General features: G+C 69.5%; 107 protein-coding genes, 2 pseudogenes and 1 riboswitch (1 of these 110 cut by a window edge). Of the genes and pseudogenes, 69 read left to right on the forward strand and 40 right to left on the reverse strand.

From position 1 onward, the window contains the following. Positions 1-133 precede the first annotated feature (133 nt). From ACFWV8_RS00050 to ACFWV8_RS00060, 3 genes are all read right to left on the reverse strand, one after another. Entirely contained in the window at positions 134-1,363 is a 1,230-nt protein-coding gene (locus tag ACFWV8_RS00050; protein WP_384196566.1) for a DUF5667 domain-containing protein, read from the reverse strand. Between the two features lie 215 nt (positions 1,364-1,578). Further along, positions 1,579-2,379 carry an ECF subfamily RNA polymerase sigma factor, BldN family gene (locus ACFWV8_RS00055; RefSeq protein ID WP_384196567.1) on the reverse strand — a complete coding sequence of 267 codons (801 nt, stop codon included), beginning with the start codon at positions 2,377-2,379 and terminating at the stop codon, positions 1,579-1,581. A 278-nt stretch (positions 2,380-2,657) separates the two neighbouring features. Next, a complete protein-coding gene (locus tag ACFWV8_RS00060; protein WP_329383520.1) occupies positions 2,658-3,605 on the reverse strand; it encodes an HAD-IB family hydrolase in 948 nt (315 codons plus the stop codon). A 128-nt stretch (positions 3,606-3,733) separates the two neighbouring features. Here ACFWV8_RS00060 and ACFWV8_RS00065 point away from each other — a divergent pair, with 128 nt between their 5' ends. From ACFWV8_RS00065 to hemB, 6 genes are all read left to right on the forward strand, one after another. After that, positions 3,734-4,009, forward strand: a complete 276-nt coding sequence (locus tag ACFWV8_RS00065; RefSeq protein WP_384196569.1) for a glutaredoxin family protein — start codon at positions 3,734-3,736, stop codon at positions 4,007-4,009. Positions 4,010-4,330: 321 nt separating this feature from the next. Then, a complete protein-coding gene (locus ACFWV8_RS00070) occupies positions 4,331-5,095 on the forward strand; it encodes a redox-sensing transcriptional repressor Rex (RefSeq protein WP_384196570.1) in 765 nt (254 codons plus the stop codon). Continuing rightward, positions 5,092-6,462, forward strand: a complete 1,371-nt coding sequence (locus ACFWV8_RS00075) for a glutamyl-tRNA reductase (protein WP_384196571.1) — start codon at positions 5,092-5,094, stop codon at positions 6,460-6,462. Before ACFWV8_RS00070 ends, ACFWV8_RS00075 begins: the two co-directional genes overlap by 4 nt. After that, the gene (hemC, locus tag ACFWV8_RS00080) at positions 6,459-7,427 is read left to right on the forward strand and encodes a hydroxymethylbilane synthase (protein ID WP_384196572.1); all 969 of its coding nucleotides are present in this window, start codon (positions 6,459-6,461) and stop codon (positions 7,425-7,427) included. The genes ACFWV8_RS00075 and hemC overlap by 4 nt, the downstream gene beginning before the upstream one ends. Then, on the forward strand, positions 7,424-9,082 hold the full coding sequence (locus tag ACFWV8_RS00085; protein ID WP_329383506.1) for a bifunctional uroporphyrinogen-III C-methyltransferase/uroporphyrinogen-III synthase: 1,659 nt from the start codon (positions 7,424-7,426) through the stop codon (positions 9,080-9,082). The genes hemC and ACFWV8_RS00085 overlap by 4 nt, the downstream gene beginning before the upstream one ends. 102 nt (positions 9,083-9,184) lie before the next feature. Next, the gene (gene hemB, locus ACFWV8_RS00090) at positions 9,185-10,174 is read left to right on the forward strand and encodes a porphobilinogen synthase (protein WP_384196573.1); all 990 of its coding nucleotides are present in this window, start codon (positions 9,185-9,187) and stop codon (positions 10,172-10,174) included. A gap of 29 nt (positions 10,175-10,203) precedes the next feature. Here hemB and ACFWV8_RS00095 read toward each other — a convergent pair whose 3' ends face one another. Together ACFWV8_RS00095 and ACFWV8_RS00100 are read right to left on the reverse strand one after the other, a co-directional pair. After that, a complete protein-coding gene (locus ACFWV8_RS00095; RefSeq protein ID WP_384196575.1) occupies positions 10,204-10,914 on the reverse strand; it encodes a DUF4232 domain-containing protein in 711 nt (236 codons plus the stop codon). Between the two features lie 27 nt (positions 10,915-10,941). After that, positions 10,942-11,073, reverse strand: coding sequence for a hypothetical protein (locus ACFWV8_RS00100; RefSeq protein ID WP_384196577.1), 132 nt, complete (start codon positions 11,071-11,073; stop codon positions 10,942-10,944). A gap of 155 nt (positions 11,074-11,228) precedes the next feature. On the opposite strand from ACFWV8_RS00100, the gene ACFWV8_RS00105 reads away from it, so the two are divergent. After that, a complete protein-coding gene (locus ACFWV8_RS00105) occupies positions 11,229-12,572 on the forward strand; it encodes a helix-turn-helix domain-containing protein (protein ID WP_384196579.1) in 1,344 nt (447 codons plus the stop codon). A gap of 8 nt (positions 12,573-12,580) precedes the next feature. On the opposite strand, the gene ACFWV8_RS00110 is transcribed toward ACFWV8_RS00105, so the two are convergent. From ACFWV8_RS00110 to ACFWV8_RS00120, 3 genes are all read right to left on the reverse strand, one after another. After that, positions 12,581-12,832, reverse strand: coding sequence for a hypothetical protein (locus tag ACFWV8_RS00110; RefSeq protein ID WP_384196581.1), 252 nt, complete (start codon positions 12,830-12,832; stop codon positions 12,581-12,583). A 141-nt stretch (positions 12,833-12,973) separates the two neighbouring features. Further along, a complete protein-coding gene (locus ACFWV8_RS00115; RefSeq protein ID WP_384196583.1) occupies positions 12,974-13,765 on the reverse strand; it encodes a DUF4253 domain-containing protein in 792 nt (263 codons plus the stop codon). A gap of 51 nt (positions 13,766-13,816) precedes the next feature. After that, positions 13,817-14,713, reverse strand: a complete 897-nt coding sequence (locus ACFWV8_RS00120) for an NAD(P)-dependent oxidoreductase (protein WP_384196585.1) — start codon at positions 14,711-14,713, stop codon at positions 13,817-13,819. 222 nt (positions 14,714-14,935) lie between these two features. Here ACFWV8_RS00120 and ACFWV8_RS00125 point away from each other — a divergent pair, with 222 nt between their 5' ends. Further along, entirely contained in the window at positions 14,936-15,874 is a 939-nt protein-coding gene (locus ACFWV8_RS00125) for an STM4015 family protein (RefSeq protein WP_384196891.1), read from the forward strand. A 37-nt stretch (positions 15,875-15,911) separates the two neighbouring features. After that, complete coding sequence (locus ACFWV8_RS00130; RefSeq protein WP_384196587.1) at positions 15,912-17,108, forward strand: hypothetical protein; 1,197 nt, start codon at positions 15,912-15,914, stop codon at positions 17,106-17,108. Between the two features lie 30 nt (positions 17,109-17,138). On the opposite strand, the gene argS is transcribed toward ACFWV8_RS00130, so the two are convergent. Next, the gene (gene argS / locus ACFWV8_RS00135) at positions 17,139-18,908 is read right to left on the reverse strand and encodes an arginine--tRNA ligase (protein ID WP_384196893.1); all 1,770 of its coding nucleotides are present in this window, start codon (positions 18,906-18,908) and stop codon (positions 17,139-17,141) included. Between the two features lie 158 nt (positions 18,909-19,066). On the opposite strand from argS, the gene lysS reads away from it, so the two are divergent. Further along, positions 19,067-20,818, forward strand: coding sequence for a lysine--tRNA ligase (lysS, locus tag ACFWV8_RS00140; protein ID WP_384196588.1), 1,752 nt, complete (start codon positions 19,067-19,069; stop codon positions 20,816-20,818). A 54-nt stretch (positions 20,819-20,872) separates the two neighbouring features. Here the strand turns inward: lysS and ACFWV8_RS00145 are convergent, their stop codons facing one another. The 3 genes from ACFWV8_RS00145 to ACFWV8_RS00155 form a co-directional block, all read right to left on the reverse strand. Continuing rightward, complete coding sequence (locus ACFWV8_RS00145; protein ID WP_384196590.1) at positions 20,873-22,249, reverse strand: DUF2637 domain-containing protein; 1,377 nt, start codon at positions 22,247-22,249, stop codon at positions 20,873-20,875. Positions 22,250-22,486: 237 nt separating this feature from the next. Next, on the reverse strand, positions 22,487-23,221 hold the full coding sequence (locus ACFWV8_RS00150; protein WP_384196591.1) for a DUF3558 domain-containing protein: 735 nt from the start codon (positions 23,219-23,221) through the stop codon (positions 22,487-22,489). Between the two features lie 145 nt (positions 23,222-23,366). Further along, positions 23,367-24,194: a DUF3558 domain-containing protein gene (locus ACFWV8_RS00155; protein WP_384196593.1), complete on the reverse strand. Its 828-nt coding sequence runs from the start codon at positions 24,192-24,194 to the stop codon at positions 23,367-23,369. 254 nt (positions 24,195-24,448) lie between these two features. On the opposite strand from ACFWV8_RS00155, the gene ACFWV8_RS00160 reads away from it, so the two are divergent. Further along, on the forward strand, positions 24,449-25,633 hold the full coding sequence (locus ACFWV8_RS00160) for an RtcB family protein (RefSeq protein WP_384196595.1): 1,185 nt from the start codon (positions 24,449-24,451) through the stop codon (positions 25,631-25,633). 71 nt (positions 25,634-25,704) lie between these two features. On the opposite strand, the gene ACFWV8_RS00165 is transcribed toward ACFWV8_RS00160, so the two are convergent. The 3 genes from ACFWV8_RS00165 to ACFWV8_RS00175 all read right to left on the reverse strand — a co-directional run bounded on the left by ACFWV8_RS00165 (position 25,705) and on the right by ACFWV8_RS00175 (position 27,535). Next, positions 25,705-26,253, reverse strand: a complete 549-nt coding sequence (locus ACFWV8_RS00165) for a DinB family protein (protein WP_384196596.1) — start codon at positions 26,251-26,253, stop codon at positions 25,705-25,707. 103 nt (positions 26,254-26,356) lie between these two features. Further along, a complete protein-coding gene (locus tag ACFWV8_RS00170; RefSeq protein WP_384196598.1) occupies positions 26,357-27,133 on the reverse strand; it encodes an SDR family NAD(P)-dependent oxidoreductase in 777 nt (258 codons plus the stop codon). A 66-nt stretch (positions 27,134-27,199) separates the two neighbouring features. Further along, a complete protein-coding gene (locus ACFWV8_RS00175; protein ID WP_384196600.1) occupies positions 27,200-27,535 on the reverse strand; it encodes a YnfA family protein in 336 nt (111 codons plus the stop codon). A 107-nt stretch (positions 27,536-27,642) separates the two neighbouring features. Here ACFWV8_RS00175 and ACFWV8_RS00180 point away from each other — a divergent pair, with 107 nt between their 5' ends. Next, a complete protein-coding gene (locus ACFWV8_RS00180; protein WP_384196895.1) occupies positions 27,643-28,131 on the forward strand; it encodes a hypothetical protein in 489 nt (162 codons plus the stop codon). Positions 28,132-28,188: 57 nt separating this feature from the next. On the opposite strand, the gene ACFWV8_RS00185 is transcribed toward ACFWV8_RS00180, so the two are convergent. Both ACFWV8_RS00185 and ACFWV8_RS00190 read right to left on the reverse strand, forming a co-directional pair. Continuing rightward, complete coding sequence (locus tag ACFWV8_RS00185) at positions 28,189-28,923, reverse strand: Mut7-C RNAse domain-containing protein (RefSeq protein WP_384196601.1); 735 nt, start codon at positions 28,921-28,923, stop codon at positions 28,189-28,191. 119 nt (positions 28,924-29,042) lie between these two features. After that, positions 29,043-29,567: a GNAT family N-acetyltransferase gene (locus tag ACFWV8_RS00190; RefSeq protein ID WP_384196603.1), complete on the reverse strand. Its 525-nt coding sequence runs from the start codon at positions 29,565-29,567 to the stop codon at positions 29,043-29,045. A 51-nt stretch (positions 29,568-29,618) separates the two neighbouring features. On the opposite strand from ACFWV8_RS00190, the gene ACFWV8_RS00195 reads away from it, so the two are divergent. Further along, positions 29,619-30,263 carry a hypothetical protein gene (locus ACFWV8_RS00195; protein ID WP_384196604.1) on the forward strand — a complete coding sequence of 215 codons (645 nt, stop codon included), beginning with the start codon at positions 29,619-29,621 and terminating at the stop codon, positions 30,261-30,263. 32 nt (positions 30,264-30,295) lie between these two features. Here the strand turns inward: ACFWV8_RS00195 and ACFWV8_RS00200 are convergent, their stop codons facing one another. Beyond that, positions 30,296-31,105: a DUF6597 domain-containing transcriptional factor gene (locus ACFWV8_RS00200; RefSeq protein WP_384196605.1), complete on the reverse strand. Its 810-nt coding sequence runs from the start codon at positions 31,103-31,105 to the stop codon at positions 30,296-30,298. A gap of 622 nt (positions 31,106-31,727) precedes the next feature. Here ACFWV8_RS00200 and ACFWV8_RS00205 point away from each other — a divergent pair. The 4 genes from ACFWV8_RS00205 (at position 31,728) to ACFWV8_RS00220 (ending at position 36,083) form a co-directional block, all read left to right on the forward strand. After that, a complete protein-coding gene (locus ACFWV8_RS00205) occupies positions 31,728-32,819 on the forward strand; it encodes a PucR family transcriptional regulator (protein ID WP_384196606.1) in 1,092 nt (363 codons plus the stop codon). A 116-nt stretch (positions 32,820-32,935) separates the two neighbouring features. Then, a complete protein-coding gene (locus ACFWV8_RS00210; RefSeq protein ID WP_384196607.1) occupies positions 32,936-33,331 on the forward strand; it encodes a DUF1992 domain-containing protein in 396 nt (131 codons plus the stop codon). A 293-nt stretch (positions 33,332-33,624) separates the two neighbouring features. After that, positions 33,625-35,067, forward strand: a complete 1,443-nt coding sequence (locus ACFWV8_RS00215; protein WP_384196608.1) for a hemolysin family protein — start codon at positions 33,625-33,627, stop codon at positions 35,065-35,067. Continuing rightward, positions 35,064-36,083 carry a hemolysin family protein gene (locus tag ACFWV8_RS00220; protein ID WP_384196609.1) on the forward strand — a complete coding sequence of 340 codons (1,020 nt, stop codon included), beginning with the start codon at positions 35,064-35,066 and terminating at the stop codon, positions 36,081-36,083. Before ACFWV8_RS00215 ends, ACFWV8_RS00220 begins: the two co-directional genes overlap by 4 nt. Before the next feature lie 8 nt (positions 36,084-36,091). On the opposite strand, the gene ACFWV8_RS00225 is transcribed toward ACFWV8_RS00220, so the two are convergent. After that, positions 36,092-36,754 (reverse strand): histidine phosphatase family protein, encoded by a 663-nt coding sequence (locus ACFWV8_RS00225; RefSeq protein WP_384196610.1) that lies wholly within the window; start codon positions 36,752-36,754, stop codon positions 36,092-36,094. Between the two features lie 114 nt (positions 36,755-36,868). After that, positions 36,869-36,960, forward strand: a riboswitch (cobalamin riboswitch). A 59-nt stretch (positions 36,961-37,019) separates the two neighbouring features. Between ACFWV8_RS00225 and ACFWV8_RS00230 the strand changes: the two genes are divergently transcribed. The 6 genes from ACFWV8_RS00230 (at position 37,020) to ACFWV8_RS00255 (ending at position 42,991) form a co-directional block, all read left to right on the forward strand. Further along, positions 37,020-37,256: a CbtB domain-containing protein gene (locus tag ACFWV8_RS00230; protein WP_031230106.1), complete on the forward strand. Its 237-nt coding sequence runs from the start codon at positions 37,020-37,022 to the stop codon at positions 37,254-37,256. Positions 37,257-37,263: 7 nt separating this feature from the next. Further along, positions 37,264-38,115, forward strand: a complete 852-nt coding sequence (locus tag ACFWV8_RS00235; protein ID WP_384196611.1) for a CbtA family protein — start codon at positions 37,264-37,266, stop codon at positions 38,113-38,115. 288 nt (positions 38,116-38,403) lie between these two features. Then, complete coding sequence (gene kdpF / locus ACFWV8_RS00240; RefSeq protein WP_384196612.1) at positions 38,404-38,493, forward strand: K(+)-transporting ATPase subunit F; 90 nt, start codon at positions 38,404-38,406, stop codon at positions 38,491-38,493. Between the two features lie 6 nt (positions 38,494-38,499). Further along, positions 38,500-40,164 carry a potassium-transporting ATPase subunit KdpA gene (gene kdpA / locus ACFWV8_RS00245; protein ID WP_384196614.1) on the forward strand — a complete coding sequence of 555 codons (1,665 nt, stop codon included), beginning with the start codon at positions 38,500-38,502 and terminating at the stop codon, positions 40,162-40,164. Further along, the gene (gene kdpB, locus ACFWV8_RS00250; protein ID WP_384196616.1) at positions 40,161-42,320 is read left to right on the forward strand and encodes a potassium-transporting ATPase subunit KdpB; all 2,160 of its coding nucleotides are present in this window, start codon (positions 40,161-40,163) and stop codon (positions 42,318-42,320) included. The genes kdpA and kdpB overlap by 4 nt, the downstream gene beginning before the upstream one ends. Positions 42,321-42,325: 5 nt before the next feature. Then, a complete protein-coding gene (locus tag ACFWV8_RS00255) occupies positions 42,326-42,991 on the forward strand; it encodes a potassium-transporting ATPase subunit C (RefSeq protein WP_384196618.1) in 666 nt (221 codons plus the stop codon). Between the two features lie 22 nt (positions 42,992-43,013). Here the strand turns inward: ACFWV8_RS00255 and ACFWV8_RS00260 are convergent, their stop codons facing one another. Further along, a complete protein-coding gene (locus tag ACFWV8_RS00260) occupies positions 43,014-44,369 on the reverse strand; it encodes a sensor histidine kinase (RefSeq protein ID WP_384196620.1) in 1,356 nt (451 codons plus the stop codon). Further along, positions 44,360-45,022 carry a response regulator transcription factor gene (locus ACFWV8_RS00265; protein WP_384196621.1) on the reverse strand — a complete coding sequence of 221 codons (663 nt, stop codon included), beginning with the start codon at positions 45,020-45,022 and terminating at the stop codon, positions 44,360-44,362. Before ACFWV8_RS00265 ends, ACFWV8_RS00260 begins: the two co-directional genes overlap by 10 nt. A gap of 129 nt (positions 45,023-45,151) precedes the next feature. Here ACFWV8_RS00265 and ACFWV8_RS00270 point away from each other — a divergent pair, with 129 nt between their 5' ends. Genes ACFWV8_RS00270 through ACFWV8_RS00280 form a run of 3 tightly spaced genes read left to right on the forward strand, consistent with a single transcriptional unit; the run spans position 45,152 to position 48,734 of the window. After that, positions 45,152-46,615 (forward strand): ABC transporter permease, encoded by a 1,464-nt coding sequence (locus ACFWV8_RS00270; RefSeq protein ID WP_384196623.1) that lies wholly within the window; start codon positions 45,152-45,154, stop codon positions 46,613-46,615. Between the two features lie 50 nt (positions 46,616-46,665). Next, on the forward strand, positions 46,666-48,042 hold the full coding sequence (locus tag ACFWV8_RS00275) for an ABC transporter permease (protein ID WP_384196625.1): 1,377 nt from the start codon (positions 46,666-46,668) through the stop codon (positions 48,040-48,042). 5 nt (positions 48,043-48,047) lie between these two features. Then, entirely contained in the window at positions 48,048-48,734 is a 687-nt protein-coding gene (locus ACFWV8_RS00280) for an ABC transporter ATP-binding protein (RefSeq protein ID WP_384196627.1), read from the forward strand. 126 nt (positions 48,735-48,860) lie between these two features. Here the strand turns inward: ACFWV8_RS00280 and ACFWV8_RS00285 are convergent, their stop codons facing one another. Next, a complete protein-coding gene (locus ACFWV8_RS00285; protein WP_384196629.1) occupies positions 48,861-49,715 on the reverse strand; it encodes a leucine-rich repeat domain-containing protein in 855 nt (284 codons plus the stop codon). 234 nt (positions 49,716-49,949) lie between these two features. On the opposite strand from ACFWV8_RS00285, the gene ACFWV8_RS00290 reads away from it, so the two are divergent. The 3 genes from ACFWV8_RS00290 (at position 49,950) to ACFWV8_RS00300 (ending at position 54,186) form a co-directional block, all read left to right on the forward strand. Next, positions 49,950-52,586, forward strand: a complete 2,637-nt coding sequence (locus ACFWV8_RS00290) for a DUF6185 family protein (RefSeq protein WP_384196631.1) — start codon at positions 49,950-49,952, stop codon at positions 52,584-52,586. Positions 52,587-53,150: 564 nt separating this feature from the next. Further along, entirely contained in the window at positions 53,151-53,423 is a 273-nt protein-coding gene (locus ACFWV8_RS00295) for a hypothetical protein (protein WP_384196633.1), read from the forward strand. A 16-nt stretch (positions 53,424-53,439) separates the two neighbouring features. Continuing rightward, positions 53,440-54,186 (forward strand): helix-turn-helix domain-containing protein, encoded by a 747-nt coding sequence (locus ACFWV8_RS00300; protein ID WP_384196634.1) that lies wholly within the window; start codon positions 53,440-53,442, stop codon positions 54,184-54,186. Positions 54,187-54,196: 10 nt separating this feature from the next. Here the strand turns inward: ACFWV8_RS00300 and ACFWV8_RS00305 are convergent, their stop codons facing one another. Genes ACFWV8_RS00305 through ACFWV8_RS00315 form a run of 3 tightly spaced genes read right to left on the reverse strand, consistent with a single transcriptional unit; the run spans position 54,197 to position 56,273 of the window. After that, positions 54,197-54,637, reverse strand: coding sequence for an NUDIX domain-containing protein (locus ACFWV8_RS00305; protein ID WP_384196636.1), 441 nt, complete (start codon positions 54,635-54,637; stop codon positions 54,197-54,199). Beyond that, positions 54,634-55,293: a dTMP kinase gene (gene tmk, locus ACFWV8_RS00310; RefSeq protein WP_384196638.1), complete on the reverse strand. Its 660-nt coding sequence runs from the start codon at positions 55,291-55,293 to the stop codon at positions 54,634-54,636. The genes ACFWV8_RS00305 and tmk overlap by 4 nt, the downstream gene beginning before the upstream one ends. After that, a complete protein-coding gene (locus ACFWV8_RS00315; protein WP_384196640.1) occupies positions 55,290-56,273 on the reverse strand; it encodes a B12-binding domain-containing radical SAM protein in 984 nt (327 codons plus the stop codon). Before ACFWV8_RS00315 ends, tmk begins: the two co-directional genes overlap by 4 nt. Between ACFWV8_RS00315 and ACFWV8_RS00320 the strand changes: the two genes are divergently transcribed. Then, positions 56,272-56,757 carry a hypothetical protein gene (locus ACFWV8_RS00320; protein WP_384196641.1) on the forward strand — a complete coding sequence of 162 codons (486 nt, stop codon included), beginning with the start codon at positions 56,272-56,274 and terminating at the stop codon, positions 56,755-56,757. The genes ACFWV8_RS00315 and ACFWV8_RS00320 overlap by 2 nt on opposite strands. On the opposite strand, the gene ACFWV8_RS00325 is transcribed toward ACFWV8_RS00320, so the two are convergent. Both ACFWV8_RS00325 and ACFWV8_RS00330 read right to left on the reverse strand, forming a co-directional pair. Continuing rightward, the gene (locus tag ACFWV8_RS00325) at positions 56,754-57,296 is read right to left on the reverse strand and encodes an NUDIX domain-containing protein (protein WP_384196643.1); all 543 of its coding nucleotides are present in this window, start codon (positions 57,294-57,296) and stop codon (positions 56,754-56,756) included. The genes ACFWV8_RS00320 and ACFWV8_RS00325 overlap by 4 nt on opposite strands. A 211-nt stretch (positions 57,297-57,507) precedes the next feature. Then, positions 57,508-58,104: a hypothetical protein gene (locus ACFWV8_RS00330; protein WP_329392312.1), complete on the reverse strand. Its 597-nt coding sequence runs from the start codon at positions 58,102-58,104 to the stop codon at positions 57,508-57,510. Positions 58,105-58,375: 271 nt separating this feature from the next. Here ACFWV8_RS00330 and hemL point away from each other — a divergent pair, with 271 nt between their 5' ends. From hemL to ccsB, 7 genes are all read left to right on the forward strand, one after another. Then, positions 58,376-59,698: a glutamate-1-semialdehyde 2,1-aminomutase gene (gene hemL, locus ACFWV8_RS00335; RefSeq protein ID WP_384196644.1), complete on the forward strand. Its 1,323-nt coding sequence runs from the start codon at positions 58,376-58,378 to the stop codon at positions 59,696-59,698. Next, a complete protein-coding gene (locus ACFWV8_RS00340; RefSeq protein WP_384196646.1) occupies positions 59,695-60,372 on the forward strand; it encodes a histidine phosphatase family protein in 678 nt (225 codons plus the stop codon). Before hemL ends, ACFWV8_RS00340 begins: the two co-directional genes overlap by 4 nt. A gap of 157 nt (positions 60,373-60,529) precedes the next feature. Then, positions 60,530-61,783 carry a hypothetical protein gene (locus tag ACFWV8_RS00345; RefSeq protein WP_384196648.1) on the forward strand — a complete coding sequence of 418 codons (1,254 nt, stop codon included), beginning with the start codon at positions 60,530-60,532 and terminating at the stop codon, positions 61,781-61,783. 111 nt (positions 61,784-61,894) lie between these two features. Then, positions 61,895-62,524, forward strand: coding sequence for a TlpA family protein disulfide reductase (locus ACFWV8_RS00350; RefSeq protein ID WP_384196650.1), 630 nt, complete (start codon positions 61,895-61,897; stop codon positions 62,522-62,524). Positions 62,525-62,555: 31 nt separating this feature from the next. Continuing rightward, complete coding sequence (locus ACFWV8_RS00355; protein WP_329383357.1) at positions 62,556-63,293, forward strand: cytochrome c biogenesis CcdA family protein; 738 nt, start codon at positions 62,556-62,558, stop codon at positions 63,291-63,293. A 4-nt stretch (positions 63,294-63,297) separates the two neighbouring features. After that, positions 63,298-65,163, forward strand: coding sequence for a cytochrome c biogenesis protein ResB (locus tag ACFWV8_RS00360; protein WP_384196651.1), 1,866 nt, complete (start codon positions 63,298-63,300; stop codon positions 65,161-65,163). Continuing rightward, positions 65,160-66,251: a c-type cytochrome biogenesis protein CcsB gene (gene ccsB, locus ACFWV8_RS00365; RefSeq protein WP_384196653.1), complete on the forward strand. Its 1,092-nt coding sequence runs from the start codon at positions 65,160-65,162 to the stop codon at positions 66,249-66,251. The genes ACFWV8_RS00360 and ccsB overlap by 4 nt, the downstream gene beginning before the upstream one ends. Before the next feature lie 62 nt (positions 66,252-66,313). Here the strand turns inward: ccsB and ACFWV8_RS00370 are convergent, their stop codons facing one another. Together ACFWV8_RS00370 and ACFWV8_RS00375 are read right to left on the reverse strand one after the other, a co-directional pair. Then, complete coding sequence (locus ACFWV8_RS00370) at positions 66,314-67,543, reverse strand: RNA-guided endonuclease InsQ/TnpB family protein (protein ID WP_384196655.1); 1,230 nt, start codon at positions 67,541-67,543, stop codon at positions 66,314-66,316. A 144-nt stretch (positions 67,544-67,687) separates the two neighbouring features. After that, positions 67,688-68,143, reverse strand: coding sequence for a PLD nuclease N-terminal domain-containing protein (locus ACFWV8_RS00375; RefSeq protein ID WP_384196657.1), 456 nt, complete (start codon positions 68,141-68,143; stop codon positions 67,688-67,690). 87 nt (positions 68,144-68,230) lie between these two features. Here ACFWV8_RS00375 and ACFWV8_RS00380 point away from each other — a divergent pair, with 87 nt between their 5' ends. Beyond that, positions 68,231-69,688, forward strand: coding sequence for a menaquinone biosynthesis decarboxylase (locus tag ACFWV8_RS00380; RefSeq protein WP_384196658.1), 1,458 nt, complete (start codon positions 68,231-68,233; stop codon positions 69,686-69,688). A gap of 50 nt (positions 69,689-69,738) precedes the next feature. Further along, the gene (mqnP, locus tag ACFWV8_RS00385) at positions 69,739-70,647 is read left to right on the forward strand and encodes a menaquinone biosynthesis prenyltransferase MqnP (protein ID WP_384196897.1); all 909 of its coding nucleotides are present in this window, start codon (positions 69,739-69,741) and stop codon (positions 70,645-70,647) included. A gap of 30 nt (positions 70,648-70,677) precedes the next feature. On the opposite strand, the gene ACFWV8_RS00390 is transcribed toward mqnP, so the two are convergent. After that, entirely contained in the window at positions 70,678-71,283 is a 606-nt protein-coding gene (locus tag ACFWV8_RS00390; RefSeq protein WP_384196660.1) for a rhomboid family intramembrane serine protease, read from the reverse strand. Between the two features lie 144 nt (positions 71,284-71,427). Between ACFWV8_RS00390 and ACFWV8_RS00395 the strand changes: the two genes are divergently transcribed. The 7 genes from ACFWV8_RS00395 to ACFWV8_RS00425 all read left to right on the forward strand — a co-directional run bounded on the left by ACFWV8_RS00395 (position 71,428) and on the right by ACFWV8_RS00425 (position 77,263). Further along, positions 71,428-72,135 carry a UbiX family flavin prenyltransferase gene (locus tag ACFWV8_RS00395; protein ID WP_384196899.1) on the forward strand — a complete coding sequence of 236 codons (708 nt, stop codon included), beginning with the start codon at positions 71,428-71,430 and terminating at the stop codon, positions 72,133-72,135. Positions 72,136-72,213: 78 nt separating this feature from the next. Then, positions 72,214-72,669, forward strand: coding sequence for an Lrp/AsnC family transcriptional regulator (locus ACFWV8_RS00400; protein WP_329383343.1), 456 nt, complete (start codon positions 72,214-72,216; stop codon positions 72,667-72,669). Positions 72,670-72,754: 85 nt separating this feature from the next. Then, positions 72,755-73,918, forward strand: coding sequence for an aminofutalosine synthase MqnE (gene mqnE, locus ACFWV8_RS00405; RefSeq protein WP_384196901.1), 1,164 nt, complete (start codon positions 72,755-72,757; stop codon positions 73,916-73,918). Between the two features lie 120 nt (positions 73,919-74,038). Continuing rightward, complete coding sequence (locus ACFWV8_RS00410) at positions 74,039-74,572, forward strand: GNAT family N-acetyltransferase (protein WP_384196662.1); 534 nt, start codon at positions 74,039-74,041, stop codon at positions 74,570-74,572. Between the two features lie 57 nt (positions 74,573-74,629). Beyond that, on the forward strand, positions 74,630-74,926 hold the full coding sequence (locus tag ACFWV8_RS00415; protein ID WP_384196664.1) for a DUF4229 domain-containing protein: 297 nt from the start codon (positions 74,630-74,632) through the stop codon (positions 74,924-74,926). Between the two features lie 416 nt (positions 74,927-75,342). Beyond that, a complete protein-coding gene (locus ACFWV8_RS00420) occupies positions 75,343-76,719 on the forward strand; it encodes a dicarboxylate/amino acid:cation symporter (RefSeq protein ID WP_384196666.1) in 1,377 nt (458 codons plus the stop codon). A gap of 139 nt (positions 76,720-76,858) precedes the next feature. Then, the gene (locus ACFWV8_RS00425; RefSeq protein WP_384196668.1) at positions 76,859-77,263 is read left to right on the forward strand and encodes a DUF6416 domain-containing protein; all 405 of its coding nucleotides are present in this window, start codon (positions 76,859-76,861) and stop codon (positions 77,261-77,263) included. Positions 77,264-77,375: 112 nt separating this feature from the next. Here ACFWV8_RS00425 and ACFWV8_RS00430 read toward each other — a convergent pair whose 3' ends face one another. Beyond that, positions 77,376-77,639 (reverse strand): hypothetical protein, encoded by a 264-nt coding sequence (locus ACFWV8_RS00430; protein ID WP_384196670.1) that lies wholly within the window; start codon positions 77,637-77,639, stop codon positions 77,376-77,378. 427 nt (positions 77,640-78,066) lie between these two features. On the opposite strand from ACFWV8_RS00430, the gene ACFWV8_RS00435 reads away from it, so the two are divergent. Continuing rightward, on the forward strand, positions 78,067-78,237 hold the full coding sequence (locus ACFWV8_RS00435) for a hypothetical protein (RefSeq protein ID WP_384196672.1): 171 nt from the start codon (positions 78,067-78,069) through the stop codon (positions 78,235-78,237). Here the strand turns inward: ACFWV8_RS00435 and ACFWV8_RS00440 are convergent. From ACFWV8_RS00440 to ACFWV8_RS00450, 3 genes and pseudogenes are all read right to left on the reverse strand, one after another. After that, the gene (locus ACFWV8_RS00440; protein ID WP_384196673.1) at positions 78,197-79,630 is read right to left on the reverse strand and encodes a recombinase family protein; all 1,434 of its coding nucleotides are present in this window, start codon (positions 79,628-79,630) and stop codon (positions 78,197-78,199) included. The two genes, ACFWV8_RS00435 and ACFWV8_RS00440, sit on opposite strands and share 41 nt — an antisense overlap. A 37-nt stretch (positions 79,631-79,667) precedes the next feature. Further along, positions 79,668-80,419: pseudogene (locus ACFWV8_RS00445) on the reverse strand (ABC transporter ATP-binding protein). 262 nt (positions 80,420-80,681) lie between these two features. Further along, positions 80,682-80,930 (reverse strand): hypothetical protein, encoded by a 249-nt coding sequence (locus ACFWV8_RS00450; protein ID WP_384196675.1) that lies wholly within the window; start codon positions 80,928-80,930, stop codon positions 80,682-80,684. Positions 80,931-81,098: 168 nt separating this feature from the next. On the opposite strand from ACFWV8_RS00450, the gene ACFWV8_RS00455 reads away from it, so the two are divergent. Together ACFWV8_RS00455 and ACFWV8_RS00460 are read left to right on the forward strand one after the other, a co-directional pair. Continuing rightward, positions 81,099-81,746 (forward strand): TetR/AcrR family transcriptional regulator, encoded by a 648-nt coding sequence (locus tag ACFWV8_RS00455; RefSeq protein ID WP_384196676.1) that lies wholly within the window; start codon positions 81,099-81,101, stop codon positions 81,744-81,746. Between the two features lie 204 nt (positions 81,747-81,950). Next, positions 81,951-83,900 (forward strand): AMP-dependent synthetase/ligase, encoded by a 1,950-nt coding sequence (locus ACFWV8_RS00460; protein WP_384196903.1) that lies wholly within the window; start codon positions 81,951-81,953, stop codon positions 83,898-83,900. A 109-nt stretch (positions 83,901-84,009) separates the two neighbouring features. Here ACFWV8_RS00460 and ACFWV8_RS00465 read toward each other — a convergent pair whose 3' ends face one another. Further along, positions 84,010-84,213 (reverse strand): cold-shock protein, encoded by a 204-nt coding sequence (locus ACFWV8_RS00465; protein WP_017948713.1) that lies wholly within the window; start codon positions 84,211-84,213, stop codon positions 84,010-84,012. 330 nt (positions 84,214-84,543) lie between these two features. Here ACFWV8_RS00465 and ACFWV8_RS00470 point away from each other — a divergent pair, with 330 nt between their 5' ends. The 5 genes from ACFWV8_RS00470 to ACFWV8_RS00490 all read left to right on the forward strand — a co-directional run bounded on the left by ACFWV8_RS00470 (position 84,544) and on the right by ACFWV8_RS00490 (position 90,119). Further along, a complete protein-coding gene (locus ACFWV8_RS00470) occupies positions 84,544-85,437 on the forward strand; it encodes a menaquinone biosynthetic enzyme MqnA/MqnD family protein (RefSeq protein WP_384196678.1) in 894 nt (297 codons plus the stop codon). 55 nt (positions 85,438-85,492) lie between these two features. Continuing rightward, positions 85,493-87,226, forward strand: a complete 1,734-nt coding sequence (locus tag ACFWV8_RS00475) for a serine/threonine-protein kinase (protein ID WP_384196679.1) — start codon at positions 85,493-85,495, stop codon at positions 87,224-87,226. Between the two features lie 115 nt (positions 87,227-87,341). Continuing rightward, the gene (gene mqnC, locus ACFWV8_RS00480; RefSeq protein ID WP_384196681.1) at positions 87,342-88,541 is read left to right on the forward strand and encodes a cyclic dehypoxanthinyl futalosine synthase; all 1,200 of its coding nucleotides are present in this window, start codon (positions 87,342-87,344) and stop codon (positions 88,539-88,541) included. A gap of 10 nt (positions 88,542-88,551) precedes the next feature. Then, entirely contained in the window at positions 88,552-89,217 is a 666-nt protein-coding gene (locus ACFWV8_RS00485; RefSeq protein WP_384196904.1) for a hypothetical protein, read from the forward strand. A 200-nt stretch (positions 89,218-89,417) separates the two neighbouring features. After that, positions 89,418-90,119: a demethylmenaquinone methyltransferase gene (locus ACFWV8_RS00490; RefSeq protein ID WP_329383325.1), complete on the forward strand. Its 702-nt coding sequence runs from the start codon at positions 89,418-89,420 to the stop codon at positions 90,117-90,119. Here the strand turns inward: ACFWV8_RS00490 and ACFWV8_RS00495 are convergent. Next, on the reverse strand, positions 90,100-90,615 hold the full coding sequence (locus tag ACFWV8_RS00495) for a GNAT family N-acetyltransferase (RefSeq protein ID WP_384196906.1): 516 nt from the start codon (positions 90,613-90,615) through the stop codon (positions 90,100-90,102). The two genes, ACFWV8_RS00490 and ACFWV8_RS00495, sit on opposite strands and share 20 nt — an antisense overlap. A gap of 145 nt (positions 90,616-90,760) precedes the next feature. Here ACFWV8_RS00495 and ACFWV8_RS00500 point away from each other — a divergent pair, with 145 nt between their 5' ends. Beyond that, positions 90,761-92,044 (forward strand): geranylgeranyl reductase family protein, encoded by a 1,284-nt coding sequence (locus ACFWV8_RS00500; RefSeq protein ID WP_329383322.1) that lies wholly within the window; start codon positions 90,761-90,763, stop codon positions 92,042-92,044. Between the two features lie 4 nt (positions 92,045-92,048). On the opposite strand, the gene ACFWV8_RS00505 is transcribed toward ACFWV8_RS00500, so the two are convergent. Both ACFWV8_RS00505 and ACFWV8_RS00510 read right to left on the reverse strand, forming a co-directional pair. After that, positions 92,049-92,609 carry a glycoside hydrolase family 25 protein gene (locus ACFWV8_RS00505; RefSeq protein WP_384196684.1) on the reverse strand — a complete coding sequence of 187 codons (561 nt, stop codon included), beginning with the start codon at positions 92,607-92,609 and terminating at the stop codon, positions 92,049-92,051. A 149-nt stretch (positions 92,610-92,758) separates the two neighbouring features. Beyond that, positions 92,759-93,580: a C40 family peptidase gene (locus tag ACFWV8_RS00510; RefSeq protein ID WP_384196686.1), complete on the reverse strand. Its 822-nt coding sequence runs from the start codon at positions 93,578-93,580 to the stop codon at positions 92,759-92,761. Between the two features lie 816 nt (positions 93,581-94,396). On the opposite strand from ACFWV8_RS00510, the gene ACFWV8_RS00515 reads away from it, so the two are divergent. The 14 genes and pseudogenes from ACFWV8_RS00515 (at position 94,397) to nuoN (ending at position 110,369) form a co-directional block, all read left to right on the forward strand. Next, positions 94,397-94,756: an NADH-quinone oxidoreductase subunit A gene (locus ACFWV8_RS00515; protein ID WP_023539436.1), complete on the forward strand. Its 360-nt coding sequence runs from the start codon at positions 94,397-94,399 to the stop codon at positions 94,754-94,756. A 20-nt stretch (positions 94,757-94,776) separates the two neighbouring features. Further along, positions 94,777-95,331, forward strand: coding sequence for an NADH-quinone oxidoreductase subunit B family protein (locus ACFWV8_RS00520; protein WP_329383313.1), 555 nt, complete (start codon positions 94,777-94,779; stop codon positions 95,329-95,331). Further along, a complete protein-coding gene (locus tag ACFWV8_RS00525) occupies positions 95,328-96,083 on the forward strand; it encodes an NADH-quinone oxidoreductase subunit C (RefSeq protein ID WP_384196688.1) in 756 nt (251 codons plus the stop codon). Before ACFWV8_RS00520 ends, ACFWV8_RS00525 begins: the two co-directional genes overlap by 4 nt. Further along, the gene (locus ACFWV8_RS00530; RefSeq protein WP_384196690.1) at positions 96,080-97,402 is read left to right on the forward strand and encodes an NADH-quinone oxidoreductase subunit D; all 1,323 of its coding nucleotides are present in this window, start codon (positions 96,080-96,082) and stop codon (positions 97,400-97,402) included. The genes ACFWV8_RS00525 and ACFWV8_RS00530 overlap by 4 nt, the downstream gene beginning before the upstream one ends. A 32-nt stretch (positions 97,403-97,434) precedes the next feature. Next, positions 97,435-98,132 (forward strand): annotated as a pseudogene (gene nuoE / locus ACFWV8_RS00535) (NADH-quinone oxidoreductase subunit NuoE); the annotation flags it as partial. Positions 98,133-98,159: 27 nt separating this feature from the next. Beyond that, positions 98,160-99,515, forward strand: coding sequence for an NADH-quinone oxidoreductase subunit NuoF (gene nuoF, locus ACFWV8_RS00540; protein WP_384196691.1), 1,356 nt, complete (start codon positions 98,160-98,162; stop codon positions 99,513-99,515). Next, positions 99,512-102,058: an NADH-quinone oxidoreductase subunit G gene (locus tag ACFWV8_RS00545; protein WP_384196693.1), complete on the forward strand. Its 2,547-nt coding sequence runs from the start codon at positions 99,512-99,514 to the stop codon at positions 102,056-102,058. Before nuoF ends, ACFWV8_RS00545 begins: the two co-directional genes overlap by 4 nt. Beyond that, on the forward strand, positions 102,055-103,443 hold the full coding sequence (gene nuoH, locus ACFWV8_RS00550) for an NADH-quinone oxidoreductase subunit NuoH (protein ID WP_329383298.1): 1,389 nt from the start codon (positions 102,055-102,057) through the stop codon (positions 103,441-103,443). Before ACFWV8_RS00545 ends, nuoH begins: the two co-directional genes overlap by 4 nt. Next, on the forward strand, positions 103,436-104,095 hold the full coding sequence (nuoI, locus tag ACFWV8_RS00555) for an NADH-quinone oxidoreductase subunit NuoI (protein WP_384196695.1): 660 nt from the start codon (positions 103,436-103,438) through the stop codon (positions 104,093-104,095). The genes nuoH and nuoI overlap by 8 nt, the downstream gene beginning before the upstream one ends. Then, complete coding sequence (locus tag ACFWV8_RS00560; protein WP_384196697.1) at positions 104,092-104,913, forward strand: NADH-quinone oxidoreductase subunit J; 822 nt, start codon at positions 104,092-104,094, stop codon at positions 104,911-104,913. The genes nuoI and ACFWV8_RS00560 overlap by 4 nt, the downstream gene beginning before the upstream one ends. Next, positions 104,910-105,209 (forward strand): NADH-quinone oxidoreductase subunit NuoK, encoded by a 300-nt coding sequence (gene nuoK / locus ACFWV8_RS00565; protein ID WP_023539425.1) that lies wholly within the window; start codon positions 104,910-104,912, stop codon positions 105,207-105,209. Before ACFWV8_RS00560 ends, nuoK begins: the two co-directional genes overlap by 4 nt. Before the next feature lie 14 nt (positions 105,210-105,223). After that, a complete protein-coding gene (gene nuoL / locus ACFWV8_RS00570) occupies positions 105,224-107,119 on the forward strand; it encodes an NADH-quinone oxidoreductase subunit L (RefSeq protein ID WP_329383290.1) in 1,896 nt (631 codons plus the stop codon). Between the two features lie 5 nt (positions 107,120-107,124). Then, positions 107,125-108,720, forward strand: coding sequence for an NADH-quinone oxidoreductase subunit M (locus ACFWV8_RS00575; RefSeq protein WP_384196699.1), 1,596 nt, complete (start codon positions 107,125-107,127; stop codon positions 108,718-108,720). After that, positions 108,717-110,369 (forward strand): NADH-quinone oxidoreductase subunit NuoN, encoded by a 1,653-nt coding sequence (gene nuoN / locus ACFWV8_RS00580; RefSeq protein WP_384196701.1) that lies wholly within the window; start codon positions 108,717-108,719, stop codon positions 110,367-110,369. Before ACFWV8_RS00575 ends, nuoN begins: the two co-directional genes overlap by 4 nt. Before the next feature lie 114 nt (positions 110,370-110,483). Here the strand turns inward: nuoN and ACFWV8_RS00585 are convergent, their stop codons facing one another. Both ACFWV8_RS00585 and fahA read right to left on the reverse strand, forming a co-directional pair. Then, positions 110,484-110,795 carry a hypothetical protein gene (locus ACFWV8_RS00585; protein ID WP_384196703.1) on the reverse strand — a complete coding sequence of 104 codons (312 nt, stop codon included), beginning with the start codon at positions 110,793-110,795 and terminating at the stop codon, positions 110,484-110,486. Then, positions 110,792-111,921: the 3' portion of a fumarylacetoacetase gene (gene fahA, locus ACFWV8_RS00590; RefSeq protein WP_384196705.1), read on the reverse strand. Its footprint extends 94 nt past the window's final position; only the last 1,130 of its 1,224 coding nucleotides appear in the window; its start codon lies off the right edge, out of view; it ends in the stop codon at positions 110,792-110,794. Before fahA ends, ACFWV8_RS00585 begins: the two co-directional genes overlap by 4 nt.

The raw sequence follows: 111,921 nt of genomic DNA on the forward strand, positions 1-111,921 counted from the left end.
TCCTATAAAACACACCCTACAAAAACCCTTTTGTCCGCGGCGGGTTCTGTTTTTTTGTCCCCGCGTTTCGCCTCTTTTTCTTGGGGGGGGGGCCGCCCCCCCCCCCCCTCCTCTTCCGGCTGCCGCGCCTTCGTCAGTCCACGTCCTCGGTGTCGATGCCCAGACCCGGCAGCAGGTCGGGCAGCAGCGGCGGGATCGTGATGTCCGGGGCCGGGGGGATGCCGCCCTGGCCGGGCGCCGACGGAAGGCCGTCGCCCGGTGGCGGGTTGAGCAGATCGCCGGGGGCGGTGGGCAGCAGCCCGTCGTTCTCCGTGGCTCCGGGACCGGACGGGCTCGGCTTCCCGCCGTTGTCCGTACGGCCCGTGTCGGGGGCCGACTTCGACGGTGACGGGCCGATGTCCGGGCCGCCGCCCGAGCCGTTGGACTCGTTGGTGGTGGCGCCGCCCGGATTCTGTGGGCGCCGGTCCTGGTCCGGGGAGCGGGGCAGCAGCGACTGAAGCGGGGCGACGTCCTCGTCTATGGCGTCGAACACCGAGTTGACCTGGCTGCCCACGTCGCTCAGCTGCGGTGGCAGCTGGTCCCGCACGCCGTCCCAGATGGCGCGGTGCGACGCGGAGAACGAGGAGAGCGTCGCGATCGACTTGATCTTGCCGTCCTTCTCGTACGCCTGGTTCAGCAGCCGGTGGCCTTCGGTGGCGTCGTGACTCATGCCGTTGAGCGTCCGGCGGATCTCGCCGAGCGATTCATGGTCGAGCGCGCCGGAGCGGCCACGTTCGAGCAGGCGGCGGGCTTCGCTCAGCCGGGTCGACGCGTGGTCGAGATAGAGACCGCCGCGGTCGGCGTCCTCGTCGGCCAGGCCCAGCTTGAAGTCCTCCATGCCGCGCTTCAGCCCGTACAGCGAATCACCGGGCAGGGCATCGGAACTGGCGGCGGCCACTCCGCCGAAGGCGCCGGCGGCGACACCGACGGTGAGACCTCCGGCCGCGAGCCCTTTGGACCAGCGGGACTTCGGCCGGAGCCTCCGGAGTCCCCGGAGCGGGGACGCCCGGTGGGCTCCTCTCCCGGATGTCCGCCGCTGCTCGGGCACCGCGGGGCCGGTGTCCGCCCGTCCGTCCGCGGTGCCCTCCTGAAGCATGGCCTCCATGGCTGCCACGAGCTGTGCCCGTTGCACCACCTTGACCTCGGGGTCCAGCGTGGGTCTCGGTAGTTCTCCGAGACCGGTCGCCAGGGCCAACAGCCGCCCCTGCTCAGTCGGTTCGGCCGAAGCGGCGGGCTGCTCCGCCGCCTCGCCCTGGGGCGCCCGGTCTTCCAGGGCCTGGGCGAAGGCGTTCGCCCGCCGGTGTGCCGAGACATTCGCGATCACTGGCGGCACCTCCTCTCGTCATGACGATCGACTCCCCTGAGGGTTCGGAAGGTTGCACGCCTTGAGCGCATCCACAGGGAGCCTGCATCCCGCACAACGAGCGTCGCGGCACTTGGGTTACGCGCGAAAGATGATCGGACCAGTGCGTCATCGAGGCGTCACCGACCGTGAGTTGAACGGTGAGTTGAACGGTGCGCCGGACCCGTCGGTACGTATCAGCGGGCGTCCTCCGGGAGCAGCCGCGCCAGTGTGCGAACGGCCCGGTACTGCAAGGTTTTGATCGCTCCTTCGTTCTTCCCCATGACCCGGGCGGTCTCGGCGACCGAGAGCCCTTGCAGGAAGCGCAGGGTCACGCACTCCTGCTGCTGGGGGTTGAGTTTCCGTACGGCTTCGAGCAGCGCGGCGTTGGAGAGGGACTCAAGGACGGAGTCCTCCGGGCTGCGCTCGACCTCGTTGGCGTCGAGCATTTCGCCTGTGGTCACTTCCAGTCGGAAGCGGCTCGATTTGAAGTGGTCCGCGACCAGGTTCCGAGCGATCGTGACCAGCCAGGCGCCGAAGTCGCGGCCCTGCCAGGTGAATGTGGAGATACGGCGCAGGGCGCGCAGGAAGGTCTCACTGGTGAGGTCCTCCGCGGTTGCCTTGCCGCCCACGCGGTAATAGATGTAGCGGTAGACGGTGTCGCTGTACTGGTCGTACAGCCTGCCGAACGCTTCGGCCTCGCCGGCCTGGGCGCGCTCGACGAGCTCCATCATGCGGGCGCTGTCGCTGTCGGCCGTGGGGCGGCGGACAGGGGTGGAGGAGGCGGTGGTGGCGCTGTGCCGGCTTCCCCGTCTGCCGACCGCCGCACCACCGTTCGCCAGGGCATAGCAAGGACCAATCGGGCCGCTCACGGCAGGGGCCGCGGCGGCGAGGGCGGGGACGGCGTACGCGGTGGGGACGAAGCCGCGCAAGTGGTCGAGGACCGATGCGCGCAGCGTAGCCAGGCCCGAGGCGTCAACCCCGACGTGTGGGTACACGGGACTCCCAGAGGCAGAGCTTCCATCACGTTCAGTGCGGGACCATTCACTCGTCGTGGCGACGTGTGGGGTCCGGTATGCGTCTGAGGAGAATAACGCTTCGTACAGGCAGCACTACACCCAGTTGCTCAAATCATCGATTACGTCGCTTCTGTTACGCCTATACGGCGAATCAAGTAGCACATCGTGAGCAGTTATTGATCGCTTGGTGTCACGATCTGTCAGCTGAGGTGATCTGTTGTGCCTGAGTCAGGCAGCGGCGGCGGGTCGGCGCCGGGTCAGCGGCGGCGGCGGTGCAGTGCCACCGCAGCGGCCGTGCCGCCTGCCAGCGCCCCGACCCCGGCTGCCGCCGGGATGCCGACCTTGGCCGCCTTGCGGCCCGTCCGGTAGTCGCGCAACCGCCATTCGCGGTCCTTGGCGTGCTTGCGGAGCTTGCTGTCCGGGTTGATCGCGTACGGATGTCCGACGAGCGAGAGCATCGGGATGTCGTTGTGCGAGTCGCTGTACGCCGCGCAGCGGTCCAGGTCGAAGTCCTCGGCCGCGGCCAGTGCCCGTACCGCCTCGGCCTTCGCCGGGCCGTGCAGCGGCTCGCCGACGAGCTTGCCGGTGTAGACGCCGTCGATCGACTCGGCGACGGTGCCGAGCGCGCCGGTCAGGCCGAGGCGCCGGGCGATGATCGTGGCCGTCTCGACGGGCGCGGCGGTCACCAGCCAGACCTGCTGCCCGGCGTCGAGGTGTGCCTGGGCGAGCGTGCGGGTGCCGGGCCAGATGCGGTCGGCCATGTACTCGTCGTAGATCTCCTCGCCGATGGACATCAGCTCGGAGACCCGGTGGCCCTTGACGATGGACAGCGCGCTGTCGCGGGCGTCCTGCATGTGCTGCGGGTCCTCGACGCCGGCGAGCCGGAACCAGGTCTGCTGCCAGGCGAATCTGGCCAGTTCGCGGCGCTGGAAGAACTTCCGCTTGTAGAGCCCGCGGCCGAAGTGGAAGATCGCGGCGCCCTGCATGACGGTGTTGTCCAGGTCGAAGAAGGCAGCGGCGCGCGCGTCACCGAAGACGGGGAAGTCCGGCACGGCCGGGTCGGCGGCGGTGCCTGTCGGTGCCGCGCCGACGCCGTCGATCTCCTGTGACGACTTGAGTCCTGCCTCTGCTGCGGCCTCACCCGCGAGCACGCTCCGTGCTGTCGCGGAGCGCTTACGGGGGGTGAGCCATCCCAGTGCGGCCATAGCGTGAGCATAGTCAGTCTGTTCGGTACTTCCGGACGCGCCGGGGTGCCGTCGGTGTGAACTCTCCGAGAAGGCGGAGGGCCGGGCCCTGTCCGGGGGGTCTTCGCGGGGCGCGGAGAATGGACGGCATGAGCCCTCTCCTGCGTCGTACGAAGAAGAATCCGGCCGAGCGTGTGGTGACGCTCGTCTCCAAACCCGGCTGTCATCTCTGTGACGACGCGCGCGCCGTCGTGGCCGCGGTGTGCGCCGAGACCGGGGCATCTTGGGAGGAGAAGGACATCACGGTCGACGAAGAGCTGCGTCGCGCTTACTGGGAGCAAATCCCGGTCGTGCTCGTGGACGGCGAGCAGCACACTTTCTGGCGCGTGGACGCCGATCGTCTCCGCAAGGAACTGGGGGCCTGACAGAAAGACGGTTACGATCGTGGGCGCTTTGCCGAGCCTTTTCCGAAGAGCCGGGACGACCGGCTCGGCGGGCGCGGAGAGGGTGGTCTCGGGGGTGTGGTCATGAGGAGTTGTACTGCTTTGCCCCCATCATGGGTTGAACGGACCGGTACGGTCGAGGGTTCCAAGATCCCTCGAACGGGTCGCGTGACGCCGGTCACTTTGCGCGGACAAAGCGGACACAATCTTTGTGCACGCGTTCACAAAGGCATAACCTGCACAGGACGGGGCGGTCCTGGGACATACGGCCGCCTGCAGCCCCGCTCATCCCGCAGGAGCACCGTGGCAACTGGCCGAACTCACCGACCGGCGACCCGTAGCCGAGGAATCCCCGAGGCCACGGTCGCCCGCCTTCCGCTGTATCTGCGGGCACTCACCGCACTCTCCGAGCGCTCCGTACCCACGGTGTCGTCCGAGGAACTCGCCGTGGCCGCCGGGGTCAACTCCGCGAAGCTGCGCAAGGACTTCTCGTATCTCGGCTCCTACGGAACGCGCGGTGTCGGGTACGACGTGGAGTACCTCGTCTACCAGATCTCCCGTGAACTCGGCCTCACACAGGACTGGCCGGTCGTCATCGTCGGCATCGGCAACCTCGGCGCCGCGCTCGCCAATTACGGCGGATTCGCCTCCCGCGGCTTCCGGGTCGCCGCGCTGATCGACGCCGACCCCGAGATGGCCGGCAAGCCGGTCGCCGGGATCCCGGTCCAGCACACGGACGAGCTGGAGCGGATCATCAGCGACAACGGCGTCTCCATCGGGGTCATCGCGACCCCGGCGGGCGGTGCCCAGCAGGTCTGCGAGCGCCTCGTCGCCGCCGGCGTCACCTCGATCCTCAACTTCGCGCCGACCGTGCTGACCGTGCCGGACGGCGTGGACGTACGGAAGGTCGACCTCTCGATCGAGCTCCAGATCCTCGCCTTCCACGAGCAGCGCAAGGCCGGTGAGGAAGCCGCCGCGGCCGAGGCCGGCACCCCGCCGCCGGTCCGCTCCACCACCGCGAGCCGGAAGGGACCCGACGGGGAAGTCCCCGCCGTGATGCCGGCATGAGTCTTCTGGTCATCGGTCTGAGCCACCGCAGCGCGCCCGTGAGCGTGCTGGACCGGGCGTCGCTGTCACCGGACAGCAGGATCAAGCTCCTTCAGGACGTACTCGCCTCCGAACCGGCGACCGAGGCCGTCGTCCTCGCCACGTGCAACCGGGTCGAGCTGTACGCGGACGTGGACAAGTTCCACGCGGGCGTCGCCGAGCTCTCCACGCTCCTCGCCCGGCACAGCGGTGTCGGCCTGGACGAGCTGACCCCTTATCTCTACGTGCACTACGAGGACCGCGCCGTCCACCATCTCCTCACGGTGGCCTGCGGACTGGACTCGATGGTCGTCGGCGAGGGGCAGATCCTCGGGCAGATCAAGGACGCGCTCGCCGGCGGCCAGGAGTCGCACACCGCGGGACGTCTCCTCAACGACCTCTTCCAGCAGGCGCTGCGCGTCGGCAAGCGCGCCCACAGCGAGACCGGGATCGACCGCGCCGGGCAGTCGCTCGTCACCTTCGGTCTCGAACAGCTCGCCGCCGGCGCGGACGTACGGGCCTGGGCCCGGGGCCGGCGGGCGCTGGTGATCGGCGCCGGATCGATGTCCTCGCTCGCCGCCGCGACACTCGCCCGCGCCGGGGTCGCCGAGATCGTCGTCGCCAACCGCACCGCGGACCGCGCGGACCGGCTGGTGACGATCCTGGGCGAGCCCGGCGGTACGGGGGTCAGGGCCCGCGCGGTCGACATGGGCACCGTCGACGCCGAGTTGACACGTGCCGACGTCGTCGTCTCCTGTACCGGCGCCACCGGGCTGGTGCTGACGGCCGACGCCGTCGAGTCCGCCCTCGCCGGCGGCCGGGACCTCGCGCTCCTCGACCTCGCCATGCCCCGCGACATCGACGCGGCCGTCCACCGGCTGCGCGGTGCCCGGCTGATCGACATCGAGTCCCTCGCCGAGGCGTCGGCCGACGCCCCGATGGCCGCCGACGTCGACCAGGTCAAGCGGATCGTCAACGACGAGGTCGCGGCCTTCGGCGCCGCCCAGCGCGCCGCGCACATCACCCCGACCGTGGTCGCCCTGCGCGCCATGGCCGCCTCCGTCGTCGCCGGCGAGATCACTCGTCTCGAAGGCCGGCTCCCCGGCCTCGACGAGCGGCAGCGCGCGGAGATCACCCAGACCGTACGCCGCGTCGTGGACAAGCTGCTGCACGCTCCGACCGTGCGGGTGAAGCAGCTCGCCGGTGAGCCCGGCGGCGCCGGTTACGCCGACGCGCTGCGTGAACTTTTCGACCTCGACCCGCAGACGGTCGCCGCCGTCAGCCGGGCGGACCGCAACGAGGTCGGCGACCGGAACGCGGTCGACGTCAAGAACCGAGGGCGGGTATGACCGGGAAGACACTGAGACTCGGCACCAGGCGCAGCAGACTGGCCATGGCCCAGTCCGGGCAAGTGGCCGACGCCGTACGGGAGTTGACCGGACGGGCCGTCGAGCTCGTCGAGATCACCACGTACGGCGACACCTCCCGTGAGCAGCTGTCCCAGATCGGCGGCACCGGCGTCTTCGTCACCGCGCTGCGCGACGCGCTGCTGCGCGGCGAGGTCGACTTCGCCGTCCACTCGCTCAAGGACCTGCCCACCGCGCAGCCCGACGCCCTCGTGCTGGCCGCCGTACCGCGCCGTGAGGACCCCAGGGACGTGCTCATCGCACGCGACGGGCTGACCTTCGACCGGCTGCCGCACGGCGCCAGGATCGGTACGGGCTCCGCGCGGCGCACCGCGCAGCTCAACGCGTACGCCCGGGACCACGGCCGGCTCATAGAGACCGTGCCGATACGCGGGAACATCGACACCCGGATCGGCTACGTCCACGACGGTGAGCTCGACGCGGTCGTGCTGGCCGCGGCCGGTCTCAACCGCCTCGGCAGGACGGCCGAGGTGACCGACTTCCTGTCGGTCGACTCCGTTCTGCCGGCCCCCGGCCAGGGGGCACTCGCCGTCGAATGCGTGGCTTCCGACCTGGAACTCACCGCCGCACTCGCCGGCCTCGACGACCCGCACACGCGGATCGCCGTCACCGCGGAACGTTCCCTGCTCGCCGCCCTGGAGGCCGGCTGCAGCGCACCTGTGGGTGCGCTGGCCGACCTGCTGGGCGACGGACAGGACGCGCGATTTGTCAACGAACTGCGCCTGCGGGGTGTCGTCGGCACGACCGACGGCTCGACGCTCGTGCAGTTGTCCATCACCGGTCCCGTACCCACGTCGCACGGCGACGCCGTCGCGCTCGGTCGCGAACTCGCGTCCGAGATGCTCGCCAAGGGTGCGGCCGGTCTTATGGGGGAGCGAGCACTTTGAGCCCCATCGCCGACCATCATCCGGCCGTCTCCGCATCAGGGCACGTCACCTTCCTGGGTGCCGGACCCGGGGATCCGGGTCTGCTGACACTCCGCGCCGTCGAGGCGCTCGCGGGGGCGGAGGTACTGATCGCCGAGCCTGATGTGCTCGAACTCGTACGCGGCCATGCGCGTGCGGGAGTGAGCACGCCTGAGCTGACGATTGTTGACGATGCGTCAACAGCCGCCGGTATCCCCGCGATCAGAGATGCCGTCAATCTTGTCATGGAGGCCGCGCGGGGTGGCAAGCGGGTCGTCCGTGCGGTGACCGGGGATCCCGGTCTCGACGGCGACACCGGCGCCGAGATGCTGGCGTGCGCCGCCGCGGGCATTCCCTTCGAGGTCGTGCCCGGTATCGCCGCCGCCGTCGGTGTGCCCGCCTACGCTGGTGTGCCGCTGCGGGACGCGCAGGGCACCGACGTCAGGTTCGTCGACAGCCGTACGGCCGGTGAGCGCTGCTGGACCGAACTCGGCGCGAGCGACGGCACGGTGGTGGTCTCGGCGACGCTCGACACGGTCGCCGCGACCGCGGGCGAGTTCGTCGCCGCCGGCCGCAAGCCGGACACGCCGATGACGGTCACCGTCGCCGGTACGACGACGCGCCAGCGCACCTGGTCCGCGACGCTCGGCACGATCGCGCTCACGCTGAAGCAGGCGAAGGTCCTGCCGTCGGCGGCCGGGCACCAGCCGGTCATAGCCGTGGTCGGGGAGCGCAGCGCGCCCGCGCAGCGCGACCAGCTCGCGTGGTTCGAGTCGAAGCAGCTGTTCGGCTGGAAGGTGCTCGTCCCGCGTACGAAGGAGCAGGCCGCGTCGCTCTCCGACCAGCTTCGGTCGTACGGGGCCGTACCGCACGAGGTCCCGACCATCGCGGTCGAACCGCCGCGTACGCCCCAGCAGATGGAGCGCGCGGTCAAGGGGCTCGTCACCGGGCGCTACGAGTGGATCGCCTTCACCTCCGTCAACGCGGTGAAGGCCGTCAGGGAGAAGTTCGAGGAGTACGGGCTGGACGCCCGTGCCTTCGCGGGGATCAAGGTCGCCGCCGTCGGGGAGCAGACAGGCGCCGCGCTGGTCGACTTCGGCGTCAAGCCGGACCTGGTGCCGAGTGGCGAGCAGTCCGCGGCCGGGCTGCTGGAGGACTGGCCGCCGTACGACCCGGTCTTCGACCCGATCGACCGGGTGTTCCTGCCGCGCGCCGACATCGCCACGGAGACGCTGGTGGCCGGGCTGATCGAGCTGGGCTGGGAGGTCGATGACGTCACGGCCTACCGGACCGTGCGCGCGTCGCCGCCGCCCGCCGAGACTCGGGAGGCCATCAAGGGCGGGGGTTTCGACGCGGTGATGTTCACCTCGTCGTCCACCGTGCGGAATCTGGTCGGCATCGCGGGCAAGCCGCACAACGTGACCGTCATCGCGTGCATCGGTCCGGCGACCGCCAAGACGGCGGAGGAGCACGGTCTGCGGGTGGACGTGCTGGCGCCGGAGCCCTCGGTGCACAAGCTGGCTGAGGCGCTGGCGGCGTTCGGCGCGGCGCGCCGGGAGGCGGCCCGGGAAGCAGGAGAAACGGTCACCCGGCCCAGCGAACGGCGACCGGGATCGAGACGGCGGCGTACGACCTGAGCGTCCCGGGGCGGGGGTACCCGTCCCGGGACGCCGGCCTTGCGGCGTAGCGTGGAAGGGCACCGAACAACCGCCCTTTCCGGACTCATGAGGCGACTCACCATGACTGTGTACGGTTCCTTCCCCGGCACCCGGCCCCGTCGGCTGCGGACCACCCCCGCGATGCGGCGCATGGTCGCCGAGACGCGGCTGCACCCGGCAGACCTGGTCCTGCCCGCGTTCGTGCGGGAGGGGGTCGGCGAGCCCGTCGCCATCTCGGCCATGCCCGGGGTCGTCCAGAACAGCCTGGACACGCTGCGGAAGGCGGCCGTGGACGCCGTGTCCGCGGGTGTCTCGGGGATCATGCTGTTCGGGGTGCCGGAGGACGCGAAGAAGGACGCGCTCGGCACGGCCGGGACCGACCCGGAGGGAATCCTCCAGGTGGCGATCCGGGCGGTGCGCGAGGAGGTCGGCGACGACCTGGTGATCATGTCCGACCTCTGTCTGGACGAGTACACCGATCACGGCCACTGCGGGGTGCTCGACGCCGCCGGGCGCGTCGACAACGACGCGACGCTGGAGCGGTACGCGGAGATGGCCCAGGTGCAGGCCGACGCGGGTGCGCATGTGGTGGGGACCAGCGGGATGATGGACGGCCAGGTCGGCGTCGCCCGGGACGCGCTGGACACCATCGGCAAGGAGGACGTGGCCGTCCTGGCGTACGCGGTGAAGTATTCGTCCGCGTTCTACGGCCCGTTCCGGGAGGCGGTCGGCTCGTCGCTGACGGGCGACCGCAAGACGTATCAGCAGGACCCGGCCAACTCCCGCGAGTCCCTGCGGGAGTTGGCGCTCGACCTCGAAGAGGGCGCGGACATGGTGATGGTGAAGCCGGCCGGGCCGTATCTGGACGTGCTCGCGAAGGTCGCCGCCGAGGTGGCCGTGCCCGTCGCCGCGTACCAGATCAGTGGTGAGTACGCGATGATCGAGGCGGCGGCCGAGAAGGGCTGGATCGACCGGGACAAGGCGATCCTGGAGAGCCTGACCGGGATCAAGCGGGCCGGCGCCGGGACGATCCTCACCTACTGGGCGACGGAGGTCGCGCGGGCGCTGTGACGCCGCCCGCGCGTGACCGGCCGCCCCGGCTACCAGGTGAGGGCGTCGGCCATGGTCGACTGCCAGTAGGAGACCGACGTGTCCGCGGTGGTCGCCGTTCCCTTCGGGAGGGTGATCGGACCGGCTGAGGAGCCCTCCGAGCCCTCGTTGGCGCGGCCCGAGAAGTGGACGCTGAGCTTGTACGCCGCGGTGGTCGGGGCGCCGTCGACGCCGCCCAGCGCGATCGAGGCGTAGGCCGACTGGCCGGGCGACAGGGTGACCACGGCCTGCGGCTTGCTGTCCTCGTTGATCTGGGTGACGGCCTGGGCCTCGTCGAAGCCGAGGAGGGGCGCGTAGTAGGCGTGGCAGTCGCCGCTGCCGGTGTTGGTGGCGGTCACCAGCAGGTGGTTGAGGGGCCGGCTGACCTTGGTGACGGTGACGTTGGTGTTGTCGCCGGTGCAGGTGGAGGTCTTGGTCTTGGAGCTGCCCTTGCCGGCGCTCTTGTCGCTGCCGCTCCCGCTGCTGCCGTTGGCGTCGCTGGCGTTGTCGTTTCCGTTGCCCTTGTCCGTGTTCTGGTCGGCGGGCGGCTGCTCACTCTCCTTGGCGTCCGGCGCGTCCGTGGCCGTGCCGGCGGCGGCCGTGGAGTCCGGCTTCGGGGTGGAGTTGACCACGTCGTCCGGCCCGCAGGCGGTGAGGGCGAGTGCGGCCACGAGCGCGGTGGTGGCGGTGGTGGCGGCCGAGCGGAATCGAAGGTTACGCATGAGTCTCTGTCTCCCGTTGTGGTGCGTTCAGTAGCGGTTGATGAGCACGAGCAGCACGGCTGTGCAGGTGATGAGTACGCAGACGGCCACGGCATCGACGAGGCTGTCGCGGAGGCGGGTTCGGATCGCTCCTCCTCGTTCGGCGGGTGCTGCACCCACCTTGCGGGGCGGTCGGAAGCGGCCGCAATCGGCAAGGGACAATGAGGGAAGCTGGAACGCTGAGACGGCTTTGACCTGCGGGGACGATGTTTCCCTGGGACGCGTTCCTGGAACGGCCGCGCACTGTGGCACACGTACGTGGAGGGGAACCGCGAGTGGCGACGACCGAATCCAGAGCTTTCGCCGAACTGCTCACCGAGCTGAAGAACCGCTCGGGACAGAGCTACGGCGCGCTCGCCGCGAAGCTCCATGTCAGTACGTCCACGCTGCACCGCTACTGCAACGGCGACGCCGTGCCCGCCGACTTCGCGGTGGCGGAGCGGTTCGGGCGGCTGTGCGGGGCGAAGGGCGAGGAGTTCGTGGAGCTGCACCGGCGGTGGATTCTCGCGGACGAGGCGCGGCGGCGGTCGCGGTCCGCGCCGCCGGCCAACGCGTCGGCGGGGGCGGGGGAGGCGGCGGTGGAGACGGCGGAGGCGGCGGAGGTGGCCGAGCCTTCGGAGTCTTCCGGGTCTTCTGAGCGGAGTGAACCGGCTGAAACGGCTGAAGCCCCGGCTCCCGACGCCGGCCCGCCCGCCGGCGCCACGCCTCCCTCGCGCCGCAGGAAGCGTCTGTACGTCACTCTCGCCGCCGCTGCGGTCGTCGTGGCCGTCGCCGTACCCGCCCTCGTCTTCGGTCCTCTCAACGATCCGTCGAGCGACCGTTCCCCCGTCGCGTCCGGGACCGAGGCCGGCGGTGCGCCGGAGACGGCCCCGCCGTCCGCCTCGCCGTCGGGATCACCGTCCCCCGACAAGTCGCCCTCGCGCAGCGCGAGTCCGTCGGACAAGGCGACCCCGCGGGAGAAGGAGAACGGGGGCGGCGACGCCGGGAAGGGGTCGGCCGCCGGGGTGCCGGTGACGGTGACCACCAAGCCGTACGCCTTCGAGAGCCCGTGCAGTCAGCGCTATCTGATCGACCGTCCCCCGGAGCAGGTCCCCCCGCCCCCCGCCGAGCCGGACGCCCCCGGCTGGGTGGGCGCGCTCGGCGCGGTCGCGAGCGGCAGCCAGTTCATCGAACTGGCCGTACAGGGCACCGGGAGCGAGACCGTCGTACTCAAGTCGCTCGACGTGCGCGTGGTGGAGACCGGGGAGCCGCTCGCCTGGAACGACTTCGGTATGGGGGTCGGCTGCGGCGGCGGTGTCTCGACCAAGTCCTTCGCCGTGAACCTGGACGAGGGCCGCCCCGCCTCCGTACCGAAGTCGGGCCAGCGCGACTTCCCCTACAAGGTGAGCGAGTCCGACCCGGAGGTCTTCTACATCACCGCGAACGCCTCTGCCCGCGACGTCAGTTGGTACCTGGAACTCCAGTGGTCCAGCGGCGGCCGGCAGGGGACGCTCCGGGTGGACGACGCGGGGAAGCCGTTCCGTACGAGCGGCGGGCAGGGGCGGCCGTCGTACGACTACCCGCTCGGCGGGTCGAAGTGGGAGACAGCGGCGGTGAACGACTCGGGCCAGATCCCCTGAGGCGCGGCCTACGCGGTGTCCGGCGCTTCGGGTGTCTCCGCCGAATCAGGCGCCTCCGCTCCCTCTGTCATGCGCGTCTCGCCGAACACCGTCGCGTGTTCCAGCACGTCCTCGGCCGGGTCGTCGATCTGACCGACCGAGAGCAGTGTGAAGCCGTTGTGGGAATGGGTGTTGGTCTCGTCCGCGGCGGCGTCGGAGGTGGGGAGTACCGCGGCCAGCACCGCCGCGCTCAGCACAGTAAGAGCTCTTTTGTTCGTCATGTCCATTTCGTTCCTCTGTTCGTTGTGTAACCCCTTGATCGATGTATCTGTCCAGTCGCCCAAAGGCCACGGCGTGACCTGGGTGATTCACGTATTTGGCCTAGGGGGTGCCCCTCTGGGCCTTGTCCGGTGGGACGGGACCTAGTCCCACCAGAAAGTCCAGGCCGGCTGGCCCAGGACCTGGTGCGTGGCGTACGCCGGAAGCGTGGTGTGGCGGCCCTGGTTGACGTTGTCCGGGCAGAACGCGAAGTGCTCCGCCGCGACCGCCTCCGCCTCTTCCTGGGTCGTCGGCGGTGCGGCCACCGAGACCACCAGCTGGTCGAACGTGAGCGCCACCACCCGTATCCCGAACCGGTCCTCCCACGACCGCAGCACCGCCGACAGCCGCGCCACGTCGCCCTCGTGGTTCAGCGGCCCCGTCCAGCCGATGGCCGCCGGTATGTCCGCGCTGCGGCGGGCCGGGACCAGGGCGACGCGCGCGCCGTGCATCCAACTGCCCTCGTCCGTAAGGAGGGAGGCGATCTCGGCGGCCTCCTTGTCCGGGTCACCGGACGACAACGGGTCGGGAGCCGGCGCGAGGCCCGGCCACTCGTCCTCCTCCGTCACGTCCGCCCAGGAGCCCGCGAGGACGTCCTCCGCGTCGTGGTCGCCCGGATACGACACCGAATCCGGGCTCAGCTCCCACTCCTCGGGCCACTGCTCGCGGTGACCCCCGTGCACGAGCAGCGGGTGCAGCCCGGCCGTTCTGCGGGCGGGCAGCAGATCGGCCCAGGCGGTCGGGGACGCCGGCTCGTCCGCGTACCACAGAAGCGGTTCGTGCCAGGTCCCGTCGATGGTCGCGTCGACCAGCTTGCCGGGCGGCAGTTGGAGCCCGGCCGAGCGCCCGGAGGGGTCGGCGGCCAGAGCGGGCAGGGGATTGGGGAGCGTCGCCATGCAGGAGACACTAAGGGCCGCCACTGACAACGGAGTTCGGCTTGTGGAACTTCAGGCGGGGAACGGCTGACCCGGCCGCGTACGCAGCAGGTCGGCGAGGCGCGACAGCCCGTCGGCCGCGTACCCCTCGGCGATCGCGCGGTCCAGCAGGTCCTGGACGGGGGCGAAGAGCTCGCCGCTCACCCCCTGCGCGGCGAACGTGCTCAGCAGGTTCGGGAACGCCTCCTGATTGACCGCCAGACTCGACACGTCCGTCAGATGCCGCCCCGAGTCGATCGCCGCCGCCCACGCGGGCGCGGCGCCGAGCATCGCGCCCACCCACGGCACCAGCAGTTCCGAGAACTCGGTGGCCGCGATGGCCTCCGTACGGACGAGGGCGTACGCCTGCATCACCCCCGTGATCATCCCGTACATGCCGGTGAGCAGCGCCAGGTCGTACAGCGCGGCCAGACCGGGGTCGGCGCCGACGTACGTCGTGCCGCCGAGCGCCGCGAACGTCCCCTGGTGCGCGTCGAAGACCTCGCGCGGACCGCTGTAGAGGACGTACGCGTGCGGTCCCGCGATCATCTGCGGAACGGCCATGATCCCGCCGTCGAGATACTCGGCGCCCTCCTCGGCCGCCCAGGCGGCGAGTGAACGCGCCTGCTCGGGGGTGCCGTTGGTGAGGATGGCGAGGGTCTTGGCGGCCAGCTGCCCGGAGAGCGGTTCGAGGACGGCGCGGACCGTGTCGTACGTGGAGAGGCAGACGACCACCAGCGGACTCGCGGCGACCGCCTCGGCGGCCGTGTCCACCGGAAGGGCGCCCTGGGCGGCCAGCGGCCCGGTCTTGGCGGCCGATCTGTTCCAGACGGTGACCGGGTGCCCGGCGCCGAGGAAGGCGACGGCCAGGGCGGTGCCCATCATGCCGAGGCCGATGACGGAGACGGCGGGCTTGGGGCTCGGGGACATACGGGTGCTCCTCGGGAGGTGCCGACGGGGTCGCTCCCGATCTTCGGCCGGAGGACTTCTGCCCACAAGTACCGACTATTTGGTGCGATACGCACCGCGAGGTAAGCAAGCGCCTGCGAGAGGAGCGCCGGAGACGGAAGGATGGCGTCCTCGAACCGGTGATCGGTGATCGCTGATCGGTGACCGGGCATACGGAGTCTCAGGAGACTGATCTTGTCCTACGTGCACCATGTGGAGCGTTTCCACGGCCTGCCCGCGTACAACTTCCCGCCGTACGCCGACCCCGCCGACCTGCCATCCGCCGACGAGGTCGCCTGGCGCCTGGACCGGGAGCCGTACGAGAACGAAGAGAGCGGGGAGGACTGCTGGAAGCGGTTCACCGAGTCCGTGGATCTGGCGAAGGTCCGGGCGATCATCTTCGGACAGCCCTGGTACGACGGGGACGGAGGGATGGGGGACGACGATCTGATCGATCTGGCCCCCCGGCTGACCGGGCTCGAAGCGCTCTTCCTCGGCGATCTGGAGGACGAGCAGGCGATGATCTCCTCGATCTACCTCGGTGATCTCGCACCGCTCCTGGCGGCGTTCCCGGGGCTCACGGAGCTGGCCGTGCGCGGCGGGGAAGGCCTGGACTTCCCCGTCTCGGGCCACGAGAACCTGCGCGTCCTGCGTGTCGAGTCCGGCGGGCTGCCCCCGAACGCGGTGGAGCAGATAGCCGCCGCCCAACTGCCGTCGCTGGAACGCCTGGAGCTGTGGCTCGGTGACGAGAACTACGGCGGCGGCGTCACGGTCGAGCAGCTCGCCCCGCTGCTCGCGGGCGAGGGCAAGCCCGCCCTGCGCCATCTCGGCCTCCAGAACAGCTTCATCCAGGACGAGTTGGCCGCCGCACTCGCCTCCGCGCCCGTCGTGCCCCAACTCACCTCGCTGAGCCTGTCGTTGGGCACGCTCTCCGACGACGGGGTGGAGGCGCTGCTCCAGGGGCAGCCTCTGACCCATCTGCGGGAGCTAGACCTCTCCCACCACTTCATCAGCGACGAGATGATGCTGCGGATCTGGACGGCGCTGGAGCCGGCGGGGGTGCGGGTGGATCTGACCGCGAAGCACGAACGCGAGGTGGACGACTGGGACGAGGACGGCCGGTACATCGCGGCGTCCGAATGAGCACCCGCGTCATCCACCTCCATCGAAAGGCCACACCATGCCCCGCGAATCCCAGCCCCGTGCCCCCGAGTCCCAGGACCCGGACGACCATCTGATCGCCAGTCGCAGTCTGAACGGCAGGTACCCCTGGCGGGATCCCGCGAAGCAGGTGCCGTACGGGATCGTGCTGATCATCGCGGCCAGGCTGAAGTGGAGCCCCGCCGACGTGCTCGTACGGCTGGGCGCACTGGGATACGCCGACGTGCAGCGCTCCAAAGGGCAGTTGCCCGACGCGGTCGAGCCCGACGACGACGCGCTGATCATGAGCGTGGAGTCGACGTACGGCCTCACTCCGGTCGATGTCGACAAGACCGTGCCCCTGCGGCAGATCATCGAGTCGGCGGCCCGCGCCGCGCGGTCCCCGGCCGATGTCGCGCGGCGCATGGGCGCCTACGGCTTCCAGGTCGGGACCGGGGTCCGGCCGCTGCCCGAGAGCGCCGACCCGCGTGATGCCGCGCTGATCCGCACCAGCCGCCGGGGTGGCTGGCTCGACTGGGGCGACGAGGTGTCCGCGCAGCATGTGCTCGGCGTGGCTCAGGAATTGGCGTGCAGCCCGCGCGTCGCCGCCGAGAGGCTGACCGAACTCGGCCTGCGGCTGCCGTACACGCCCGAACCCGCGGACGAGCGGATCCTCAGGATCCGGGACACCGCGTCCCACCGCTGGATCGGCCCCTGGACGGCCGCGCCCGTCGGGCACGTCCTTGCCGTGGCCCGGGACACGGGCCGCTCGCGCGAGGACATCCTCGCCCGGCTGGGCGAACTGGGCTGCCAGCCGCCGGACGGGAACGTCCCCGACAGCCCGGAGGCCGACGACCTCGTCCTCCTCAGCGAGAATCTCGACGGCCGGGCGCCCTGGCTGATGAAGAACGACGTCGTCGGGCTCCAGGCGCGCCACATCCTGCGCGCGGCCCTGGTCACGGGCCGTACCCCCGCCCAGGTCGCCGAGAGACTGGCCGCGCTGGGGCACTGGCTGCACGAGAACGCCGGCCTGCCCGAGACCGTGGACGAGGCGGACATCGCGCTCCTGGACACGGTCACCCGCTCATACCTGGACGACGTCCACCTGGAGAGCGTGCTGCGCAGCGCGAGCCTCACGGGGCGCAGCCCGGCGGACGTCGCGGCGCGGCTCATCGTGCTCGGCTACCGGCTGCCGGACGAGGTCGAGTACCCGGAGATACGCGGCGTCCTGCGGTGAGTGGCGCGGTGAGCGGCCCGCCGGCCGGCCCTACAGCCGCTCGGGCGTACGGATGCCGAGGAGCGCCATCCCCTGGTGCAGCGTGCGGGCCGTGAGGTCGCACAGGAACAGGCGGTTCTCGGCGACCTCCTGCGGCGGCGCCGGCTTAACGACGGGGCACTCGGTGTAGAACGTCGTGAACAGCGAAGCCAGTTGGTACAGATACGCCGTCAGCTTGTGCGGCTCGTACGCCGAAGCCGCCTCCGCCACGACCTCGCCGAACTGGTCCAGGTGCAGCCCCAGCGCCCGCTCCGCCGGGGCCAGTTCGAGCTCGGGACGGGCCACCGGCGTACGGTCGCCGGCCTTGCCGAAGATCGACCGCGTCCGGGCGTACGCGTACTGGATGTAGACGCTCGTGTCGCCGTGCAGCGACACCATCTGGTCCAGGTCGAACTTGTAGTCCCGCGACGCGGAGGTCGACAGGTCCGCGTACTTCACCGCGCCGATGCCCACCTCGGTGGCGCGCTCGACGATCTCGTCCTCCGTGAGACCAAGGCCCTCGCCCTTCTCCCGGACGACCGCGGACGCGCGCTCCACCGCCTCGTCCAGCAGATCCACCAGCCGCACCGTCTCGCCCTCACGGGTCTTGAACGGCTTGCCGTCCTTACCGAGGACGGTGCCGAAAGCGAGCTGGACGGCGTGAACCTGGTCGTTCAGCCAGCCGGCCCGGCGGGCGGTCTCGAAGACCATCTTGAAGTGCAGCGACTGGCGGGCGTCCACCACGTACAGCAGGGTGTTCGCCTTCAGATTCCCCACCCGGTCGCGGATCGCGGAGAGGTCGGTCGCCGCGTACCCGTAACCGCCGTTGGTCTTCTTGACGATCAGCGGCGTCGGATTGCCGTCGGGGCCCTTCACGTCGTCGAAGAAGACACAGAGCGCCCCGTCGGAGCGGACGGCGACGCCCGTCTCCTCAAGGATGCGGCAGGTCTCTTCGAGCATGTCGTTGTAGCCGGACTCGCCGACGACGTCCTCGTCCCGGATCTCCATGTCGAGCTTGTCGAAGACCGAGCGGAAGTAGATCTTCGACTCGTCGACGAACCGCTGCCACCGGTCCAGGGTCGCGGCGTCACCGGCCTGGAGTGCGACGACCCGGTCCCGGGCGCGGCCCTTGAACTCCTCGTCGGAGTCGAAGAGCGTGCGGGCGGCCTTGTAGAGACGGCCGAGGTTGGACATCGCCTCCTCGCCGGAGGTCTCCTGCCCACCGCTGTGGTCCAACTCGTGCGGGTGCTCGGTCAGATACTGGATGAGCATGCCGAACTGCGTGCCCCAGTCGCCGATGTGATGGCGCCGGATCACGTTCTCGCCGGTGAACTCCAGGATTTCGACCATCGCGGCGCCGATCACGGCGGAGCGCAGGTGGCCGACGTGCATCTCCTTGGCGACGTTGGGCTGCGCGTAGTCGATGACCGTCGTGCCGGGTTCGGTGGCGTACGGGACGCCGAGCCGGTCGTCCGCGACCCGGGCGGCCAGCGTCTCGATGATCGCCCGGTCGGTGACGGTGATGTTGAGGAAGCCGGGGCCGGAGACCTCGACCTCCTTGATGACGTCTCCTTGGGAGAGCGCGTCCACGACCTTGCCCGCCAGCTCGCGCGGGTTGCCCTTCAGCTTCTTGGCGAGGGCCAGCATCCCGTTGGCCTGGAAGTCCGCCCGGTCGCTACGTCGCAGCAGGGGGTCCGCGGTGCCGGCCTCCGGCAGGGCTGCCGAGAGGGCGTCCGCGATGCGCTGATCGACGGTCGATGCGAGGGAAGTGACCGGGGCCATGGGCTGGGAGCCGTTCCTGTAGAGGGTCTGTACGTCGTCCCATTCTCCCATGGGGCGACAAGTCGTTTTCGCATTGTCGTAGGGGCCTGGGACAATGGTCGTCGCCGGTATCGCAGGTGTATCGGGCGTATTCCGCAGGGCGTAGCAGAAAGAAGGACGTGCCGACCGTGGCTCAGAGCACCGAGACCGACTGGGTCTCCCGTTTCGCGGACGATGTCATCGCCGAGTCGGAGCGACGTGCGCCTGGCAAACCGGTCGTCGTCGCGTCAGGCATCTCCCCCTCGGGCCCCATCCACCTGGGCAATCTGCGCGAGGTCATGACACCGCATCTCGTCGCCGACGAGATCCGCAGGCGGGGGTACGAGGTCAGGCACCTCATCTCGTGGGACGACTACGACCGGTACCGCAAGGTGCCGGCCGGGGTCCCCGGGGTGGACACGTCCTGGGCCGAGCACATCGGCAAGCCGCTGACGTCCGTGCCCGCGCCGGCCGGGTCCGCGTACCCGAACTGGGCCGAGCACTTCAAGGCGCAGCTGATCGAGTCGCTGGTGGAGCTGGGCGTCGAGTACGACGGGATCAGCCAGACCGAGAAGTATCTGGCGGGGACCTACCGCGAGCAGATCCTGCACGCGATGCGGCACCGGGGCGAGATCGACGCGATCCTCGGGCGCTACCGCACGAAGGACAAGGCGGCGGGCCCGCAGAAGAAGGCTCCCCAGCAGCAGAAGAAGGTCGACGAGGCCGAGCTGGAGGCCGCCGAGGGGTCGGGCGCCGCCGACGAGGACGACGGCGCCGGGGCGGCCGGGTACTTCCCCTACAAGCCGTACTGCACCAACGAGGGCTGCGGCAAGGACCTGACCATCGTCACGGCGTACGACGACGAGACGACGGAGCTGGACTACTTCTGCCAGGACTGCGGCTTCAGCGAGACCGTCCTGCTCAGCGAGTTCAACCACGGCAAGCTGGTCTGGAAGGTCGACTGGCCGATGCGCTGGGCGTACGAGGGCGTGGTCTTCGAGCCGTCGGGTGTCGACCACTCGTCGCCCGGGTCGTCCTTCGTGGTCGGCGGGCAGATCGTGCGCGAGATCTTCGACGGCGTGCAGCCCATCGGGCCGATGTACGCCTTCGTCGGGATCTCCGGGATGGCGAAGATGTCGTCCTCCAAGGGAGGCGTGCCGATCCCGGCCGACGCGCTGCGGATCATGGAGGCGCCGCTGCTGCGCTGGCTGTACGCGCGGCGCAGGCCGAACCAGTCGTTCAAGATCGCCTTCGACCAGGAGATCCAGCGGCTGTACGACGAGTGGGACGCCCTGGAGCGCAAGATCGCGGACGGGTCGGTGCAGGCGGCCGACGCCGCGGCGTACTCGCGGGCCACACGTACGGCGGCCCGTGAGCTGCCGCGTACGCCGCATCCGCTGCCGTACCGCACGCTCGCGTCCGTCGTGGACATCACGGCGGGCGCCGAGGAGCAGACGCTGCGCATTCTCGGCGAGCTGGACCCGGCCGACCCGCTGACCTCGCTGGACGAGGCCAGGCCCCGGCTCGACAGGGCGGAGAACTGGATCACCAGCCAGGTGCCGGCCGAGGCCCGGACGGTCGTCCGTGGCGAGCCCGACCGGGAGCTGCTGGACTCGCTGGACGAGCAGACGCGCGAGGCGCTGCGGCTGCTGCTGGCGGACCTGGAGTCGCACTGGTCGCTGGACGGGCTCACGACGCTCGTCTACGGCGTGCCGAAGGTGCTGGCGGGGCTTGAGCCCGACGCGAAGCCCACGCCGGAGCTGAAGGCCGCGCAGCGGTCGTTCTTCGCGGTGCTCTACCGGCTGCTGGTGAGCAGGGACACCGGGCCCCGGCTGCCGACGCTGCTGCTGGCAGTGGGGGCGGACCGGGTGCGGACGCTGCTGGGGGAGTGAGACGGGACCGGCCACCGGGGGTGTCCGGTGGCCGGTTCGCGCGGTGGCTCAGGCTCAGGCGATGTGGTCTTCCTGGAGTTCTGCGGTGTGGCGGTTCGTGAAGCGGTTGACCATGCGGTCGGCTTCGCGCAGCGGCAGCGAAGTGCCGTACGTGGCCTCCACGTCGCCCCTGAACTGGCCCGAGGTCGGGTAGCTGCCGTCTATCGACTTCTTGAAGACCAGGTAGTAGTCCTCTTCGGTCGGCTCATTGCCGCCGCCCGTCCCCAGCTCGCGGGTACGCCCCGGACCGGCCGGAATCGGAAAGCTGCCGGTTTCCTCCATAGAGGGCTCCGGGGGCGGCGGCTCCTCGTAATGCTGTGGGAACGCCTGCTGTTCGAGGCCCTGCTGAGCCTCGAACCGCTGTTGTTCCTCGAACTGCTGTTGCTCGTCGAACTGTTGTTGTTCGTCGAACTGCCGCAGGGCCCGCAACTGCTGCTGTTCGTCGAACTGTTCGGCCCGCTGCTGTTCCACGTACGCCTGCTGGTACGCGGCGTCCGGGTCGTACGTCGGGTCGTAGCCGCCCTGGTACTCGACGGACCGGGGGTCGCGTGCGTGGAGCCACTGACTGGGCGGCTCGGCGTGGTCGGGCTGCTCGGGAGGTTCGACGACGTCGGGAGCGGGACGCTGGTCCGGGGCGGGTGCCACGGTGTTCTGTACGGCGGGCACGGGGGCGGGCTCGATCGCGGTGGCGGGGACCGGTGGCAGCAGGGCGGGCTCGATGCCCGCGGCGGCGAGGCCGGCCGGGGCGGTGTCGGCGAGGGGGACACCGTACTTGGCGAGCCGCAGCGGCATCATCGCCTCGATGGGTGCCTTGCGGCGCCAGTTGCGGCCGTAGCGCGCCTGGAGGCGGGCCTGGTAGATGAGCCGGTCCTGTTCGAGCTGGATGATGTCCTCGTAACTGCGGATCTCCCACAGCTTCATCCGCCGCCACAGCTTGAACGTCGGGACCGGCGCGAGCAGCCAGCGGGTGAGGCGGACGCCCTCCATGTGCTTGTCGGCGGTGATGTCCGCGATGCGGCCGACCGCGTGGCGGGCCGCCTCCACCGAGACGACGAAGAGGATGGGGATCACCGCGTGCATGCCGACGCCGAGGGGGTCGGGCCAGGCCGCGGCGCCGTTGAAGGCGATCGTGGCCGCGGTGAGCAGCCACGCGGTCTGGCGCAGCAGCGGGAACGGGATCCGCAGCCAGGTCAGCAGGAGGTCGAGCGCCAGCAGGACGCAGATACCCGCGTCGATGCCGATGGGAAAGACGAGGGAGAAGCGGCCGAAGCCCTTCTGCTCGGCGAGTTCGCGCACGGCTGCGTACGACCCCGCGAAACCGATCGCGGCGATGAGAACCGCGCCGGCGACGACGATGCCGATGAGTATTCGGTGCGTGCGAGTGAGCTGCATCGCGGCCACCCGTTGCCCCTCCCGTCCTGGATATCTGGCGGGGCACAGCCTGGCACATGTGTACGGGTGCTGTGGCGCAGGGAGCCTTGCGCGACCCGGAGTTGAGGCACGAACAGCCACGTGGTGGGCTGTTTGTCCTCAATCGAGGTGCGCGCACAGCCGTACGCGCCCGGCGATACCGGGACGCGAACCGCGACAAGGGGCCGCGACACGTGGCCGGGGGCGGACCGGAACGGGCTACTCCGTCGCCGCCGGAACCGCCGCCACCGCTTCCTTGGTCGCCTTCGTCGCGCCCTTCACCAGATCCGAGGCCACCGGGGACTTCGCGCCCGCGTACCCGGCGCCGTTGTACGTGAGCGTGATCACCACGTTCTCGGAGCGGGCCACGACCGTCGCGTAGGCGAAGGACTCGCCCGTCTTCGTCACGCTGTAAGTGACCGTTGTCGCCTCCGTGCCGACGCCGGCGGCAGGGGCCGCCTTCAGGCCCTTCGCGCCTTCGGTGGCACTGGCCTTGGCGACCTCCTTCTTGTAATAGTCCGCGGCGCGGTCCTGGCCCGAGCCGAGGCCCTCCTCGGAGTCGTACCGCATCAGGGAGATGTCCAGCCAGCGGTACTGCGAGCCCTTGACGCCGTTGTCGTCCAGCCCGTTCCACGAGCAACTGCCGCGCGTCGTGATGTCGGAGGACTTGCCCGCCGACCCCGACTTGTCCTTCGCCTTGGGCACCAGGTCCGCGATCGTCTTCGCCGCGATCGACTTGCACGGGTCGGCCGGCAGCGTCGTGAACTTCGCGGGGGCGACCTTCGGCGCATCCTTCGAGGTGGTGGCCGCGGGCTTGTCCGCGTCAGCGTCGCCGCCGTCGGAGCCGGACGAGCAGCCTGCGGCGACGATCATCACCGGGACTGCTGCGCAGGCGAGCATGCGTACGCGGGTGCGGGTGCGGGAGCGGCTGGGTCGCGGGGCTGATCGCTGCATGGTTCCTTCAGAGTTCCTTGAGTCGATAGTCGTACGGTCCGATCGGCCACGGTAACCGCCCGGGGCACGACTCAGGGCTCGGGCGGCGGACTCGGCGACGGGCGTGCACCCGGCGGGAAGGCGGCCCCGGCCCCTTCGCCCGCCCCTACTCGTTGAGCTGGTCGGCCAGCTTCCGGGCCAGTCCCCGGGCCTTTTCCTGCAGTTCCTTGCTGTCGGGGACCGTCGTCGGGTGGGCCGGCTGCTCCGCGTACCGCACCGTCACGACCACATTCGATGTGCGAAACACCACGCTGACCGTACGGCGCTTGGCGGCCGAGCCGGACGGGGCGAAGACGTCGTCCACGAAGGCCGCGTCCCCGAGGTCGTCCAGCAGGCGGGGCTGGAGGCCGGGGGGCGGGGTGGTCCTGGCGGGGCTGGTGGTCGTGCCGCTGTTGGGGGTCTTGCCGTCGGACGGGGACCCGGAGGGGGATCCGGACGGCTTTCCCTCCGGTGACCCGGACGGACCCGGCTCGTCCTTCGGTCCGTCGACCGGAGGCGGCAGGGACGCGCCGTCCTCCTTCTTCGCGTACACCTCCTGCGCCTTGTCGGCGTCGCTCACCGCCGGGTCGTAGGACACGACGCGCTCGACGTCGATCACCAGATGGTGCGAGGCGCTCGGGGCGTCCGCCGACCAGGAGCACCCGACGCGGCGATCGGTGTCGTACGTCACCGCCGCCGTGCCCTTGAACACCTTCTCCTGCTCGTCCTCGGGGAGCTGCCCGGCGCCCGGCAGCAGATCCCGCAGCGTGGCGCGGTCCACCGACCCGCACGGCTCACGCAGCGTGCGGTACTTGCCGGGGGGCGCGGTGGTCGTGGTGGAGACACCGGCCTTGGCGTCGATGTCGGAGCCGTCGCCGTCGGTACCGGAGGTGCATCCCGCGACGAGCGTCACGAGCAGCGCCGCCAGGCCGGGTACGTACGCCTTTCGCTGCACGGTCCCTGGGCTCCTTATCTACGTGATGTGGACATGAGTTCTAGTGGTCGCACTGGTGAGAACTACGCAGGTGCCGCGCTGGTTCCTGGTTCCGCGCACATGGCGAGTTCATGCAAAAAGGGTTTGCCGCCGCGTGGCGTGCGGTGGACACAATGTCTACCGCACGCATTGCCGTGGATGCCGGTCCGCTGTCTGTTTTGGTGGTCCTGGACGCGGTTTTTGCTCTTTCAGACTTTCGGGGGAATAGAGGAAATATGTCGTACGTGGAAGTGCCGGGCGAGAATGTCCCCATCCGGATGTGGACGGACCCCGCCTCGGTCGAGGACGTCGCGATGCAGCAGCTCCGGAACGTCGCGACGCTGCCCTGGATCAAGGGCCTCGCGGTCATGCCCGACGTCCACTTCGGCAAGGGCGCCACCGTCGGCTCGGTCATCGCGATGCAGGGCGCGGTCTGCCCGGCCGCGGTGGGCGTGGACATCGGATGCGGCATGTCGGCGGTCAAGACGTCCCTGACGGCGAACCACCTCCCGGGCGACCTCTCCCGCCTCCGCTCCCGGATCGAGCAGGCCATTCCGGTGGGGCGCGGGATGCATGACGACCTGGTCGAGCCGGACGCCGTGCTCGGCGCGCGCTGGGACGACTTCTGGAAGCGGTTCGACGGGATCGCGGAATCGGTCAAATTCCGTCAGCAGCGGGCGGTAAGGCAGATGGGAACGCTCGGTGCGGGCAACCACCACATCGAGGTGAACGTCGATTCCGCGGGCTCGGTCTGGCTCACACTGCACTCCGGCTCCCGGAACATCGGCAACGAGCTTGCCGAGTACCACATCGGCGTGGCCCAGTCGCTCGCCCACAACCAGGGGCTGGTCGACGGGGACCTGGCGGTCTTCCTCTCGGACACGCCGCAGATGGCGGCATACCGGAACGACCTGTTCTGGGCGCAGGAGTACGCGAAGTACAACCGCGCGATCATGATGAGTCTGCTCAAGGACGTACTCAGCAAGGAGTTCAAGAGGGCGCGGGTGACCTTCGAGCAGGAGATCAGCTGCCATCACAACTACGTTGCCGAGGAGCGTTATGACGGCGTGGACCTGCTGGTGACGCGCAAGGGTGCGATCCGGGCGGGCAGCGGCGACCTCGGGATCATCCCCGGCTCGATGGCCACCGGCACGTACATCGTGAAGGGCCTCGGCAACAGCGCGGCGTTCAACTCGGCGTCGCACGGGGCGGGTCGGCGGATGAGCCGCAACGCGGCGAAGAAGCGCTTCACGACCAAGGACCTGGAGGAGCAGACGCGGGGCGTGGAGTGTCGTAAGGACTCCGGTGTCGTGGACGAGATCCCGGGGGCGTACAAGCCCATCGAGAAGGTCATCGACCAGCAGCGGGATCTCGTCAAGGTCGTGGCGAAGCTCAAGCAGGTCGTGTGCGTAAAGGGCTGACGAGGCGGTACGGGGGATGTGGCGGTGCCGCGTACGGCGGCACCGCCACAGCCGTGCCGTGAGCGGCCGTGCTACGAGTCGGCGGACCTCGTCGACGTCTGGTAGGCGCGTTGGGTCAGGCCGATTTCCGCGACGTTCTTCGTCAGTTCGAAGTTGAGCCAGCTCGCCACGTGGACCAGTTCCACGCCCTCGCCCCACGGCAGTCCCGCCGTCCGGTCCTTCGAGTCCAGGTCCGCGTCCGTGAGTTGGAGCAGCTCCGTGCGCCAGGAGTCCTTCAGCGAGGTCAGCCACTCGGTCGTGGCCTCCGTCGTGCCCGGCCAGTGGATGGACTCGCGGGGCGGGGCCTCGGTCCCGAAGCAGTGGGTGAGCGTGGTGGTCCACCAGAAGCCGATGTGCCAGGTGAGCCAGGCGATCGAGGTGCTGGGGACCGGGTCGGGCTCGGGGACCTGCCAGTCGGCGACCCAGTTGCCTTCGGGGTCCTGGCGGACGGTCCAGCAGTCGGTGGAGGGTTCCCAGAGGGATGCGCGGTCGTCCAGGTCCTTGAGGAAGTACTCGAACAGCGCCCAGGACATGTCGAGTTGGCGGACCAGCAGATCTACGCGGGGGACTGGCGTCGTCATGACGGGGAGCGTTCCACCGGGACCGGCGGGCGGCAAACGAGTTTCGCCGGTGCGCGGTGTGGTGCCGCGACCGTACCGCCGGGCACGCTGACGCGCCCCGCGGTCATGAAAGCTCCCTGTGCACCTTGGTGTTGGAGGCCTGCGCCCGGGGGCGGACCACCAGCAGGTCGATGTTGACGTGGTGCGGCCGGGTCACCGCCCAGGTGATGGTGTCGGCCACGTCGTCCGCGCTCAGCGGCTCGGCGACGCCCTCGTACACCTTCTCCGCCCGCGCGGTGTCCCCGCGGAAGCGCGTGGTGGCGAACTCCTCCGTCTTGACCATGCCGGGCGCCACCTCGATGACGCGGACCGGGGTGCCGACGATCTCCAGGCGCAGCGTCTCGGCCAGGACGTGCTCGGCGTGCTTGGCCGCCACGTAACCGCCGCCGCCCTCGTACGTGGCGAAGCCGGCGGTCGAGGAGAGGATCACCACTGTGCCGTTGCCGCTCGCGGTGAGGGCGGGGAGCAGGGCCTGGGTGGTGTGGAGCGTGCCGATGACGTTCGTCTCGAACATCCGCCGCCAGTCGTCCGGGTCACCGCTGGCGACCGGGTCGGCGCCGAGCGCGCCGCCCGCGTTGGCGACCAGCACGTCGACGGACGGGAGACGGCCGAGTCCGGCGGCGAAGGCGTCGACGGCCGCGCGGTCGGTGACGTCGAGGACATGGGCGGTGGCGGAGTGCCCGGCCGCGTTGATCTCGGCGGCCACCGCCTCGATGCGGTCCTTGCGGCGGGCGGTCAGGACGACGTGATGGCCCGCGGCGGCGAGTTGGCGGGCGGTGGCGGCTCCGATACCGCTGCTCGCTCCGGTGACGACGGCGGTGGGGGTACCGGCGACGGTCATGGCGTGCTCCTCGCGCGTGTGGACGACTGATCGACTTGGCTCGCCAGGATAGGCACGCGGTGCGGCTCAGTGATTGCGCGGGGCGTAGATGAGGACGGCCATGCCGGCGAGGCAGATCAGCGCGCCGATGATGTCGTAGCGGTCGGGGCGGTAGCCGTCGGCGACCACGCCCCACGCGATCGAGCCGGCGACGAAGACGCCGCCGTACGCCGCGAGGATGCGGCCGAACTCGCCGTCCGGCTGGAGGGTGGCGACGAAGCCGTACAGGCCGAGCGCGATGACTCCGGCGCCGATCCAGATCCAGCCCTTGTGTTCGCGTACGCCCTGCCAGACGAGCCAGGCACCGCCGATCTCGAAGAGGGCGGCGACGGCGAAGAGGGCGACGGAGCGGGCCACGAGCATGGGCTCAGCCTGCCATGCGGGTGGAAGACGAATCGACACACTGATGGTTGGTCAAATAAGGGAGGGTTCGCCGATATCTTCACATTATGCGAGTTATGTGTAAGGTGATGTTGGTGGTGTCGACCACGGCCGTGGTCCTTTCGATGAGCGCGGGGACGGGCGTGGGCGTGGGCGTCGGCCCGGGTACCGGCGTGCCCGCCGAACAGCGACCGGTCGAGGCCGACGTGGCCCACCACGGGCACATCTCCTTGTCGGGCGGACGCCTCGCCCTGCGGCTCTCGACCGGCAACCACGGCCCGTCGGACCTGGCCGGCGTGACCGCCCGGCTGGGCTTCTCGGTACCGCTGGCCGCCGGACAGAAGCTGCCGGAGGCCTGTCTGTGGGGCGGGGACCAGGTCGTGTACTGCCGGGCCGGCGCGCTGCGTGCGGACGGGCGGGGCAGCGAGGTCCTGCTCGACCTGCGGACGGTCGGGGACCCCGCCGAGGTGTCCGTGGACATCACCACCGTGTGGAACGGTGGCGCCGACGACGGCAACCCGGACAACGACAAGCACCACGTGCTCGTCCCGGCCACCGGCGACCTGTACGTCTACTGAGGCACGCGGTCTGCGGTCGGCGGCACGCGGTCGACGGCCCGCGCCGGAGACCGCCAACTAGGCTGCCGCGCCCCCGAATTCGCGTACGGCCTCCTCGACGATCGCCGCCAGACGCGTGTGGTGCGCGCCGCGCCAGTAGACCTTGCCGCACTCCGTGCACTGCGCGAAGACGTCGTACGTACGCTGCGTGCCCTCCTCCAGCCTGCCCTCGACCGAGTCCTTGTCGGCGGGCCCCAGCCGGCCGTTGCAGGCCGTGCAGCGGGTCCAGGGGGCGAGCGCCGGCGCGAACCGTTCCAGTACGTCCCGGAGCTGGTCCTCCGTGCGGTCGCTGTAGATGTACGCCCCCGCCCAGATCTCCCGGCGCCGCAGCAGCCCCCGGTCGCGGGAGAGCATGACGCGCCGCTCCTTCGCCGAGAGTGTGGCCAGCGCCGGATCGCCGATGTCCTCGCTCTCGTATGCCGCGTCGATGCCCAGCAGCCGCATCCGGCGCGCGAGGGTGCCGAGGTGGACGTCGAGGAGGAAGCGCAGCGGCGCCCCCGGGACGCGCTGCGGCCGGACCACCGCCCGTACCTCCACCGACTCGCCCGCCGACGGGATGTGCGACGTGGCCACCGGGCGTCCGTCCACCAGGAGTTGACCGGCCTCGGTGAGCGGGACGCCGAGGGATTCGACGACATGGCCGAGCGTGGACGAGCCGTCCGTGGCCACGGTCGTGCGCCCGCCGCGCCGCCCTGTCGGGAGGAAGCCGTGCAGCTCAGGGGCGAAGGTGAGGTGGATCTCCGGTCCGTTCACGTCGTCAGCATGACACCGGGCCGTGAGGCGGGCCAGAGCTTTCCGCGCGGCCGGGCGTGACGCGCGCGCTTCGGTCCGAGTCGGTCCACGCCGGTCACCTCACCCCGTCTCGCTCCGCCTCAGTCCGCTTCGAGGTCGAGCCGCCACTCGTTGCACCGCATCGTGTGGCCGACCGGATACTCGAAGTCGCTCTCCCCGAGCAGTTCGAAGCCCACCCTGCGGCACACCGCGTTCGAGGCTCCGTTGCCCACCGACGGGAACGCCATCAGAAAGCGGTGCTTGTGCTCCGCCTGCGCCCGCTCCACCACCGCCCGTGTCCCGGCCACCGCGAGCCCTCGCCCCTGGAACCCTCCGAGCACGCTCCAGCCCGTCTCGTACACGTCCTGCCCCTGCCAGGTGCTCTCCCAGAAGCCGGTGTTCCCCACCGACTCCCCGCCCGGCAGCAGGACGATCCGGAACATCCGCCCCTTGCCCGTCCGGTCGGCGCTCAGGGTCACATACCTCCAGTGCCTGGTCAGCAGCTGTTCCTCGGTCTCGGGGCCGCCGAGATGCTCCATCAGCTCAGGCGCGTTCGCGGCGCGCAGGAGCCCGAGATCCTCCTCGGCCCATGGCTCCAGCCGCACCCGGGGTGATTTCATCTCCATGAAACCGACTGTAGATCGAGGCACTGACAACGGAGCGGGAGGTGCGGTCGCGTGAGCTGCACAGGGGTCTGGTCGGTCGGCGCCGTACCCGACGCCGAGGTCGTCGCCCTGCCCGCCCGGTTCGCGCATGCCGACGAGACCTGGACCGTCCCGGACGGCTGCGCCGACGATCTGCGCTGGTGGCTGGGCGGCGGCGACCGCGAGCCGTACTTCACACCGAAACCGACCGCCGCCGCCCGCCGCTTCGCGGCGCTCGCGCGCGGCGGCGGCCCCACCGCGCCCGCCGTGGTGGCCATGAAGGACGCCGCGGCTGACCTGCTGCGGCAGGCCGCCGCCGACGGCGCGACCGATCCGGACGCTCTGTTCACCGTGGCCGTACGCGACGGGGAGCCCGCGACCGCGCTGCACCACGGCCTCGGTACGGAGGCGTCGTCCCAGCTTCCGGGCTGGTTCGGGGACTTCCTGCTGGCGGCCGAAGAGGTGCGGGGCGCGCTTCCGGGCGCCGAGTCCGTGCTGGCCGTGACGGGGCCGCGCCGTACGGAGGTGCTCGCCCGTGTCGAGGCCTGGGCGTACGGCATGACAGGCGCGGTGGAGGGTGAGTTCGACGCCGCCGGGCTGCTGGCCGGGCCGCTGCGGGTGCTGCGGTACGCCGCCGCGCACGGCCGGGGCGTTGTCGCGGTGACCGGCACCCGCTGAACCGAAGGCGTCGGCGGCGCGGGCAGGACCGGCTACTGAACCCCGCGCGCGTACGCCGTCGGCGGCACCCCCACCGTCGCCGTGAAGTCCCGCACCAGATGCGCCTGGTCGCTGTAGCCCAACTCGGCGGCCAGCGCCGCCCAGTCGAGCTCCCCGGCCGCCTCGGCGCGCTCCAGCGCGTCGTGGATACGGTGGCGGAGGATGACCCACTTCGGTCCGACCCCCACGTACGTGGCGAACAGCCGCTGCAACGAGCGCACCGACAGACCGGCCGCCGACGCCAGTTCCGCCGCCCGCCGGATCGTGCGGTCCTCACCGACCAGGCGGACCACCCGCATCGCCTCGTCGGCCTGCGGGTCCGGCCGGGCGCCCAGCCCCAGCAGATACGTGTCGAGCGCGGCGACCCGCGCGTCCTCCTCAGGAGGATCCAGAACCGCGGCGACGTCCGCGTCCGTCGCGGACAGCACCTCGGCGACGGGCACCCGCCGCCCCGACCACCGGGACACCGGCCACGCGGGCGCGAAGGGCCGGAAGCCGCCGGGGCGGAACTTCACCCCGCACACCCGCCCGTCCGCCGCCAGCTTCTGGGTGAACAGTTCGAGGCCGATGCCCGCGACCTCGCCCCAGGGCGGCGCCGTGCCGAACCGCTGGAAGACCACGTTCACCGAGGGGTGCGGGACGACGTGGGAGGCGTACGGCTCCGACAGGTCCCAGTCGATCAGCCAGTACGACTCCACGTACCCGCGCAGCTCGGGCGCCGGCTGACGGCGGCGGAAATCGACCCGTGCGAAGAGCCCGGAGGCATCGACGATGCCACGTGTGCCGCGCCGTGGAGCTGTCATGGCCGGATCCTATGTCGCGTTTGTTCAATACGGGCCGGGGCGCCGACCCCGTGCGACGAGTACGACGTGCACGGGCTGCGGGACCCCGGGCGCGGAGGAAGGGCGCGCGGGGGCCATGAACATGCCCGCGCGGGCTGTCGGGGCGATGGCACTCGGCGATCTGACCGCGCACGCCTGGGACGTGGCCCGCGCGACGGGCCACTCTTCGGGGAGCCCGTCCCGGTGGGCGAGGACGCGACCCTCTTCGATTCGCTGCTGGCGCTGACGGGCCGGAATCCGCGGTGGCGGCCGGCGCGTAGTCCGGGTCGTCCGTGGCCCGGCCCGGGTCACCCCGCCGGGGAGGAATGTGTGCGGCGGCCGTACGAGTTGTGACCTCCGTACGAGCCGCCGTCGGACCGGCTCCGGATGCCGGAGTGCGAGTGCGCGCACTCCGGCACCGGAATCCGTCCCCCGTTTTCCGTGGTGTGATCCTGTCACTTGAGAGGCCGTGCGCGCACTGCCGGATCCCGGCAATCTTTACGCGTTCTTAATGCCGGGTGCCTTCGCCGGATCGGGCTCTGACAAGCTGGATGGCACCCGCGTTAAGAACGCGTCAGGACAGATCAGGAAGCCGGGGGCCCAGATGGCGGAGCAGACGACAGGCCGGACCACGGACCAGGGACCCCTCCAGGAGTACCTGACCGGCTACGACCGGATTCTCTCCGAGGTCTCGGTGACCGGGCGCCGCCTCACCCGCGACGAACTCGACTCGCGCCGCGCACTGGGCGAGCAGGCCGCCGAGGCCGGGCACGGCCTGCGGGCGCTCGTCAGCGGGCATCTGACCGCCACCCGCGCCGCCTGGCCCGTCTCGTCGGCGAGCGCGGCGTCCGCCGACAGCGTCCTCGCCGCCGTCGAGCAGGCCGTCGACGCGTTCGCCGAGGGGTACGAGCGGGCCCAGCGGATCGCCGTACGCCGGGAGGAGGCGTCGCGGCGCGAGTTCATCGACGACCTGCTGCACGGCCGCAGCGACCTGGGCAGGCTCGCCGAGCGGGCAGGACGGTTCGGGCTCCAGCTCTCCCACGCGCACACGGTGGCCGTGGCCGTCGGGGAGGCCGCCTACGCGGAGACGGACCCCGTCACCCGCAGCATCGAACTCGCCCTCGTCTCCCGCTTCGGCGACCGCCGCATCCTGCTGACCACCAAGGACGGGCGGCTCATCTGCGTCGCGCCCGCCGACCAGAGCGACGTTCTCACGTACTTCGCGAAGCAGGCGCACGCGGCGACGGACGGCGGGCGGGTCGCCATCGGGCGCGCGCACCCGGGCGCGGGCGGGGTGGTGCAGTCGTACGAGGAGGCCCTCAACGCGCACGACCTGGCCGACCGCATGGGGCTGGACGAACCGGTGCTCCGCGCGGACGATCTGCTGGTCTACCCCGTGCTGAGCAGGGACCGGGAGGCGCTGACCGATCTCGTACGCAGTGCGCTCGGCCCTCTTAAAGAAGCGCGCGGCGGCGCCGGACCGCTGCTGGACACGTTGACTGCGTACTTCGACGCGGGGTGTGTGGCCGCGGAGGCGGCCCGGCGGCTGAATCTGAGCGTGCGGGCGCTGACGTACCGGCTGGAGCGTATACACAAGCTCACCGGGTCGGACCCTGCGGAGCCGTTCCACCGCTACACGCTCCAGACGGCGGTGATCGGCGCGCGGCTGCTGGACTGGCCGGGGAAGGACTTCTGAGCGTTCCGGCCCGCCCCTGCTCGCAGGCACTATGGAAGGGAGCCCGCCGGCAACCGCAGGCCACCGCCCCGAGCCACCGCCCGAGCCGCGGGTCCGGTCGAAGAGGAGGCCGCACGATGACCGAGCGCAAGCCACCCGGCATCACCTTCGAGACCTGGGTCGACAGACAGATCCGGGAGGCGGCGGAGCGCGGCGCCTTCGACGATCTGCCGGGGGCCGGTAAGCCGCTGGCGTCCGCGGACGCCCCGTACGACGAACTCTGGTGGATCAAGGGAAAGATGGAGCGGGAGGGAATCTCCTACGCGCCGCCGACGCTCATGCTCCGTAAGGAGGTCGAGGACGCGGTCGTCGCCGCCAGCGAGGCCGCTTCGGAGGCGCAGGCGCGGCGGATCATCACCGACATCAACGAGCGGATCCGCGCCGCGCTCGCCAGGCCGCACGCCGGGCCGCCGCTCAACAAGAAGCCGTACGACATCGAGGAGATCGCCGCCGAGTGGCGCGAGCGTCACTGAGCGTCGTCCGTCCGTCCCGCGTCTCACAGCCGTCAGGCCCCTCTCGGACCTGCCGGACCCGTCAGACCTGTCGGGCCGGCGGGGTGACTTCAGTCACTCTTGGTCACCACGCCGAGCACTCCCATTTCATTTGCCATTCCTTTACCATGATGTTCCGTCCCTTCTGGCCGATCGTGGCGCGGGGACACTCCGACCGACCAAGAAGGAAGCAGCAGTTCCCCGATGGAGCCTCCTAGTACCAGCCGTGCCAGTTCCTCTCCGCATCATCGGACCAGCGGGGCGGGGGTGGCACGGTGACCGAGATCTTCCTTCTCCTGATCGCTCTCGCGCTGACCCTCGCCTGCGCCGTCTTCGTGGCCGCCGAGTTCTCCCTGACCACCGTCGAGCGCGACAGCCTGGAGCGCGCCGCGGCCGCCGGTGAGCGCGGTGCCGAAGGCGCCCTGAAGGCCGTCCGGCGGCTCACGTTCCAGCTGTCCGGCGCGCAGCTGGGCATCACCGTCACCTCCCTGGTCATCGGCATGCTCGCCGAGCCCTCCATGGCCGTGCTGCTGCGCGGTCCGCTGAAGGCCGTCGGCCTCGGCTCGGCCGCCTCGGTCGTGGCCACCGTCCTCGGCGTCGTGATCTCCACCGTCGTACTGATGGTCATCGGCGAACTCGTCCCCAAGAACTGGGCGATCTCCCGGCCGCTGGCCGTCGCCAAGGTCGTCGCGGGCCCGCAGCGCGGGTTCACCGCCGCCTTCGGCCCGCTCATCCGGCATCTCAACAGCACGGCGAACCGTGTCGTCCGGCGTATGGGCCTGGAGCCCACCGACGAACTGGCCTCCGCCCGTACACCCGACGAGCTGATCTCGCTGGCCAGGCACTCCGCCGCCGAGGGCGCGCTGGAGCAGGACTCGGCCGAGCTCTTCGTTAGGACACTGCGGCTCGGCGAGCTGACCGCCGAGAACGTGATGACGCCACGCGTCGACGTCCAGGCGCTGGAGGCGGGTGCGACAGCGGCCGACGCGGCCAACCTGACGTACGCCACCGGCCTCTCCCGCTTCCCCGTCTACCGCGACACCCTGGACGAGGTGATCGGCACGGTCCACATCCGTGACGTCCTCGCCCTGGACCCCGAGCGGCGTGCCCAGGTGTCCGTCACCGAGCTGGCCACCGAGCCGCTGCTGGTGCCCGACACCCTGACCGCCGACCGGCTGCTGGACCGTCTGCGAGCCTCGCGCACGATGGCCCTCGTCATCGACGAGTACGGCGGCACGGCCGGCGTGGCCACCATGGAGGACATCGTCGAGGAGGTCGTCGGCGAGGTGCGCGACGAGCACGACCCCGTCGAGACCCCCGACCTGCTGCCCGCGCCGCCGGACGAGGCCGGGCTCGCGACCTGGGAGGCGGACGGCAGCGTACGGATCGACGAGTTGGCGCGGATCGGGCTGGTCGCCCCTGAGGGACCGTACGAGACCGTCGCCGGGCTCGTCGCGGCCCGCCTGGAACGCATCCCCGTCGAGGGCGACACGGTCGAACTGGACGGGTGGCGGCTGGATGTTCTGGACATCGAGCACCACCGTGCGGACCGGGTGCACATCACCGAGCCGAACCCGGCCTACGGACACCTGCCCGAGCCCGGATCGGCCCTCGGACCCCGGACCGCGCATGAACCCGCAGTGGGGCCCGGAGCCGCGCCTGTAGCCCCGCCCGACACCGACAACCCCTCGCGCCAGTACGCCGGAGAAGCCCGATGACCGCCCTGCAACTCGCCATCGGCGCACTGACGCTGCTGACCAACGCCTTCTTCGTCGGCGCCGAGTTCGCCCTCATCGCCGTCCGCCGCAGCCAGATCGAACCGCACGCCCACAAGGGCGACAAGCGGGCACACACGGTGCTGTACGGGCTGGAACACCTGTCGGCCATGATGGCCACGGCCCAACTCGGCATCACCGTCTCCTCGCTGGTCCTCGGTGCCGTGGCCGAACCCGCCATCGCGCATCTGCTGGAGCCCGGCTTCGAGGCGGCGCGGGTGCCGGAGGCCCTGGTGCACCCGATCGCGTTCGTGATCGCGCTGACCGCGGCGACGTATCTGCACATGCTGTTCGGCGAGATGGTCCCGAAGAACATCGCGCTCGCCGCGCCGACCAGGACCGCGCTTCTGCTCGGTCCGCCCCTGGTCGGGCTGACGCGCGCGCTGCGCCCCCTGATCTTCGGCATCAACGCCTTCGCCAACCTCCTGCTGCGGCTGATCAAGGTGGAGCCCAAGAACGAGGTCGCCGCCGTCTTCAACGACGACGAACTCGCCCGTATGGTCGCCGTCTCCAGCGAGGCCGGGCTCCTGTCACCGGCCGACGGCGAACGGCTGCGGGACGCGCTGGAGCTGGGCACCCGCCCGGTCGGCGAACTCCTCGTACCGCTGCGCCGGATGGTCACCGTCGACCACCGGGTGACGCCCGAACAGCTGGAGCGGATCGCGTCGTCGGCCGGCTTCTCGCGGATACCGGTCACCGGGCCCGCCGGCGCCGTCATGGGCTATCTCCACATCAAGGACACCCTCGGCGTCGCCGACCGGACCAAGCCGTTCCCGCGCGCGACGCTGCACGCGGTGACACGGGTCCGGATCGACACCCCGCTGGACGACACGCTCACCGCGCTGCGGGCGGCCGACAGCCATCTCGCCGCGGTGACGGGCGAGGCGGGGACGGTGCTGGGCTTCGTGACCATGGAGGACGTGCTCGGCGAACTGGTGGGACCGGCCGCGGCGGCGTGACGTCGGCCTCAGTCACCTTGCGGACCTTGCGGACCTTGCGGATCTTGCAGGGGACGGCCGCTGCGCAGATTCCAGCGGCCGTCTCGCCCGCTCAACTCCGTGACCGTCAGCGGCCGTACGTCGATTCGCCAGAACACCCGCGTCGGCGCGCCGATCGCGTGCACCGTCAGCGCGCGTACGACATCGGGCTCGGCCACCGCGAGGACGCGCGCCGATCCGGGGCGCGCGTCCGTGCCCAACGGTTTCAACGCGCCTGGCGTGCCCAGCGCGTCGAGCCACCGGCCGATGCGGCCGTGCAGCGCATCCAGCGACTCCCCGCCGTGCGGCGCCGCCGCCGGGTCGGTCAGCCACGCGGCGACCGCCTCCGGCTCCGCGGCACCGACCTCGTCCAGCCGCTTCCCCTGCCAGCGGCCCATCGCGCACGTGCGCAGCTCGGCCAGCGGCTCCGCGACCAGGCCGAGCGCCTCGGCCGTCTGACGGCAGCGCACCGAAGGGGACGCGAACACCCGGTCCGCGGTGGCGCGTTGCTCGGCGACCGGGTGCGCGTCCCGTACGGCCTCGGCCTGACGCAGCCCGGCCGAGTCCAGCACGTCCAGCGGTCCGGCGCCGAAACGCGCCTCGCGCAGCGCGGTGCTGAGCGCCGGTGAGATGAGCGTCACGCGTAGGGTCATCGGCCTCTCCAGGGTCGTACGTCCACTGAACGCCGCCCGCCGCCGGGCGGAATCGCCCTCTTGGCCCGCCTGCCCGATCGCGGTACGTTCACGTCGATATCACGACGGCGAGACGGAAGTCCGGTGAGATTCCGGCACGGTCGCGCCACTGTATGCCGAGCAGCCCCGGCCGCGTACGCGCGGCGAGGCGGCCCGGTGAGTCAGACCCGATGGCCGTCGTGCGAGCTCCACTGAACGGGACGCGAGTTCCCAAGGAGGTTGTGCCGTGGCTGAGTCCATTGTGCCCCCGGCCGTTTCATCACCCGCCGGATCAGCGATATCGCCCCTGACTCCCTTGCCCCTGCGGGCGGTTCTGCCCTGGGCTGTCTTCGTGGGCACGCTGATGCTGGTGCTGCTGTACTTCGTCGGTGCCGAACAGGGCGCGACGTCGGTGTTCTCCGGGGCGGGTGTGCACGAGTGGGTGCACGACGGCCGTCATCTGCTCGGCTTCCCCTGCCACTGATCCCGCCATGCAGACATCCACCGTCAGAACCCTTCTGGTCCGCGGCATGATCGCGGGCGTCGTCGCCGGACTGCTCGCCTTCGCGCTCGCCTACGTGGTGGGGGAGCCGTCCATCGACTCCTCCATCGCCCTGGAGGAGTCGCAGTCCGCGCCGGCGCATGAGCACGACGACGCGGCCGGCGCGCCCGCGGCACCCGCCGAGGAAGAGGAGGAACTGGTCACGCGGCCGGTCCAGTCCACCTTCGGTCTCGCGACCGGCGTCCTCGTCTACGGAGTGGCCCTGGGCGGCATCGCCTCCCTGGCCTTCGCCATCTGTCTGGGCCGCGTCGGCCGGCTCCGCCCCCGCGCGACGGCCGCGCTGGTCGCGGGCGCCGCCTTCACCACCGTCTATCTGGTGCCGTTCCTCAAATACCCCGCGACGCCACCCGCCCTGGGCAATCCCGACACGATCGGCAAGCGCACGACGCTGTTCTTCCTGATGATCGTGCTCAGCGTGCTGGTCGCGGTCGTCGCCGTCATCGCCGGACGGCGGCTCGCGCCGGCGCTCGGCAACTGGAACGCGACCGTCGCCGCCGGCGGCGGCTATGTGGTGGTCATGGCCGTGGCCTGTCTGCTGCTTCCCGCCAACACCGACGCGGTCAAGGAGACCTTCCCGGCCGCGCTGCTCTGGGAGTTCAGGCTGGCCTCACTGGGGGTGCAGGCGCTGCTGTGGACGGCGTTCGGGCTGATCTTCGGCGCGCTGGCGGAGCGCGTACTGCGTCCCGAGGACGCCAGGGTCGTCGGGCAGGGCCCGGAGGCCGTAACGGGCGCATCGGGCGCATCGGACTCCTCGGGCGCGTCTGCCGCACGCGCCGGCTGACGCCGGAGGACGGCTCCCAGCGCCCGTATCGGACGCGCGCCCGGCAGGATTCCTGCCGGGCGCAAGTCATGTATGGGCCATCCGTGTATGAGATCCGTTAACCGCGCCTCTCCGGCCGTATGGGACCCGTCAACGTCAGCCGTCTTCCCGAGAAAAGACGCTTTCCTCTAGAGGTCCGTGATTTCTCGATCTCTTTCAGGAGTGCGCGATGGCCGATGTGGCCTTCGTTGTTGCCATGATCGCGGTGTTCGCGTTGGTGGCTTTCGTTGCCAGGGGGGTGGCGAAGCTGTGACCGCGGAGAACGTTGTCGGTCTCGTCATCGCCGTCGTACTGCTGGGCTATCTCGTCCTCGCCCTTCTGTTCCCGGAGAGGTTCTGAGTCCTGATGAGCCCCGTCCTTGCCGGTGTGCTCCAGTTGCTCGCGCTGATGGTGGCGCTGGGCCTGGTATACCGTCCGCTCGGCGACTACATGGCCGGTGTCTATTCCTCTCCGAAGCATCTACGCGTGGAGAAATGGATCTACCGGGCGGTGGGCGCGAATCCCGCCACGCAGATGCGCTGGCCCGCGTATCTGCGCGGTGTGCTGGGTTTCTCCCTGGTGAGTGTGCTGTTCCTGTACGCGATGCAAAGGGTGCAGGGAAGTCTGCCTGGATCGCTGGGGTTCGCCTCGATCGATCCGGACCAGGCGTTCAACACCGCTGCCTCGTTCGTGGCGAACACCAACTGGCAGTCGTACGCCGGTGAACAGGCCATGGGCCATGTGGTGCAGACCGGTGGTCTCGCGGTGCAGAACTTCTTGTCGGCGGCGGTGGGCATGGCCGTCGCGGTCGCGCTCGTACGGGGGTTCGCCCGGCACCGTACGGGTGAGCTGGGCAACTTCTGGTCCGATCTCGTACGCGGCACCGTGCGGATCCTGCTGCCGATCGCCGTGGTCTCGGCGGTGCTGCTGGTGGCGTGCGGGGCGATCCAGAACTTCGCGGGGGTTCATGAAGTCGGCCAGTTCATGGGCGGCTCACAGCAGTGGAACGGTGGTGCGGTGGCCTCGCAGGAGGCCATCAAGGAGCTGGGCACCAACGGCGGCGGGTACTTCAACGCCAACTCCGCCCACCCGTTCGAGAACCCCAACGGGCTGTCGAACCTGCTGGAGGTCTTCCTCATCCTGGTGATCCCGTTGTCGATGACACGGACCTTCGGCCGGATGGTCGGGAGCGTGAAGCAGGGGTACGCGATCCTCGCCACGATGGTGGCGATCTGGGTGGTGTTCACCGCGCTGATGATGTGGACGGAGTTCCACCACGGCGGGCCGGCGTTCGATCTGGCCGGAGGTGCGACGGAGGGCAAGGAGACCCGGTTCGGGATCGGCGCCTCTTCAATCTTCGGTGTGGCGACGACACTTACCTCTACGGGGGCGGTGAACTCGTTCTTCTCCTCGTACACCGGTTTCGGCGGTGGTATCGCCATGCTGGGTATGCAGCTGGGTGAGATCGCCCCCGGCGGTGTCGGATCCGGTCTGTACGGGATTCTCATCATGGCCGTGATCGCCGTGTTCCTGGCGGGACTGATGGTGGGGCGGACGCCGGAATACCTGGGGAAGAAGATCGGTACGCGAGAAATCAAATTCGCCGCGTGCTACATCCTGATCACCCCGGCTCTGGTGCTCTGCTTCACGGGTGTGTCGATGGTCCTGGGAACCCCGGTGAATTCGCTGAAGAACAGTGGTGCGCACGGGTTCTCGGAGATTCTGTACGCGTTCACTTCGGGTGCGAACAACAACGGTTCGGCTTTCGCGGGGCTGAACGCGGACACGCAGTGGTTCAACACCACGATCGGTCTCGCGATGCTCCTTGGCCGCTTCCTGCCGATGGTGTTCGTGCTCGCTCTGGCCGGGTCGCTGGCCGAGCAGAAACCGGTGCCGATGACCGCGGGCACCCTGCGTACCGACAAACCGCTCTTCAGCGGTCTCCTCGTCGGCACGATCATGATCGTCGCCGGTCTGACCTACTTCCCCGCCCTCGCGCTGGGACCGCTCGCCGAAGGACTCGCGTCATGAGCACCTCCACTTCCACCCCTACGCCCGACCCGGGCTCGGGCTCCGGCTCGGGGCTCGGCCCCTCGCGGGCCCCGCACTCCGACGTGCCGACCTCGCACCGTCCGGAGGACGGGCGTGTCGGCGGGGGTCTGTTCGACCCCCAGCAGCTGGTGAAGTCGTTCCCGGACGCGCTGCGGAAGCTCGACCCGCGGGTGATGGTCAAGTCACCCGTGATGTTCGTGGTCGAGATCGGTTCGGTCCTGACCACGGCGCTGGCGATCGCCGACCCGGGCGACTGGTTCGGCTGGGCGATCACCGCCTGGCTGTGGCTGACGACGATCTTCGCGAACCTCGCCGAAGCCGTCGCCGAGGGCCGTGGCAAGGCCCAGGCAGACACCCTGCGCAAGGCCAAGACCGACTCCGTCGCCCGCCGCCTCATCGGCCCGGACGAAGAACGCGTCCCGGGCACGGACCTGCACATCGGCGATCTCGTCGTGTGCGAGGCGGGCGACATCATCCCTGGTGACGGCGACGTCGTAGAAGGTGTCGCCTCCGTGGACGAGTCGGCGATCACCGGTGAATCGGCCCCCGTCATCCGGGAGTCGGGCGGTGACCGCAGCGCGGTCACCGGCGGGACGAAGGTCCTGTCCGACCGGATCGTCGTCAAGATCACGACGAAGCCCGGTGAGACGTTCATCGACCGCATGATCGCTCTGGTCGAAGGCGCGGCCCGGCAGAAGACCCCCAACGAGATCGCGCTGAACATCCTTCTCGCGTCCCTCACCATCGTCTTCCTGCTGGCCGTGGTCACCCTTCAGCCGTTCGCGATCTACGCCGGCGCCGAACAGTCGATGATCGTGCTCACCGCACTTCTGGTGTGTCTGATCCCCACCACGATCGGCGCGCTGCTCTCCGCGATCGGTATCGCGGGCATGGACCGCCTCGTCCAGCGCAACGTCCTGGCCATGTCGGGGCGGGCTGTCGAAGCGGCCGGTGACGTGTCGACGCTGCTGCTCGACAAGACCGGCACGATCACCCTCGGCAACCGCCAGGCGGCTGCTTTCCTCCCCGTCGAAGGTGTCACCGTTGCCGAACTGGCCGACGCCGCACAGCTTTCGTCGCTGGCCGACGAGACACCTGAAGGCCGCTCCGTCGTCGTACTCGCCAAGCAGGACCATGACCTGCGCGAGCGCGCGCAGGGCGAGCTCACCGGCGCGGAATGGGTGCCGTTCACCGCGCAGACCCGGATGTCGGGCGTCGACATCGTGGAGGACGGAACCACGCGCAAGATCCGTAAGGGCGCGGCCGGTTCGGTCGTCGCCTGGGTCGAGGAGCACGGCGGCCGGGTCGCGCCGGACGCGCACACCCTGACCGACCGCATCTCGCAGGACGGCGGTACGCCCCTGCTGGTGGCCGTGAAGGACGAGGGCGGTGCGCGGATTCTGGGGGTCATCCACCTCAAGGACGTCGTCAAGGAGGGGATGCGGGAGCGGTTCGAGGAGCTGCGCCGGATGGGCATCAAGACCGTGATGATCACCGGTGACAACCCGCTGACCGCACGCGCGATCGCCCAGGAAGCGGGGGTCGACGACTTCCTCGCCGAGGCCACCCCCGAGGACAAGATGGCCCTCATCCGCCGGGAACAGGCCGGCGGGAAACTCGTCGCGATGACCGGTGACGGTACGAACGACGCCCCCGCGCTGGCGCAGGCCGATGTGGGGGTGGCGATGAACACCGGTACCTCGGCCGCGAAAGAGGCCGGGAACATGGTCGACCTCGACTCCAACCCGACCAAGCTCATCGAGATCGTCGAGATCGGCAAGCAGCTGCTCATCACGCGTGGTGCGCTGACGACGTTCTCGATCGCCAACGACGTGGCGAAGTACTTCGCGATCATCCCGGCGATGTTCGCGGTCGTCTACCCGGGCCTGGACAAGCTCAACATCATGAACCTGTCCTCGCCGGAGTCCGCGATCCTCTCCGCCGTCATCTTCAACGCCCTGATCATCATCGCCCTTGTCCCGCTCGCCCTGCGGGGTGTGCGGTACCGGCCGATGAGCGCGGACCGGATGCTGCGCCGCAACCTCGGTCTCTACGGTGTCGGCGGCCTCATCGCCCCCTTCGCCGGCATCAAACTCATCGACCTCCTCATCTCCCTCATCCCCGGAATCGGCTGATCCCCGTGAACACCACTGTCAAGAGCACCGCCCGCCTCCTCGGCGCCGGCCTGCGCGCCCTGCTCGTCCTGACCGTCATCTGCGGCGTGATCTACCCTCTCGCCGTCATGGGCATCGGCCAGGGCCTCTTCCACCACCAGGCCAACGGCTCCGAGATCACCTCCCAGGGCAAGGTCGTCGGCTCCTCCCTCATCGGCCAGCGCTACGACCTGCCCCTGAAAGAGGGCGAGGAGACCCCTCAGCCCGACCTGAAGTGGTTCCAGCCCCGCCCCTCGAACGGCCTCGGCACCAACACCATCAACACCCAGTACAGACTCCTCGTCTCCGGCGCGACCAACCTCGCCGGCGACAACGAGGAACTCATCGAGTCCGTCAAAGCCGCCAAGGCGGCTGTGGTGAAGGACAACTCGGTGGACGGCTACCAGGTCAAGCCGTCCGACGTGCCCCCGGACGCCGTCACCTCATCGGGCTCCGGCCTCGACCCCGCGATCTCTCCCGAGTACGCGGACATCCAGGTCCACCGCGTCGCCGAACTCAACAACCTCAAGGTCACCCAGGTACAGAAACTCGTCGACGACCACACCGACGGCCGCGTTCTCGGCTTCATCGGCGAACCAAGGGTCAACGTCCTGGAGTTGAACATCGCGCTCAAGGCGCTTGAAGGGAAGTGACGGGCAGCGGCCCGCCGTTGTGTCAGGCGTCGCCGAAGGTGACGCGGACGGTGAGTCCTCCGTCGCCGCCCGACTCGGCGGTGATGCGCGCGTCGTGTGCCGTGGCGATGGATCTGGCGATGGAGAGGCCGAGACCGTGGCCGGTGGTGCCGCTGTCGGTGCCGCCGCCGCCGTCGGTCCGGTCCTGGCCGAGGCGGCGGAACGGCTCGAAGAGGTCGGCGACCTGGCCGGGGCGTACAGGCTCGCCGGTGTTGGTGACCGTCACCGTACGGCCGTCGAGACGCAGCGAGACGGCGCCGCCGGGCCGGTTGTACTGGACGGCGTTGTGCAGCAGGTTCGTCAACAGATGCCGCAGCAGCACCGGGTCGCCGTCCACCGGCAGCGGCCGGTCGGCCGTCAGCGTGAGGGACACGGCCTTCTGCTTCGCCAAGGGCTGTGTGCCGCCGACCAGTTGCCGGGCCACCTCCGTCAGGTCGACCCGCACGGTCTCGGCCAGACCGCGGTCGCTGCGGGCGAGGAGCAGCAGGGAGGCGACCAGCTTCTCCGCGTCGCGGTTGACGGTGAGGAGGTCGTCGCGGACGTCGGCCAGGCTATCGGGGAGCGGGTCGGCGAGTCCGACCTCCAGGCTCGTTCGCTGCACGGCCAGCGGAGTGCGCAGTTCGTGCGAGGCGTTGGCGACGAAACGGCGCTGGCTCTCGAAGGACCTCTCCAGCCGGTCGAGCATCGTGTCGAAGGTGTCCGCGAGCCGGTGGAGTTCGTCGTCGGGGCCGGTGAGGGCCAGGCGTTCATGGAGGTTCTGCTCGCTGATTCGGCGGGCGGCGTCCGTTACGGCGACGACGGGGCGCAGGGCCCGGCCCGCGAGCCACCAGCCCATCACGGCGGCGAGCGCGGCGATCAGGACCAGACCGATTCCGGACCACAGGAGCATCTGGTCCAGCGCCGCGTCCTGAACGGCGCTGACGGTCCGGTCGACGAGCCGGACAGCGATGGCGTCGCCTTCGGCGTGCGGCTCTGCCGGGCCCAAGAGGCCGGCGTGCGATCCGGTGTGCGCCCCGGCGCCCGGTCCGGTCGGGCCCGCCGGCTCAGTGGGGGAGACCGGGCTCGGTGTCGTGTACGGGGCGACGCCGGTCCATGCTCCGGTCCAGCCGCCGGTCTCGCGGGTGATCTCGCTGCCCTGGACCTGCTGCGCGGTGCCGTAGCGGGCCAGGACCACCACGAAGGCGAGCAGAGCCGTACCGGACAGCAGGAACAGACCGGCGAAGGCGCCGGCCAGCCGGGCGCGGAACGGCAGTGCGCGCAGGGCCGCGACGGGGTGCGCGACGGTGTAGGCGAGCGCGCGCCCGTTCACGTACGCCGTAGCGCGCCCGGTCAGCGCCACAGGCGGTACCCCTCACCCGTGTCGGCGACAACGGCATCGGGGGCGCAAAGTTTGCCGCGCAGCCGGCTGATGGTGGCGCGTACCGCGCTGGTGCGCGGGTCCAGGTGCTCGTCCCAGACAGAGCGCACCAGTTCCTTGTGGGGGACCGCGTCGCCGCCCGCCTCGATCAGCCTCTGCAGGACGGCGAACTCCTTGGGCGTCAGCTCGACCTCCCTGCCGTCGACCCGCACCTCGCGCCGGCCCCGGTCCAGGCAGATGCCCCTGTACCGGATGACCACCGGCGGCGGCTTGGGCACGCGACGGCTCAACGCCCGTACACGCGCGATGAGTTCGGCGAAGTCGAAGGGCTTGGCGAGATAGTCGTCGGCGCCCAGCTGTTCCAGGCCGTAGACCCTGTCCTCGATCCCACCGGCCGCGGTCAGCATCAGGATGCGCGGCGGGTCGGTCAGTTCGCGGAGCCTGCGGCACACCTCGTCCCCGCTCATCACCGGCAGGTCGCGGTCGAGGATCAGGACGTCGTAGTCGGTGAGCAGACACATCCGCTCGGCCTCGTCGCCGGACGCGGCGAGATCGACCGCCATCGACTGCCGGCGCAGACCGGTCGCGACGGTCCGCGCCAGTACGCGGTGGTCCTCGGCTACCAGAACTCTCATGAACCGCAGCCAAGCACGCGCGGGTTCGCAGCGGCATAAACATCGCTCGGCGCTCTGTCCCCCGGCGAGCTTATGCCGCGGTAACACCCCTTATCCCGCCGCGCGGCCCGCCCTGCTGTTCTTCTCGCCATGAACTTCGTCAAGCGCGCGGCCCTCAGCCTGGTGGCCCGAAGCGGCAAGACCGCCATCCTGCTGGGGATCTTCCTGGTCATCTGCACGCTGCTGCTCGGCGGGTTCCTGCTCCAAGGCGCGACCGGCAGACAGGAGGCCGAGGCGGGGCGGCGGGTCGGGGTCGATGTCACCGTACGCGGCGACGAACTGACCCTCGCGATGGCCGACGCGCTGGGCACGGCGCCGCCGGTGGAGCGGTACAACCCGCTGCTGCGCGCGGTGCTGAGACCGCCCGGCCTCACGCCGCTCACCGCGAAGGCGCCCAGGGCGTGTTGTGAAAGTAGCGTCGTCCGCCCAAAGGGCGGGGCTCACGGCGTCTGGGGCGTGCGATCGCAAGGCGGAGGATCAGCCTCGTACTGGACGTACTTGGATGACTCCGACAACGCAGGGGGCACCACCCGTGCCCGAAGGGCTACGGGGGAGAGCGTGCGCGCCAGGCGTCGTGAGCCAGACGCGACTTTCACAACACGCCCTAGGCCCGGCGGTACGAAGGACGAGCCCGGCGGCGACGGGCTGACGGTCAACGGCATCCGTGACTCGGGGATGCTGCTCGACTTCGCCTCCGGCCGTAACCGCGTCGTCGCGGGCCGCGCGCTGATGGAGAAGGACGCCGGGCGCGAGGTCGTCCTGCTTGAGCGGCGCCTGGCCGAGAAGAACGGGCTGACGGTCGGCGACACCGTCGACCTGCCCTCGTCGGACGGGAAGCGCGCGAAGCCGTTCGAGATCGTGGGCGTCTACGAGGACCCCCGCCCGGACCCGGGCCAGTGGGTGCCACCCGGCGAACTGGTCGCCAACCAGGTGTACGCCCCCGCCGCAGCCGTGTCCGCGCTGGGTTTCGGTACGAAGCCGAGCGAGGCCGTCTTCAAGATCGGGTCCCCGGAGAAGGCGGAGCGCCTGCACGCCGAGGCCGCGCGGCTGCTGGGCGACGAAGGCTTCCGGTTCGACGTCAACGACAAGGCGTTCCGTGACCAGGTGCTGCCGCTGCGGCGGGTCGGGGCGTTCGCGGGGTCCCTGCTCTGGCTGATCGCACTGTCCGGCGCGGTGATCCTGGGCCTGATCGTGATGCTGACGGTCAAGGAGCGGCGCGACGAGCTGGGGATGCTGCTCTCGCTCGGCGAGAAGAAGTGGAAGCTCATCGGCCAGCACACCGTCGAGGTGGCCGCGCTCCTGGTGCCCGCGCTCGCGGTGGCGGCCCTGGCCGCCCAGTCCTTCGCCGAGGAGGCGGGCGAGACGCTGCTGGCCCGCGAACAGGACGACCCCTCCCAGGAGGTGGCTGTCGGCGTGCCCGAGGTCCGTATGGAGGCGGCCGACCTCGGCAAGGTCGCCGGGATCGGGCTCGGGATCGCGCTGGTGGCCACCGTCATCCCCGGCATCGGGATTCTGCGACTGCACCCCCGCTCCATCCTCACCGACACCGAATAGAGCTCCTGGCCAAGCCCTTGGCCAATAGACCGAAGAGGCCAACAGCCATCATGAATTTCACCAAACGCGCGGGCCTCAGCCTGTGGGCCCGTAAAGGCAGGACCCTGATCACGCTGGGTGCTTTCCTCGTCCTCTCCGCCATGGTGCTCGGCGGTGTTCTCATAAAGACCGCCACCGCGCAGGCCACGGACGCGGCCAAGCGCAAGCTCGGCGCCGAGGTCACCCTCGGGATCGACATGGACGAACTGGCCGCGCCCCAGGCCCCGATGATCGGCTCCGACATCGTGGACAAGATGGGCGCGTCCCCGCTGGTGGAGAAGTACAACTACAGGTCGTTCGACGGCGCCCGGCTGCTCGGCGGCCCCGAAACCGTAAGCGACACACCGCTGTTCCCCGACGCGCCCCCCAACTACACCCTGGCTTTCGGTGTCCTGGACTCGACGCTCCTGCCCGAGTTCGCCGACGGCACCTGGAAGCTGCTGTCCGGCGCGCCGATCACCGCTGCCGACAAGGACCGCGACAGCATCCTCATCGAGGAGCGCCTGGCGAGGAAGAACAAGCTGAAGGCCGGCGACACGATCACGCTGGGCGAGAACGAACCGACGGGCAAGAGGAAGGCCGACTTCACCGTCAAGGGCGTCTTCCGCGACCCGTCCGACCAACTGGACGCCGAATACCAGCAGTTCCCCGGTGACCGGCTGATCGTCCCGGCCGCGTCGCTGGGCAGGCTCAACTCCGCGGGCCAGGACGGGGCCGCGCGGTTGCAGGGCGCCACCTTCCAGTTGAAGGACCCCGCCACGTTCGACTCGTTCCAGTCGCAGGCCCGGAAAACGGCGGGCGATGCGATGACGGGGTTCGAACTCAGCATCAACGACAAGGCCGTCAGGCAGATGACCGGCCCCCTCGCGAGCATCGCCTCCTCCGCGACCGCGGCGATGTGGCTGGTCGGTGTAGCAGGGGCGCTCGTACTGGGCCTGCTCGCGACCCTCGCGGTCAAGCAGCGCCGTACGGAGTTCGGTGTCCTGCTCGCGCTGGGCGAGCGGAAGTGGAGACTCGTCGCCCAGCAGGTCGTGGAGACCGTCGTGGTCGCCGCCCTCGCCATCGGCCTGAGTTCGCTCTTCGCGGAGAGCCTGACCCAGAAGGCGGGCGACACGCTGCTCAGCGGTGAGGCCGCCGACGCGCGGCGGAAGATCGACGCCTGGCAGCCACCGCCCCCCGGCTCCACCGGACTTCAGGAGGGCATCGACCGCGACGACGAGCCGGTCGAGGGCGCCGATCCCATCGACGAGATCACCGTACGGCTGGACCCGGCCGACCTCGCCACCGTCGCCGGCATCGGCCTGGGCATCGGACTGCTGGCCACCGGGATTCCGGCCGCCTCCGCCCTGCGCCTCACCCCCCGCACCATCCTCACGAAGGGCAAGTAAGCGCCATGACCGGGACCCCCGTACTCCAACTGTCCGCGATCAGCCACACCTACCAGGGCGGGCGCCGCCGCACCACCGTGCTCCGCCAGATCGACCTGTCCTTCGAACGGGGCATCTTCTACACGATCCTGGGACCCTCGGGCAGCGGCAAGACCACCCTCCTCAGCCTGGCGAGCGGCCTGGACACCCCCACCCACGGAACGATCCACTTCGACGGCCAGGACCTCGCCCAACTCGGCCTGGCCCGCTACCGCAACAGGCACGCGGCCACCGTCTTCCAGCAGTACAACCTGCTCACCTACATGTCGGCCCTGCGCAACGTCACGACCGCCATGGAGATCACCGGCACCAGGCCGGCGAACGGCCGCCGCAAGACCCGCGCTCTCGAACTCCTCGCGCAGGTCGGCCTCGACGCGGACATGGCCCACCGCAACGTACTCAAACTCTCCGGCGGCCAGCAGCAGCGCGTCGCCATCGCCCGCGCGCTCGCCTGCGACGTCGACATCCTCTTCGCCGACGAGCCGACCGGGAACCTCGACGAGGACACGGCCGACGGCATCGTCGATATATTCCGCCAACTGGCACACGAACAGCACAAATGCGTGGTCGTGGTCACCCACAGCCAAACCCTGGCCGCCAGGTCCGACCGCACTCTGACCCTGCGCAAGGGCAAGGTCACCGCCAGAACCTGACCGGTCTTTTCGCCCCACCCCACATCCGCAGCGGAACCCGGGATGACCAGGCTCAGTTACCACCCGTGCTCCGCGAGAATGCCAGAGCCGTCCAGGTACCCGAGGAGCCCTTCCTTCGGATGTTTCCTAAGGGGTGGCTGGAGGCGTTGGGGCGGCTGACGTTACCGAGGGGCGAGACTGTGGGCCGGCCGGCGGCTGGCTGACGCTCGGCCCGCCGGTGTGCGGCATCTGGACGTAGCCATCGGCCGGTACGGGCAGCGCGTCGACGCAGGCCGTCGAACAGGCGTTGACCAGCAAGGGCAGGACGTCAGCTCCCGACGTCCGTAGCGAGATCCAGACCTGGCGGAGGTTCGCACCCTGGATGCGCCGGTCACAGACGCCGCACGTGCGGACCTCTGCGGCGCCCCATACACCGGGGTCAAGGTTTTCGAGGTCAGAATCCTGGAGGCCGGTCGGCGTGGCCGGCAGCGGCGGAAACGGCGGTCGCCGCTTGTAGTTGCCGTAGAGGGCACGCGTGCTCACGGTGCTGCGTCGCAGGTCGGGGCACCGGGTGAGTTCGTACGGGAACCAGTGCAAGCGGTAAGAGGTATACGGCGAGAACTCCTCAAGGCTCTTCATCGCGCCGATCTCCGGCGGGATACGCACCAGGTTGCTGCCGTACAGCACGAGGTGTTTCACCGAGGTGAGTTTGGCGATGGTCGGCGGGAGCGTGATGACCTGGCGCCGCTGCTCCGTTGTGAGCTCCACCAGCGGCACGAAGACTTCTCGTCCGTCGGCTGCCGCCTCCTCAACCAGTTCGAGAAGGCGGATCCATCCTGGTGCGGTGGTGTCCTGGCGTTCCGGATGGAAGCTGGTCGGCAGCTGCGTCCTGGAGCCGTTTTCGATACACCCGCAGTGATCGCGAGGCGAGCCCTGGCCGCTGGGCCCGACGGCGTCGGCCCAGCGGTTCGAGAACACCTTCGGATTCGATTCCTCACTCATCGGCTCACAGTAGATGTCACAGATGGGGAGACGTAAGCGCGATTTGGGGCATCACGCTCTCTGGCCTTTCGGACAAAACATCCCGTGCTCGCTTGGGCGCTCAGCACGAGGGCTCAGCAGGTTGCGGCGCTGAAGGGCTGAGACCGTCCGCGTACGAGGCCCGATGGTCCTCGCAGCAGTCGCCGGTTACTCTGCATCTCCGTTGATCCGGTTATCTGCCGCGGGGGGCAGGCGATGCGGCGAGTGGTGTTGCTGTTCGTCTTCACGGGACTGCTGGTGCTGTCGTCCCTCGGCGCGGCCGGCCGCGCTTCGGCCGCCGGACCGGAGGCCCAGGACAGCTGCCTCTCGGGGCAGTTGAGGACCGCGCGGGTCGAAACCTCCGTACGGCTCAAGCATGACGGCGAGGACTACACCAAGGCGGAGACCGATCTCGTCGTCCAGGTGCCGAAGACCTGGAAGCTCGCGCGGGATCTGCTGCTGAACGGGGACACCGGGCGCTACCGGGCCGCCATGCGGTGTGTGCTGCGCTACCCGGACGACCCCTATCCGTACCGGGACACGGAGGCGCGCCCCTGGCCGCCCGAGGTCAGCGTCGAGGCGAAGTGGATCACGGTTCGGCACCGGGCCGTGACGTATGTGGACGACAGGCGCGACCGGGACTTCGGCCCCTGGCGCATCACCGTGGGGAAGCGTTTCTGGACCCTGGCGCTGGTCCATCCCCCCGCCCTCGCCAAGTCCTGGTGGCGGGAGATCACGGTCGACCTCGGCGGGCGCGCCGCGCGCACCATGTCACCGACCCCGACCGAGGGATCCGCCACCGAGCTGACCTGGGTCCGGGCCGAGCCCGGTGGCGAGCCGCCCGAGGTGCGGATCGCCGTACAGCCGCCGGCGACGAAGGCCCTGATGACGGGGTGGGGCCAGAAGCCCTGGTATCTGGTGCCGTCCCTGACCTGGCTGACCTGGGATCTCGCGCTCTTCCCGGTCATGTTGCTCCTCGTGCGCGGGCTCCGCCGTACGCCGGCGTCGTCCCCGGAGACGGCGGCCGAGAAGACGACCCGGCGCGATCTCCTGCTCTGGACGTACGTCGCGTTCGCCGTGGCGCTGATCTACGAACTCGACGATCTCGGCCCCAGCCTCGCGGGCGACTACGGGGTGCTCGACTGGTGGCCGGAGTACCGGACCGCCATCCATTTCGGGCTCGCCGCGTGCGGCGGCGCGGCCTTCTGCCTGTACGGCCTGTACGGCTTCTTCGGCAGACCCCGGATCGTCGTGCTGTCGGCCGTCCTGGTCGCCACGGCGTACCCGGTGGTCGTGGCGAGCGTGCCGGGCCGGTTCGGGCTGCCCGCCCGTTTCTGGCTCGACGAGAACAACCTCACCGACGTCCAACGCCTCCGCGACACAGGCGGGTTCCTCTGGCTCGCGCTCGCCTGCTGCTGTGTCGCCTTCGTCTGGCTGGTGGGCACGGCGTTGGCGGTACGGCGGCTACGGGCCCGATCCGCCGTCGCGCCGGGAGCGCCCCAACAGGGCGGCTCCCCCTGGGGGTTGCTCGGCCTCTGCGCGCTCACGGCGGTCGCGGTCGTGGCCCTCGCCGTATGGGCCAAGCAGAACACCTGGGAGCAGGAGGCCTGGCTCAGCGTCGGCCCCGGCGACGAGTTCTACGACCGCTGGCATCTCACGCACCTCTACAACTCGATGGCCTGGTTCCCCTCCGACTGGCCGGACTGGTTCTCCGTATGGGCGGCATGGCTCGTCCGCAGCGGGGTGCTCATCGCCGTACTCGCCGCCCGGTCCAGAGCTCCCGGCGTCTCTCCGGTCTCGCCGCCCCTGCCGGAGAAGCTGATCCTGACCGTGCTGTTCCTGACCGTGGTGGTGCCGATTCCGGGCTGGTACGTGGGTGTGTCCGCGTACGTGCTGGACCTGCCGCTCATCGTGCTCGCCGGATGGCTCCTCCTCGACCTGGGGCGCCGCCGCTCGGTGCTGTCGCAGGAACTGCTGCCGGGGACGCCTCTGCGCGAGGTGATACGCGAACCAGACCGCCAATGGCTGATCGAATCCGCGCGCAAGTACCGCGACCTGCATCTGCAACTGCGCCGCTGGGAGCAGGGCGACCAGGAGGGGGAGCGGACCGAACTGGAGGCCAGACTCGACGACTTGCACCGCTGGAACCCCGACGACACCACCTCCCCGTACGCGGGCAAGGCCCTGCCCGACTCGGTGGACGCGATAGAACTCGTCCTGGCGTGGGGGCCGCGCGACACGTGGTTCCGCAACGCCTGCCGGGCCGCGTTCCTCGCCGCGGTCATCGCACTGCCCGCCACCGCGATCTCCTTCTGGGCGAACCAGATACGCGGGCCGCTGTGGGGCAACGTACCCCGGGACCAGTTCGGGGTCGCCAGCCTCGTACAGTCCCTGGTCACCACGGAGTTGATCTGGGCGGCGGCGGGTTTCGTCCTCGGCGCGCTGTGGCGCACCCTGCCCGGCCGCCGCGGTCCGGCGAAGGCGCTCGGCCTCTCCCTCGTGTACGCGACCCCGGTCGGCCTCCACTGGATCACCAGCCGTGCGGTCGAACAGCCCTTCGGGACCTGGGCACTTGACGTGGCGCTGACGCTGCTCATCCTCACGACGACGGGCGTGGCGATGGACATCGACACGTTTCGCAAGGAGGGCCACTACTGGCCCACGAAGGCGGCGCTGCTGCTCTCCATCTACCAACTGCGCACCGCCTCCGTCCAACTGGCCTTCTTCGTGGCCCAGGTGGTGGCGCTGGTGGGCGTCTGGCAGCAGCTGAAGGGCAACGACCCGATGGTCCTGATCGAACCGCAGAGCCCCACGGGCACGCAGGGCGGGCCGTCGACGGGGGACGCACCGTGAGTGGTGGTCCGGTGACGTGGGCGGTGGCGTGTGATGAAGGGCCGGCAACCGCGTCACGCGGTTGCCGGCCCTCCGACGGGCTCATGCGGCAACAGGAGTCCCGTGATGCCCTGTTCAGCTGGTTGTCGGAGCCAGTAGCGATCAGGGGCCCCGCCGGGAGAGAGGTACAGACCACTTGCTCTCTCGGCGTCCGGCGGATCGTGTCAGCGGTTCACAAGATCACGCAACCTCGATTGAGGCGTACGCGCATCAACGCGTTCATACCACGTCTCACAGACAAGCATGTTGATCACAGCGAGGCCAAGTCCAGCACCGGTCAGAGGTATCCGTGGCCTTGGAAGTTGACTCTGCGTCGCTTTTTCCTCCGCCGGGCACGCCGGACACGCACGCATCAATCCCAATCTTTGTGCCGATGAGGATTGGGATTAGCTGCCCGGCTGCTGAGAACATCTGGGCAACCACACCGGGCGGCGGCAACTGCCCGTGGTTCGCAACCCAGTTGGAGCCAGTAGCAGGTGCCCGGCGGCCGAACGGCCGCCGGGCATCCCGATCAGGAGATACCGCGTGAACAACGAACCCCCTGTCGCGTCCTGCGTGGAGAACGGCGGGCCGGCCGTGCGCCGGCTCCACAGCCCCGAGGCGGTCGTCATCATCGTGATCGTCGTGATGGCCGCGGTCCTGGTCGCGTTCGAGGGCCTTCCCGTCATGGACGTACTGCAACTGCTCGCCGGGGCGGGTCTGGTGGCCGTCGTCGTCGTCGCCCTGGGCAGGGCGGCGCCCGCGAAAGGGCTCCGGGTCGCCGTACGGGCCCTGCTGACTCCCGGCCCGACCGTCTGAGGGCGGCGGCGCGGCCGTGGGGCGCCCGGAGAAGCCCATCGTCACCGACAACAGGGCCCTGCGGGCTCTGGCGCAGTGGCTGCGCGAGCAACGAAGACGCGCGGGGCTGAGCTATCGCGATCTCGCACTCCGGGCCGGGGTGCACGCCACCACGCTCCAGCGCACGGCGTCGGCGGAGAGCGTCCCGACGCTCCCCGCCGTACGCGCCTACGCCCGCGCTTGCGACGCGTCCCCCGAGGACGCCAAACTCCTCTGGAAACGGGCCAGATACGAGGCGACCCGCTCGGCCCGAAGCGGGCGCGCCTCACCGGCGCCGTCCCCGGTCCTGGTACGCGACTTCGCCGATCTGAGCGCCGGGCTGCGGGAGTTGTACGAGAAGGCCGGCTCACCCTCCCTGCGCACGATGGAGGAGCGGGGCGGCGAGTACGGCGCGCTGCCCCGCAGCACGGCCCACCGCATCGTGAACCGCCAGGCGATGCCGCACAACCCGGCCCAGTTCCAGGCGTTCCTGCGCGCCTGCGAGGTCCCGGACGCGGACCGCCGCGCGTGGGAGGACGCGTGGAGCCGCGCCTGGCGCCACCACAAACTCAGCGAGGGCGACACCACGGAGGACGGCTCCGCCGACACACTGACCCCGATCGGCCTGCCACGCCGCGTCCGCCAGAAAAGCCTCTACGGCATCCGAACGTCGGCCTGGGACGAGGCAATCGAAATCCGCTTCGCCCCACCGAAACGCCCCCACCCCGCGAGAACCCCAGGATGACCACGCTCAGCTACCACCCGCACTCCCCGAGAACACCGGAGCCGTCCAGGTACCCGAGGAGCCCTTCCTTCGGGTACTCGATGATGTCCTCGGGCAACTCATGAACGCTGAACCAGCGCAGCTCCAGACACTTCGCGGGCTCCTTGTTGACGGGCTCCCCGACCCAGTCGACGGCCTCGAAGAAGAACCCGATCCGCTCGACGGTCCCGCTCTGCCTGTGATGCACAACTTGCACCAACCGCAGCCGAGCGGGATCAACCTCCACACCGGTCTCCTCCCTCAACTCCCGTGCGGCGCCGGCGCTGATGGTCTCCCCTTGATCGAGCTTCCCGGACGGCATGTGCCAACGGCCGTATCCGTAGGGACCTCCGCGCTGCGAGAAGAGGAGTTTGTCTCCGTCCCGGAGGAGGACGTGGGTGTCGATGACGGGTTGTGCGGGTTGCGGGTTCATGTTTCCTGGGGGGTGGGTGGTGGCGTTGGGGCGGCTGACGTTACCGAGCAAAGGGGGATTGCGTCGGCGATTGATGAAGCGACCTCCGTGGGGGTGACATTGCCGGTGTTCACGAGCAGGACGTTCACGTTGGCCGTTACGAGGGTCTGGGCGGTCTCCTCGTACAGGTCGACTTCGCGGCGGGGCGCGGTCGGGTCGAGGTGGAAACGGTTGCGAGGGCCGCGTGCGGCTATCCGTTCGGCGATGAGGTCGGGGGACGCGGTGAGGATGACGGCCAGGTTCGGCATCAGGATGTGGGCGTTCAGGTCGAGCAGGAACTTCACTGGTACGCCGTCGAGTTGCTGCATGACAAGCGTCGAGGCGAGATAGCGGTCGCAGACCACGGTGTCGCCAGCGCTGAGCTGGGGACCGATCTCGTGCTCGATGTGCTCGTACCGGTCGGCTGCGACGAGACAGGCAAGGGCACGCCCGCGGATGTGACTGAAGTGCTCGCGGATGAAGACGCCGATGTCGCCGGTGGTGGGTTCCACCGTCTGGTGTACGGCTCGGCCGCGTCTGACCAACTCTCCGGTGAGAGCTTGGACAGCGGTTGTCTTCCCGACGCCGCTGGGGCCGTCGACGGTGATGAACTGCCCGCGTTTCGACGTGAACGTCATGCTGTGGTCCGCCGGCTGCGCTCGTGCTGCTCGCGGGTGAGGGTGGCCAGGATGGCGCGGACTTCACGCAGGGGGACGTCGCCGAACTGGATGCCGACGGAGAAGTTGAACTCGTCCCGCTGGCGCATCGACTGGTCGGCCCCTTCCGCGGTCAGGTCGACGTCTCCGTAGGCGAGCAGAGCCTCGGGGGCGTGGCCGGCGTCGGTCAGTGTCTTCCACACGGGTGTGCCGGGGTAGGGGCGGAACTCGAAGACACTGGCCCGCACATCGCCCGGATTGCTGTCGGCGATGCTCCAGAGCGTGCGGATGTGCCGTACGGTCGCCCGGATGTCGTCGTGGGTCTCGCCGGGGAAGCCGAGGATGAAGTACCCCTTCACGCCGATACCGTGCTCGACCAGACGGCGGGCGACACGTTCGGTCATCACGGCGTCGATCCGCTTGTCCATGGCCTTCAGGACGCGGTCACTCCCCGATTCGATTCCGAGGGCGACTTCCCGCAGGCCGTTCTCGACGAGTAGTTGGAGTTCGGTGTCGTCGAGCCGGTCCAGGACATTGATGCGTCCGGTGGCGTCCCATACGTACCGCTCGCCGATGCTGTGACGGCTGAAGGCAGCCATCTGTGTGGTGATGACGCGGGAGGCGCCGAGGAACAGGTCGTCGACGAACCGGAACGCGGTGACGCCGTACTCGCCGTGCAGCGCGTCGAGTTCGCCGATGATGTTCTCGGGATCGCGTACTCGGATGCTGATGTCGGGGTTGGCGCTGACGGCGGCGCTGCAGAAGGTGCAGTTGTACGGGCAGCCCCGGGAGCCGACAACGTTCGCCTCCAGATGTCCGCTGCGGGCGGCCCGGTAGGGGTCTTGGGGCAGGAAAGCGCGGTTGACGTATGGAAGGGCGTTGATGTCGGGGCCGAGCATCCCCGCGCTCGTCTGCAAAGCACAGGACGCCGCCCGGACGGCAGGTGGGCAGCCGCTGGTCATGTCGATGCTCCATATGCGCGAAGCCTTCGCGCACGCCACGCTGCGCGACGCCGCTTCCTGCCACCAAGCCATCGGGCGTTCCCGCGAGGCGTTTGAGCAAGCCCATGGACGAGAAAATGAGGCGCCTTCCTGGGTTCGGTATTTCGACGAGACAAAGCTGATCGTCGACACAGGTATCGCTCTCGCAAAGCTGGGCGAGTCCGAACGTGCCGAGCCGTTGATCGCCGAGGGGCTTCGACGCGAAACCCGGGCTCAGCAACGCGGCCGTGCTTTCCACGCCTTCTGGCTGGCCACCGCCCAACTGCAGCAAGGCAGACTGGAAGCGGCCTGCGACAGCGCCGGGCTCGCGCTGGACCTCAGCGCGGCTCTCGATTCGCCTCGGGTGGCCGGCCACGTCCGTGAGTTCCACCGGCGTCTGGCACCGTACGCACGCGAGACGCCGGTGATCGTGTTTGAGCAGCGCCTGCGCGAAGCAGCCAGTTAGTCAGCGGTGCTGCTGGCTTCGTCCAGCAGGAGATACAGCAGTCCGACCAGACTTCCGCTGCTGACCACCTCGCGGCGGTCGATCATGCCGCGTACTTCCGAGAGCGGGATCCACTCGACTCGGTCCGTCTCGTTGAGCTCGGTCGGCGGGCCCGCATACGTGGCGGAGTCGGCGCGGAAGACGTGATGCTCCGAGTCCGTGATGCCGTTCGCCGGCTGCGCGTACACCAGGGGCTTCAAGGACTTCACCCGCCACCCGGTTTCCTCCTCCACCTCCCGCGCCGCCGCCTCTTCGGGCGTCTCGTCAGCCTCGATCAGGCCCATCGGCAGTTCCCAGCCCCACGTGTCCGTGACGAAGCGGTGGCGCCACATCATGAGCACCCGCTTCTGCTCGTCCACCACAGCGGCGACCGCCAGATGACGCATCCGGACGACGTGGTGCTCCCACCGGCGGCCGTCCGGCTGCTGGACATCCACGAGCCACAGATTCACCCACGGGTTGCTGTAAATCTGGCGCTCACCATGAACCGTCCACCGCATGAGTCAACTCCCCTTCGCCTTCGTGCATCCCAAGAATGTCACTTGGACGAGAAGTCGTCTGCCCGTCGACTACTTCCGCCCGGTGCTCGCGGAACGCTGACGAGGTGCAGCGGCGCCCATGTGCCGCCCGCCGGCCGCCCGACGGTCCAACCCGGAGATGACGAAGGCGGAGCCCGAAAGCTCCGCCCGTCCCACCGCGAACCTCACGCCGTCACGGCCACACCAAGCAGTACGGCTGATGCCCCGCCTCGTGGAGGCGGTGGCTGAAGTCCTGCCATTCGTGGAGGAGTTGGTAGACGTTGAACGCGTCCCGCGGGCCGCCGCGGTCCGGGACCGTGGACCAGATGAAGGCCGCCGCTCCCACCGATTCCTCGCCGATGCCGCGCAGCGGGTCCACCACCGTCATCGGGAGTTTGACCACCGCGTAATCCGGGTGCAGCACCACCAGTTCGAGTGGGGGGACCTTGTTCAGGGGCATGCCCTGGATGCCCGTGAGGACCATCGCGGCTATCGTCTCGGGCTTGATCTTGGTGAACATGCCGCCCATGCCCAGCTCGTCGCCGCCCAGTTCCTCGGGGCGCATCGAGATGGGGACCCGGGCCGCCGTCGCACCGTCGGGGGCGCCGAAGTATTTGTACGTCACCCCCACCCGGCCGCTCCCGCCTCCGGGAGGCCGGTCGCCGTCGCCGCCGCTGCCGACGGGAGGCTGCGCGCGGGCCTCTCGCTCGCGGCGCCGGTGTTTCCCCCGCCGGGCAGGGTCGGGACCGAGGTCGTCGGTCCCCTCGCCCAGTCCGCCACCGCGATGCATATCTCCACCCGACCACTCGCAGCCCCGGCCGCGCAACCCGATCATCGTGACAGTGACCTCCCCCACGGACGACCGGTGAAACACCTGTCCGCAGATACTTCGAAGCCTCTGACACCATGGATTGCGTGAGCTTCCCCTATGACGCCCCAGTTTCGCAGACGCGGGCGCGTTGACGCCCTTATGTAATACGAGGAGACCTCGCGCCCCGCTCATCTGTGGCTGAGATCCCTCGTCCCGGCCACCCGACCCCGAATCGCAGATCAGGACCAAAGTGTCGTATTCATACGAAGCCCCCGTTTCGCAGGCGCTTTTCGACCGTGCGTCGATCGTGACGCCCGGCGGCGTGAACTCTCCCGTCCGTGCCTTCCGGGCCGTGGGCGGTACGCCCCGGTTCATGGTGTCCGGTGATGGTCCGTACCTCACCGACGCCGACGGGCGCGACTATGTCGACCTCGTCTGTTCCTGGGGGCCGATGATCCTCGGGCACGCGCGGCCCGAGGTCATCGAGGCCGTCCAGGCCGCCGTCGCGCGCGGTACGTCCTTCGGTACGCCCGGTGAGGGCGAGGTCGCGCTCGCCGAGGAGATCGTCGCCCGGGTCGCGCCCGTCGAGCAGGTACGGCTTGTGTCGTCCGGCACCGAGGCCACCATGTCGGCGATCCGGCTCGCCCGCGGGTTCACCGGCCGCGCGAAGATCGTGAAGTTCGCCGGCTGCTACCACGGGCACGTGGACGCGCTGCTGGCCGCCGCCGGCTCCGGCGTCGCGACGTTCGGGCTGCCCGACACGCCCGGGGTGACCGGCGCGCAGGCCGGGGACACCGTCGTACTGCCGTACAACGACCTGGACGCCGTCCGCGCGGCCTTCGCCGCGCACCCCGGCGAGATCGCCTGCGTGATCACCGAGGCCTCGCCCGGGAACATGGGCGTCGTGCCGCCCCGTGACGGATTCAACGCCGGGCTCAAGGCGCTGTGCGCGCAGGACGGCGCGCTCTACATCTCCGACGAGGTGATGACCGGATTCCGTACGTCGAAGGCCGGCTGGTACGGCATCGACGGCGTCGCGCCCGACCTGATGACCTTCGGCAAGGTCATGGGAGGCGGATTCCCCGCAGCGGCCTTCGGCGGTCGCGCCGACGTCATGGCGCACCTCGCGCCCGCCGGCCCCGTCTACCAGGCCGGCACGCTCTCGGGGAATCCCGTCGCCACCGCCGCCGGGCTCGCGCAGCTGCGGCTGCTGGACGACGCGGCGTACGCGAAGGTCGACGCCGTGTCGGCCGAGATCCGCGGGCTGGTGAGCGACGCCCTCGGTAAGGAGGGTGTCGCGCACCGGGTGCAGACAGCGGGCAACATGTTCTCCGTGTTCTTCACCGCCGACGAGGTCCGCGACTACGAGGACGCCAAGCGGCAGGAGGCTTTCCGCTTCACCGCCTTCTTCCACTCGATGCTCGCCGACGGCGTCTATCTGCCGCCGTCCGCCTTCGAGTCCTGGTTCGTCTCCACCGCCCACGACGACCGCGCGGTCGAGCGCGTCGCCGCCGCCCTGCCGGCCGCCGCCCGCGCGGCCGCGGAGGCGACCGAGAGCGGAGTGAACGCATGAGCGCCGAATCCACCGTCGTCCATGTCGTACGGCACGGAGAGGTCCACAACCCCGATGGGGTCCTCTACGGCCGCCGCGACGGCTACCACCTCTCCGAACTCGGCCGGAAGATGGCCGACCGCGTCGCCGAGCACCTGTCCGGCCGTGACATCACCTATGTGGTGGCCTCCCCGCTGGAGCGCGCCCAGGAGACCGCGCTGCCCGTCGCCAAGTCCCACGGTCTGACCCTGCACACCGACGACCGCCTCATCGAGGCCGCGAACGTCTTCGAGGGCAAGACCTTCGGCGTCGGCGACGGCGCGCTGCGCTCGCCCGCCAACTGGCGCTATCTCACCAACCCCTTCCGGCCCTCCTGGGGTGAGGCGTACGTCGACCAGGTCGCCCGGATGAAGGACGCCCTGGCGGAGGCGCGCGACCAGGCCCTCGGACACGAGGCCGTGTGCGTCAGCCACCAGCTGCCGATCTGGATCGTGCGCAGCTACTTCGAACGCCGCAGGCTCTGGCACGACCCGCGCCGCAGGGAGTGCACGCTCGCGTCCCTGACGACGTTCACGTACGAGGGGGAGAAGCTGGTCTCCGTCGCCTATACGGAACCGGCGCGTGATCTCGTACCCGCGCATCTTCTCGCCGGTGCCAAACCGGTGAAGGGCGCGTCGAAAGCCTTCGGTGCGTAGTCGGCCAATTGCGCACGGTCTGCGGCGAATGTCACATCCGCTGTTACGGGTCAATGCTTTACCCATTCCTGGAACCTGTGAGTTCCCTGTGCCATCTAACGTGTTGTCGTCCGCATGACCGGCGGACGTGACATGGGCGAGCGCGGATGGGGACGAAATGCGCGGCATGAGCCGAAGGAGCCTGCTCGGAGCCGGAATTGGGGCAGCGGCCGCAATCGGAATCGGGGGCTGCGGTAACGACGGGGGCACGACCGGCAATACCGGACCGGACACGGGCGGGACAGGCGGCAAGGGAAGTGGCCGGCCGAGTCCCGGGCCGAGTGAGAAGAATGTGCGGATGATCGGTGACGGTTCCACGGCCGACACCGGAAAGCAGCCGCACCAGCCGCCCGCGCCGGTACCGCTCGAACCGGGCGAGACCCCGCCGCAGTTCGTGGTCTTCTCCTGGGACGGCGCGGGCGAAGTCGGCAACGGTCTCTTCCCGCGCTTCCTCGACCTCGCCAAGGACCACGGCGCGGCGATGACGTTCTTCCTCTCCGGCGTCTATCTGCTGCCGGAGTCGAAGAAGACGCTCTACCGCCCGCCCGGCAACGCCGTCGGCGCCTCCGACATCGGTTATCTCACCGACGCGCACATCAAGGACACGCTGAAGTACATACGCCAGGCCTGGCTCGAAGGCCATGAGATAGGCACCCACTTCAACGGGCACTTCTGCGGGGGATCGGGCTCCGTCGGCAACTGGTCGCCGAAGCAGTGGCGCGACGAGACCGAACAGGCCATCGGCTTCGTCACCGAATGGAAGACCAACAGTGGCTGGAAGGACCTCGACCCGCTGCCTTTCGACTACCGCAAGGAGCTGGTCGGGGGCCGTACGCCCTGTCTGCTCGGCCAGGACAAGCTGCTGCCCACAGCGGCCAAGATGGGCTGGCGCTACGACGCCAGCTCGCCGGGCGGCCGGCAGATGTGGCCGGAGAAGCGGCAGGGCCTATGGGATCTGCCGCTCCAGGGCGTGCCGTTCCCCGGGCATTCCTTCGAGGTGCTGTCGATGGACTACAACATCCTCGCCAATCAGTCGGGAAATTCGACCAAGGGTGTTCCCGCGAATTATCCGGGCTGGCGCAAGCAGGCGGCCGAGGCTTATCTCGCCGGATTCAACCGCGCGTACGAGTCGAATCGCGCCCCTTTCTTCATAGGGAATCACTTCGAGGAGTGGAACGGCGGCATATATATGGATGCGGTCGAAGAAGCGCTGAAGGGGATGGCGGGCAAGAAGGACGTACGGCTCGTGTCCTTCCGGCAGTTCACGGACTGGCTCGACGTCCAGGACCCGGCGGTGCTCACGAAACTCCGTACGCTGGAGGTCGGCCAGGCTCCGGCCGGCGGCTGGAACACCTTCTTCAAAGCGGCCTGAGGTCGCCGAAGACCTGGCTCCGCGGCGTCGGGGCCAGGCCGCTGACAGGGCGTTTCCCGGCAGCGAGGGGGGCGGAGAAGATCCCTGAATGGCCCATGCGAAACTTTTCACATGAACTTTGGCCGAGCCCCCCGAAGCCGCTCGAAAAGGCGCCCACGCGCCCTGCTTCCGGCCGCTGTCGCGGCGGCGGCCATGCTCACCCTGACGGCCTGCGGCGGTGGCGCCACGTCCGGCGGCGGCGGTGACACCAACTTCGTGACGAACACCGGCGGGGTGCAGACCGTCGCCAAGGCCGACCGCGAGCCGGTCAACGAGATCGCCGGCGAGACGCTCGAAGGCGAGCAGCTCGACGTGGCCGACCTCAAGGGCCAGGTCGTCGTGCTGAACGTCTGGGGCTCCTGGTGCGGACCCTGCCGCGCCGAGGCGCCGTACTTCGCGAAGGTCGCCAAGGAGACCGAGGCCAAGGGCCAGGACGTCGCCTTCGTGGGGCTCAACGCCCGCGACGCCAACAAGGGCTCGGCCATAGCCTTCGAGAAGGACTACGGCGTTACGTACCCGAGCATCTACGACCCGGCGGGCCGGCTCATCGTCAACGGCTTCCCCAAGGGCAGTCTCAATCCGCAGGCCATCCCCTCCACGATCGTGCTCGACCGGGACGGGAAGATCGCGGCCCGCTCGCTCAAGGCGCTCGACGACAAGAAGCTGCGCGAGATGATCGACCCGCTGATCGCGGAGAAGTGATCCCGTGGAGGTTCTCGCCGCGGTTCCCGGCATGAATGAGACGGTCTTCAGCGGAGCACTTCTGCTCGCGCTGCCGATCGCGCTGCTGGGTGGTCTGGTCTCGTTCTTCTCGCCGTGCGTGCTGCCGCTCGTACCCGGTTACCTGTCGTACGTCACCGGCATCAGCGGCACCGATCTGGGCGACGCCCGGCGCGGGCGGATGGTCGCCGGCGCGGTCCTGTTCATCGTCGGCTTCACCGCGGTCTTCGTCTCCGGCGGCGCGCTCTTCGGCTACTTCGGCAGCACCCTCCAGGACAACCGGACGGTCATCTCGCGCATCCTCGGTGTGCTCATGATCGCGATGGGCGTGTTCTTCATGGGGCTGCTGCCCTGGCTCACGCAGCGCGAATTCCGGCTCCACAAGCGGCCGGTGTCCGGTCTGGTCGGTGCCCCGCTGCTGGGCGCGCTGTTCGGGGTCGGCTGGACGCCGTGTATCGGCCCGACGCTCACCTCCGTGAACATGCTGGCCTTCGACCAGGCGACCGCGGGACGAGGGGCCATACTGACCGTCGCGTACTGCGTCGGCCTCGGGGTGCCCTTCGTGGTCGCCGCCGTGGCGTTCCGCAAGGCGCTCGGTCTGTTCGGCTGGGTCAAGCGCCACTACGTGTGGGTGATGCGGACCGGCGGCGTGATGATGATCGCGACCGGGGTGCTGCTGGTGACCGGCGTGTGGGACAGCATCATGCAAGACATGCAGACGTGGACCAACGGCTTCACGGTGGGGATCTAGTTCCATGAGCAAGACAGAGACGACAGCCGCGGCCTCGGAGGAGTCGGAGGCCGGGACCACCCCCGAAGCGCCAGAAGCCTCTGAGGCGCAGGAGGCGCGCGAACTCGGCGCCGCCGGATCGCAGCTGTCCACCGCGCCCCGCGAGGAGTCCGCCGTCGGGGGCCCCAGCCTCGGCCCGATCGGCTGGATCCGCTGGTTCTGGCGTCAGCTCACCTCCATGCGCGTCGCGCTGATCCTGCTCTTCCTGCTGTCGCTCGCCGCGATCCCCGGCTCACTCATCCCGCAGAACAGCGTCGACGAGCTCAAGGTCCAGACGTTCCAGGAGAAGCACGAGACGGTCACACCGATCTACGACAAGCTCCAGCTGTTCGACGTCTACAGCTCGGTGTGGTTCTCGGCGATCTATCTGCTCCTGTTCATCTCGCTCATCGGCTGCATCGTCCCGCGCAGCTGGCAGTTCGTCGGACAGCTGCGCGGCCGTCCGCCGGCCGCCCCCAAGCGGCTCAACAGGCTTCCCGCGTACACGACCTGGCGTACGACCGCCGAGCCCGAGGATGCCCGCGAGGCCGCGCTCGCCCTGCTCAAGCGGCGGCGCTTCCGTGCGCACACCGCCGGGAACGCGGTCGCCGCCGAGAAGGGCTACCTCCGCGAGGCGGGCAATCTGCTCTTCCATGTCGCGCTGATCGTGATGCTGGTGGCCTTCGCCACCGGGCAGCTCTTCAAGTCCGAGGGCGGAAAGCTGATCCTGGAGGGCGACGGTTTCTCCAACACCCTCACGCAGTACGACGACTTCAAGTCCGGCTCCATGTACGACACCGACGACCTGGAGCCGTTCAGCTTCAGCCTCGACAAGTTCGTCGGCACCTTCGAGCGCAACGGACCGCAGGTCGGCACCGCCCGCGAGTTCGAGGCCCACGTCAGCTACACGACGGAGGCGGGCGCCAAGGAGCGCAAGGCGGTCATCGAGGTCAACGAGCCGCTGGAGGTCAAGGGTTCGAAGGTCTATCTGATCGGCCACGGCTACGCCCCCGTCCTCACCGTCCGCGACGGCAAGGGCAAGGTCGTCTTCAAGGGCGCGACCCCGCTCCTGCCGATCGACAACAACATCACGTCGACCGGCGCGATCAAGGTGATGGACGGGTACCGCGACAGCAAGGGCAAGAAGCAGCAGCTGGGCTTCAACGCCTTCTTCGTCCCGACGTTCGCGGGCAAGGGCAACGGGAACATGTTCTCCCAGTTCCCCGAACTGGACTTCCCCGTACTGGCGCTCACCGGTTACGTGGGCAGCCTCGGCGTCGACTCCGGACTGCCGCAGAACGTGTACCAGCTGGACACCAGCAAGATGAAGCAGTTCAAGGACGCCGACGGCAACAAGCTCGCGCAGCGGCTGCTGCCCGGCGAGACGATGAAACTGCCCGGCGGCGCGGGCTCGGTGACCTTCGAGAAGGACATCAAGGAGTGGGCGACCTTCCAGGTCTCGCAGCAGCCCGGCAACGGGCTCGCCCTCACGGGCGCGATCGGGGCGGTGCTCGGCCTCGTGGGCTCGCTGTTCATCCAGCGGCGCCGGATCTGGGTCCGTGCGGTACGGGGCGCGGACGGCGTCACCGTGATCGAGATGGCCGGGCTGGGGCGCAGCGAGTCGGCCAGGCTCCCCGAGGAACTCGGTGACCTGGCACTGACGCTCAACGCCGAGGCACCGACGGCGCCGGCCGGGTCGGCCAAGCCGGCCGAGTCCGCCGAGTCCCCTGAGCCGGCCGAACCGGCCGCACCCGCGCCCGAAGAGGCCCCAGAAGCGCAAGACAACACGGACGTTCCAGATAAAACCGTCGCCGCCACTACCGGAGAGCCTGTCGAAGGGGCTGAGAAGTGAACCTCGCCGCCACCACCAACGAGAGCCTGGCGCACACCGCCAATGTGCTGGTCTATTCGTCCATGGCCGTCTACACCCTGGCCTTCTTCGCCCATATCGTCGAGTGGGTCGCGGGCAGCCGCAGCAAGGTCGGCCGCACCGCCGCCGCGCTGACCGGCGCCGGCGCGAAGGCCGCCGCCACGGTCGAGGTGCGCACGGCGGAGAAGGAGAAGGGCGGCGGCACCGCCGTCCTGGAGCGGCCCAAGGTCATCACACGCTCGGCGGCCGGGCTCCGCGACGTACCCGACGGCCCCGGCGCCGCGGGCGATTCCCTCAAGGGCGACCTGTACGGACGTATCGCCGTCTCCATGACCGTCCTCGGCTTCCTGCTGGAGGCCGTCGGTGTCATCAGCCGAGCGATGGCGGTGCAGCGCGCGCCGTGGGGCAACATGTACGAGTTCTCCACCACCTTCTCGACGGTGGCGGTCGGCACGTACCTCGCCTTCCTCCTCGCGAAGAAGAACGTCCGCTGGATCGGACTGCCCCTGGTCACCACGGTCCTGCTCAATCTGGGCATCGCGACGACCGTCCTCTACACCGACAGCGACCAGCTGGTCCCGGCGCTCCACTCGTACTGGCTCTGGATCCACGTCTCCACCGCGATCTTCTGCGGCGCGGTCTTCTATCTCGGCGCCGTGGGCACGCTCTTCTACCTGCTGCGCGACGTGTACGAGTCCAAGATCGCCCGGGGCGCGACCGTGGGCCGCGCGTGGTCCTCCGTCATGGAGCGCCTGCCCGCCGCCGCCACGCTCGACAAGTTCTCGTACCGCGTGAACGCCGCCGTCTTCCCGCTCTGGACCTTCACGATCATCGCGGGCGCGATCTGGGCCGGCGACGCCTGGGGCCGCTACTGGGGCTGGGACCCCAAGGAGGTCTGGTCCTTCATCACCTGGGTCGCGTACGCCACTTACCTGCACGCGCGCGCCACGGCGGGCTGGAAGGGCCGCAAGGCGGCGACGCTGGCGCTGGTCGCCTTCGGCTGCTGGCTGTTCAACTACTACGGCGTCAACATCTTCGTCACCGGAAAGCACTCGTACGCGGGCGTTTGAATCCTCCCCTCCCTGGGGGGAGGGGTTTCCTCGCCGTCCAGGGTTGGTCGGGGATTTCTGGCTCACGCTGCCGGAGGGGGCTGCGCCCCGTCTGGTCTTCCGCGATCGGCACCAGCCGGGTTGAGACCAGCCCGGACCAGCATCACGTGTGCGGAGTTCTTGTCCCTGGGGGACACGGCTCCGCACACGGTGCAGGAATATGTTCGTTCTGAGAGTGGCAGTGCGTGCTTGGTTCTCGCTCCGCACCGTGCGCAGTCCATGGTGGTGTACGCGGGGTGTACCAGGTGCACGATCCGTTCGTGCTTGCGGCCCATCTCGACAAGGGCCGTCTTCGTCGCGCCGATCGCCGCGTCGGCGGCCTTCCTGGCCATGGTCGACCTGGCGAGGAACTTCGGTTTGAAGTCCTCCACCGCGATGGCGTCGTGGTCGCGGACCACGCCCTTGGCCCACTTGCGGCCTGTGTCCTGGCGTTGCCGGGCGACCTTCTTGTGCAGCTTCGCCGTCAGCTTCTTCGCCCGGCGGTATCCCCTCGATCCGGCCTGCCCGCGCGCCGGCTTCCGGCGGGTCATCATCCGTTGGTATCCGGACAGCTTTGCGGCGGCCTTCCAGCCATGCCCGGCGTGCGGGAGGTCGTGGGCGTCGCTGGTGGTGGTCGCCGTCTCCCTCACACCCCAGTCGATACCGATCACCGCACCCGTTGCGGGCAGCGGCTCAACGGCGGCGGGAACGACGAAACTCGCGTACCAGTGCCCGACGCTGTCCTGGTACACACGCACCGAGGATGGATCCGCCGGCAGTTCCCGCGACCACACCACCGTCAGGCTGATGCCGCCCGCCAGGTGCAGCTTCCCGTCCTTCAACCGAAAGCCGCGCTTGGTGTAGTTCAGGCTCGGGAGAGCTTCGCGCTTCTTCTTGTACCTCGGCATCCCGGCCCGCCGACGCACCGGCAGCCGTACCCCGATGTCCTTCCGCGCCTTGGTACGGGACTTGCCGAAGTCGCGGATCAACTGCTGTTGGGGAACCGAACTTCCCTCACGGAGCCAGGCGTTCTTGGTGCGGGCTTCAGTCAGCATCTTGTCGAGCTGGGCCGGACCGCATGTGCGCTTGTCGATGCCTTCGGGCCGGGTCTTGTTCCACAGGTGGGTTTGCCTGGACTTGGCGCAGGACTCGTTCCACACCCACCGGCACCGGTCCCATTCCGCCATGAGGACAGTGCGGGCGGTGGACGATACGCGGACACGGAAGGTCCACCGGGCGTGCCCGGCGTCTTCCGCTACCTGTGGTGTCGTCATGAACCAACTATGAGCAGCACCAATTCATCTCGCTCCCACGTTCCCCGACAAGTCACACGATCGAGGACACTCAAACGCACGTACGAGTCGATGGTCCCTCAACTCCCACACCCCGCTGTTCGTCGTCCGCCGTGGGAGCGGGAGTCAGCCCGCCGGCGGGGCGTCGTCGGCGCTGCCGCCCTTCTCGCGGCGCTCGATCTCCGCCTCGCGGCGCCGCAGATCGGCCTCACGCCGCTCCAGCTCGGCCACGGCGTCCGTGTCCGGCTCCGTCTCGTCCTTGGCGGCCCGGTCGCTCACGCCGTCCTTCCCGCCCGTCTTCCCGCCGGTCTTCTTGCCGTCCTCCTCAAGGGACTTGAGGAAGTCGGGGTTGTCGTCCGGCGCCACCCATCCGCCCCGCCGCCCCGCCGACCCCGCGCCGGTACCGGGCTTCCGGCCCACCAACAGCCACGCGATCGACCCGACCAGCGGGAAGAGCAGCACGAGGATGGCCCAGATGGGCTTGGGGATATGACGGATGTCCTTCTCGTCGGTGGTGATGCAGTCGATGAAGGCATAGATGCTGAGAGCCAGCGGCACCAGAATCATCAGCACCCGAAGCATGGGCGGTCCCCCTGTGCGTGGAGATCGAGTACGGAGCGGTGGCCCCGGTTACAGGACCAGGGTAGCGAGTAGCAGATACTGGAGCGCATGGCATACGACGATCTTCGCTCGCTTCTCCGGGCACTGGAGCGCGACGGCGACCTCAAGCGCGTCAAGGCCGAGGTCGATCCGTATCTGGAAGTCGGCGAGATCGTGGACCGGGTGAACAAGGCCGGCGGACCCGCGCTTCTCTTCGAGAACGTCAAGGGCTCCGACATGCCTCTGGCGATGAATGTGTACGGGACGGACCGCCGGCTTCTCAAGGCGCTCGGGCTCAAGGCGTACACCGACATCAGTGACAAGATCGGCGGGCTGCTCAAGCCCGAACTGCCGCAGGGATTCGTGGGTGTACGCGAGGCCTTCGGGAAGCTCGGCACGATGACGCACGTGCCGCCGAAGAAGGTGAAGCCCGGCAGCGCGGCCGTGCAGGAGGTCGTTCTCACCGGTGACGACGTGGATCTGGACCGGCTGCCCGCGCTCTTCACCTGGCCCGAGGACGGCGGCTCCTTCTTCAACCTCGGTCTGACACACACCAAGCACCCGGAGACCGGTGTCCGGAACCTCGGGCTCTACCGGCTCCAGCGGCACGACAAGCGCACCATCGGCATGCACTGGCAGATCCACAAGGACAGCGCCAACCACTACCAGGTCGCCGCCAGGCGCGGTGAACGGCTGCCCGTCGCCATCGCCTTCGGCTGTCCGCCCGCCGTGACGTATGCCTCCACCGCCCCGCTGCCCGGTGACATCGACGAGTACCTCTTCGCCGGCTTCGTACAGGGCAAGCGGATCGAGATGGTCGACTGCCGTACGGTGCCGCTCCAGGTGCCCGCCAACGCCGAGGTGGTCATCGAGGGCTGGCTGGAGCCCGGGGAGATGCTGCCCGAGGGGCCGTTCGGCGACCACACCGGCTTCTACACACCGCAGGAGCCGTTCCCCGCGCTGACCATCGACTGCGTGACGATGCGCGAGCGTCCGCTGCTCCAGTCGATCGTGGTCGGCCGGCCGCCGACGGAGGACGGGCCGCTGGGGCGTGCGACCGAGCGGTTCTTCCTGCCGCTGCTCAAGATCATCGTGCCCGACATCGTGGACTACCACCTGCCGGAGTCGGGCGGCTTCCACAACTGCGCGATCGTCTCGATCGACAAGAAGTACCCGAAACACGCGCAGAAGGTGATGCACGCCATCTGGGGCGCCCACATGATGTCGCTCACCAAACTGATCGTCGTCGTGGACGCCGACTGCGACGTGCACAATCTGCACGAGGTGTCCTGGCGGGCGCTGGGGAACACCGACTACTCGCGGGACCTGACGGTCGTGGAGGGTCCGGTCGACCACCTCGACCACTCCTCGTACCAGCAGTTCTGGGGTGGCAAGGCCGGTATCGACGCCACGCGCAAACTCCCCGAGGAGGGGTACACGCGCGACGGCGGCTGGCCGGAGATGGTCGAGTCCGACCCGGAGACCGCGGACCGGGTGACGAAGCGTTGGAGGGAGTACGGCCTGTGAGCAGCGCCGCCGAGGGAGCCGACGGACTGGTCGGACAGGGCAGGCCGGGACTGCCGGGCCGCTCGGGGCCGGGGCCCGCGCCGTCCGGCAGCAGAACGCGGGCGTTCCTGCGGCTGGTGATGATCGAGCACTCGGTCTTCGCGCTGCCGTTCGCGTACATCGCCGCGCTGACCGCCATGTTCCAGCTCGACAGGAACATCCACTGGGGCCGGCTGCTGCTCGTCACGATCGCCATGGTGGGCCTGCGGACCTTCGCGATGGCCTGCAACCGGATCATCGACCGCGAGATCGACGCCCGTAACCCCCGTACCGCGAACCGGGAGTTGGTGACCGGCGCGATGTCGGTGCGCTCCGCGTGGACGGGCGCGCTCGTCGCCCTCGCGGTGTTCCTGGCCGCCGCCGCCCTGCTCAATCCGCTCTGTCTGGTGCTCTCTCCCGTCGCGGTCGTGCCGATGGTCGTCTATCCGTACGGGAAGCGGTTCACGAACTTCCCGCACGCCATCCTCGGTCTCGCCCAGGCGATGGGCCCGGTCGGCGCGTGGATCGCGGTCACCGGCGAGTGGTCGTGGGACGCGGTCGTCCTCGGTCTCGCCGTGGGCATCTGGATCGGCGGCTTCGACCTGATCTTCGGCAGCCAGGACGTCGAGGCTGACCGCGCCCACGGCGTGAAGTCCGTCCCGGCACGCTTCGGCATCCCGGCCGCGCTGTACGGCGCGCGCGCCGCGCACGCCGTGACGACGGCGCTGCTGGTCTGGTACGCCGTGGTCACCGACGCCGGTCTCTTCTTCTGGATCGGCCTGCTGATCGTCGCCGCCGCGTTCCTCTACGAGCACCAGGTCGTGAAGCCGAACGATCTGTCCCGGCTCAACCGGGCCTTCTTCACCGTCAACGGCTTCATCGGGATGGCGCTCTTCATCTGCGCGCTGCTCGACCTGCTTGTACGCGGATTGTCCGTCTGACCGGCCCGACGGATACCCGGGCGCCGGCGGTCAGGGTATGAGCGCGCCCGCCGGGGCCTGGCGCTTGGGGCGGCGGAACATGAACGCCGCCATCACGCCGCCTATCAGCCCGAAGAGATGTCCCTGCCAGCTCACCGTCGGATTCGTGGGCAGCACACCCCACAGCGCCGAGCCGTACATCACCAGGACCAGCAGGCCCACCACGATGTCCACCGCGCGGCGATTGACGAAGCCGCGGACCAGCAGATAGCCGAGCAGCCCGAAGACCACGCCGGACGCCCCCGCCGTGACGGAGTTGTCCGCGGCCGTCAGCCAGACACCCAGCCCGCCGACCACCATGATCGTGAGAACCACCCGCAGGAAGTGGCCTATCCCGCTGAGCGCCGCGAGGAAGCCGAGCACGAGCAGCGGCACCGCGTTCGCCGCGAGATGGTCGAAGCCGTGGTGCAGGAACGCCATCGGGATGACATCCCGCAGCTCGCCCAGATCCCGCGGGCTCAGCCCGTACGTCTGGAGCGACCCGGTCGATGAGTCCACCGCCTCCAGCACCCACAGCAGCCCCAGCCAGCCCAGCATCAGAACGGCCGCCGCCTTGATGCGGCGCACCGCGCTCCTGTCGATGGATGAATCCGGCATCTCGCCCCCCAAGGGTCGTCCTGCTCCCACACCTGGAACGCGCGAGGTACCGTCCCCGGTTCCTGCTTCCGGACGCCGGATAGGGTCGGACGCGTGAAACCCGGATCGGACCACGAGGACCAGCGGCACGCCGAGCCGCGCACGGTGGGGCCCCGGCGGCCCTGGGTCGTCGGAGTCTCCGGCGCGTCGGGGACCCCGTACGCGGCGGCCGTGCTGCGCGGGCTGCTCGACGCCGGCGAGAGCGTCGATCTGATCGTCAGCCGCGCGTCCCGCCTCACGCTCCTCGACGAGACGGGGATCTCCTTCCGGGACGCGCACTGGCGGGAGGACCTGCGCACCTGGCTGGCCAGGGGTGCCGACGGCAAGCCGGACACCTTCTCCCCCGACGTGTCGGACGTACGGCACTGGGCCGCCGGTGATCTGGCCGCCGGGCCGTCATCGGGGTCGTACCGGACCAAGGGGATGCTGATCGTCCCCGCCTCCACCGCCTGTGTGGCCGGTGTCGCGCTCGGCCTGTCGAAGGACCTGCTGCAACGCACGGCGAGCGTCACGCTCAAGGAGCGACGCGCGCTGGTGGTCGCCGTCCGCGAGACCCCGCTCGGCGGCGGGACCCTCAGACATCTGGTGACCCTGGACGACGCGGGCGCCGTGGTGCTGCCCGCGTCCCCGGGTTTCTACGCGGGCGCGACGCACATCCAGGATCTGGTGGACTTCGTCGCCGGGCGGGTGCTGGACGCGGCGGGGGTGCCGCACCGGCTGTACCGCCGCTGGGAGGGGGAGCTCGGCGGCTCCCGTACGGGTCCGGAGCCGGATCCCGGAGTGCCCCGGACGACCGGGCCGGAGTCGGCGTAGAACCGCCGTACCACCGCACTGCCTCAGATTGCATATATCAACTTGCGACGTTGCTGAACAATGGAAGGCTTCAGGCATATGGACGCCGTGGATAGGCAGCTCATCCAGGCCCTCAGAGAGAACGGCAGAGCCTCGTACGCCGAGCTCGGCCGGCTCGTCGGGCTCTCCGGGCCCAGCGTCACCGACCGCATCAACCGGCTGGAGGCGGCGGGCGTCATCATCGGCTACCGCGCCACCGTCGACTCGGCCTCGCTGGGTCTCGGTGTCACCGCGCTGATCGGCATCTCGCTCTCGGACGCCGCCGACCACGAGGACGTCGCGCACCGGCTGCGCGGTCTGGGCGAGATCGAGGACTGCTGGTTCATCGCGGGCGAGGACTCGTACATGCTCAAGGTCCGCGCCGGTGACGTCGACGGTCTGGAGAAGACGATCCGCCGCCTCGGCAGTACGAAGGGCGTCTCGCGGACCCGTACGACCATCGTGCTCTCCACCAAGTGGGAGAACCGGGTCGGCGAACTTCCCGACGAAACGTAGGCGTACGGTTGGTGGCGCCTGATAACTGGGCGTTCGGCGGACATATGACACACACAGTGGGAGGCGCCGCATGACTGCATCTGTCATGGATGTGGGGCTCAAGCGCGAGCTGGAGGAGAAGGTCAGGGCCGGCGAGCGGCTGACCCGTGAGGACGGCATCGCCCTCTACGAGTCGGACGACCTGGCCTGGCTGGGCGGTCTCGCGCACGAGGTGCGGACGCGCAAGAACGGCGATGTCGTCCACTTCAACGTCAACCGTCACCTCAACATGACGAACGTCTGCACCGCGTCGTGCGCCTACTGCTCGTTCCAGCGCAAGCCGGGCGAGAAGGACGCGTACACGATGCGGATCGAGGAGGCCGTCCGGCTCGCCACGGCGATGCGCGGCGAGAGCCTCACCGAGCTGCACATCGTCAACGGGCTCCACCCGACGCTCCCTTGGCGCTACTACCCGCGCTCGCTGAAGGCTCTCAAGGAGGCGCTTCCGGAGGTGTCGCTGAAGGCGTTCACGGCCACCGAGATCCATCATTTCGAGACGATCTCAGGGCTGACGGCCAGTGAGATCCTCGACGAGCTGATCGACGCCGGCCTCGAATCGCTGACCGGCGGCGGCGCCGAGATCTTCGACTGGGAGGTCAGGCAGCACATCGTCGACCACCGCACGCACTGGGAGGACTGGTCGCGTATCCACCGCCTCGCGCACGAGAAGGGTCTCAAGACCCCGTGCACGATGCTGTACGGCCACATCGAGGAGCCCAGGCACCGGGTCGACCACGTCCTGCGGCTGCGTGAACTCCAGGACGAGACCGGCGGGTTCCAGGTCTTCATCCCGCTGCGCTACCAGCACGACTTCGTGGACATGCAGGACGGCAAGGTCCGTAACCGCCTCCAGGCGCGTACGACGATGGCCACCGGCGCCGAGGCGCTGAAGACCTTCGCCGTCTCCCGGCTGCTGTTCGACAACGTCCCGCACGTCAAGGTCTTCTGGGTGATGCACGGCGTGCAGACCGCCCAACTCGCCCTCCAGCACGGGGCGGACGACATGGACGGCTCGGTCGTCGAGTACAAGATCACGCACGACGCGGACAACTACGGCACGCCGAACAAGCTCGGCCGTGAGGATCTGCTCGACCTGATCCGCGACGCCGGCTTCCGGCCGGTCGAGCGGAACACCCGCTACGAGATCATCCGGGAGTACCCGGGCCCGGACGCGGCCAGGCGCGAGTCGCCGCAGCCGATGCGGCTCTGACGTACGCCGCGGCATACCCCCGCACACGTCCCTCGAAGCAGCCCCAGCTCGCGGAGCTGGGGCTTCTCGGGTTCTGGAACGGGTTTGAGCGCGGGGGAGGGTAATGGCTACCGTGAGGGAATGCCGCTTACGTTCATCCTGGACCCGCCCGTCGACCGCGCCCTGCGCGACGGCATCGTCACGCTCTGGGCGGACGTCTCCGACGCCGGCGGCGCCGTCGGCTTCGTACCGCCGGTGAATCCGGACGACGTACGGGCGGAGCTGGTCAGGCACTTCGTGTCGATGGCCGAGGGCCGCACCCGGCTGCTCGTGGGGGTGGACGAGGAGGGTGCCGTGGCCGCCACGGTCTTCCTCACCCACAACACCCACCGGCTGATGCGGCACTGGCTCTGGCTCTACACGGTGATGGTCCACCCGCGGCACCAGGGCAAGGGGTACGGCCGCGACCTCATGGACGCGGCGGCGGAGGCCGCACGCGGTATCGACGGCATCGAGGCGATACGGCTCACCTGCCGAGGCGGCACGGGCGTGGACCGCTTCTACGAGTCGTGCGGCTACAAGGAGGTGGGCCGGGTGCCGGACGCGATACGGGTGGCGCCCGGCGACGACCGCGACGACATCACGATGCTGCTGCCGCTGCACCCCCTCGGATAGGGCACGGGACGGCGTGCTTCACTGGTGGGTACGTCGCCACGAGGAGAGAGGGCCGCTGTGACCGCCGCCAGAACGAGCGCCACGCTCCGCTACACCGCGATGCGCCTGGGCATCTTCGTCGGCTGCTTCGTCGTCGTCGCCACCCTGGTCCAGGTCGGCGCCCTGCCCAAGGGCCTCGGGGACTCCAACTTCGTCTGGGTGCTGCTGCTCGCGCTCGTCGTCTCCGCGCCGCTCAGCTTCGTCCTGCTGCGCAGGCAGCGCGACGAGATGTCGGCCCAGCTCGTCGGCAAGGTCGACTCGGCGAAGGCCAAGCTGGAGTCCAACCGCGCGCAGGAGGACGGCGCGACGCAGTAGGCCGCAGGCCCGCCCCGGTCGCCCGCCTGCCGGTCGCCCTACCCTGGTCGGTCGCCGCGCCCCCCGATCCACGACGCCCCAGCCGCCTCCAGGCTGGGGCTTCGGCATGTCCGGGATCTTCGCGTACCGATACCTCAAAGCCGCCCTTTGAGTATCCATAAGATCCGGTGTTAATGTATCTGCCATGAAGACAGCAGTGCGCCATCACGCCGTGAGCCTCCCGCTCGTGGCGCGCCTGCATGTCGATCTCTGCCGCTGCATGTCCGCGGTCTGTTGCCGCTCGCACTGATCGCTCGTCCGATCCGAATCGGCATCATGCGGCGGCGCCACCTCTGAAGCACGGGCGCCGCACCCCCCCCAGTTCCACCCCTTCCCTCTCGTCCCCGTATCTCCGTATGCCCAACTGGAGTGTGTCCGTGTCCGCGAATTCCGAGCCCGCCACCACCGGCAAGGCCGACCAGGCCGACAAGCCGGCCGGTTCAGGCCCAGGTCTCTCCATACCCAAGGTCCCGTTCTGGGCCCAGATCGTCGCCGGTCTCGTCATCGGCGTCCTGCTCGGTTGGCTCGCCCGCAGCCAGGACATCAACTGGCTCTACACCACGCTCGACAAGATCGGCGGCATCTTCGTCCAGCTGCTGAAGCTGGCCGTCGCCCCGCTGGTCTTCTTCGCCATCCTGGTGTCGATCACCAACCTCCGTAAGGTCAACAACGCCGCCAGGCTCGCCGGGCGCACCCTGCTCTGGTTCCTGATCACCTCACTGATCGCCGTCGTCATCGGCATCGTGATCGGTCTGATCACCAACCCGGGCTCCGGCACCGGCCTCACCCCGAAGGACGGCGCGAAGCCCGAGGGTTCGGGCTCCTGGATCGACTTCCTCACCGGCATCGTGCCGACGGACGTCATCACCCCGTTCACCGAGCTGAACGTCCTCCAGATCGTCTTCCTGGCCGCCGTCGCGGGCGTTGCCGCACTCAAGCTCGGTGACCGCGCCGCGCCGATCCTCAGCCTCAGCGAGGCCGTGCTCGAACTGCTCCAGAAGGCCCTGTGGTGGGTCATCCGCCTCGCCCCGATCGGCACCGTCGGCCTCATCGGCTACGCCATCGCGGACTACGGCTGGGACCTGATCGGCGACTACGCGACCTTCACCGCCGACGTCTACATCGGCTGCGCCATCGTCCTCTTCGGCGTCTACCCGCTGCTCCTCGCGACGGTCGCCAAGGTCAGCCCGCTCCAGTTCTTCAAGGGCGCCTGGCCCGCGATCCAGCTGGCCTTCGTCTCCCGCTCCTCGGTGGGCACCATGCCCGTCACCCAGCGGGTGACCGAACGGCTCGGCGTGCCGAAGGAGTACACCAGCTTCGCCGTCCCGTTCGGCGCCACCACCAAGATGGACGGCTGCGCCGCGATCTACCCGTCGCTGGCGGCGATCTTCATCGCGGAGATCTTCGACGTCCAACTCGGCATCCAGGACTACCTGCTGATCGCCTTCGTCTCGGTGGTCGGCTCGGCGGCCACGGCGGGTCTCACCGGCGCCACGGTCATGCTGACCCTGACCCTCTCCACGCTGGGTCTGCCGCTGGAGGGCGTGGGCCTGCTGCTCGCGATCGACCCGATCCTGGACATGATGCGTACGGCGACGAACGTCGCAGGTCAAGTTGTAGCGCCGTTGATTGTGGCTGCTCGGGAGAACATCCTGGACCGCGACAAGTACAACTCGGTGCACGCTTCGCCGATTGACGAGGAGTCCGAGAACTCTGCGGTGGAGCAGAAGGGTGCTGTCCCTGCCGCCGCGTAAGCGCCACGCTTAGAGACGCCGCCCGCGTCCCCGCTCTGCCGGGGGTGCGGGCGGCTGCGTTCGTCCAGGGACAAGCGGGCGTGTGCCGACAGGCTGCCGGTCAGAATGGAGCGCTCAAGGACGTTGTACGAGAACGGATGTGACTGTGTATCTGACTGAGACTGATCCGCGCTGGGCCGGGCACTCTGGCGGAGAGGGGCATTACGGTCTGGAATGGGGGCCCGAGGACCTTGAGCGCGCCGCGGTGTTCGTTGCTGAACTGGCGCCACAAGCCCTGCAGTTGTTCGAGTACCTGCTGCGTAACCCCGGCCGGGAGATCCACTGCACAGAGCTCGCGGCCAAGGCCCTTGCCGGGTCGGACGACCTCGATCCGGCGCGCCGCATCGCAGGCGTACTGTCCGGGATGAGCAGGGCACACGGCAACAGCGGGCGGCGCTATCCCTTCTCCTGGTGGGAGGCCCCTGAGGCGGGCGGGGGTGCGACGTACGCGGTTCGCCCCTCGGTGGCGGCGGTGTTCCTGGCCGCTCGGCTCGGAGGACGGTGACAGCGACCAAGACCGACTTACCCGCTCCTCCGCCGACGTTTTTCGGGGTTGTCAGGCAGTCAGCCCGGTCCCGAGTTGGGCGCCAATGCGCAATTCGGGACCGGCAGGTCGCCTACGCGTCGTCGGTATCTGAAGAGGGGAGGATGTTCGCCAGATCCTCCGGCAGTTCGAGCTTGTAGCGGGTAGCGATGACACCCAGCTGAATGCCGAAAACCGCGCGAAGCTCACCAAGCGCCGCACCGAATCTGGCGCTTGCGTAAAGCCCGTTTACATGTTCCGAGTGGTCGTTGGGCCCTACGGCGTTCAGGAATCGTCGGCAAGCAGCTCGCATCGCCTTCAGATTCTCTGCGAGGTCGTCTCCGGTGTCAGGCTCCATCAAGATCTGAGTCAACCCTCGTGGTGCTACCTAGGATGCCGAAGGTGAAGGCTCTCGAGATCATGCGACGAATCAAAGGCTTCAGCACACCGCTCGGGGGTGTCGACTTCGACCTACCGCCTCCTCAACGGGCCGTCGCTGGGAGGGTCCTCGTCTACTTGGAGGACCGAAGAGTCCTCACGATGCCGCGTGCCGCGGACGCAGTCAGGGAGCCAGGCCACTGCATCGCATCGGTACTACAGATCCGGGATTGGGCTCGAAACAGGTGCCATGGGCTGAAGACGTACGTGCACGGTTTCCAACTCTGCATCGGGAGCTGAACGACACGTGCGCTCGTGAGCGAGAGCGATCACTGATGCCCGAAGACCAAGCGGCAGAACCGCGAGCTCGCCCGCGACGAGTTGCGTGAGCTTGGCGGTGCAGGTTGATGGAACGGGAGCCTGCACCGCTGCCCGACTGGATTGCTGTTGTACTTGACCGCCGGGTGCTGCCGGGCGACTACGGGCCCCGCACCTTGGCGGTCGGGGAGAGCTACATCGCCGACCGGCTGGAGTTGGTCACTTCTCCGGTCCGGCCGGAGCTGCGCCGGCCGGTGTGATTTTGATCGAGTCGATCTCAGGTGGTTTCCTGCGTCCTCGCCCGATGCTGTAGACCGCGACTTCGTTGATGACGCTTGCCACGACCGCCCGTCGGCGCTCCAGATTCTCCTCGGTCTCGTCACGCCACACAGCCAAGGCGTCCGTCTCAGTTTGTGCCCCCGCGACGGCGGCGGCTTCCCGGCTCCGGTGCTGCTGGAGTTGGCCGCGAAGGTGCGTCAGAGAGTCGAAGTAGTCGTCATCTGCCATCTTCCCGTCCTTCCAGCGAAGCCGGAGCAGCCGGATGCGTTCTTCGAAAGTCCTGATCTCGTCCGTCAGATCCTCGTCCAGCGCCGGGGGCGGTGTCGGCCGGCATTCGAGTAGAGCCGCCTCCACCACCTTGTTCAGCCGTTCTTCGATCCACTCGTACTTCCGGCTGACCTTTCCGCACCCGAGTGCGCCGTTGACGCCTCCCTGGCCGGAGTGACAGAACGTCCGGCGGAAGGTGCGGCCCTGGATGGTCGCCCACTGGACCCGCATGGTCGAGTGACAGTGACCGCACTTGAGGAATCCCGAGTAGACGTGCTTGCGCTTGCCGGAGCCCTGAGCCGCTGGTGTTGCACGCCTGTCAAGAGCGGCTTGGACGTTCTGCCACTCCTCCCGCTTGAGCGGGCTCGGGTAGATGCTGTCCCCGATGTCCTGTCCCTTGTACGTGATGATGCCGCCAGTGCGTTGGGACCGATACACCCGCTTGACCGACTGGATCGTCCAGGCACGCCCTTCGGGCGTTGTTGCCTTCCGTTCGGTCCACAATCGCTTCACGTCACCGGGGGTCTTCTGCCGCAGGAGCATCTGGTAGCCGAGTTGGATGAGTTCGGTCTCCTGGTCGTCCAGTTCCTGGAAGCGGGAATCGGCCTTGAATCCGAACTGACGCTTCCCGCCAGCGTGTGGCTTGCCTTGTTCCCGCCGCTGGAGGAGTGCCCCGTTGATGCGCTCGGCCATGCGTTCCGTCTCCTGCTGGGCCACGGCTCCCTTGATTGTCAAGATCATGCGCCCCGACGCCGTGGACGTGTCCTCGCCCTCGGTGGTGGCGAACTGGAAGCCGTGTTCCTTCTGCTCTTCCAAGAAGTTCGTGAGTTCCGCGATGCGGCGCGTGAGGCGGTCGATCGAGTACACGACGATCGCGTCGATCAATCCAGCCTTCGCGTCCCGCGTCATCTTGGCGTATTGAGGTCGCCTCTTCCGGCTCGTCGTCGACGCCGACGTGTCGTTCTCCGGGTAGACCTTGTGCACGGACCAGCCGCGCTGTTCGCACAACTCGCGGCATGCCTGCTCCTGCCGCTTGATGCCCAGCTCCTGGCCTTTGCGGTCCCTGCTGATCCGGACGTAGATTCCAACGCGTTTTGGCTTCGCCATGTCCCACCCCTGCCGTTCTCGGGCAACTCCTCCGTGTTCAACGTGCAGCCCAAGATGCAGTAACGAAGTCGTCGGCCAGGCGCTGGTCCCGGCCGCCGCGTAGTCCGGTGGGCCGGCGACGGCTTCTACATCCTGGCGGCGCCCCCGGTCTCTCGGCCGGGGACGCCGTCTTCTCGTGGTCGTTCGTGTGCCGGCGCGGCGCAGTCAGTTCGGTCAGGCGGGCGGCGACCGACTCCGGTGTGGGGGAGGCGAGTTCGGAGGCGGGGGCGCCGTCGGCGAGGAAGACGGGTCCGCGTACGCGGCGGCGTTCGGGTCGTGGGTGACCATCACCACGGTCGCCAGGCCGCTGTCCTCGGGGCTGTCCACCAACTTCCGCAGGCTGCGGAGCAGTTCGCGCCCCGTACTGAGGTCGAGTGCCCCGGTGGGCTCGTCGGCGAAGAGCACGGCCGGGCGGGTGGGAGGCGCGGTCGGCCAGTCCGACCTGGGCGAGGGCCTCGCGTACGGCCTCACGGTCCGGCGCGCGGCCGGCCAGCCTCAGCGGCATGGCGACGTTCTGCGCGGCGGTGAGGGACGGCAGCAGGTTGAACTCCGGCGCAGCTCGGTGAGCCGGGTCTCGGACAGTTCCGTGATGTCGGTCCCGTCGATGAACGCTCGCCCAGAGGTGGGCCGGTCGAGCCCGGCGGCGCACTGGAGCAGCGTCGACTTGCCGGATCAGGACGGTCCCATGACGGCGGTGAAGCTCCCGCGTTCCGCATGGTTACCCCGGAGAGTTGTGTATGGCGTCCACATCCTGCGGTCCACGGCTGCCGTGTGCAGGGGAAGGAAGTGGTGATGGCTGCTCGGTCCGGAACCGAGTCTGGTACGCCGAAACAGGAGACCTACCGGCACGGCGATCTGCGCAACGCGCTCATCGGGCCGGGGTCGAACTGGCCCGCGAGGGAGGCCCGGATGCGGTGGTGCTGCGCGAGGCCATGCGCCGCGCGGGGGCGGTGGTTCCCAACGCGGCGTACCGCCACTTCGCCGACCGCCGCGCCCTGCTCGCGGCGGTGCGTCAGGCGGCCTTGGCGTTGGCGGCGGCGTGCGGGATGCCGGCAGGGACGACGAGCGGGCTGCCCGTGCCCGGTTGCGCGCGCTCGTTCTCGGTTACGTGGGCTTCGCCCAGGCCCAACCCGGCCTGTTCCGGGCCGCGTTCATGACCAGCGACCTGGCGGACACCGGTGGCGATGCCGCGGCCGGGCCCGGCGCGCTGCCCGCCGAACGGCGGCCCGGCGCCGAGTACGTCGTCTGGTCCGCCGTGCACGGCCTGTCCGTGCTGCTGATCGACGGTCCCCCTGGCGGAAGAGGCCGGGGAACGTCTGCTCGACTCGATCGAGCGCGGGCTCTGACCGTAGGCTTACGCCGGTTCGGGGGGCACGTGGGGTGAGGGGAAGACCAGGTGGGTTCCGCAGGCGCGGGCAGAAGCAGACGGATGCCGCGCGAGGTGCGCGAGCGGCAGATGATGGACGCCGCCGTGGCGACATTCGGGCAGCGGGGGTACCGGGCGGCGTCGATGGATGAGATCGCCGAACTGGCCGGAGTCTCCAAGCCGTTGGTGTATCTGTATCTGAACTCCAAGGAGGAGCTGTTCACGGCGTGCATCCGCCGCGAGGCCGACGCGCTCCTCGCGGCCGTACGCGACGGTGTCGTCGAGCCGGGGCTCGCGCCCGACCAGCGGCTGTGGGCCGGGCTCACCGCGTTCTTCGCGCACACCGCGGAGCACCCCGACGCCTGGTCGGTGCTGCACCGGCAGGCCCGTACGCACGGGGAGAAGTTCGCCGCCGAAGTGGCCGGAATGCGCGAGGACTTGGTCTCCTTCGTCACGGGTCTGCTCCGGGAGGCGGCCCATACGACGCCCGCGTCGCCCGATCTGGCGGACCTCGGCGACCGGGACGTCGTCGGCGTTGCCCAGGCGCTGGTCGGGGCCGCCGAGGCGATGGCCGGGTGGGCGAACGAGACGCCGGACGTCACGGCCAAGGAGGCGGCGTCGACGCTGATGAACTTCGCCTGGACGGGGCTGGGAGGGCTGCTGGACGGCGAACGCTGGCCTGCGGGCAACTCGCCGGCAACTCGCCAGTGACACGGCGGTAGTTGGCCCCCGGTGGTGGGCGCGGAGCCCGGCGGCGCGTCGCTGTCTTGATTTCGCGACCGGGGGCGGCTTTACTCGCCGGACCGGAGCCCCACGCTCCGTGCAGAGATGAGGGAACAGCGCGTGTCCGCAGACGTGCCCGCCGATGACGCGGGGTCACCGGCGCGGTCCGTGCCGTCGGGGGAGCCCTGGCAGTTGCCGGCCCCTCCCTCCGAGCCCACTCCCGCGCCCGCCTCACCGTCGCCCGCTCCCGGTTCCGCACCCGCCTCACCGTCGCCCGCGCCGGCGCACCCCGAGCCCGAGAAGCTCTGGGTGGACGGAGTCGTACGGCAGGTCTCCGTACCGCCCCTCGTGCCGCCCGTCCCCGACGGCTCGCTCGCCGACATCCCCTTCGACAACGCCCGGTACGCCCCGGACGACGCCGTCCTCAGCCGTAAGGACGCGGACGGCCGCTGGCGGGACGTCACCGCCGCGGTCTTCGCCGACGAGGTCCGCGCCGTCGCCAAGGGGCTGATCGCCGAGGGGCTGCGGCCCGGCGACCGGCTCGCGATCATGGCCCGTACGACCTACGAGTGGACGCTCGTCGACTTCGCGGCCTGGGCGGCCGGTCTCGTCACCGTCCCCGTCTACCCGACCTCATCCGCCTTCCAGGCGCGGTGGATCCTCCAGGACTCGGGCGCCGTCGCCTGCGTGGCCGAGAGCGAGGAGCAGGCCCGGCTGATCGCCTCCGAGCAACTGCCGGACCTGGCAAGCCTGTGGACCCTCGACGCAGGCGCCGTCGACACGCTGCGCGCGGCGGGCGCCGACGTACCCGACGCGGAACTCGACGAGCGCCGCGCCGCGCTCTCGCCCGAGTCGGTCGCGACTCTCGTCTACACCTCCGGCACCACGGGCGGCCCGAAGGGCTGCGTCCTGACTCACGCCAACTTCTTCGCGGAGGTGGACAACTGCATCGAACTGCTCCACCCCGTCTTCAAGTCGGTGAGCAAGGAGCCCGCGTCCACGCTGCTCTTCCTGCCGCTCTCCCATGTCTTCGGGCGCATGGTCTCGGTCGGCTGTCTGCGCGCGCGGGTGCGGCTCGGGCACGCGCCGTCACTGCGCACCGACGACCTCATCGCCGATCTCGCGGGCTTCCGGCCCACGTTCCTGCTGGCGATCCCGTACGTCCTGGAGAAGGTCTTCAACACTGGCCGCGCCACCGCCGAGAAGCTGGGCCGCGCCGCGTCCTTCGACCGCGCCGCGAGGATCGCGCGGCGGTACGGGACGGCCGTCGAGGCCGCCGCGGACGGTACGGGCCCCGGCCCGGCGCTGCCCCTGCGGGCCGCCCGCGCGCTCTACGACCCGCTGGTCTACCGGCGGATACGGGCCGCGCTCGGCGGCAAGGTGGTGCAGGCGATCTGCGGCGGCTCCCCGCTGGGGCGCCCGCTCGCCGCCTTCTACGCGGGCGCGGGGATCACGATCTTCGAGGGGTACGGCCTGACGGAGACCACGGCCGCCGCCACGGTCACGCCTCCGCTCAAACCCCGCCTGGGCACCGTCGGCTGGCCGCTGCCCGGCACCTCCGTACGGATCGCCGACGACGGCGAGGTGCTGCTGCGCGGCGGCCAAGTGTTCACCGGCTACTGGGACATGGAGCACCGCGAGCCCGTACCGGCCCTGGACGACGGCTGGTTCGCCACCGGCGACCTGGGCGCGCTCGACGACGAGGGCTATCTCACCATCACCGGCCGCAAGAAGGACATCATCGTCACCTCGGCCGGCAAGAGCGTCGCCCCGGCCCCGCTGGAGGACTGGCTGCGTGCCCATCCGCTGATCGGCCAGGCCGTGGTGCTCGGCGACAACCGCCCGTTCGTCACGGCGCTGCTCACCCTTGAGGCGGACGGGCTCGCGCACTGGTGCCAGATGAAGAAGAAGGAGCGCCTGTCGCGGGCCGAACTGGTCGTGGACGAGGAGCTGCTCGCCGTGCTGCAACGGGCGGTCGACGAGGCCAACCGGCTGGTGTCCAGGGCCGAGTCGATCCGCCGCTTCCGGGTGCTGCCCGTCTCCTTCACCGAACAGAGTGGGCAGTTGACGCCGTCGCTGAAGGTGCGGCGGGCGGCGGTCGTGGAGGAGTTCGCGACCGAGATCGACGAGCTGTACGCGTAACGCCGCACGGACAAAGGGCAGGAGCCCTGCTCCCCGCACTGGGCGTGCGGGGACAGGGCTCCTTGATACTGCTTGTTTATTTCCGTGCGCGATCTTCCGACCCGGGCAACTAGGCCGGGGTTACGTTCTCCGCCTGCGGGCCCTTCGGGCCCTGGGTGACGTCGAAGTTCACGACCTGATTCTCCTCAAGGGAGCGGAATCCGGTCGCGTTGATCGCGGAGTAGTGGACGAAGACATCCGGGCCGCCGCCGTCCTGGGCGATGAAGCCGAAGCCCTTTTCAGCGTTGAACCACTTGACGGTTCCGGTAGCCATAAGCCCTCCTTGGGCCAAAGGGTTGCCCTGCTCCAGAACCTGCAAACAAGTCTGAAAACTACAAAAGCCTGCGGGTCACATGCTCCGCAGGCTCTGTACTGCAAGGGAAACCAAACTGCAACTTGCGTCGAGCCTAGCACGCACCTCATGGCCAGCGGTAGGGGAAAGATCACCGAAAGATCAGCTCACCCGGACGTCTGAAGAGAGCCCCGGCGCGCTGACGTGGCGGGGCTTCTGACGTGCGAAGGAGGCCCGTGCGGACCCCCGTGCGGACCCCCGTCCGGCACCCCCCGAGCGGCCCCGGCATCATCGCGGGTCTAGCCTCGCGGTGTGGACAGCTCCCTTGAAAGCACAGCAGGCGGCGAGGCGGGCGGAAGCGATCACCCCCGCGTCCGGCCGCGCGTCGGTCACATCCAGTTCCTGAACTGCCTCCCCCTTTACTGGGGCCTCGGCAGAACAGGTGCTCTCTTCGATCTTGAGCTGACGAAGGACACCCCGGAGAAGCTCAGCGAGCGCCTTGTACGCGGAGATCTCGATATCGGTCCCGTCACCGTGGTCGAATTCCTCCGCAATGCCGAGGACCTCGTCGCATTCCCCGATCTCGCGGTCGGCTGCGACGGTCCCGTCATGTCCTGCTTGATCGTCTCGCAGGTGCCGCTCGAAGAACTCGACGGGGCGCGCGTCGCCCTCGGCTCGACCTCGCGCACCGCCGTACGGCTCGCCCAGCTCCTGCTCGCCGAGAAGTACGAGGTCACCCCCGACTACTACACGTGTCCGCCCGATCTCGGGCTGATGATGCAGGAGGCGGACGCGGCCGTACTGATCGGCGACGCGGCTCTGCGCGCCTCGCTGCACGACGCGCCGCGCCTCGGGCTCCAGGTTCATGACCTCGGGCAGATGTGGAAGGACTGGACGGGGCTCCCGTTCGTCTTCGCGGTGTGGGCGGCGCGCAAGGAGTACCTGGCGCGCGAGCCGGAGACCGTACACCTGGTGCATCAGGCGTTCCTCGCCTCCCGTGACGTGTCGCTGGAGGAGGTCACCAAGGTCGCGGAGCAGGCGGCGCGTTGGGAGACCTTCGACGCGGAGCTGCTGGAGCGCTACTTCACGACGCTCGACTTCCGCTTCGGGCCCGACCAGCTCGCGGGCGTACGGGAGTTCGCGCGCCGCACCGGACCCACGACCGGCTATCCCGCCGACCCGCACGTCGAGTTGCTCCCGTCCTGAGAAGGTGGTCCTGAGAAGGTGGGCGGGACACACACCGAACGGGGGAGGGGACGGGATGCAGCCGCTCGACGCGGACGCGCCTCGCACCATCGGCGCGTACCGGCTGCTGGGCAGGCTCGGCGCCGGTGGTATGGGCCGGGTCTATCTGGCCAGGTCGGAGGGCGGCCGGACGGTCGCCGTGAAGGTCATCCATCCGCATTTCGCGCTGGACGAGGAGTTCCGGGCCCGGTTCCGCCGCGAGGTGGCGGCGGCCCGCCGGGTCGGCGGCGCCTGGACGGCGCCGGTGCTCGACGCCGACCCGGAGGCGGCCACGCCCTGGGTCGCCACCGGCTATGTCGCGGGCCCCTCCCTGACCCAGGCGGTGGCCGCCCACGGCCCGCTGCCCGCGGTGACGGTACGGGCGCTGGGAGCCGGGCTCGCCGAGGCGCTGGGCGCGGTCCACGAACTGGGCCTCGTCCACCGCGACGTCAAACCGTCGAACGTCCTGCTGGCCCTCGACGGGCCCCGGCTCATCGACTTCGGCATCGCGCGTGCCACCGACGGCACCGCCTCGCTCACCTCCACGGGCGTCTCCGTCGGCTCGCCCGGCTACATGGCGCCCGAGCAGATACTCGGCAAGGGCGTCACGGGCGCGGCCGACGTCTTCTCGCTGGGCGCGGTGCTCGCGTACGCCGCCGCCGGGGTGAGCCCCTTCCCCGGTGACTCCTCCGCCGCGCTGCTCTACAAGGTGGTCCACGAGGAGCCCGAACTCAGCGCCCTGGACGGTGACTTGAGAAACCTGGTCGCGCACTGCCTGGCCAAGGACCCGGCCGCGCGGCCCGCCCCGGCGGAGGTCGCCGCGCGGCTGACGCCCGCCCCCGGCGGGGCGGTCGCGCTGGTGGACGCCGGCTGGCTGCCGGACCCCCTGGTGCGCGAGGTCAGCCGGGCGGCCGTACAGCTCCTGGACCTGGAGGCTGCGCAGCCCGTACGGAGCGCTCCCGGGCAGCCGGTGCACTGGCCCACGCCCCCGGGCCCCGACACGCCCCCGCCGACGGCCGGACACCCGCCCACGGCGGGTCATCCGCCGACCGCGGCCCACCAGGCGCCGCCGCTCGGTGAGTTCGGCGCTCCCACCTACGACGCGCAGGCCCGCCCCGCTGGCCTGCCCGGACCCCGTACGGCAGGCGGCAGCCCCCAGGACACGCAGGACACCCACGACCCCCGGATGTCCCTCTCGGTCACCGCAGGACGGGCCGGGCCGCGTCGCCGCAGGGTGAGCTGCACCGTCGCCCTCGCCGTGGCGGGCGCGCTGGCCGCCGTCGCGCTGGCCGGGACGATGCTCGTCGACCAGTTCTCGGACTCCGACGCGAAGGACTCGGCGGGAGCCGGCCCGAAGCCGGGCACGTCGGCCCCGAACGACGCCGCCACCGGCGCGGTCGCGGATGTGCCCGAGGAGTTCGTCGGCACGTGGAAGGGGCCGACGACCGAGGAGAACGGGCTGCCGCACGGCGACTACACCGTCGAGATCACCGCGGGCGCCAAGGGCGACAAGGTCCTGCGCTCCACCAGCTTTCTCTCGCTCCTCGGTGTGGAGGCCAAGTGCTACGGCGTGGGCACGCTCGTGTCCGCCACCGCCAAGGAGATCCGGATCTCGGAGTCGACCGATCCCGACCGGGCCGGCGAGGCGGGGCTGTGCACGACCACGGAGGCCGCCGCGCTGACGTTCACGCTCACCGACGAGGGAGATCTGCGCTTCGTCTCGAAGGAGGAGGCCGCGGGCAACCCGACCGGCACCCTGAAGAAGAGGTAGGGCCGTGCCGGGCGTCGCGCGCCGGGCGGGATCTGTCGGACACGGCCCTCAGGCCCTGGCGTACGCTGGATCGGTCCGTAGATCCACTGATACACCGCCGAAAGGTGACGCCCCGGTGACCGAGAAGGCCGACCAGCAGTCTGTCCTGGACCGCGCTGCCGAGGGTGGCCGGATCACCCCCGAAGAGGCGCTCGACCTCTACCGCTCGGCGCCCCTCCACGCGCTCGGCTCCGCCGCCGACAGCGCGCGCCGTCTGCGGTACGCGGGCACGGAGCACATCGCGACGTACATCATCGAGCGGAACATCAACTACACCAACGTCTGCGTGACGGCGTGCAAGTTCTGCGCCTTCTACGCGGCCCCCAAGGACACCGAGAAGGGCTGGACCCGCGACCTCGACGACATCCTGCGCCGCTGCGCGGAGACCGTCGAACTCGGCGGCACCCAGATCATGTTCCAGGGCGGACACCACCCCGACTTCGGTGTGGAGTACTACGAGAAGCACTTCGGCGCCATCAAGGCCGCGTTCCCGCAGCTGGTCATCCACTCCCTCGGCGCGTCCGAGGTCGAGCACATGGCCCGGATCTCCGACGTCACCGTCGAGGAGGCCATCCGCCGGATCCACGCGGCCGGTCTCGACTCCTTCGCGGGCGCCGGCGCCGAACTGCTGCCGGCCCGGCCGCGTACGGCGATCGCACCGCTCAAGGAGTCCGGCGAGCGGTGGCTGGAGATCATGGAGACCGCGCACGGGCTCGGCGTCGAGTCGACGTCCACGATGCTCATGGGCACGGGCGAGACGAACGCCGAGCGGATCGAGCATCTGCGGATGATCCGCGACGTGCAGGACCGGACGGGCGGTTTCCGGGCGTTCATCCCGTACACCTACCAGCCGGAGAACAACAAGCTGAAGGGGCAGACGCAGGCCACGCTCTTCGAGTACCTGCGGATGATCGCCATCGCCCGGATCTTCCTCGACAACGTCGCGCACATCCAGGGCTCCTGGCTGACCACGGGCAAGGAGGTCGGCCAACTCTCCCTGCACTACGGCGCGGACGACCTCGGCTCGATCATGCTGGAGGAGAACGTCGTCTCCTCCGCGGGCGCCAGGCACCGCTCCAACCGGCTGGAGATCATCGACCTGATCCGCAAGTCGGGGCGGGTGCCCGCGCAGCGCGCCACGACGTACGAGCACCTCGTCGTGCACAACGACCCGGCGAACGACCCGGTCGACGAGCGCGTCGTCTCGCACATCTCCTCCACGGCGATCGCGGGCGGTACGGCCCACCCCGAACTCAAGCTGCTCGACGCCAACTGACCGCGTGGCACTGACGATTCACCGGGCGGACCTGCTGCTGCCCGGCGCCGGGCGGGCGCCCGTGCCGGGCGGCGCCGTCCTGGTGGACGGCCGGAGCATCGAGGCCGTCGGCCCGTACGAGGAACTGGCGGCGGCGCGCCCCGCCGCCCGGGTACGACGGTGGCCCGGCGTCCTCACCCCCGGGCTGTGCAATCCGTACGGTCCCGAACTGCTGGAGCAGGCCTACCACCCGGACCCGCGCGAGGCCGACGAACTGGGCACCGAGCCGCTCACCGGCGCCGCGCTCGCCGCGCTGGAGATGACCGAGAGCCGCTGGGGCGCCAGTGCCCGGCGCGGGGTGCGGCGGATGCTGGCGCACGGGACCGTCGCGGTCGCCGGGAGGCTCCGGCGCGAGACGGTGGCGGACGCGGTGGCGCGCTCGGGACTCGGCTTCGATGAGCGGTTCGAGGACCCGCAGGGCCCGCCGGCGCTGGATCCTCTCGCGGGCGGCAGACCGGTCGAGGACGCCTTCGTACTGCCGCCGCTGGACTTCGAGGGCCGACAGGCCGACTTCGCCGTCTTCGACGTTCCCGGTCTGTCGGCCGACGGTGACCCGTACGCCGCGCTGGCGCGCGCGGGCGCGGCCAGTTGTGTGGCCACCGTCCTCGACGGGCGCCTCGTCCACCGACGTGCCTGAGAGCCTGTCGGGTGGCCTCTGATCGGGCGTCCACGTCCTGGCACGCACGCTTCCCGCGTTGCCGGGATGCCCTGGTAGCTCCGCTACGAGGGCATCCCGGCGCCTTGGAATCGCACGCACCAGACCGCGTCCGCTATCCGATCGAAGGCCACCCGACAGGCTCTGAGCCCGCGCCGGGGGCGTACTGCTTCAATGGACGGGTGACCCGAGCCTCCCTGGACAAGCAGCCGCACGAAGTCGCCTCGATGTTCGACGACGTGGCGGCCAAGTACGACCTCACCAACGACGTGCTGTCCCTGGGGCAGGCGCGGCTCTGGCGCAAGGAGGTCGCGAGAGCGGTGAACGCCCGCCCCGCGCAGAAGATCCTCGACCTCGCCGCGGGCACCGCCACCTCGTCGATGCCCTTCGCCGCCACCGGCGCCTACGTCGTGCCGTGCGACTTCTCGCTCGGCATGCTGCGCGAGGGCAAGAAGCGCCACCCGTGGCTGCCGCTGACCGCCGGGGACGCGACGAAACTGCCCTTCCGGGACGACGTCTTCGACTCCGTCACGATCTCCTTCGGCCTGCGCAACGTCCATGACACGGACGGCGCGCTCCGTGAGCTGTACCGGGTGACCAAGCCCGGGGGGCAGGTCGTGATCTGCGAGTTCTCGCAGCCGACGTGGGAGCCCTTCCGGACCGTCTACACGGAGTACCTGATGCGCGCGCTGCCGCCGGTGGCACGGAGCGTGTCCTCCAACCCGGACGCGTACGTCTACCTCGCCGAGTCCATCCGCGCCTGGCCCGACCAGCCGGCTCTCGCCGGTCTGCTCCAGAAGGCCGGCTGGTCGAAGGTCGCGTGGCGGAATCTGACCGGCGGGGTCGTGGCACTGCACCGGGGCGTCAAGGTCGCTCAAGCCTGAGCCGGAAGCGGTACGCCTTCCGCTTCCCGACCGGCGTCATGAACGTCTCCTCCAGCTCCATGCCCAGGCGCCGGGTGACCGCGACCGAGCGCTCGTTGCGGGCGTCGACCATCGCCACGACGGTGGGGACGCCCGCCGCCCGTACTCGCTCCAGCGTCGCGTGCGCGGCGGCCGTCACGTACCCCTTGCCCCAGTGCGCCCGGCCGAGCCGCCAGCCGATCTCGATCTCGCCGACCGGGCCGAACGACGTGTGCGGCCAGGGCTGCGCGCCGGTGAAGCCGATGACCTCGTCGTTCGCGTCGAGCATCGTCCAGAGACAGAAGCCGAGTTCGGCGGCGTGCCGGCGCTGGCGGGCGGTGAACTCCTCGTACTCGGCGAGCGGCGCGGGGCCGCCGTGGAACTCCATCACGTCCGGATCGTCGAAGAGCCGGTGCCAGTGGCGCGCGTCCTCCTCGGCGGGAACACGGAGCCGCACGACGGGGACCGGTCGGGTGATGTCGTTCACGTGGGCAGCCCTTCAACTTGTCGATCTGTACGCACCCATAGACTGCACCTGTCCAGTGCCGAACATGTCCACAGCCGTCGGTACGCCATGAACGGGACCCGCCCGCCGGGTGCCACGAGCTTCGGGAGATCCCGCTGTGACCGAGCCCCTCTCCGAACACACCGCGGACGTGATCGTCGTCGGGGCCGGCCCGGCCGGTTCCACCACGGCGTACCACCTCGCCAAGTCGGGCCTGGACGTGCTGCTCCTGGAGAAGACCGCGTTCCCGCGCGAGAAGGTCTGCGGCGACGGGCTCACCCCGCGCGCCACCAAGCAGCTGGTGGGCATGGGCATCGACATCTCCGAAGAGGCGGGCTGGCTCCGTAACAAGGGGCTGCGGATCATCGGCGGCGGTGTACGGCTCCAGCTCGACTGGCCCGATCTGGCCAGCTATCCGGACTACGGACTCGTCCGCAAGCGCGACGACTTCGACGAGCAGCTGGCCCGGCAGGCGCAGAAGGCCGGCGCGCGGCTGCACGAGCGCTGCAACGTCGGCGCGCCGATCGTCGACCCGCGCACCGGCCGGATCACCGGCGTCAACGCCCGTATGGGCGAGGAGAAGACGCCCGTCACCTTCCACGCCCCGCTCGTCGTCGCGGCGGACGGCAACTCCACGCGGCTCTCGCTCGCGATGGGGCTGCACCGGCGCGAGGACCGGCCGATGGGCGTCGCGGTCCGTACGTACTTCACCTCGCCCCGGCACGACGACGACTACCTGGAGTCGTGGCTGGAGCTGTGGGACCGGCGCGGGCCGCAGGACCGGCTGCTGCCCGGCTACGGGTGGATCTTCGGCATGGGCGACGGCACGTCCAACGTCGGCCTGGGCATTCTCAATTCGTCGTCCGCGTTCCGGGAGCTGGACTGGCGCGAGGTGCTCAAGGCGTGGTGCGCTTCGATGCCGGAGGACTGGGGCTACACGCCCGAGAATATGACGATGCCCATCCGCGGCGCCGCGCTGCCGATGGCCTTCAACCGGCAGCCGCACTACACCAAGGGCCTGCTGCTGGTCGGTGACGCGGGCGGCCTGGTCAACCCCTTCAACGGCGAGGGCATCGCGTACGCCATGGAGTCCGGCCAGATCGCGGCGGACGTCATCGTGCAGGCTCAGTCCCGGCAGACCCCGGGGCAGCGCGAGATGGCGCTCCAGCGCTATCCGCGGGTCCTCAAGGACACCTACGGCGGCTACTACTCGCTGGGCCGCGCCTTCGTGAAGCTGATCGGCAACCCGAAGGTCATGAAGATCGCGACGCAGCGCGGGCTCACGCATCCGCTGCTGATGAAGTTCACGCTGAAGATGCTGGCGAATCTGACCGACCCGACGGGCGGCGACGCGATGGACCGCATCATCAACGGTCTGAGCAAGGTCGCGCCCAAGTCGTAACGGCTCACTCCGCGCTGTCGCCCTTGGCCCATGTGCGCAGGGCGGCGGCGTCGGCGAACCTGCCGAGGTTCGTGTCCAGCGGGGTGTCCGTGTACTGGTGGAACTTCCACGCGGCTTTGATACGGGGCTTGCCCGGGGTCACGTAGTCCGCGATCCACAGCGCGTCGCCCGCCTCGCTCGTGGTGTCGCGGTTGAGCCAGAAGTCGCGGTTGCAGTACAGCCCGACGCGGTGCTTCGTGCCCCGCAGCCGCCGGACCTCCGCCAGGAAGGCGTCCTTGGACGCGCACGAGACGTCCGCGTCCTCCCAGTCGGCGAACAGCGGGTCGCCCGCGCGCTCGCCGGCCTTGTCCACGAAGTACTTCGCCTGTGCCTTCATGCTGCCGGGCCGCAGGAAGTGGTAGAAGCCGACGACCAGTCCGGCCTCGCGCGCGTGCGCGGCCTGCGCGGTCATCCTGGGATTGATGTACGAGGTGCCTTCGGTGGCCTTGACGATGGCGAAGGCGAGGCCCTTCGTGGCGAAGGACGAGCTCTGGTACGACGCGACGTCGACGCCCTTGACGGTCATCGGTGGTGCCTCCTGCGCGGTGGGGGGAGATACCTGTCCGATGCCCGCGATGCCGCCGGCGCACTCACGAACAGTCAGGTCCGCGGGGCCCGTTGGGGCACAGGTCCCGAACCGCCCTTGTGCGCCGGGGCATCGGTCGGCCGGAGAAGTCAGAGAAGACGGACGGCGCCGGTGGGCGGGTCCCAGTCCAGCGTCTTCTCGACGACGCCCGTACCGGAGTTCTGCGCGCCGATGAACTTGCCGCCGCCGGAGTAGATCGCCACGTGGTACGCGCTGCCCGCGCCGCCCCAGTAGAGGATGTCGCCGGGCTGGAGGTTGTCCAGGGAGACCTGGGTGCCGGAGGTCGACTGCGGCTGCGAGGTGCGCGGCAGGTCGACGCCGATCTGGCGGTACGCGGCCTGGACGAGGCTGGAACAGTCCCATGAGTCGGGGCCGTTGGAGCCGAGGACGTACGCGTCGCCGACCTGGGCGCGCGCGAAGGCCAGTACGGCCGCCGCCGAGCCGGTCGCCTGCGTGGTGCCCTGGGAGGCCCCCGAGGAGGAGCCTGAGGGGGCGGAGAGCGTCGTCCGCTCCTCGGAGCGTGAGGCACGCTCCTCGGCCGCGGCCTTGGCGCGGGCGGCCTCTGCGGCCTTCTCCTTCGCCGCTGCCTCGGCCTTGCGCTCCGCTTCGGCCTTGGTCTTCTTGGCGACCTTCGCGGCGTGGGTCGCCGCGGCGTTCTCCTGTGCCTGGAGGTCGAGGTCGGCCGCGACCTGCTGGGTGGCCTCGGCGGACTGCGCGACAGCGCCCGCGATGCCGGAGGTGAGCGTGGGCATCTCGATGGTCTCGGTCACCGGCTCGGCGTTGGCCGGAGCGGCGGCACCAGCCAGCGCGATGGTGCTGAGGACGCCACCGGCAACTCCGGACCGGATCGCGGTTTTCGACGCGCCTCGGCGGGGCTTCCGGTGGCTGGGTATGTGAGCGGTGTGGGACATGAGGACAATCGCTATCAGGGCTTTTGGGTTCCCTTCAAGAAACGTGTGTTGCGCCACAGTTACGTTCGGAATAGATCAATCCGCTTAGCGGCGGCCCTTATTGACGCCGTAACGGGCATAAGGGGCACTCGTGATCATGGCTGTGATCAGAGGGTTTCGGTGAATCGCCCGGATTGCCCGCCGCCTACCATCCGTTCGCTTCGGTGGCCAAGCCCCACTTTCGAGAAGGTTGAGCACAGTGGCGCAGGTCACAGAACGGTGAACGCGCGGAATGCCGGACCGAATGCCGGACGTATTGGCGGACGGGATGCCGGGCGGAATGCCGCGGGCTCGCGGACGCGCGCTCGTGAACACGTGCACGCGGTCCGCGTCCGGTCGCTCCGGCCGGCCGCGTCCGCGCCCGTTCACACCCCCGCCACCCTCCGCCCACCTCGGTCCCGCGACCTCCCCCTGGCGGGTGGCCCGCGCGTGTATCACCCGCCCGCGTTCATCTCCAATTTGCCGCTCTCCGCGTTGTCTTGATAGAGCCGCATAGCCTCCGACCAGCGGTGACTCTCCGCATTGTTACCTCAAGTGACCGATCGGACGCTGCCCGTTCGAAGATCGACCGGCCTTCCGGAACATGATCGATCGTCGGGTGGTGGAGATCACAAACTCCTTGTCCCACCCCGTGTCGCAGATCACAGACCGGGAGGCATAGGATGCGGGACAGTCCGGCTTGTGAACTGCCTCACATACACGTGATCTTCGTGGGGCGGCGAGACAGAAGCTCGGTTGAGGACCAACGGTCAGGGACGACTGGAAGGAGCGAGGAGCGTGAATGCCTACGCGCCAATCCTCGTGCTCGGCGCTCTCGGTGCCGCGTTTGCGATCTTCTCCGTGGTGGCGGCCACGCTTATCGGCCCGAAAAGGTACAACCGGGCAAAACTCGAAGCGTACGAGTGCGGCATCGAGCCCACTCCCACGCCGGCCGGAGGTGGCCGCTTTCCGATCAAGTACTACCTGACGGCGATGCTCTTCATCATTTTCGACATCGAGGTCGTCTTCCTTTACCCCTGGGCCGTCACCTTCGACGCACTGGGGCTTTTCGGGCTCGTGGAGATGCTGCTCTTCGTGCTCACCGTCTTCGTCGCCTACGCGTATGTGTGGCGGCGCGGCGGTCTGGAATGGGACTAAAGGCGCGGAGGGGCTAACCAATGGGACTTGAAGAGAAGCTGCCGAGCGGATTTCTGCTGACCACCGTCGAGCAGGCCGCTGGCTGGGTGCGCAAGTCGTCCGTCTTTCCGGCGACCTTCGGCCTCGCCTGCTGCGCCATCGAGATGATGACGACGGGCGCCGGCCGGTACGACCTGGCCCGGTTCGGCATGGAGGTCTTCCGCGGTTCGCCGCGCCAGGCGGACTTGATGATCGTCGCGGGACGGGTGAGCCAGAAGATGGCGCCCGTCCTGAGGCAGGTCTACGACCAGATGCCCAATCCCAAGTGGGTCATCTCCATGGGGGTTTGCGCGTCGTCCGGCGGGATGTTCAACAACTACGCGATCGTCCAGGGCGTCGATCATGTGGTCCCTGTCGACATCTACCTGCCGGGCTGCCCGCCGCGGCCGGAAATGCTGATGGACTCCATCCTCAAGCTCCACCAGAAGATCCAGAGTTCGAAGCTCGGGGTCAACGCGGAGGAGGCCGCCCGCGAGGCGGAGGAAGCGGCGCTCAAGGCGCTGCCGTTGATCGAGATGAAGGGGCTTCTCAGGTGAGCGAGGAGCAGCGATCCGGGAGTTCCCCGGACAACGACCAGCCGGCCGACGCCGGCGTTCCGTCCGCGCGCGGCCAGGCCTCCGAGGTCATCGGCGTACGCAAGGGCATGTTCGGCACCGACACCGGCGGCGGCGACACCAGCGGTTACGGCGGTCTCGTCAGGACCGTGACCCTGCCGGGCGCGTCCAGCCGCCCCTACGGCGGGCGCGACGGTGTCTTCGACGAGATCGCCGACGAACTCGAAGGCGCGCTGGAGGAGCAGGGACTGCTCCCCGCCAACGCCATCGAGAAGACCGTCGTGGACCGGGGCGAACTCACCTTCCACATCGCCCGCGAGCATCTGGTCCAGGTGGCCAGGACCCTGCGCGACGACCCGGCGCTCCGCTTCGAGCTCTGTACGGGTGTGTCCGGCGTCCACTTCCTGGGCGACAAGGGCCGTGAGCTGCACGCCGTCTACCACCTGCGTTCACTGACGCACGGCCGGCTGATCCGTCTTGAGGTGTCCGCACCGGACAGCGACCCGCACGTGCCGTCCCTGGTCGAGATCTATCCGACCAACGACTGGCACGAGCGCGAGACCTACGACTTCTTCGGCCTGATCTTCGACGGCCACCCCGCCCTCACCCGGATCATAATGCCGGACGACTGGCAGGGCTTCCCGCAGCGCAAGGACTATCCCCTCGGTGGCATCGCCGTCGAGTACAAGGGCGCCCAGATCCCGTCGCCGGACCAGCGGAGGTCGTACTCATGACCACCCCCCACGCAACTCCCCGTGCCACCACCGAAGGCACCGTCTACACCGTCACCGGCGGTGACTGGGACGAGGTCGTCGAGACCGCGGCCAAGTCGGACGACGAGCGCATCATCGTCAACATGGGGCCGCAGCACCCGTCGACGCACGGTGTGCTCAGGCTGATCCTGGAGATCGACGGCGAGACCGTCACCGAGGCCCGCTGCGGCATCGGCTATCTCCACACCGGTATCGAGAAGAACCTCGAATTCCGCAACTGGACGCAGGGCACCACCTTCGTCACGCGCATGGACTACCTGACGTCGTTCTTCAACGAGACGGCCTACTGCCGCGCCGTGGAGTCGCTGCTGGGTATCGAGGACGACGTACCGGACCGGGCGAACATCATCCGCGTCCTGCTGATGGAGCTCAACCGGCTCTCCTCGCACCTGGTCTGCATCGCCACCGGCGGCATGGAACTCGGCGCGACCACGATCATGATCTACGGCTTCCGCGATCGTGAACTGATCCTCGACGCGTACGAGTTGATCACCGGCCTGCGCATGAACCACGCGTACATCCGGCCCGGCGGCCTCGCCCAGGACCTTCCCCCGGGCGCCGTCGACCATCTGCGCGAGCTGCTGAAGACCCTGCGCAAGAACCTGCCGGAGTACGACAAGCTCGCCACCGGCAACCCGATCTTCAAGGCCCGTATGCAGGACGTCGGCTATCTCGACCTGGCCGGCTGCATGGCGCTCGGCGCCACGGGACCGATCCTGCGCTCGGCCGGGCTGCCGCACGACCTGCGCAAGACCGACCCGTACTGCGGCTACGAGACGTATGAATTCGACATCCCGACCGCCGAGACCTGCGACGCCTACGGCCGCTTCCTCATCCGGCTTGAGGAGATGCGGCAGTCCCTGCGGATCGTCGAGCAGTGCCTGGACCGGCTGGAGCCGGGCCCGGTGATGGTCGGCGACAAGAAGATCGCCTGGCCCGCGCAGCTCGCGCTCGGCCCGGACGGCCTCGGCAACTCGCTCGACCACATCAAGAACATCATGGGCACGTCCATGGAGGCTCTGATCCATCACTTCAAACTGGTGACGGAGGGCTTCCGGGTCCCGCCGGGGCAGGCGTACGCCGCCGTCGAGTCGCCCAAGGGCGAACTCGGCGTGCACGTCGTCTCCGACGGGGGCACGCGCCCCTACCGGGTCCACTTCCGCGACCCGTCGTTCACCAATCTCCAGTCCATGGCGGCCATGTGCGAGGGCGGCCAGGTGGCCGACGTCATCGTCGCCGTCGCGTCCCTCGACCCCGTGATGGGAGGCGTCGACCGGTGACCACCACACCGAATTCCGAGGTCAGCCTCGGAATGCCCCAATTCCCCGCCCCCGACTACCCGGCCGATGTACGCGCCCGGCTGGAGACGGACGCGAAGGAGGTGATCGCCCGCTACCCCGACAGCCGCTCGGCCCTGCTGCCGCTGCTGCACCTCACACAGTCCGAGGAGGGGTACGTCACCCGTACCGGCGTGCGGTTCTGCGCCGAGATGCTGGGGCTGACCACCGCCGAGGTGACCGCGGTCTCCACCTTCTACTCGATGTACCGGCGCAGGCCGTCCGGCGACTACCAGGTCGGTGTCTGCACCAACACGCTCTGCGCGGTGATGGGCGGCGACGCCATCTTCGACGAGCTGAAGCAGCACCTGGGCGTCGGCAACAACGAGACCACCGAGGACGGCAAGGTCACGCTGGAGCACATCGAGTGCAACGCGGCCTGCGACTTCGCGCCGGTGGTGATGGTCAACTGGGAGTTCTTCGACAACCAGACCGTCGAGTCGGCGAAGCAGCTCGTGGACGACCTGCGGGCCGGCGAGGAGGTCACCCCGACGCGCGGCGCGCCCCTGTGCACGTACAAGGAGACCGCGCGCATCCTCGCGGGCTTCCCCGACGAGCGCCCCGGCGCCGTCGACGCCACCGGTGGCGCGGGCCCCGCCTCGCTGACCGGCCTGAAGCTGGCCAAGGGCGAGGCGATCCCGGCCCGTACGCCCGCACCGCGCGACACGGCCACGGGCCCGGCAGCCGAGGAGGGGAAGTGATGACCACCGCACCCGAGATGAGCGACACCGGCCCGGAGAAGCTTCTCTCTCCGGTCCTGTCCGCGTTCTGGGACCAGCCCGACGCGTGGACGCTGGAGACCTACCGGCGGCACGAGGGGTACGAGGGGCTGCGCAAGGCGCTCGCCATGACGCCCGACGACCTCATCGCGTACGTCAAGGACTCCGGTCTGCGCGGCAGGGGCGGCGCCGGCTTCCCCACCGGGATGAAGTGGCAGTTCATTCCGCAGGGCGACGGCAAACCGCACTATCTCGTCGTCAACGCCGACGAGTCGGAGCCGGGCACCTGCAAGGACATCCCCCTTCTCTTCGCCAATCCGCACTCCCTCATCGAGGGAATGATCATCGCGTGCTACGCGATCCGCTCGTCGCACGCCTTCATCTATCTGCGCGGGGAGGTCGTGCCCGTCCTGCGCAGGCTGCACGAGGCCGTACGTGAGGCCTACGAGGCGGGCTACCTCGGCAAGGACATCCTCGGCAGCGGGATCGACCTCGACATCACCGTGCACGCGGGGGCCGGCGCGTACATCTGCGGCGAGGAGACCGCGCTGCTGGACTCGCTGGAGGGACGGCGCGGACAGCCCCGCCTCCGCCCGCCGTTCCCGGCGGTCGCGGGTCTCTACGCGTGCCCCACTGTGGTGAACAACGTCGAGTCCATCGCCTCGGTTCCCGCGATCCTCAACCGCGGCAAGGACTGGTTCAAGTCGATGGGCAGCGAGAAGTCCGCGGGCTTCACGCTCTACTCGCTCAGCGGCCATGTCGCCGCCCCCGGCCAGTACGAGGCCCCGCTCGGCATCACCCTGCGCCAGCTGCTCGACATGGGCGGCGGCATGCGACCGGGCCACCGGCTCAAGTTCTGGACCCCGGGCGGCTCTTCGACCCCGATGTTCACCGAGGAGCACCTGGACGTCCCGCTCGACTACGAGGGCGTCGGTGCCGCCGGATCCATGCTCGGCACCAAGGCGCTCCAGTGCTTCGACGAGACCACCTGTGTGGTGCGGGCCGTCACCCGCTGGACCGAGTTCTACGCCCACGAGTCGTGCGGCAAGTGCACACCGTGCCGTGAAGGCACCTACTGGCTCGTCCAGTTGCTCCGCGACATCGAGGCCGGCAAGGGCGTGCCCTCCGATCTCGACAAGCTGAACGACATCGCCGACAACATCAACGGCAAGTCGTTCTGCGCCCTCGGGGACGGCGCCGCGGCGCCGATCTTCTCCTCGCTCAAGTACTTCCGCGAGGAGTACGAGCAGCACATCACCGGCAAGGGCTGCCCCTTCGACCCGGCGAAGTCCACCCTGTGGGCCGACCGACACGCGCACCTGGAGGTGAACGCATGACCGTGCTGCATCCATCTGGCGGCTCCGCCGGGGCGTCTGCCCCCTCCGGCGGCGGCGAGGCGGCGGTCCCGCCCGAAGATCTCGTCTCGCTGACGATCGACGGCATCGAGATCTCGGTCCCCAAGGGGACCTTGGTCATCCGCGCCGCCGAACTCCTCGGCATCGAGATCCCCCGGTTCTGCGACCACCCGCTCCTCGACCCGGCCGGCGCCTGCCGGCAGTGCATCGTCGAGGTCGAGGGCCAGCGCAAGCCGATGGCCTCCTGCACCATCACCTGCACCGACGGCATGGTCGTCAAGTCGCAGATCACCTCGCCGGTCGCCGAGAAGGCCCAGCGCGGTGTGATGGAGCTGCTGCTCATCAACCACCCGCTGGACTGCCCGGTCTGCGACAAGGGCGGCGAGTGCCCGCTGCAGAACCAGGCGATGAGCGCCGGTCAGGCCGACAGCCGGTTCGACGGCAAGAAGCGGACCTTCGAGAAGCCCGTACCGATCTCCACCCAGGTGCTGCTCGACCGCGAGCGGTGCGTGCTCTGCGCGCGCTGCACCCGCTTCTCCAACCAGGTCGCGGGCGACCCGGTGATCGAGTTCCTGGAGCGCGGCGCGCTCCAGCAGGTCGGCATCGGCGTGGGCGACCCGTTCCAGTCGTACTTCTCCGGCAACACCATCCAGATCTGCCCGGTCGGCGCGCTGACCTCGGCGGCGTACCGCTTCCGCTCCCGCCCGTTCGACCTGGTCTCTTCGCCGAGCGTGTGCGAGCACTGCGCGGGCGGCTGCGCCACCCGCACCGACCACCGGCGCGGCAAGGTCATGCGGCGCATGGCCGCCGACGACCCCGAGGTCAACGAGGAGTGGATGTGCGACAAGGGGCGGTTCGGCTTCCGCTACGCGCAGAAGCTGGACCGGATCACCTCGCCGCTCGTACGCAACGCGGAAGGCGAGCTGGAACCGGCGAGCTGGCCCGAGGCACTTGAGGCCGCCGCCAGCGGTCTCGCCGCCGCTCGCGGCCGGGCCGGGGTCCTGACCGGCGGCCGGCTGACCGTCGAGGACTCCTACGCGTACGCCAAGTTCACCCGGGTCGCGCTCGACACCAACGACATCGACTTCCGCGCGCGCGTGCACAGCGCGGAGGAGGCCGAGTTCCTCGCCGCGTACGTCGCGGGGCACGGGGTCGACCTGGACGGCAAGGGCGTCACGAACACGACGCTGGAGAAGGCCCCGGCCGTCCTGCTCGTCGGTTTCGAGTCCGAGGAGGAGGCGCCCGGCCTCTTCCTGAGGATGCGCAAGGCCCACCGCAAGCGCGGGCAGCGCAGCTTCTCCGTCGCCACGCACGCCACACGCGGTCTGACGAAGGCGGGCGGCACACTGCTGCCGGCCGCTCCCGGCACCGAGACCGAGTGGCTCGACGCGCTCGCCTCGCAGACCGGCCTCGAAGGCGCGGGAGTCCGCGCCGCCGACGCCCTGCGCGAGAGCGGCGCGGTGATCGTCGTCGGCGAACGGCTCGCCGCCGTCCCCGGCGGGCTCACCGCCGCCGCCAGGGCCGCCACCGCGACCGGCGCCAAGCTCGTCTGGGTGCCGCGCAGGGCCGGTGAGCGCGGCGCGGTCGAGGCCGGCGCGCTGCCGACGCTGCTGCCCGGCGGCCGTCCCGCCACGGACCCGGGGGCCCGCGAGGAGGTCGCCGAGGTCTGGCGCGTACGCGAACTGCCGCACCGCCACGGCCGGGACACCGGCCAGATCGTCGAGGCCGCCGCGACCGGCGAACTCGGCGCGCTGGTCGTCGCGGGCGTCGAGGTCGCCGACCTGCCGGACCCGGCACGCGCCCGTGAGGCGCTCGGCGCCGTCGGCTTCCTGGTCTCGATGGAGCTGCGTCCCAGCGAGGTCACCGACCACGCCGACGTCGTCTTCCCCGTCGCGGCCGTCGCCGAGAAGGCCGGCACCTTCCTCAACTGGGAGGGCAGGGTCCGGATGTTCGAGGCGGCACTCAAGCCCGAGCAGATGACGCGCCGGCTGGCCACGGACGACGCGCGGGTGCTGCACATGCTCGCCGACGCCATGGACGTACCCCTGGCGCTGCCCGATCTGAAGGCCGTGCACACCGAACTGGACCGGCTCGGCCACTGGGAAGGACCGCACGCCGAAGGTCCCGTCGACTCGTCGCGTCCGCTGCCCCGTCCGGGCGCGGGCGAGGCGCTGCTCGCCGGTCACCGGCTGCTGCTCGACCAGGGCAGGCTCCAGGACGGCGACGAGGCCCTGGCGGGCACCCGCCACGCGGCCGTCGCCCGGCTCTCCGCCGCCACGGCGGCCGAGACGGGCGTCAAGGACGGCGACGTCCTGGCCGTCACCGGGCTCGCCGGCTCGGTCGAACTGCCGCTCAGCGTCACCGAGATGCCCGACAAGGTCGTCTGGCTGCCGCTGAACTCGGCCGGCGGCGGTGTCCTCGCTGACACCGGATCCCGGCCGGGCACGCTGGTCCGGATCGGCCCCGCCGAGGCACAGGCCCCGGCGGGCGCCCCGGAGTCCGACGCACCGGAGGTGCGCGCATGACCGCCCTCGCCCAACTCGGCGCGGCACCCGCGCAGAGCGTCCTCGCCGCCGAGGACCTCTCGATGTTCGGCACCGACCCGTGGTGGCTGGTGGCCCTCAAGGCCGTCTTCTGCTTCGCGTTCCTGATGGTGACCGTGCTGGTCGCCATCGTCTGGGAGCGCAAGGTCGTCGCCTGGATGCAGCTGCGCATCGGGCCCAACCGGCACGGCCCCTGGGGCATGCTCCAGTCGCTCGCCGACGGCATCAAGCTGATGCTGAAGGAAGACGTCGTCGTCAAGCGGGCCGACAAGTTCGTCTACATCCTGGCGCCGGTCATCGCGGCGGTGCCCGCCTTCATGGCGATCGCCGTGATCCCCTTCGGACCCGCGGGCAACGAGGTCTCGATCTTCGGCCACCGCACGACGATGCAGCTGACCGACCTGCCGATCGCGATGCTCTACATCCTCGCGGTCGCCTCGGTCGGCATCTACGGCATCGTCCTCGCCGGCTGGTCGTCCGGATCGACGTACCCGCTGCTCGGCGGTCTGCGCTCGTGCGCGCAGATGATCTCGTACGAGATCGCCATGGGCGCCGCGTTCGCCTCGGTGTTCCTCTACTCCGGGTCGATGTCGACCTCGGCGATCGTCGAGGCGCAGGCCGACCGGTGGTACATCATCCTGCTGCCGGTCTCCTTCATCATCTACATCGTCACCATGGTCGGCGAGACCAACCGCGCGCCGTTCGACATGCCCGAGTCCGAGGGCGACCTGGTCGGCGGCTTCAACACCGAGTACTCGTCGATCAAGTTCGCGCTGTTCATGCTGGCCGAGTACGTCAACATGGTCACCGTCTCCGCCGTCTCCGCCACGCTCTTCCTGGGCGGCTGGCGGGCCCCGTACCCCATCTCCACGTTCTGGGAGGGTGCGAACCACGGCTGGTGGCCGATGCTCTGGTTCATCGTCAAGGTCCAGCTGCTGCTGTTCTTCTTCATCTGGCTGCGCGGCACGCTCCCGCGGGTGCGCTACGACCAGCTGATGAAGCTCGGCTGGAAGGTCCTGATCCCGGTCTCGGTCGTCTGGCTGATGCTGGTGGCCACCGTGCGTGCCCTGCGGAACGAGAACTACGACTTCCAGGACATCGTGCTCTACGTGGCCGGGGCCGTCATCGCGATCCTGCTGCTCTCCTTCGTCGCCGACATCTTCCGCGACAGGAAGGAGAAGGCCGCGGCCGCGGCCGAACCACCACCGCCCCCGTTCGATCCGATGGCCGGTGGATTCCCGGTGCCTCCGCTGCCGGGGCAGACTCTGCCGCCCGTGCCGCGCCGGCGCTCACGTGGTGAGCGCGAACTGGTTGTCAGTGGCGGGGTCAATACTGAGAGTGACGGAAAGGAGGCTGACGGTGCCTGACAACGCTTCCAAAGGTTCGAAGGGGGACGACCCCGGCGCGCGCCGGCTGAATCCGGTCGCCGGCTTCGGCGTGACCTTCAAGGCCATGTTCAAGAAGCGGCTGACCGAGCAGTATCCGGAGACGGAGAAGGTGACGGCGCCGCGCTTCCACGGCCGCCATCAGCTGAACCGTCATCCGGACGGCCTGGAGAAGTGCATCGGCTGTGAGCTGTGCGCCTGGGCCTGCCCGGCGGACGCGATCTATGTCGAGGGCGCGGACAACACGGAGGAGGAGCGCTACTCCCCGGGCGAGCGTTACGGCCGCGTCTACCAGATCAACTACGCCCGCTGCATCCTGTGCGGACTCTGTATCGAGGCGTGCCCCACGCGGGCGCTCACGATGACCAACGAGTTCGAGCTGGCGGACAGTACGCGCGAGAGCCTCATCTACACCAAGGAGCAGCTCCTCGCCGGTCTGGAGGAGGGGATGGTCGAGTCCCCGCACTCGATCTTCCCCGGCACGGACGAACAGGACTACTACCGGGGCCTGGTGACCGAGGCCGCCCCCGGCACGGTCAAGCAGGTCGCCTTCACCAAGGGCGAGCGCCCGCAGGAAGGCGCCTCCGACTTCGGCGAGGACGAACCGGCGTCGAGGACGGTGATCGGCGGATGAACACGGCCGCTTCCCTCACCTCGACCGGCGAGGCCGTCCAGTTCTGGATCCTCGGCACGGTCGCCGTGCTCGGCGCGCTCGGCACCATCCTGATGAGGCGGGCCGTGCACAGCGCGCTCTGTCTCGCCGGGACCATGATCATCCTCGCGGTCTTCTATCTGGCCAACGGGGCCTACTTCCTGGGCATCGTGCAGATCGTCGTCTACACCGGCGCGATCATGATGCTGTTCCTCTTCGTGGTCATGCTCGTCGGCGTCACCGCCGCCGACTCGCTCACGGAGACGATCAAGGGCCAGCGCTGGTGGGCCGCCGCCTGCGGGCTCGGCTTCGGCATCCTGCTGATCGCCGGTATCGGCAACGCGTCACTGACGACCTTCACCGGACTCGGCGTCGCCAACGCCGGGGGGAACGTGGAGGGCCTCGCGGCCCTGATCTTCACCAGGTACGTGTTCGCCTTCGAGATCACCGGCGCCCTGCTGATCACCGCCTCGGTCGGCGCGATGGTGCTCACGCACCGCGAGCGCACCGAACGGGCCCTGACCCAGCGGGAGATGTCCGAGCGGCGGATCCGCAGCAAGCACGTACCGCCGCTGCCCGCGCCGGGTGTCTACGCCAGGCACAACGCGGTGGACATCGCCGGTCTGCTGCCCGACGGCACGGCCTCCGAGCTGACGGTCAGCAAGACGCTCAAGGACCGCGGCCAGATCCGGGACGTGTCCGGTGAGGCCATGGCCGACCTGAAGGCGCTTGAGCAGCGGTCGAGCGAGCGCCTCGGCCGCCGGGACCACCGGGACCGCGAGGAGGGGGTCACCAAATGAATCCGGTCAACTACCTCTATCTCGCCGCCCTGTTGTTCACCATCGGTGCGGCCGGGGTGCTGATCCGGCGCAATGCGATCGTCGTCTTCATGTGCGTCGAGCTGATGCTCAACGCGTGCAACCTCGCGTTCGTCGCCTTCTCCCGGATGCACGGCAATCTGGACGGCCAGATCATCGCCTTCTTCACGATGGTCGTCGCAGCGGCGGAAGTCGTCGTCGGGCTCGCGATCATCGTGTCGGTGTTCCGTTCGCGCCACTCGGCCTCGGTCGACGACGCCAGCCTGATGAAGCTCTGAGGGGTCGCTGAATCGTGGAGAATCTGATTGCGCTGCTCATCGCGGCGCCCCTGCTCGGAGCAGGTCTTCTGCTGTGCGGCGGGCGACGCCTGGACCGGGTGGGACATCTGCTCGGCACGCTGCTGGCGGCCGCCTCCTTCGTGATCGGCGTGGTGCTGTTCGCGGACATGCTGGGCAAGGGCGGCGAGGAACGCGCCCTGCACCAGCACCTGTTCAGCTGGGTGCCCGTCGAGAGCTTCCAGGCGGACGTCGCCTTCCAGCTCGACCAGCTGTCGATGACGTTCGTGCTGCTGATCACCGGTGTCGGCACCCTGATCCACATCTACTCCATCGGGTACATGGAGCACGACGAGCGGCGCCGCCGCTTCTTCGGCTATCTGAACCTGTTCCTCGCGGCGATGCTGCTGCTCGTCCTCGCGGACAACTACCTGCTGCTGTACTTCGGCTGGGAGGGTGTCGGCCTCGCGTCGTACCTGCTCATCGGCTTCTGGCAGCACAAGCCCAGCGCGGCCACGGCGGCCAAGAAGGCGTTCCTGGTCAACCGTGTCGGCGACATGGGCCTGTCGATCGCGATCATGCTGATGTTCACCACCTTCGGCACGTTCGCCTTCGGGCCCGTCCTGGAATCCACCGGTGAGGCGAGCGGCGGCACGCTGACGGGCATTGGCCTGATGCTGCTGCTGGCGGCCTGCGGCAAGTCGGCCCAGGTGCCGCTCCAGTCCTGGCTCGGCGACGCGATGGAGGGCCCGACCCCGGTCTCGGCCCTGATCCACGCGGCGACGATGGTGACCGCGGGCGTGTATCTGATCACCCGGTCCGGCGCGATCTTCAACGCGTCCCCGGACGCCCAGCTGGTGGTCGTCATCGTCGGAGCGGTCACGCTCCTCTTCGGTGCGATCGTCGGTTGCGCGAAGGACGACATCAAGAAGGCCCTCGCGGGCTCGACGATGTCCCAGATCGGCTACATGATCCTGGCCGCGGGCCTCGGCCCCATCGGCTACGTCTTCGCGATCATGCACCTGGTGACGCACGGCTTCTTCAAGGCGGGGCTGTTCCTCGGCGCCGGCTCGGTCATGCACGGCATGAACGACGAAGTGGACATGCGCAAGTACGGCGGCCTGCGGAAGTACATGCCGGTCACCTTCGTCACCTTCGGTCTCGGCTATCTCGCGATCATCGGCTTCCCCGGTCTCTCCGGCTTCTGGTCGAAGGACAAGATCATCGAGGCGGCGTTCGCCAAGGGAGGCACCGAGGGCTGGATCCTCGGCGCCGTCACCCTGCTGGGCGCGGCCCTCACGGCGTACTACATGACGCGCGTGATGCTGATGACCTTCTTCGGCGAGAAGCGCTGGCAGCCGGACGCGGAAGGAAACGAGCCGCACCCGCACGAGTCGCCCAGGTCGATGACGATCCCCATGATCGTCCTGGCCTTCGGCTCGGTCTTCGCGGGCGGTCTCTTCTCGCTGAACGAGTCGTTCGTGAAGTGGCTGGAGCCGGTCACCCAGTTCGAGCACGGCCACCCGCCGATCAGCGCGGCGGCCGTCACCACGTCCACGGTCGTGGTGCTGCTCATCGGTGTCGGTGCCGCGTATCTCCAGTACGGCCGCAAGCCGGTGCCGGTCACGGCGCCGCGCGGCTCGCTGCTCACCCGCGCCGCCCGCCGCGATCTCCTCCAGGACGACTTCAACCATGTGGTCCTGGTCCGCGGCGGCGAGCACCTCACCCGCTCGCTCGTGTACGTCGACCACACCCTGGTCGACGGTGTCGTCAACGGCACGGCGGCGTCGTTCGGCGGGCTCTCCGGCCGGCTGCGCAAGCTGCAGAACGGCTACGCCCGCTCCTACGCGGTCTCGATGTTCGGAGGTACGGCAGTGCTCATCGCCGCGACCCTGCTGATGAGGGCGGTGTAAACCAGATGTCGTTCCCTCTTCTGACGGCGACGGCGGCCGTCCCGGCGATCGGCGCGATCGTCACGGCGGCCGTCCCGGCCGCCAGGCGCACCGGGGCCAAGTGGATCGCGCTGGCCTTCTCGCTCGCCACGCTCGTGCTGGCGGCGATCGCGCTGGTCCGCTTCGAGCCCGGCGGCGACCGGTATCAGCTCACCGAGTCCCACGCCTGGATCTCCGACTTCGGAGTCAGATACGAACTGGGCGTGGACGGCATCGGGGTGTCGCTCATGGCGCTCACCGCCCTGCTGATCCCCTTCATCATCCTCGCGGGCTGGCACGACGCGGACCCGCTGACTGTGTCTGATAGCGGCTCCGCCGCGGGGAAGTCCTCCCGCTGGCGGCCGACGCAGGGCTTCTTCGCCCTGATCCTGATGGTCGAGGCGATGGTGATCCTCTCCTTCGAGGCCACCGACGTCTTCCTCTTCTACATCCTGTTCGAAGCCATGCTTATCCCGGTGTACTTCCTCATCGGCGGCTTCGGGGACCGGGCCCACGCGGGCGGCGACGAGGCCGGAGCCACCCAGCGGTCGTACGCGGCCGTGAAGTTCCTCCTCTACAACCTCGCCGGCGGTCTGATCATGCTGGCCGCGGTCATCGGTCTCTTCGTGGAGGCGGGGACCTTCTCGCTGAGCGAGATCGCCGCGGCCAGGGCCGACGGCACGCTGGACATGTCGACGGGCGTGGAGAGGTGGCTCTTCCTGGGCTTCTTCTTCGCCTTCGCCGTCAAGGCGCCGCTGTGGCCGGTGCACACCTGGCTGCCCAACGCCATGGGCGAGGCGACCGCGCCCGTCGCCGTCCTGATCACCGCGGTGGTCGACAAGGTCGGCACGTTCGCGATGCTGCGTTTCTGCCTCCAGCTCTTCCCGGAGGCGTCCAAGTGGGCCACTCCCGCGGTGCTGATCCTGGCGCTGATCAGCATCGTCTACGGGGCACTGCTCGCGGTCGGCCAGCGTGACATCAAGCGGCTGATCGCCTACGCGTCGATCTCGCACTTCGGCTTCATCATCATGGGCATCTTCGCGATGACCAGCCAGGGCCAGTCGGGCGCGACGCTCTACATGATCAACCACGGGATCTCGACGGCGGCGCTGCTGCTGGTCGCGGGCTTCCTGATCTCGCGGCGCGGTTCGCGGCTCATCTCGGACTACGGCGGTGTGCAGAAGGTCGCCCCGGTCCTGGCCGGCACGTTCCTGATCGGTGGTCTGGCGACTCTCTCGCTGCCGGGGCTCGCCCCGTTCGTGAGTGAATTCCTCGTCCTGGTCGGCACGTTCAGCGTCTACCCGGTGATCGGGATCATCGCGACCGTCGGCATCGTGCTCGCCGCGCTGTACGTCCTGGTCCTCTACCAGCGCACGATGACGGGTCCGGTGAACGAGTCGGTCCGCACCATGCCGGACCTGAGGCTCCGGGAGCTGGCGGTCGTCACCCCGCTGATCGCGCTCCTTCTCTTCCTGGGCGTTTACCCGAAGCCGCTGACCGACATCGTGAATCCGGCGGTGGAGCACACCATGAGTGACGTACAGAAGACCGATCCCAAGCCCGAGGTGGAGGCAGCACCGTGAGTGCGACAGCTGTCCACAGCCTGTGGACAACGACGGCGGCCCAGGGGATCGACAAGATCCCGGCCCCCAAGATCGAATACGCGCAACTGGCCCCGGTGCTTATCGTGCTGGGCGCCGCCGTCGTGGGCATCCTCCTTGAGGCCTTCGTACCGAGGAAGGGGCGGTACTACGCCCAGCTCTTCCTCTCGGTCGTCGCCCTGGCCGCCGCGTTCGCCGCGGTGGTCGCCCTGGCGGCGGGCGGGTACGGCAGCACGAAGGCGCATCTGGCCGCGATGGGCTCGATCGCCGTGGACGGCCCAGCGCTGTTCCTCCAGGGCGTCATCATCCTGACGGCGATCGTCGCCGTGTTCACCTTCGCCGAGCGCAGGCTCGACCCGGTGAGCCACGGCAACCGCGTCGACTCCTTCGCCGCCCAGGGCGCCTCGGTGCCCGGCAGCGAGAGCGAGAAGGCGGCGGTCCGGGCCGGGTTCACCACCACCGAGGTCTTCCCGATCGCGCTGTTCGCGGTGGCCGGCATGCTGGTCTTCCCGGCCGCCAACGACCTGCTGACGCTCTTCATCGCGCTGGAGGTCTTCTCCCTCCCGCTCTACCTCCTCTGCGCCCTCGCCCGCCGCAAGCGGCTGATGTCGCAGGAGGCCGCGGTGAAGTACTTCCTGCTCGGCGCCTTCTCGTCCGCGTTCCTGCTCTTCGGCATCGCCCTGCTGTACGGCTACGCGGGCTCGGTGACGTACGCGCGCATCGCCGCCGTCGTGGACGGCTCCGTCGGCACGGTCGACCCGGTCCTCGCCGACACCATGGGCAACGACGCGCTGCTGCTCATCGGCGGCGCGATGATCCTCATGGGCCTGCTCTTCAAGGTCGGCGCGGTGCCGTTCCACATGTGGACCCCGGACGTCTACCAGGGCGCGCCCACACCGGTCACCGGCTTCATGGCCGCCGCGACGAAGGTGGCGGCGTTCGGCGCGCTGCTGCGGCTGCTGTACGTGGTCCTGCCTGGCCTGCGCTGGGACTTCCGGCCGGTGATGTTCGGCGTCGCGATCGCCACCATGGTGTTCGGCGCCATCGTCGCGATCACCCAGACGGACATCAAGCGCCTCCTGGCGTACTCGTCGATCGCGCACGCGGGCTTCATCCTGGCCGGTGTCATCGCGCTGACCGACGAGGGCATCTCCTCCGTCCTCTTCTACCTGGCGGCGTACTCCTTCGTGACGGTCGGCGCGTTCGCCGTCGTCACGCTGGTGCGCGACGCGGGCGGCGAGGCGACGCATCTGTCCAAGTGGGCGGGGCTCGGGCGGCGTTCGCCCCTGGTGGCCGCGGTCTTCGCGATCTTCCTGCTGGCCTTCGCCGGCATTCCGCTGACCTCGGGCTTCGCCGGGAAGTTCGCCGTATTCAAGGCGGCGGCGGACGGCGGGGCCGGAGCGCTGGTCGTGGTCGGTGTGATCTCGTCGGCGATCGCCGCGTTCTTCTACGTCCGGGTCATCGTGCTGATGTTCTTCAGCGAGCCGAAGGCGGACGGCCCCACGGTCGCCGTGCCCTCGCCGCTGACGATGACCGCGATCGGTGTGGGCGTCGCCGTGACGCTGGTGCTGGGCCTCGCGCCGCAGTACTTCCTGGATCTGGCGAGTCAGGCGGGCGTTTTCGTGCGGTAGGCCGTACGGGAGTACAGGACTGAACGCCGTGGGGCCCCACCGACACCGGTGGGGCCCCACGGCGTTCAGCTGTGTTCAGCGGTGTGCCAAGGCTGTCAGGACCGGGACCGGCTGTCAGGAGCCGGACTCCGGGGGCTTCTCGGGGAGGCGCAGCGCGCCGTCTACGCAGCCGGCCATCCAGTCGTCGTTCGTCTCCACGCTGTCGGTCTCCGCGTGCTCCCCGCACTCGGAGGTGGCGGCCCCCCGGTCGGACGCGTCCGCCCCGCCCAGATGTCCGGCCGGGCCCTCGTCCCGGCCGAAGGTGTAGCCCTCCGCGTAGCCGGGCGCCTCGCCCCGGCCTCTGAGGGCGAGGGCCGTCAGCACCACCAGCAGCAGCACGCCCAGCAGGACGAGCGGCGGCCTGAGCGGGTGCGGGGCGGTCCTCATCCGGCGACGATCCGGCCGGTCACCTCGCCGAGGCCCACGCGGACACCGTCCGGGCCCGGGGCCCAGGCGGTGAGGGTGATCTCGTCGCCGTCCTCCAGGAACGTCCGCTTGCCGTCCGCCAGTTCGATCGGCTCCGTGCCGTTCCACGTCAGCTCGATCAGGGAGCCGCGCTGGCCGCGCTCGGGGCCGCTGATCGTGCCGGACCCGTACAGATCGCCCGTACGCAGCGAGGCGCCGTTCACCGTCATATGGGCCAGCTGCTGCGCCGCGGTCCAGTACATGCCCGCGAAGGGCGGTTCGGAGAGTACCTGGCCGTTGAGGGTGACCGTGATCCGCAGGTCGAAGCCGCCGGGCACCTCCTCGTCCGCGTCGTCCAGATACGGCAGCAGCGGATGCGTACGGGGCGGGGGAGAGACCCGCGCCGCGTCCAGGGCCGCCAGGGGGGTCACCCAGGCCGAGACGGACGTGGCGAAGGACTTGCCGAGGAACGGCCCCAGCGGCACGTTCTCCCAGCCCTGGATGTCGCGCGCCGACCAGTCGTTGAGCAGCGAGAGACCGAAGACATGGTCGTCGAAGGCGGCCAGTTCCACGGAGCGTCCCATCTTCGACGGGGTGCCGACCACGAAGCCGACCTCCGTCTCGATGTCGAGCTTGACCGAGGGGCCGAAGACCGGGGCGGCGTCGGCCGGTCCCTTGCGCTGCCCGGAGGGGCGCACCACGTCGGTCCCCGAGACGACGACCGTGCCCGCGCGGCCGTGGTAACCGATCGGCAGATGCTTCCAGTTCGGGGTCAGCGGCTCGCCGTCGGGCCGGAAGATCCGGCCCAGGTTGGTGGCGTGGTTCTCGCTGGCGTAGAAGTCGACCCAGTCGGCGACCTCGTACGGCAGATGCATCGTCACCGAGCCGAGCCGGTGCAGCAGCGGTTCTATGTCGGGCCGGTGGGCGGGGACCGTCACCCAGGCCGTGAGCGCGCGGCGTACATCGCGCCAGGCCGTGCGCCCGGCGGCCATCAGCGGGTTGAGGCTCGGCCGGTCGAGCAGCGCGGCGTACGGGGAGCCCAGCGCGTGCGCGGCTGCCCCCGCGTCGAGCACATGGCCGCCGACCCGGACCCCGAGCCGGCGCCGCT

This window comes from Streptomyces sp. NPDC058665 (genome assembly GCF_042714995.1).
In the GTDB taxonomy this organism is placed as follows: domain Bacteria; phylum Actinomycetota; class Actinomycetes; order Streptomycetales; family Streptomycetaceae; genus Streptomyces.

What these genes read in the sequence shown, in the direction of transcription:
- ACFWV8_RS00060 (WP_329383520.1), bottom strand. Translation starts at nt 3,605, where the DNA reads ATGGCCGCACTGGGATGGCTCACCCCCCGTAAGCGCTCCGCGACAGCA.
- ACFWV8_RS00065 (WP_384196569.1), top strand. Translation starts at nt 3,734, where the DNA reads ATGAGCCCTCTCCTGCGTCGTACGAAGAAGAATCCGGCCGAGCGTGTG.
- ACFWV8_RS00075 (WP_384196571.1), top strand. Translation starts at nt 5,092, where the DNA reads ATGAGTCTTCTGGTCATCGGTCTGAGCCACCGCAGCGCGCCCGTGAGC.
- hemC (WP_384196572.1), top strand. Translation starts at nt 6,459, where the DNA reads ATGACCGGGAAGACACTGAGACTCGGCACCAGGCGCAGCAGACTGGCC.
- hemB (WP_384196573.1), top strand. Translation starts at nt 9,185, where the DNA reads ATGACTGTGTACGGTTCCTTCCCCGGCACCCGGCCCCGTCGGCTGCGG.
- ACFWV8_RS00095 (WP_384196575.1), bottom strand. Translation starts at nt 10,914, where the DNA reads ATGCGTAACCTTCGATTCCGCTCGGCCGCCACCACCGCCACCACCGCG.
- ACFWV8_RS00110 (WP_384196581.1), bottom strand. Translation starts at nt 12,832, where the DNA reads ATGACGAACAAAAGAGCTCTTACTGTGCTGAGCGCGGCGGTGCTGGCC.
- ACFWV8_RS00115 (WP_384196583.1), bottom strand. Translation starts at nt 13,765, where the DNA reads ATGGCGACGCTCCCCAATCCCCTGCCCGCTCTGGCCGCCGACCCCTCC.
- ACFWV8_RS00120 (WP_384196585.1), bottom strand. Translation starts at nt 14,713, where the DNA reads ATGTCCCCGAGCCCCAAGCCCGCCGTCTCCGTCATCGGCCTCGGCATG.
- ACFWV8_RS00130 (WP_384196587.1), top strand. Translation starts at nt 15,912, where the DNA reads ATGCCCCGCGAATCCCAGCCCCGTGCCCCCGAGTCCCAGGACCCGGAC.
- argS (WP_384196893.1), bottom strand. Translation starts at nt 18,908, where the DNA reads ATGGCCCCGGTCACTTCCCTCGCATCGACCGTCGATCAGCGCATCGCG.
- ACFWV8_RS00145 (WP_384196590.1), bottom strand. Translation starts at nt 22,249, where the DNA reads ATGCAGCTCACTCGCACGCACCGAATACTCATCGGCATCGTCGTCGCC.
- ACFWV8_RS00150 (WP_384196591.1), bottom strand. Translation starts at nt 23,221, where the DNA reads ATGCAGCGATCAGCCCCGCGACCCAGCCGCTCCCGCACCCGCACCCGC.
- ACFWV8_RS00160 (WP_384196595.1), top strand. Translation starts at nt 24,449, where the DNA reads ATGTCGTACGTGGAAGTGCCGGGCGAGAATGTCCCCATCCGGATGTGG.
- ACFWV8_RS00165 (WP_384196596.1), bottom strand. Translation starts at nt 26,253, where the DNA reads ATGACGACGCCAGTCCCCCGCGTAGATCTGCTGGTCCGCCAACTCGAC.
- ACFWV8_RS00170 (WP_384196598.1), bottom strand. Translation starts at nt 27,133, where the DNA reads ATGACCGTCGCCGGTACCCCCACCGCCGTCGTCACCGGAGCGAGCAGC.
- ACFWV8_RS00175 (WP_384196600.1), bottom strand. Translation starts at nt 27,535, where the DNA reads ATGCTCGTGGCCCGCTCCGTCGCCCTCTTCGCCGTCGCCGCCCTCTTC.
- ACFWV8_RS00180 (WP_384196895.1), top strand. Translation starts at nt 27,643, where the DNA reads ATGTTGGTGGTGTCGACCACGGCCGTGGTCCTTTCGATGAGCGCGGGG.
- ACFWV8_RS00190 (WP_384196603.1), bottom strand. Translation starts at nt 29,567, where the DNA reads ATGGAGATGAAATCACCCCGGGTGCGGCTGGAGCCATGGGCCGAGGAG.
- ACFWV8_RS00200 (WP_384196605.1), bottom strand. Translation starts at nt 31,105, where the DNA reads ATGACAGCTCCACGGCGCGGCACACGTGGCATCGTCGATGCCTCCGGG.
- ACFWV8_RS00205 (WP_384196606.1), top strand. Translation starts at nt 31,728, where the DNA reads ATGGCGGAGCAGACGACAGGCCGGACCACGGACCAGGGACCCCTCCAG.
- ACFWV8_RS00210 (WP_384196607.1), top strand. Translation starts at nt 32,936, where the DNA reads ATGACCGAGCGCAAGCCACCCGGCATCACCTTCGAGACCTGGGTCGAC.
- ACFWV8_RS00220 (WP_384196609.1), top strand. Translation starts at nt 35,064, where the DNA reads ATGACCGCCCTGCAACTCGCCATCGGCGCACTGACGCTGCTGACCAAC.
- ACFWV8_RS00225 (WP_384196610.1), bottom strand. Translation starts at nt 36,754, where the DNA reads ATGACCCTACGCGTGACGCTCATCTCACCGGCGCTCAGCACCGCGCTG.
- ACFWV8_RS00235 (WP_384196611.1), top strand. Translation starts at nt 37,264, where the DNA reads ATGCAGACATCCACCGTCAGAACCCTTCTGGTCCGCGGCATGATCGCG.
- kdpA (WP_384196614.1), top strand. Translation starts at nt 38,500, where the DNA reads ATGAGCCCCGTCCTTGCCGGTGTGCTCCAGTTGCTCGCGCTGATGGTG.
- kdpB (WP_384196616.1), top strand. Translation starts at nt 40,161, where the DNA reads ATGAGCACCTCCACTTCCACCCCTACGCCCGACCCGGGCTCGGGCTCC.
- ACFWV8_RS00265 (WP_384196621.1), bottom strand. Translation starts at nt 45,022, where the DNA reads ATGAGAGTTCTGGTAGCCGAGGACCACCGCGTACTGGCGCGGACCGTC.
- ACFWV8_RS00270 (WP_384196623.1), top strand. Translation starts at nt 45,152, where the DNA reads ATGAACTTCGTCAAGCGCGCGGCCCTCAGCCTGGTGGCCCGAAGCGGC.
- ACFWV8_RS00275 (WP_384196625.1), top strand. Translation starts at nt 46,666, where the DNA reads ATGAATTTCACCAAACGCGCGGGCCTCAGCCTGTGGGCCCGTAAAGGC.
- ACFWV8_RS00280 (WP_384196627.1), top strand. Translation starts at nt 48,048, where the DNA reads ATGACCGGGACCCCCGTACTCCAACTGTCCGCGATCAGCCACACCTAC.
- ACFWV8_RS00285 (WP_384196629.1), bottom strand. Translation starts at nt 49,715, where the DNA reads ATGAGTGAGGAATCGAATCCGAAGGTGTTCTCGAACCGCTGGGCCGAC.
- ACFWV8_RS00290 (WP_384196631.1), top strand. Translation starts at nt 49,950, where the DNA reads ATGCGGCGAGTGGTGTTGCTGTTCGTCTTCACGGGACTGCTGGTGCTG.
- ACFWV8_RS00305 (WP_384196636.1), bottom strand. Translation starts at nt 54,637, where the DNA reads ATGAACCCGCAACCCGCACAACCCGTCATCGACACCCACGTCCTCCTC.
- tmk (WP_384196638.1), bottom strand. Translation starts at nt 55,293, where the DNA reads ATGACGTTCACGTCGAAACGCGGGCAGTTCATCACCGTCGACGGCCCC.
- ACFWV8_RS00320 (WP_384196641.1), top strand. Translation starts at nt 56,272, where the DNA reads ATGTCGATGCTCCATATGCGCGAAGCCTTCGCGCACGCCACGCTGCGC.
- ACFWV8_RS00315 (WP_384196640.1), bottom strand. Translation starts at nt 56,273, where the DNA reads ATGACCAGCGGCTGCCCACCTGCCGTCCGGGCGGCGTCCTGTGCTTTG.
- ACFWV8_RS00325 (WP_384196643.1), bottom strand. Translation starts at nt 57,296, where the DNA reads ATGCGGTGGACGGTTCATGGTGAGCGCCAGATTTACAGCAACCCGTGG.
- ACFWV8_RS00330 (WP_329392312.1), bottom strand. Translation starts at nt 58,104, where the DNA reads ATGCATCGCGGTGGCGGACTGGGCGAGGGGACCGACGACCTCGGTCCC.
- ACFWV8_RS00340 (WP_384196646.1), top strand. Translation starts at nt 59,695, where the DNA reads ATGAGCGCCGAATCCACCGTCGTCCATGTCGTACGGCACGGAGAGGTC.
- ACFWV8_RS00345 (WP_384196648.1), top strand. Translation starts at nt 60,530, where the DNA reads ATGCGCGGCATGAGCCGAAGGAGCCTGCTCGGAGCCGGAATTGGGGCA.
- ACFWV8_RS00350 (WP_384196650.1), top strand. Translation starts at nt 61,895, where the DNA reads ATGAACTTTGGCCGAGCCCCCCGAAGCCGCTCGAAAAGGCGCCCACGC.
- ACFWV8_RS00355 (WP_329383357.1), top strand. Translation starts at nt 62,556, where the DNA reads ATGAATGAGACGGTCTTCAGCGGAGCACTTCTGCTCGCGCTGCCGATC.
- ACFWV8_RS00360 (WP_384196651.1), top strand. Translation starts at nt 63,298, where the DNA reads ATGAGCAAGACAGAGACGACAGCCGCGGCCTCGGAGGAGTCGGAGGCC.
- ACFWV8_RS00370 (WP_384196655.1), bottom strand. Translation starts at nt 67,543, where the DNA reads ATGACGACACCACAGGTAGCGGAAGACGCCGGGCACGCCCGGTGGACC.
- ACFWV8_RS00375 (WP_384196657.1), bottom strand. Translation starts at nt 68,143, where the DNA reads ATGCTTCGGGTGCTGATGATTCTGGTGCCGCTGGCTCTCAGCATCTAT.
- ACFWV8_RS00380 (WP_384196658.1), top strand. Translation starts at nt 68,231, where the DNA reads ATGGCATACGACGATCTTCGCTCGCTTCTCCGGGCACTGGAGCGCGAC.
- ACFWV8_RS00390 (WP_384196660.1), bottom strand. Translation starts at nt 71,283, where the DNA reads ATGCCGGATTCATCCATCGACAGGAGCGCGGTGCGCCGCATCAAGGCG.
- ACFWV8_RS00400 (WP_329383343.1), top strand. Translation starts at nt 72,214, where the DNA reads ATGGACGCCGTGGATAGGCAGCTCATCCAGGCCCTCAGAGAGAACGGC.
- mqnE (WP_384196901.1), top strand. Translation starts at nt 72,755, where the DNA reads ATGGATGTGGGGCTCAAGCGCGAGCTGGAGGAGAAGGTCAGGGCCGGC.
- ACFWV8_RS00410 (WP_384196662.1), top strand. Translation starts at nt 74,039, where the DNA reads ATGCCGCTTACGTTCATCCTGGACCCGCCCGTCGACCGCGCCCTGCGC.
- ACFWV8_RS00430 (WP_384196670.1), bottom strand. Translation starts at nt 77,639, where the DNA reads ATGGAGCCTGACACCGGAGACGACCTCGCAGAGAATCTGAAGGCGATG.
- ACFWV8_RS00435 (WP_384196672.1), top strand. Translation starts at nt 78,067, where the DNA reads ATGGAACGGGAGCCTGCACCGCTGCCCGACTGGATTGCTGTTGTACTT.
- ACFWV8_RS00440 (WP_384196673.1), bottom strand. Translation starts at nt 79,630, where the DNA reads ATGGCGAAGCCAAAACGCGTTGGAATCTACGTCCGGATCAGCAGGGAC.
- ACFWV8_RS00455 (WP_384196676.1), top strand. Translation starts at nt 81,099, where the DNA reads ATGCCGCGCGAGGTGCGCGAGCGGCAGATGATGGACGCCGCCGTGGCG.
- ACFWV8_RS00465 (WP_017948713.1), bottom strand. Translation starts at nt 84,213, where the DNA reads ATGGCTACCGGAACCGTCAAGTGGTTCAACGCTGAAAAGGGCTTCGGC.
- ACFWV8_RS00475 (WP_384196679.1), top strand. Translation starts at nt 85,493, where the DNA reads ATGCAGCCGCTCGACGCGGACGCGCCTCGCACCATCGGCGCGTACCGG.
- ACFWV8_RS00505 (WP_384196684.1), bottom strand. Translation starts at nt 92,609, where the DNA reads ATGACCGTCAAGGGCGTCGACGTCGCGTCGTACCAGAGCTCGTCCTTC.
- ACFWV8_RS00510 (WP_384196686.1), bottom strand. Translation starts at nt 93,580, where the DNA reads ATGTCCCACACCGCTCACATACCCAGCCACCGGAAGCCCCGCCGAGGC.
- ACFWV8_RS00520 (WP_329383313.1), top strand. Translation starts at nt 94,777, where the DNA reads ATGGGACTTGAAGAGAAGCTGCCGAGCGGATTTCTGCTGACCACCGTC.
- ACFWV8_RS00530 (WP_384196690.1), top strand. Translation starts at nt 96,080, where the DNA reads ATGACCACCCCCCACGCAACTCCCCGTGCCACCACCGAAGGCACCGTC.
- nuoF (WP_384196691.1), top strand. Translation starts at nt 98,160, where the DNA reads ATGACCACCGCACCCGAGATGAGCGACACCGGCCCGGAGAAGCTTCTC.
- ACFWV8_RS00545 (WP_384196693.1), top strand. Translation starts at nt 99,512, where the DNA reads ATGACCGTGCTGCATCCATCTGGCGGCTCCGCCGGGGCGTCTGCCCCC.
- nuoH (WP_329383298.1), top strand. Translation starts at nt 102,055, where the DNA reads ATGACCGCCCTCGCCCAACTCGGCGCGGCACCCGCGCAGAGCGTCCTC.
- ACFWV8_RS00560 (WP_384196697.1), top strand. Translation starts at nt 104,092, where the DNA reads ATGAACACGGCCGCTTCCCTCACCTCGACCGGCGAGGCCGTCCAGTTC.
- nuoK (WP_023539425.1), top strand. Translation starts at nt 104,910, where the DNA reads ATGAATCCGGTCAACTACCTCTATCTCGCCGCCCTGTTGTTCACCATC.
- ACFWV8_RS00575 (WP_384196699.1), top strand. Translation starts at nt 107,125, where the DNA reads ATGTCGTTCCCTCTTCTGACGGCGACGGCGGCCGTCCCGGCGATCGGC.
- ACFWV8_RS00585 (WP_384196703.1), bottom strand. Translation starts at nt 110,795, where the DNA reads ATGAGGACCGCCCCGCACCCGCTCAGGCCGCCGCTCGTCCTGCTGGGC.